General features: G+C 67.1%; 85 protein-coding genes and 1 tRNA gene (1 of these 86 only partly in view). 36 read left to right on the forward strand and 50 right to left on the reverse strand.

The genetic code is table 11. From position 1 onward, the window contains the following. The 22 genes from IU514_RS10575 to IU514_RS10680 all read right to left on the reverse strand — a co-directional run. Positions 1-753, reverse strand: the 5' portion of a protein-coding gene (locus IU514_RS10575; protein ID WP_194931070.1) for a hypothetical protein. The gene continues 36 nt to the left of window position 1, outside the view; 753 of the gene's 789 nt are visible here — the first part of the coding sequence; it begins with the start codon at positions 751-753; the stop codon falls past the left edge of the window. Then, the gene (locus IU514_RS10580) at positions 750-6,071 is read right to left on the reverse strand and encodes a DNA repair ATPase (RefSeq protein ID WP_194931071.1); all 5,322 of its coding nucleotides are present in this window, start codon (positions 6,069-6,071) and stop codon (positions 750-752) included. Before IU514_RS10580 ends, IU514_RS10575 begins: the two co-directional genes overlap by 4 nt. 109 nt (positions 6,072-6,180) lie before the next feature. Then, positions 6,181-6,447 carry a hypothetical protein gene (locus IU514_RS10585; protein WP_194931072.1) on the reverse strand — a complete coding sequence of 89 codons (267 nt, stop codon included), beginning with the start codon at positions 6,445-6,447 and terminating at the stop codon, positions 6,181-6,183. A gap of 140 nt (positions 6,448-6,587) precedes the next feature. Continuing rightward, positions 6,588-8,636 (reverse strand): flotillin family protein, encoded by a 2,049-nt coding sequence (locus tag IU514_RS10590; protein ID WP_228760638.1) that lies wholly within the window; start codon positions 8,634-8,636, stop codon positions 6,588-6,590. 66 nt (positions 8,637-8,702) lie between these two features. Continuing rightward, positions 8,703-9,341: a hypothetical protein gene (locus IU514_RS10595; RefSeq protein ID WP_194931073.1), complete on the reverse strand. Its 639-nt coding sequence runs from the start codon at positions 9,339-9,341 to the stop codon at positions 8,703-8,705. Continuing rightward, positions 9,338-10,087 (reverse strand): PspA/IM30 family protein, encoded by a 750-nt coding sequence (locus tag IU514_RS10600; RefSeq protein WP_194931074.1) that lies wholly within the window; start codon positions 10,085-10,087, stop codon positions 9,338-9,340. Before IU514_RS10600 ends, IU514_RS10595 begins: the two co-directional genes overlap by 4 nt. After that, entirely contained in the window at positions 10,084-10,716 is a 633-nt protein-coding gene (locus tag IU514_RS10605) for a YjfI family protein (RefSeq protein WP_194931075.1), read from the reverse strand. The genes IU514_RS10600 and IU514_RS10605 overlap by 4 nt, the downstream gene beginning before the upstream one ends. A 1,016-nt stretch (positions 10,717-11,732) precedes the next feature. Continuing rightward, entirely contained in the window at positions 11,733-12,203 is a 471-nt protein-coding gene (locus IU514_RS10610; protein ID WP_194931076.1) for an Hsp20/alpha crystallin family protein, read from the reverse strand. Positions 12,204-12,602: 399 nt separating this feature from the next. Continuing rightward, positions 12,603-12,689 (reverse strand) — tRNA-Leu (locus IU514_RS10615). A gap of 46 nt (positions 12,690-12,735) precedes the next feature. After that, on the reverse strand, positions 12,736-13,188 hold the full coding sequence (locus tag IU514_RS10620; RefSeq protein ID WP_194931077.1) for a DUF2214 family protein: 453 nt from the start codon (positions 13,186-13,188) through the stop codon (positions 12,736-12,738). Positions 13,189-13,310: 122 nt separating this feature from the next. Further along, on the reverse strand, positions 13,311-13,907 hold the full coding sequence (locus IU514_RS10625) for a cysteine dioxygenase family protein (RefSeq protein ID WP_194931078.1): 597 nt from the start codon (positions 13,905-13,907) through the stop codon (positions 13,311-13,313). Between the two features lie 43 nt (positions 13,908-13,950). Then, positions 13,951-15,108, reverse strand: coding sequence for a homoserine O-acetyltransferase MetX (gene metX / locus IU514_RS10630; protein ID WP_194931079.1), 1,158 nt, complete (start codon positions 15,106-15,108; stop codon positions 13,951-13,953). 73 nt (positions 15,109-15,181) lie between these two features. Further along, on the reverse strand, positions 15,182-16,210 hold the full coding sequence (locus IU514_RS10635; protein ID WP_324187815.1) for a tetratricopeptide repeat protein: 1,029 nt from the start codon (positions 16,208-16,210) through the stop codon (positions 15,182-15,184). Next, on the reverse strand, positions 16,210-16,695 hold the full coding sequence (locus tag IU514_RS10640) for a cytochrome c-type biogenesis protein (RefSeq protein WP_194931081.1): 486 nt from the start codon (positions 16,693-16,695) through the stop codon (positions 16,210-16,212). The genes IU514_RS10635 and IU514_RS10640 overlap by 1 nt, the downstream gene beginning before the upstream one ends. After that, positions 16,692-17,264 (reverse strand): DsbE family thiol:disulfide interchange protein, encoded by a 573-nt coding sequence (locus IU514_RS10645; RefSeq protein WP_194931082.1) that lies wholly within the window; start codon positions 17,262-17,264, stop codon positions 16,692-16,694. The genes IU514_RS10640 and IU514_RS10645 overlap by 4 nt, the downstream gene beginning before the upstream one ends. Beyond that, positions 17,261-19,246 (reverse strand): heme lyase CcmF/NrfE family subunit, encoded by a 1,986-nt coding sequence (locus tag IU514_RS10650; RefSeq protein WP_194931083.1) that lies wholly within the window; start codon positions 19,244-19,246, stop codon positions 17,261-17,263. Before IU514_RS10650 ends, IU514_RS10645 begins: the two co-directional genes overlap by 4 nt. Then, positions 19,247-19,714 (reverse strand): cytochrome c maturation protein CcmE, encoded by a 468-nt coding sequence (ccmE, locus tag IU514_RS10655; RefSeq protein WP_194931084.1) that lies wholly within the window; start codon positions 19,712-19,714, stop codon positions 19,247-19,249. Next, the gene (gene ccmD / locus IU514_RS10660; protein WP_194931085.1) at positions 19,711-19,884 is read right to left on the reverse strand and encodes a heme exporter protein CcmD; all 174 of its coding nucleotides are present in this window, start codon (positions 19,882-19,884) and stop codon (positions 19,711-19,713) included. Before ccmD ends, ccmE begins: the two co-directional genes overlap by 4 nt. Further along, positions 19,881-20,633 carry a heme ABC transporter permease CcmC gene (gene ccmC, locus IU514_RS10665; RefSeq protein ID WP_194931086.1) on the reverse strand — a complete coding sequence of 251 codons (753 nt, stop codon included), beginning with the start codon at positions 20,631-20,633 and terminating at the stop codon, positions 19,881-19,883. Before ccmC ends, ccmD begins: the two co-directional genes overlap by 4 nt. Positions 20,634-20,737: 104 nt before the next feature. Further along, complete coding sequence (gene ccmB, locus IU514_RS10670) at positions 20,738-21,430, reverse strand: heme exporter protein CcmB (protein WP_194931087.1); 693 nt, start codon at positions 21,428-21,430, stop codon at positions 20,738-20,740. Continuing rightward, positions 21,427-22,095 carry a heme ABC exporter ATP-binding protein CcmA gene (gene ccmA, locus IU514_RS10675; RefSeq protein WP_194931088.1) on the reverse strand — a complete coding sequence of 223 codons (669 nt, stop codon included), beginning with the start codon at positions 22,093-22,095 and terminating at the stop codon, positions 21,427-21,429. The genes ccmB and ccmA overlap by 4 nt, the downstream gene beginning before the upstream one ends. Positions 22,096-22,137: 42 nt before the next feature. Then, positions 22,138-22,644 (reverse strand): DUF3293 domain-containing protein, encoded by a 507-nt coding sequence (locus tag IU514_RS10680; RefSeq protein WP_194931089.1) that lies wholly within the window; start codon positions 22,642-22,644, stop codon positions 22,138-22,140. 130 nt (positions 22,645-22,774) lie between these two features. On the opposite strand from IU514_RS10680, the gene IU514_RS10685 reads away from it, so the two are divergent. The 8 genes from IU514_RS10685 to IU514_RS10720 all read left to right on the forward strand — a co-directional run bounded on the left by IU514_RS10685 (position 22,775) and on the right by IU514_RS10720 (position 32,495). Beyond that, positions 22,775-23,923, forward strand: a complete 1,149-nt coding sequence (locus IU514_RS10685) for a pyridoxal phosphate-dependent aminotransferase (protein ID WP_194931090.1) — start codon at positions 22,775-22,777, stop codon at positions 23,921-23,923. A gap of 17 nt (positions 23,924-23,940) precedes the next feature. Then, positions 23,941-24,738 carry an amidohydrolase gene (locus tag IU514_RS10690; protein ID WP_194931091.1) on the forward strand — a complete coding sequence of 266 codons (798 nt, stop codon included), beginning with the start codon at positions 23,941-23,943 and terminating at the stop codon, positions 24,736-24,738. A 459-nt stretch (positions 24,739-25,197) separates the two neighbouring features. Further along, a complete protein-coding gene (locus tag IU514_RS10695; protein ID WP_194931092.1) occupies positions 25,198-25,662 on the forward strand; it encodes an aminoacyl-tRNA deacylase in 465 nt (154 codons plus the stop codon). A 170-nt stretch (positions 25,663-25,832) separates the two neighbouring features. Beyond that, entirely contained in the window at positions 25,833-28,064 is a 2,232-nt protein-coding gene (locus tag IU514_RS10700; RefSeq protein ID WP_194931093.1) for an AsmA family protein, read from the forward strand. Between the two features lie 52 nt (positions 28,065-28,116). Continuing rightward, positions 28,117-29,811, forward strand: coding sequence for a mechanosensitive ion channel family protein (locus IU514_RS10705; RefSeq protein WP_194931094.1), 1,695 nt, complete (start codon positions 28,117-28,119; stop codon positions 29,809-29,811). Positions 29,812-29,904: 93 nt separating this feature from the next. Next, on the forward strand, positions 29,905-31,317 hold the full coding sequence (locus IU514_RS10710; RefSeq protein WP_194931095.1) for an NfeD family protein: 1,413 nt from the start codon (positions 29,905-29,907) through the stop codon (positions 31,315-31,317). A 19-nt stretch (positions 31,318-31,336) separates the two neighbouring features. Beyond that, a complete protein-coding gene (locus IU514_RS10715; protein ID WP_194931096.1) occupies positions 31,337-32,098 on the forward strand; it encodes a slipin family protein in 762 nt (253 codons plus the stop codon). 16 nt (positions 32,099-32,114) lie between these two features. Beyond that, on the forward strand, positions 32,115-32,495 hold the full coding sequence (locus tag IU514_RS10720) for a VOC family protein (RefSeq protein ID WP_194931097.1): 381 nt from the start codon (positions 32,115-32,117) through the stop codon (positions 32,493-32,495). 70 nt (positions 32,496-32,565) lie between these two features. Here IU514_RS10720 and IU514_RS10725 read toward each other — a convergent pair whose 3' ends face one another. From IU514_RS10725 to IU514_RS10735, 3 genes are all read right to left on the reverse strand, one after another. Continuing rightward, on the reverse strand, positions 32,566-34,212 hold the full coding sequence (locus tag IU514_RS10725) for a pseudouridine synthase (RefSeq protein ID WP_194931098.1): 1,647 nt from the start codon (positions 34,210-34,212) through the stop codon (positions 32,566-32,568). Then, positions 34,205-35,173, reverse strand: a complete 969-nt coding sequence (gene scpB / locus IU514_RS10730) for an SMC-Scp complex subunit ScpB (protein WP_194931099.1) — start codon at positions 35,171-35,173, stop codon at positions 34,205-34,207. Before scpB ends, IU514_RS10725 begins: the two co-directional genes overlap by 8 nt. A gap of 98 nt (positions 35,174-35,271) precedes the next feature. Beyond that, positions 35,272-36,201 carry a segregation and condensation protein A gene (locus tag IU514_RS10735; protein WP_194931100.1) on the reverse strand — a complete coding sequence of 310 codons (930 nt, stop codon included), beginning with the start codon at positions 36,199-36,201 and terminating at the stop codon, positions 35,272-35,274. 384 nt (positions 36,202-36,585) lie between these two features. Here IU514_RS10735 and IU514_RS10740 point away from each other — a divergent pair, with 384 nt between their 5' ends. From IU514_RS10740 to IU514_RS10780, 9 genes are all read left to right on the forward strand, one after another. Further along, positions 36,586-36,885, forward strand: coding sequence for a YciI family protein (locus IU514_RS10740; protein ID WP_194931101.1), 300 nt, complete (start codon positions 36,586-36,588; stop codon positions 36,883-36,885). After that, positions 36,882-37,190, forward strand: coding sequence for a BolA family protein (locus tag IU514_RS10745; protein WP_324187816.1), 309 nt, complete (start codon positions 36,882-36,884; stop codon positions 37,188-37,190). Before IU514_RS10740 ends, IU514_RS10745 begins: the two co-directional genes overlap by 4 nt. A gap of 170 nt (positions 37,191-37,360) precedes the next feature. Continuing rightward, positions 37,361-38,368 carry a LacI family DNA-binding transcriptional regulator gene (locus IU514_RS10750; protein ID WP_324187817.1) on the forward strand — a complete coding sequence of 336 codons (1,008 nt, stop codon included), beginning with the start codon at positions 37,361-37,363 and terminating at the stop codon, positions 38,366-38,368. A 62-nt stretch (positions 38,369-38,430) separates the two neighbouring features. Beyond that, the gene (locus IU514_RS10755) at positions 38,431-41,466 is read left to right on the forward strand and encodes a TonB-dependent receptor (protein WP_194931102.1); all 3,036 of its coding nucleotides are present in this window, start codon (positions 38,431-38,433) and stop codon (positions 41,464-41,466) included. 70 nt (positions 41,467-41,536) lie between these two features. Then, the gene (locus tag IU514_RS10760; RefSeq protein WP_194931103.1) at positions 41,537-43,150 is read left to right on the forward strand and encodes a glucoamylase family protein; all 1,614 of its coding nucleotides are present in this window, start codon (positions 41,537-41,539) and stop codon (positions 43,148-43,150) included. Then, entirely contained in the window at positions 43,150-44,460 is a 1,311-nt protein-coding gene (locus tag IU514_RS10765; protein WP_386761302.1) for a sugar ABC transporter substrate-binding protein, read from the forward strand. Before IU514_RS10760 ends, IU514_RS10765 begins: the two co-directional genes overlap by 1 nt. 23 nt (positions 44,461-44,483) lie before the next feature. After that, complete coding sequence (locus IU514_RS10770; RefSeq protein WP_194931172.1) at positions 44,484-45,338, forward strand: carbohydrate ABC transporter permease; 855 nt, start codon at positions 44,484-44,486, stop codon at positions 45,336-45,338. A 4-nt stretch (positions 45,339-45,342) separates the two neighbouring features. Continuing rightward, positions 45,343-46,164 carry a carbohydrate ABC transporter permease gene (locus IU514_RS10775; protein ID WP_194931104.1) on the forward strand — a complete coding sequence of 274 codons (822 nt, stop codon included), beginning with the start codon at positions 45,343-45,345 and terminating at the stop codon, positions 46,162-46,164. A 2-nt stretch (positions 46,165-46,166) separates the two neighbouring features. Further along, the gene (locus IU514_RS10780; RefSeq protein WP_194931105.1) at positions 46,167-49,319 is read left to right on the forward strand and encodes a discoidin domain-containing protein; all 3,153 of its coding nucleotides are present in this window, start codon (positions 46,167-46,169) and stop codon (positions 49,317-49,319) included. A gap of 14 nt (positions 49,320-49,333) precedes the next feature. Here the strand turns inward: IU514_RS10780 and pgl are convergent, their stop codons facing one another. From pgl to IU514_RS10795, 3 genes are all read right to left on the reverse strand, one after another. Further along, the gene (gene pgl, locus IU514_RS10785; RefSeq protein ID WP_194931106.1) at positions 49,334-50,074 is read right to left on the reverse strand and encodes a 6-phosphogluconolactonase; all 741 of its coding nucleotides are present in this window, start codon (positions 50,072-50,074) and stop codon (positions 49,334-49,336) included. Positions 50,075-50,138: 64 nt separating this feature from the next. Next, on the reverse strand, positions 50,139-51,125 hold the full coding sequence (gene glk / locus IU514_RS10790; protein ID WP_194931107.1) for a glucokinase: 987 nt from the start codon (positions 51,123-51,125) through the stop codon (positions 50,139-50,141). A 189-nt stretch (positions 51,126-51,314) separates the two neighbouring features. Beyond that, positions 51,315-52,688 (reverse strand): GH1 family beta-glucosidase, encoded by a 1,374-nt coding sequence (locus IU514_RS10795; protein ID WP_194931108.1) that lies wholly within the window; start codon positions 52,686-52,688, stop codon positions 51,315-51,317. A 129-nt stretch (positions 52,689-52,817) separates the two neighbouring features. On the opposite strand from IU514_RS10795, the gene IU514_RS10800 reads away from it, so the two are divergent. From IU514_RS10800 to pbpC, 11 genes are all read left to right on the forward strand, one after another. Further along, the gene (locus tag IU514_RS10800) at positions 52,818-53,981 is read left to right on the forward strand and encodes an ABC transporter ATP-binding protein (RefSeq protein ID WP_194931109.1); all 1,164 of its coding nucleotides are present in this window, start codon (positions 52,818-52,820) and stop codon (positions 53,979-53,981) included. A 165-nt stretch (positions 53,982-54,146) separates the two neighbouring features. After that, complete coding sequence (smc, locus tag IU514_RS10805; protein WP_194931110.1) at positions 54,147-57,650, forward strand: chromosome segregation protein SMC; 3,504 nt, start codon at positions 54,147-54,149, stop codon at positions 57,648-57,650. 65 nt (positions 57,651-57,715) lie between these two features. Next, positions 57,716-58,450 carry a cell division protein ZipA gene (gene zipA, locus IU514_RS10810; protein ID WP_194931111.1) on the forward strand — a complete coding sequence of 245 codons (735 nt, stop codon included), beginning with the start codon at positions 57,716-57,718 and terminating at the stop codon, positions 58,448-58,450. 137 nt (positions 58,451-58,587) lie between these two features. Beyond that, complete coding sequence (gene ligA / locus IU514_RS10815) at positions 58,588-61,056, forward strand: NAD-dependent DNA ligase LigA (protein WP_194931112.1); 2,469 nt, start codon at positions 58,588-58,590, stop codon at positions 61,054-61,056. After that, the gene (epmA, locus tag IU514_RS10820; protein ID WP_194931113.1) at positions 61,053-62,039 is read left to right on the forward strand and encodes an EF-P lysine aminoacylase EpmA; all 987 of its coding nucleotides are present in this window, start codon (positions 61,053-61,055) and stop codon (positions 62,037-62,039) included. The genes ligA and epmA overlap by 4 nt, the downstream gene beginning before the upstream one ends. A gap of 106 nt (positions 62,040-62,145) precedes the next feature. Next, a complete protein-coding gene (locus tag IU514_RS10825; protein WP_194931114.1) occupies positions 62,146-62,883 on the forward strand; it encodes a DUF3011 domain-containing protein in 738 nt (245 codons plus the stop codon). Positions 62,884-63,011: 128 nt separating this feature from the next. Continuing rightward, complete coding sequence (locus tag IU514_RS10830) at positions 63,012-63,815, forward strand: DUF3011 domain-containing protein (RefSeq protein WP_194931115.1); 804 nt, start codon at positions 63,012-63,014, stop codon at positions 63,813-63,815. A 72-nt stretch (positions 63,816-63,887) separates the two neighbouring features. Next, positions 63,888-64,946, forward strand: a complete 1,059-nt coding sequence (gene mtnA, locus IU514_RS10835) for an S-methyl-5-thioribose-1-phosphate isomerase (RefSeq protein WP_194931116.1) — start codon at positions 63,888-63,890, stop codon at positions 64,944-64,946. A 257-nt stretch (positions 64,947-65,203) separates the two neighbouring features. Then, positions 65,204-67,834: a DNA gyrase subunit A gene (gene gyrA, locus IU514_RS10840; RefSeq protein WP_194931117.1), complete on the forward strand. Its 2,631-nt coding sequence runs from the start codon at positions 65,204-65,206 to the stop codon at positions 67,832-67,834. Between the two features lie 181 nt (positions 67,835-68,015). Beyond that, entirely contained in the window at positions 68,016-72,977 is a 4,962-nt protein-coding gene (locus tag IU514_RS10845; RefSeq protein WP_194931118.1) for an alpha-2-macroglobulin family protein, read from the forward strand. A 41-nt stretch (positions 72,978-73,018) separates the two neighbouring features. Continuing rightward, positions 73,019-75,310: a penicillin-binding protein 1C gene (pbpC, locus tag IU514_RS10850; RefSeq protein ID WP_194931173.1), complete on the forward strand. Its 2,292-nt coding sequence runs from the start codon at positions 73,019-73,021 to the stop codon at positions 75,308-75,310. A 3-nt stretch (positions 75,311-75,313) separates the two neighbouring features. On the opposite strand, the gene IU514_RS10855 is transcribed toward pbpC, so the two are convergent. After that, positions 75,314-75,793 carry a peroxiredoxin gene (locus IU514_RS10855; protein WP_194931119.1) on the reverse strand — a complete coding sequence of 160 codons (480 nt, stop codon included), beginning with the start codon at positions 75,791-75,793 and terminating at the stop codon, positions 75,314-75,316. Between the two features lie 148 nt (positions 75,794-75,941). On the opposite strand from IU514_RS10855, the gene IU514_RS10860 reads away from it, so the two are divergent. After that, positions 75,942-76,805, forward strand: coding sequence for a DnaJ C-terminal domain-containing protein (locus IU514_RS10860; RefSeq protein WP_194931120.1), 864 nt, complete (start codon positions 75,942-75,944; stop codon positions 76,803-76,805). 7 nt (positions 76,806-76,812) lie between these two features. Here IU514_RS10860 and pilH read toward each other — a convergent pair whose 3' ends face one another. From pilH to purB, 12 genes are all read right to left on the reverse strand, one after another. Beyond that, positions 76,813-77,178: a twitching motility response regulator PilH gene (gene pilH, locus IU514_RS10865; RefSeq protein ID WP_194931121.1), complete on the reverse strand. Its 366-nt coding sequence runs from the start codon at positions 77,176-77,178 to the stop codon at positions 76,813-76,815. A 70-nt stretch (positions 77,179-77,248) separates the two neighbouring features. Continuing rightward, a complete protein-coding gene (locus tag IU514_RS10870; protein ID WP_194931122.1) occupies positions 77,249-78,238 on the reverse strand; it encodes a YhdH/YhfP family quinone oxidoreductase in 990 nt (329 codons plus the stop codon). 4 nt (positions 78,239-78,242) lie between these two features. Next, positions 78,243-79,172, reverse strand: a complete 930-nt coding sequence (locus tag IU514_RS10875) for a hypothetical protein (protein WP_194931123.1) — start codon at positions 79,170-79,172, stop codon at positions 78,243-78,245. Between the two features lie 26 nt (positions 79,173-79,198). Beyond that, positions 79,199-79,792: an LOG family protein gene (locus IU514_RS10880; RefSeq protein ID WP_194931124.1), complete on the reverse strand. Its 594-nt coding sequence runs from the start codon at positions 79,790-79,792 to the stop codon at positions 79,199-79,201. Positions 79,793-79,819: 27 nt separating this feature from the next. Beyond that, positions 79,820-80,677, reverse strand: coding sequence for a class I SAM-dependent methyltransferase (locus IU514_RS10885; protein ID WP_194931125.1), 858 nt, complete (start codon positions 80,675-80,677; stop codon positions 79,820-79,822). 79 nt (positions 80,678-80,756) lie between these two features. After that, positions 80,757-82,199, reverse strand: coding sequence for a dihydrolipoyl dehydrogenase (gene lpdA, locus IU514_RS10890; RefSeq protein WP_194931126.1), 1,443 nt, complete (start codon positions 82,197-82,199; stop codon positions 80,757-80,759). 192 nt (positions 82,200-82,391) lie between these two features. Further along, positions 82,392-83,609 carry a dihydrolipoyllysine-residue succinyltransferase gene (sucB, locus tag IU514_RS10895; RefSeq protein ID WP_194931127.1) on the reverse strand — a complete coding sequence of 406 codons (1,218 nt, stop codon included), beginning with the start codon at positions 83,607-83,609 and terminating at the stop codon, positions 82,392-82,394. A gap of 58 nt (positions 83,610-83,667) precedes the next feature. Then, on the reverse strand, positions 83,668-86,499 hold the full coding sequence (locus IU514_RS10900) for a 2-oxoglutarate dehydrogenase E1 component (protein WP_194931128.1): 2,832 nt from the start codon (positions 86,497-86,499) through the stop codon (positions 83,668-83,670). 219 nt (positions 86,500-86,718) lie between these two features. Beyond that, positions 86,719-87,636, reverse strand: coding sequence for a GNAT family N-acetyltransferase (locus IU514_RS10905; protein ID WP_194931129.1), 918 nt, complete (start codon positions 87,634-87,636; stop codon positions 86,719-86,721). Position 87,637: 1 nt separating this feature from the next. Then, positions 87,638-88,915 carry a JmjC domain-containing protein gene (locus IU514_RS10910; protein ID WP_194931130.1) on the reverse strand — a complete coding sequence of 426 codons (1,278 nt, stop codon included), beginning with the start codon at positions 88,913-88,915 and terminating at the stop codon, positions 87,638-87,640. Beyond that, on the reverse strand, positions 88,912-89,310 hold the full coding sequence (locus IU514_RS10915; protein WP_194931131.1) for a VOC family protein: 399 nt from the start codon (positions 89,308-89,310) through the stop codon (positions 88,912-88,914). The genes IU514_RS10910 and IU514_RS10915 overlap by 4 nt, the downstream gene beginning before the upstream one ends. Before the next feature lie 77 nt (positions 89,311-89,387). Further along, on the reverse strand, positions 89,388-90,764 hold the full coding sequence (purB, locus tag IU514_RS10920) for an adenylosuccinate lyase (RefSeq protein ID WP_194931132.1): 1,377 nt from the start codon (positions 90,762-90,764) through the stop codon (positions 89,388-89,390). Between the two features lie 146 nt (positions 90,765-90,910). Between purB and IU514_RS10925 the strand changes: the two genes are divergently transcribed. Then, entirely contained in the window at positions 90,911-92,335 is a 1,425-nt protein-coding gene (locus tag IU514_RS10925) for a class II fumarate hydratase (RefSeq protein ID WP_194931133.1), read from the forward strand. A gap of 140 nt (positions 92,336-92,475) precedes the next feature. On the opposite strand, the gene IU514_RS10930 is transcribed toward IU514_RS10925, so the two are convergent. From IU514_RS10930 to IU514_RS10955, 6 genes are all read right to left on the reverse strand, one after another. After that, positions 92,476-93,147 (reverse strand): DUF2884 family protein, encoded by a 672-nt coding sequence (locus IU514_RS10930; RefSeq protein ID WP_194931134.1) that lies wholly within the window; start codon positions 93,145-93,147, stop codon positions 92,476-92,478. Between the two features lie 31 nt (positions 93,148-93,178). Continuing rightward, the gene (locus IU514_RS10935) at positions 93,179-94,006 is read right to left on the reverse strand and encodes a DUF4097 family beta strand repeat-containing protein (RefSeq protein WP_194931135.1); all 828 of its coding nucleotides are present in this window, start codon (positions 94,004-94,006) and stop codon (positions 93,179-93,181) included. Between the two features lie 182 nt (positions 94,007-94,188). Next, the gene (locus tag IU514_RS10940; RefSeq protein WP_194931136.1) at positions 94,189-95,232 is read right to left on the reverse strand and encodes a hypothetical protein; all 1,044 of its coding nucleotides are present in this window, start codon (positions 95,230-95,232) and stop codon (positions 94,189-94,191) included. After that, complete coding sequence (locus tag IU514_RS10945) at positions 95,229-96,128, reverse strand: ABC transporter ATP-binding protein (protein WP_194931137.1); 900 nt, start codon at positions 96,126-96,128, stop codon at positions 95,229-95,231. The genes IU514_RS10940 and IU514_RS10945 overlap by 4 nt, the downstream gene beginning before the upstream one ends. Continuing rightward, a complete protein-coding gene (locus IU514_RS10950; protein WP_194931138.1) occupies positions 96,125-96,502 on the reverse strand; it encodes a GntR family transcriptional regulator in 378 nt (125 codons plus the stop codon). Before IU514_RS10950 ends, IU514_RS10945 begins: the two co-directional genes overlap by 4 nt. Before the next feature lie 3 nt (positions 96,503-96,505). Further along, positions 96,506-96,901, reverse strand: coding sequence for a hypothetical protein (locus IU514_RS10955; protein ID WP_194931139.1), 396 nt, complete (start codon positions 96,899-96,901; stop codon positions 96,506-96,508). Positions 96,902-97,041: 140 nt separating this feature from the next. Here IU514_RS10955 and IU514_RS10960 point away from each other — a divergent pair, with 140 nt between their 5' ends. The 6 genes from IU514_RS10960 (at position 97,042) to IU514_RS10985 (ending at position 101,835) form a co-directional block, all read left to right on the forward strand. Further along, the gene (locus IU514_RS10960; RefSeq protein ID WP_194931174.1) at positions 97,042-97,590 is read left to right on the forward strand and encodes a glutathione peroxidase; all 549 of its coding nucleotides are present in this window, start codon (positions 97,042-97,044) and stop codon (positions 97,588-97,590) included. Positions 97,591-97,687: 97 nt separating this feature from the next. Continuing rightward, positions 97,688-98,623, forward strand: coding sequence for an FKBP-type peptidyl-prolyl cis-trans isomerase (locus tag IU514_RS10965; RefSeq protein ID WP_194931140.1), 936 nt, complete (start codon positions 97,688-97,690; stop codon positions 98,621-98,623). A gap of 106 nt (positions 98,624-98,729) precedes the next feature. Next, positions 98,730-99,524, forward strand: coding sequence for an FKBP-type peptidyl-prolyl cis-trans isomerase (locus IU514_RS10970; RefSeq protein WP_228760640.1), 795 nt, complete (start codon positions 98,730-98,732; stop codon positions 99,522-99,524). A gap of 63 nt (positions 99,525-99,587) precedes the next feature. Beyond that, complete coding sequence (locus tag IU514_RS10975; RefSeq protein WP_194931141.1) at positions 99,588-100,934, forward strand: UDP-glucose dehydrogenase family protein; 1,347 nt, start codon at positions 99,588-99,590, stop codon at positions 100,932-100,934. A gap of 5 nt (positions 100,935-100,939) precedes the next feature. Further along, positions 100,940-101,170 carry a SlyX family protein gene (locus IU514_RS10980; RefSeq protein ID WP_194931142.1) on the forward strand — a complete coding sequence of 77 codons (231 nt, stop codon included), beginning with the start codon at positions 100,940-100,942 and terminating at the stop codon, positions 101,168-101,170. A gap of 8 nt (positions 101,171-101,178) precedes the next feature. Beyond that, the gene (locus IU514_RS10985) at positions 101,179-101,835 is read left to right on the forward strand and encodes a DUF2058 domain-containing protein (RefSeq protein WP_194931143.1); all 657 of its coding nucleotides are present in this window, start codon (positions 101,179-101,181) and stop codon (positions 101,833-101,835) included. A 159-nt stretch (positions 101,836-101,994) separates the two neighbouring features. Here IU514_RS10985 and metH read toward each other — a convergent pair whose 3' ends face one another. From metH to IU514_RS11000, 3 genes are read right to left on the reverse strand one after another with little or no spacing between them, the layout of a single operon-like run. Further along, positions 101,995-104,682 carry a methionine synthase gene (gene metH / locus IU514_RS10990; protein WP_194931144.1) on the reverse strand — a complete coding sequence of 896 codons (2,688 nt, stop codon included), beginning with the start codon at positions 104,680-104,682 and terminating at the stop codon, positions 101,995-101,997. Beyond that, positions 104,679-105,782, reverse strand: coding sequence for a homocysteine S-methyltransferase family protein (locus tag IU514_RS10995; protein WP_194931145.1), 1,104 nt, complete (start codon positions 105,780-105,782; stop codon positions 104,679-104,681). Before IU514_RS10995 ends, metH begins: the two co-directional genes overlap by 4 nt. Further along, entirely contained in the window at positions 105,782-106,780 is a 999-nt protein-coding gene (locus IU514_RS11000) for an ArsR family transcriptional regulator (protein ID WP_194931146.1), read from the reverse strand. Before IU514_RS11000 ends, IU514_RS10995 begins: the two co-directional genes overlap by 1 nt. Positions 106,781-106,859: the final 79 nt, after the last annotated feature.

Genomic DNA, 106,859 nt, shown 5'->3' on the forward strand with positions numbered 1-106,859 from the left:
GATGCCGGCGGGCGGGGTGGCGTTGCGTAGGGTATCGGGGGTATCGGGATTGGGATTCTCGCCGCGCAGCGCTTCGCGCAATGCAGCCAGTTGCGAGCGCAGCGTGTCCTGCAGCCGCGCGGTCGTTTCGGCCTCGTCACGCGCGGACGGATCGGTGAGCAGGGCTTGCTGGCGCCACGCGGGCACCAGCAGGTCGCGTACCTGGGCGTGGCGCATCAGCAGGTGCCTCACGTGCTGGTGCATTAACTCGACCTGCCTAACCGTGGTGTCCCAAGTAGCGGCGATCGCGCCAAGATGCACGCGCCTGCGCGCCAGCGTTGGCTCGGAATCGGCGTCCGCCGACGTGGAGTCGATTACTGCTCGCAAACGATCGGACTGCTCGCGCAGCCAGGCCGCGAGTGGCTCCAGTTCCGCCGCCTTCGCGGCGAGCCGTTCGGCCAGCGCCTGCGCCGAGGACAGGTGCAAGCGAACCCGCGTATCGGCCGGATCGGGCTGGGCTTGTGCGACGAGGTCACGGCCGAGCAGGCGCCCGAAGAACCCGGCACGGCGACGGCGCCGCGCCGGATCGGCGTTGTCGATGGCGATGGCGATGCCTTCGAGTTCGCTCAGCAGCGCGGCGGTCGGCAGATTCGCCAAGTGCGCACCGATGGCGTCGAGATCGACCTGCGCCACCAGCTCCGCGCCCAGCGCGGCGGCGTCCCGCGCATCGCGCGGTGCGGGTACGCCAGCGACGGATCGCGGATCCGGATTCACTTGTTCGACGGGTCGCGGTTGAGTTCGGACAGGGTCATGCCGCTGAACTGCTCCAGCGCAGCGTCGAGCGGCCGCTCGGTCTGCGTCGGCTGATGCTGGCGCTTAGTCGGCAGCCTGGTCCTGGCCGGAGCGCCGCTGCCTTCGCGCATCGCCAGCGCGAGTTGGAGCAGGGCGTGGTTGATCCGTTCCTGGCCTTCGTGGCTGTTACGCATCGCCTCCAGCAGGGGCGCGATGGTGCCATGGAGCGATTCCGGCAGGGTTTCGGTCCAGGACATGTCGATGGCCTGCGCCGGTACCGGCACTTCACGTTGCTCGGCTACGCGTTGGAGCAAGGACAACATCGCCTCCCACGGCGGTGGCGCAGCGACCGCCACTGGCGCGGGCGCCTGCGTAGCCGAGCCGATCGCCTGCAGACCACCGGCGATGTCGGCCAGTTGCGCGACGACGCGTCCGCCAACGTCGCCGTCCTCGGCGCCCATGGCCTTGTTGCGGAGAAAATCGCGCTTGATCTGCGCCCAGCGTGCGGATTCGTCCGGGCTCATCGTGCCGCGCAGTTCGGCGAGCTTGAGCAGGTTCTCCTCCGCGCCGGTGGTCAGCAGCTGCGCCTCGCCCAGGTAGTGGTCGCTGATCAGTTGCTGCAACTCGGCTTCGTTGAGCACCGGAGATATCTTCTCTGCGAGCTTGTTCATGTTGCGGTAGCTGCCCTGCAGCTTGAACGGCGGCTCGGTGCGGTACTTGTCGGCCTGCGCGGCACTGGCGATGTACTGCTGGTTGACGCGGTAGACCACGTCGCGGACCTCCATCAGGCGCTGCAGCGTGGCGATGATCTCGCTGGTCTCGGCGGCGCTGTAGGCGTGGCTGAGGTTGTTGAGCGACACATCGCGGCCCCGGGCCTTGTCCGCGAGCAGGTAGAGGTCGGCGAGATCGCGCGTCGCCAACGGCGCCAACACGGGGTTGGAGGTCAGGCTGTTCTCGATGTAGCTGAGCGTGAAGGCGTCTTCCTTGCCGCCCAGCACGTCGCCGAGGTTGTAGATGTCGGCACGGTTGGCCAGCATGTCCGGGATCTTGAACACCTCGCCGGACTCCGTGTACGGATTGCCGGCCATCACCACGCAGAACTTCTTGCCGCGCAGGTCGTAGGTGCGGGTGCGTCCCTTCCACACGCCTTCAATGCGGCGCGTGCCGTCGCACAAGGAAATGAACTTCTGCAGGAACTCCGGGTGGGTGTGCTGGATGTCGTCGACATACAGCATCACGTTGTTGCCCATCTCCAGCGCCAGGTTGAGCTTCTCCAGCTCCTGGCGCGAGGTCGCATCCGGCGCCTGCGCCGGGTCGATCGAGCGCACGTCGTGGCCGAGCGCCGGGCCGTTGATCTTCATGAAAATCAGGCCGAGGCGGTGAGCGACGTACTCCATCAGCGTCGTCTTGCCGTAGCCCGGTGGCGAGATCATCATCAGCAGGCCCATCAGGTCGCTGCGCTTGTTCTCGCCTGCCGCACCCATCTGCTTGGCGAGGTTGTCGCCGATGATCGGCAGGTAGACGTCGTTGATCAGGCGGTTGCGCACGAACGAAGTCAGCGGGCGCGCCTGGAACTCCGAGAGACGCAGCGTTTCGCGCTGGCGCTCCATGGTGCCCTGGCGGATCGCCTGGAACTGCCGGTAACCGGGCAGGAATCGCCCGTTGTGGTGGCGCAGGCGCGCGAGCAGGTCGTCGGCGGCCAGCGCCAGACGTCCGCCGGTGATGCGCGGGTGCTCGCCGAGCAGGCCCTCGACGCTGGCCAGCAGCGAGGTGTCGTTAGGACGGCGCCGCAGCGTGGCGCCGGTCAGCAGCAATGCGGCCGCCTCCGGTACATACGACGCGAGCGCCGCAAACTGCGGTTGCGCGCACAGGCCTTCGAGCCAGTGCAGTGCGTGGACCCAGCGCGCCGGCAGCGGCAGCGCTGCCAGCGTGCGGGTGAAGGAGTCCTGCATTCCGGCCGCCTCCAGGCGCTGACGCAGGCCGTCGGCAAGTTCGCGTGCGTATCGCGACAACACCAGGGCGACATCGGCTTCGGCCAGTTCGTCCAGCAGGTAGTCCGCAGCATCGGCCGACAGCGATTGGTCAATCGCGATCGTGGTGCTTGCCACGTACCCGGCGATGACGGTGGCGATCTCGCCGCCCAACGCATCGATGCCGGCCTGGCTGCCGAACAGCTGCTGCATGGTGCGTGCGCCGGCGAGGCGCTGGCTCCAGGCGCGCGCGTCCTCGCCGTGCTGGTGCTCCGCCCAGAACAGCGTGGCGAGCGCACGAGCGGTCGGCGCGTGGAGCAGTTGTCCCGCAGCGGCGCGCTGGCCGAGCAGGACGCGCAGGATCGCGGTCGCGTCGTGGTCGTGGATGCCGCGTTCGTAGCCGTCGCGATAACGCGGCGCGGCGAACTCGCGCACGCTCTTCGCCAGCGCGTCCGCGTCGCCGAGTTGGCGCTGCAGCAGGTCAATCGACAGCCCGTCGCGCCCGGCCTCGGCGGCTTCCAGCACTTGGCCGGCCAGGTACTCGCCGCGGTACAACGCCGGCGATTCGGATTCGAGCGTCACGGGCCAGAACTCGCGGAGTGTCGCGAGCTCCTCGCTGTGGATCGGCTCCATGAAGTCGGTGCCGGTCAGGTGCACGGCAAGCTCGTCGCCGCGGGGCAGGATGGTCAGGTCCAGCGGTTGGGTGTTGACGCTGAAGCGGTGGCGGCCGAGCTTGATGACGTTGCCGCCGTCCTCGAACAACTCGCTGCGGTCTCGCAGCGTCCGTACGGCCTGGTCGCGTGCGCCCTTCAGCCGCGCCTCGACGTCGTCTGCCTTGACGCTGTCCTTGAGCGCGCGCAGACGCTCAGCCAGCTCCCGGATCTTCAGGATCAGCGGGTCGCCGGCGAAGAACGCGTTGAGTTCGTCGATGCCGGCGAGCTTGGCAGTGCGGCGGCCCAGGCCTTCGAGAATGCGGTTGGCAGCGTCCAGCACCGTCTGCGCCTTGCGCTGTCGGTCGTCGAGCAGGGCCTGCTTGTGCGCGTCGAAGACTTCCAACAGCTCCTCGCGCTTGGCCAGGATGTCGCCGAGGAACTGCTCGTGCTCGCCGAACTGGCTCTCCAGCTCTTCCAACTGCACCATCAGGCGCGAGAGCTGCTCGTCGGCGCGTTCCGGATCGCTGGCAAGGCCGAGTGCGTTGGTGATGGCCTGGCCAAACAGCGCGAACTGCGCGCCGAACTGCGCGACCGCCTCGTTCGAACCTAGCGTCCTGCGGCGCTGTTCGGCGCGGGCCTTGGCTTGGTTGAGGCGGGCGTAGATGACCGAGATCGCCTCGACCACGCGCGTGCGCTGGGTCGCGTCGTCGACTTTCAGGGTCGCGACCAGCTCCGAGAGCATGTCGAGATCGGCCGAACGGGCCTGCAGCGCGGCGATCTGTTCTCCCAACTGCTTCGCGGTCTGCGCCTGCTGCGCGGTCGCGTCGAGTTCTTCCACCTGGCGCGCGAATGGCTGCAGCGCCTTCTCCTGCCCGAGGAACATGCCGGTGGCGTGGCCGATGCGCTCGTGCGCGGACTGAAGCTCGGCACCCATCGCATCTATTGCGGCGGTGTCGATGTAGCGATAGTCGCGGATCGTCAGCAGGTGCCCGCGCAGGCGGCCGATTGCGCCGAGCGCCTCCACGAACTCGGCAATCTGGTTCCAGTTATCGGGCAACAGGCGCCCGATCAATGCCTTGTGGTCGGTACGCGCCTGCGCGATGGCCGCTTCGGACTGGCGGCGGATGTCCTCGACCTTTTCGAACTCGTCGAGCACCGATTCGCCGGTCGCGCAGATCTCGCGCAGCAGGCCTGCAGCACCCTCGCAATTGCCGTCGTCGAGCCAGTGGTGTGCGTCGAACAGGCGGCGCGCATGCTGCGTCAACAGCTGGTAGCGCTGCACCGACACTTCCGGACTGTCGATCTCTCGCGCCAGGTCGAACAGATTGGAAATGCCGCGGACCATCTCGGCGTTGCCGATGCGACCCATGAAGCTGGTGCCCGGCGGCCGGCTGGCAGCGAACTCGTCGCTGACGAACGGCGTCTGCCAGACCTGCATTGGATGCACGCGGGTAGCGCCGTCGCCTTCGGCATGGAACAGCACCATGCGCCCGTCCGGCAGCACTGCGTGGCCGTGGCCGAACAGTGGGTTCTGCAGCTTGCGCTGGATCATGTTGTAGACGAACAGCGCGCTGCGCCCTTGCTCCGGCTCGTAGAAGGCGTACATGACGTCTTCGCCGTTGGGCGAGCGGATAGCGCGCTGGAACTGCATGCCTGCCATGGCAGCGTCGAACGCCTTGTGCTCGCCGCTCTGCAGGTAGTAGCCACCCGGAAAGATAATCCCGTGGTCTTCCGGAAGCTGCACGCAGGCCTGGGTGACGGCGTCGTTGCGGGTGACCTTGCCGGTCAGCGTGTTGTAGACCAGGCCGCGCCAGGTGGTTTCGCGATACGGCAACACCTTCAGCAGGATCAACGAGCCAACGCGTGCGAAGTCGATGCTGGCGTCGTCCAGCGACTGGGTCTTGTCTTCGACCGGCTCGCTGTAGATGCCCTGGCCGAGTTCGGTGTTGTTCTCAACCTTGATGGTCAGGTCGCCGCCGGTGGTCTCGACGAATATCGTGTCGAGAATGTTCAGATGCGGGAAACGGCCGTTGACCATCAGCTCGCGCGTGGCCCGGGTCCATTCGAAGTCGAACGGCGGCGGAAGCACCAGGTCGCGCTCGCCGCGCGTGTCGATGTAGCTCAGTTCGCCCTGGTTGGAGATGGCCCAGCGGAAAACGCGCACGTCGCTGCTGCGCTCGCCGATCTGGAAGGCCGCCATCAGCTTGCTGCCTGCCACGTCCAGTTGCAGCAGGCGGGCGTTCTTGTAGTAGGCGTAGAGCTCGCCGAAATCGCGGACGAAGGCGGGATCGCCGAGGAAGCTGGTGGCGATGTCGGCGGGGGTAACGTCGTAACCTTCGGCGCCCTCGACCAGCCGGTACAAGCCGAAAACGTCTTCCACGCGCGTGGTGGTCTTCAGCCCGAGGAAGACGTTGTAGCCGAACAGCAGCAGGTCGCCGACCGGGACGATGTCGCGGCCGATGCAGTTGTTCTCAGTGCGGATCCGCAGGCGGCCGGTCACTTCCAGGCGACTGTCGCCGAACTCCTGCAGGCGCCGCTGGTTGAGCGTGCCGGCGACCTGCTGCAGGCGCTGGCCCTGCTCGTCGAGGCGACGGCGCAGCACTTCATAGGCGCCGCCCTGTGCGACGGCCTGGTCGACCTGCGTGGCTGCGTCGGTTGCTGTGACGGGTTGCGACATCGTGGTACCTCGCCCATCCGGGGCGGTTAGGAAGCAACTGCAGGAATCGCCAGTACCGGCGTGCCCCGGCTGACATCGCGCGTGCGCGAGTGCCAGCCGAGACTGGACATCAGGCCGAAGTGCCTTCGGGGACTTGGATGCCGAACTTGCGCGCGATCGCGGTCAGCTGCGCCTTCATCGCCGTGTCGATCTCGTCCGGCCGGATGCGCGCGATGATGTTGCTCAGCACACGCAGTTCGTTGGCGTCGGTGACGCCGTCACGCTCGGCGATGGCGAGGATCTTGCCCAGCTCTGTCGCGTCCAGGCGGCCGTCGTCGCCGAAACAGCGGACGGAATGGAAGGCCATCTCAAGGAAGTCGCGGCTCTCTTTGCTCATGTCGGGTCTCGTTGGGCGGGTAGGGATGTCGTTGAAGCGGGATGGAGGCTGTGACGAGGCAGACCCGCACGAAGCCCCTTTGGCCGAAGCGGATGAAGTGGGTCATCCGAGCGGCCAATGGAGTTCGGGCGTGTTGGACGTCAGGCGTCGACCGTCGGCTCGACTTCGCGCGAGGTCTTGCCCTTGCCGGCGGTCATCGTCGGCGCGGCGTCGATGGCCTCGGCCTTGTCGATCGTGCCCGTGCGGCCTTGCGGACGCGCCACGCCGAGGAAGCGCTCAAGCAGGTCCTGCACGATCGGGCTCTTGCCGGCGAAGCCTTCGATCGACTTGCCCAGCGACAGCGCCTTGGAGAAGCTTTCGAACAGTCCGCCGTCGCCGCCGACCAGGTCGATGTTGGCGTTGCGCAGCGCCGAGGCGATGACTTCCGCGTTCTCCTTGGACACTTCGCGGCCGGCCTCGATCGCCGCCATCGCCTGTTCGAGGTGCGTTTCCAGCGTCATGCGGAACTCCTCGTGGCTGCGTGCGGTATCACTCAGCGAATCGATCGCTTCGAACTTCGCGGTGAGGCCCTCGGCCTCGGCGGTGAGCTTCTTCACCGTGACGTTGGCCTCGGCGATGCCGACCGACTCTACCGCGGTGGCCTTGGCGCGGCCCATCTTCTCCTCGCCGTCGGCCTGTGCGGCGAGGCTCTCGGCCAGCACGCGCGCCTCGCTGCTGCCCTGCTTGTAGGTCGCCTCGGCCTTGGCCTCGATCACGCGTGCCTCTGCGACGCCGACCTTCTCGATCGCGCTCGCGGCGGCCTCGCGCACCTGCGCTTCAGCCAGGCCCGGCGCGGCGGTTTCGGCCCTGATGCCATCGGCCAGCAGCTTCTTGGCGTCGGCCGACTTGGCAGCGGCGTCCAGTTCGGCCTGCGCAAGCGTGGTGATCTCGGTCGCGCGGAACTTGGCGGCGGACTCGGAGGCCTCCGCGTCCTTCACCGTGCGCACCAGGTTCTCCTGTGCTTCGGCTTCGGCGGCGATGACCTTGGCCTGGCGCGCGCGTTCGGCCTCGGAGACCACGCGCACTTCCTTGATGCGCTCCTCTTCCTGCGCCACGGTCTTGTCGATGGCGATGCGTTCGCGGGTGATGTTGGCGACGTCCATCTTGCCGGTCTCGACGACCTTGTCTCGCTCCACGCCCTGCAGTTGCACCTCGCGGTCGGTGGTGACCTGCTCGAGCTTGCGTGCGCGCTCGACGCGCTCGGATTCGATCGCGACCGCTCGCTGGCGGTTCTGCTCGGCGACCTCAACCTCGCGCTGGCGGTTCTGGTCGCGGATCTGGATCTGCTCCTCGGCGGCCAGACGGGCCTGCTCGGCCAGCAGGCGCTGCTCTTCCTTGACGCGGGCCGTCTCGGCCTCTTCCCGGGCGCGGATGCTGTCGACTTCGCGCTTCTGGCGCGCCTCGGCCTCGGCCTGCTGGCGCTCCAGTGCCAGCGTCGCTTCGCGCGCTTCCACATTCTTCTTGGTGATGGCCAGGCGCTCGTTCTGCTCGAGCTCGTTGGTCACCACGTTCTGCGCGGCGGTCAGCTCGGTGATCTTGCGGATGCCTTCGGCGTCGAGGATGTTGTTCTGGTCGAGCAGGTGCTTGGGGGTCTGCTCCAGATAGTCGATCGCGACGTCCTCGAGTACGTAGCCATTGAGGTCGTTGCCGATGATCTTGATGATCTCGTCACGGAACTCCTGGCGCTTCTCGAACAGCTCCGTGAAGTCGAACTTCTTGCCGACCGTCTTCAGCGCCTCGGAGAACTTGGCGTTGAACAGCTCGTCGACGGCATTCTTGTCGGAAGCGCGGTCGGCGCCGATGGCTTTGGCCACGCGCAGCACATCGGCCTGGGTCTCGTTCACGCGCAGATAGAAGGCCACCGTGATGTCGGCGCGCATGTTGTCGCGGCAGATCAGGCCTTCCTTGCCGCGGCGGTCGACCTGCAGCGTGATCAGGCTGATGCGCATGTGCTCGGCGCGGTACAGGACCGGAATGATGAGCCCGCCGGTGAAGCGCACCTTCGGCATCGAGCTCATGTCGTTGACGATCAGGGCGGTGCCCTGGTCGACCTTGATGTAGAAGGCCCTGAACAGGCCAAACAGGCCCAGCATGACGACGAGCAGGATGCCCGCCCCGATCAGGAACGGGAGGATCAGGGACATGCTCATTGCAACTTCTCCTTGTTGAAACGATTGGTGCGGTCTTGGGATGGGCTTGGTCGGGTGTCGCGGGCGCTACAGGTTCTTGAACTGCTCCTCGGACACGACGCGATAGGCGTGCCTGGCACCGAGGTATTCGATCAGCACGACGCGGTCGCCGCGCTTGAAGCGAACCGGCTGGTCGTCGCGTATCTGCAGCACCAGTCCGGCACCGCCGTCGTCGACGGTGGCCTGGCCGTAATGGGTATCGACCGAAGGCGTGCTGACGATCGCGGTGCGACCGAGGATCGACGGCTCGGCCGGTGGGCGCAGCCGCAACAGCAGGCGGCTGAGCGGCCGCAGCAGCAGCGAAGCGACGATGGCGCCAGGCACCAGCATGACCACGGCCGCAGCGAGCCCAACCAGAACGCGCAACAGGTCCGGCAGGAGCTGCAGCAGAAGCAGGTGCACGAAGTACGTGCCGAGCCAACCCAGGAAGGCCAGAACGGTCAGCACGATCATCACCGGCACGCCACTCAGGCCGAGCCTGGCGATCATCGCGGCGATGCCACTGGCTTCGCCGCCGGTGTCGCCATCGCCGCCGAGCAGCCCGTCGGGGCCGTCGGTATCGATCAGGCCGGTGGCTGCGAGCAGCCAGTACGCGACGCAGACCGCAAGCACGATGCTGTAGAGCAGGGTGGGGAACGTCAGCGCGGTTTTCAGGAAGTCGATCATCGCGAGCCCTTCGGAGTGGTGCGTTGCCTGGTACGGCGCCCACCGGCCGGTGCGCCTGGCGGGCTTGTATCGGCCAGACGCTGGGCGAGCCGGTCGAGCACGAGTTGCACGCGTGCGTTGCGATCGTCGATGCCTTCGGCGAGCAATCGCGCGTCGAGATCGGCATCGCCGGCCGGCTCCACGGCGGCGCCATGTGCCGGACGCGCGGTGTTCTGGCGTCTTGCGCGCAGCAGCGACTCAATCGCGTTCTGCGGCAATGCCGCTCTGCCGCCCTGGCGTCCCGCCACGGTTTCCTGTGCCCTCTGCACTGTTTCGGCTGCGCGCAACGCGTCGAGTTGCAGTTGCAGCCGGCGCAAGCCGTTCTCGCTCTCCTCAATCAGGTGCCGCATCTGCGCGATGCGTGTGTCGAGCTGCAATGCGAAGGCCTGTTCGTCGTCGCGCGCCTGTTCCAGCTGCACGATGGCCGCGGCGACCTCCTCGGCCAGCGCGCGCTTGCCCGCCTGCAGGGTCGCCAGGGCCTGCGCCTCGCGCTGCACGATCGCGGCAACGGTGAGGTCGATGCGCTCCTGCGCGGTGAAACGCCCGGCTTGCAGCTCCGCCAGGCCGGCGCGCCAATCGTGGAGACGAGCGTCGCTGGCGCGGATCTCCTCGTCGAGGTCGCGTTGCGCCTGGTTCGGCAAGATCGATTCGCTGAGCTCGGCGAGTTGCTCCCGAACACGGCCGAAAATGCGGGCCAGCGCGCTCATGCGGCGCCTTCCATGAGGAGGTCGTCCTTCAGGAAAGGAGCGTAGGCCTCGGCTGCGTTGAGTACGTTCTCGGCCAGCGTCTCGATCTCGAACAGTACGTTGGCAAGGCTGGAGCGCGTGTCCAGCGAGCCGAACATGATGTAGCAGGCGACGCCACCGATTACCTCGATCGCCATGTTCGAAAGCGGCAGGATCTTGTGAGTGCGCAGCACGTGAGCGTTGAACGCGGCAGCGTCTGCCACGTCCGAGAGCGGCCACATCAGCGATTCGACCACGACCTGCTCGCCGCTGACGGCCACGAACACCGGCAGGTCGCCGTGTTCGTGCATCACCAGGTGCAGGCTGGGTTCGACGCCCTCGAGCAGCTCCAGCGAGACGTTGCCGGCCAGCGCTGGCCGCGTTTCAGCCAGAGCCGCGTGCAATGAGCGCGCGGTCCAGGCGCGGGCCGTGCCTTCGCCGAGACGGCCTTCGGCGGCGCCCGGCATGCGCAGGCGCCGCTCGACGGACGCCAGTTCCTGAGCGTGTTCCGGCAGGATCCAGACGTCTTTCTTGACGAAACCCTCGCGCCGCATGCGTTCGCGGAATTCGCGGACGTACTCGGTCGACGACTTGGGTCGAGGTCCTTTCATGAAACTTACGGTAAGTATTACCTGAAAGGTTCGTCAATGGGCTTTGGTTTGCGTTCCGACGAACGGCAGGGTGGGGCGGAGCGGTCCCAGTTCGCAAACTCACCCGAGAATCCGCACTTTCCTTGGGCAATTCGAGGAGGCGACTGGGGCGGCATGCTCGCCGTGTCGATGCCGCTTCGACGGCGGCGAGCATCAGGTTGCCGACGGTCTATGCCGCGTACTCGTGGACGGGTGCCTAGAGCCATTCCTTGCTCACCTTGTCCGACCGTTCTCCGCATCGCCACATTTCATCCGCGGTGTCGAGCTTGCAGCGCGGTTCGCACCGGGACGGAGGACGGCGCCCAGATGGCACAAAAAAAGCCCTGAAGTGTCCTTCAGGGCTTTTCGAATGCTGGTGCCGGAAGTGGGACTCGAACCCACACGCTTTTAAGGGCGGCGGATTTTGAGTCCTTAGGTGATTCCTTGATAGATTAAGGCCTGGAGGCTGATTTCTGCTCCGCAAAATGTGCGGTTTGGCGACGCGTAACCCTATGATTCGCAAAGATCCGCGTTGATATTGCGGAGCGCCAAGCGTCGGGATCGAAAGCGAGGCATTGCCTTCGCAGGCGGCCTACCGCGGATGTCGGCTATCGGCCAGAAGCGGACATCCACGCCGTCATCCGGCCTCTCCCGGCGCATGGGGACGCATCTAATTGCCCTTGCATGCAACCGCGTGTTCGACCAACTCGGCTGTCCAATCCTCAGCAAACGCATAGCACCTCTCGGTGACGTACTCGCTGCCACGAGCGTACACGGGCAACACGGCAGGACCGGACGCAATATCCGAAACTGTCGTACGCCATGCAGCCAAGCAGGCGTCCGGATCGGGATGCGTACGAATCAAAGCCCGTAGTGCCATCCGAAGGACAAGAACCTGAGCCTGCAAATCGCAAAGCGCTTCCTCCGTCAGTCGGTCCATAGGCTCCACCAGCATTGAGGTGAAAGAAAGCGCCCCGCCTCTGCGGGGCGCTACTAGATCAGTTGTTGAAGGTTGATCCCACCTGGATGCGGCGAGGGGTGGTCTCGGGACGCTTCGGGATCATGATCTGCAACACGCCGTTGTGACCGGTCGCTGTAATCCCTTCAGGGTCCGCGCTATCGGGGAGCGCAAAACGGCGATGGAAGCTGCCGTGTTGGCGCTCGATGCGGGAGAAGCGGTCGCTTTCGTCGATCTCGCTCATACGCTCTCCTTTGATAGTGAGCAATCCCCTATCCATCTGCACATCGATGTTCTTGGGGTCCACGCCGGGAATATCGGCATAGAGGATGAAGCGGTCCTGCTCTTCCTTGATGTCTACTAACGGAATCCATTGGCTTGTGACGACTGACGATTCGTCCCTGGAGCCGCCTTGCAAAAAGTTGCCTTCAAAAAGGCGATCGATGATTTGGCGGACTGGGTCTGTGGTTCCCTGTCCGCCCCACTGCGGAAAGCGAGCCATCTGATTCATCGCATCTCTCCAATTAAGCGTTGATCTCCGGATGTGGTAGGTCCCATCCGGCCCGAAAAATAGCGCGCCGACGCGTCTTTTCAAGCGGGGGAAATAGGTCCGTTGGCGATTCTTAAGGGTCGTCAAAAATGCATAAAAATCGCACCCGCAGGAATGTCCGCTATGGGTCGAAACGGGCATGCGCCCGGCCGGCCGACTGAATGCCGCGCCGCGATGCTGCACGGGCTTTGCGGAGCGCGAATTCGCTGGGGAGGAAGCGCCGGACTCGGGGCACTCGTCGCTATCGGCCAGCAAGAGCGCCTCCCACCACCTGAATTGCGGAGCAGAAATTCAGGGATTGCGGAGCAAAACAAAGGGCGCTCAAGGCGCCCTTTGTATCAAAAAACCACTTAAAAACAGTGGTGCCGGAAGTGGGACTCGAACCCACACGCTTTTAAGGGCGGCGGATTTTGAGTCCGCTGCGTCTACCGATTCCGCCATTCCGGCGCGGGCGCGCAGTATAGCCGACGCGGCCCGAGCGCGGCAGCCGGGCTCAAAGTCCGCCGTGGCGGGCCATTGCCGCAGCCAGCACGAAGATCGCCGCGAGCAGGAGCAGTTCGAAGCGGACGATGCCGCGCATCTTCGCCACGTCCGCCGGATCTGGCAGGAACCCCGGATTGGTGGCCAACGCCTTGCGCCAGCGCAGGAAGCGCACGGTGGGCAGGATTGACAGCAGGCCGGTCAGCAGGAACGCACCGATCTTGGCGTGGAACCAGGGGTTGTGCAGGTAGAAGTCGTAGCCCTTGATGCCGTACACGACGCGTGCGACGCCGACGACGATCAGCGACATCGCACTGAGTCCGTAGCCGAGGTCGATGCCGGCCAGTCGATGCATCGTGGCGCGGTCGAGCGTGCCTCGCAGCAGCACCGATTCGGCGACCAGCATCGCCACGATCGCGTAGAACAGCAGATGGTGGAGTGCGGCGAGCAGGAAGTCGGTCATCATCGGCGCGAGCCCGGGGCCAGGGAGCCGGTGAGCTTACCCGCGGCGATGTGACGATGTATGTGACCGGGCGCTGGCTGTGCGCCAGGGCGCTTCAACAAGCCAGCTTCAGCCGGCCCGCTGCGTCAGGCCGCTTCGTCGGTCTTGAGTTCCTTGGCGACGCGCGCGAACCACTCGCCGTCGTTCGGGACGAACATCGAGCAGGCTTCCATCGGCGCCTTGTAGATGTGCAGCGACACCGCCACCTCGCGATCGCTGGCGTTGCGGATCGTGTGGTACTCGTGCGGCGGAATCAGGCTGCCGGCACTGCCGGGGCCGGCGTGCATGCCGCCGGCGGCGCGGAAACGGAAACGTTCGCCCTCGCGCTCGAGCAGTTCGTACTGGGTGATCTCCAGCTCGCCGTCCCACACGCCTTCGACGCACCACAGGCCGCAGTGATCGTGGACGGGCGTGCCCTGGCCCGGGCCCCAGGTCATCGCCACCACGCTGTAGCCGTGATCGCGGCTGCGGTAGATCTCGCGCCGCGCGTAATGGTCGTCGATCGGATCGTGCACGCACGACGGCAACTGCACTTCCTGGTCGCGGATCATGGAGCACAGCGCGCTGCGCAGCGCGGCCGTGACGGCGTGCTCGTCGCCGGCGCCGACCGCGGCGTCGATGGCGGCGACCAGCTTGTCGTGGCCGGGAAAATCGAGGTCGGGCAGCGCGTCGTTGGCGTTCATGGGGCGATTCTAGCGCGGCCGCTGCGTGCCGTTTTGAGTTGGATCACAACGTGGCGAGGAATCCCGCCACCGCCGGCCCGAAACGGGCGATGTCGACGAGGAACGCATCGTGCCCCTGCGGCGAGGGCAGCGGCAGGAACTCGCTGTACGCGCCACCGGCGCGCAGGCCTTCGGCAATCTCCTCCTGCTGCTGCAGCGGGAACAGGATGTCGGTCTGCACGCCGATTGCGAGGGCTCTCTCCACGCGGATGCCTGCGAGACCGGCGCGGACGCCCCCGGATCCGGGATTGCCGGCGCGATCGTTACGGTTACCGTCCTGTTCGCGGCCGTACTCGCCCAGGTCGAACCAGTCCATGGAGCGGCTGAGGTACAGGTAGCAGTTCGGATCGAAGCGGCGCACGAAGCGGCGCGCATGGCCTTCCAGGTAGCTTTCGACTTCGAACTCCAAGCCGAACGGGTCATCGCCGGCATGGTCGGAATCGAGGCGGACACGGCCGAAGCGGCCGTCCCACTCCAGCGCGGAGCGATAGGTAATCACGCCGAGCTTGCGCGCCATGCGCATGCCCGATTCAGGATAGTGCGCGTCGTCGTACTTGCCGTGGTTCCAGTCCGGATCGAGGCGGATCGCCTCGCGCTGCAGCGAGCGGATCGCGATCGAGAACGGCAGCGCCTGTGCGGCACCGGAGATGTTGATATGGCTTCGCGCCAGGCCCGGGTTGCGCAACATGAAGGCCAGCGCGGTCATGCCGCCCATCGAATTGCCAATGATGCAGGCGAGGCGTTCGATGCCGAGCGCACGCACGACGTGCGCGGCCGCATCGGCGCCGTCTTCGACGGACAATTCCGGGAAGTCGAGACGGTAGGTTTCGCCGGTCTGAGGGTTAATCGAGGCCGGCCCGGTCGAGCCTTTGCAGCTGCCGAGCGAGTTCACGCAGATCACGAACCAGCGATCGCTGTCGATCGGCTTGGCGGGGCCGACCATCTGCTCCCACCAGCCCGGCTCCGCGTTGCCGGCATTGCTGGCGGCGTGGGCATCGGGCGACAGGCCGGTGACGATCAGGATCGCGTTGTCGCGCGCCCCGTTGAGCGTGCCCCAGGTTTCATAGGCGATGCGCGCGCCGTGCAGCGCACCGCCGCGCTTCATCGGGAAGGGCGAGGGCAGGGCGCAGAACTGCGTGCCGGGAGGAATGAACTCGGTCATGGGTGCAAGCTTAACGGGGCAGTGGTTCTTTTCGGAATCACGTGCGAACCGCTTGCGCCTTCGTGGTGCCGATTCAGCGGCGTACCTGGTCGATCACCAGCTCGATCGCAGCGGAATCTTTGCCGGCGGGCTTGGCCACCGATTCGAAATCGCCCGCCTGCGGCATGGCATTGCCGCTGGCCGAGACGCGTGCGAGCACTTCGACGCGATCGAGTTGCGAGAGCTTCATCGTCGGCATCGGGCTGTCGCCATCGTCGAGCATGACCTCGAGTGGGAAACCGCGCGCAGGCAGCTTCTCGACCGCGACCGGCATCGGCGGACCGCCGGGCTGGCGCGCCAGCACGAACAGGCTGGCATTGGCCGGAAGCTTCGCCGCGAGCTCCGGTGCGAGCGCCACTCGTACCTTGATCGAGCCAGCGACGGTCTCGCCAGTCGCGCTGACGGGCGCTGCCGCTGCCGCTGCGGTTGCAGGCAGCGGCGGCAGTCCGGCTTCGCCGCGTGCGGAATTGATCTGTTCGCGCAGGCTGCCAGCGGTGCGCTCGTCGACGATGGCCAGCAGCGGTTCCCAGGTCTTCGCTGCTTCCGCCGGCTGCTTGGCCTGGCGTTGGGCGATGCCGAGGAACCAGCGGGCGCGCTGGTGCATGGGCTGGGTGGCAAGGGCGTCGCGCAGCATCGCCACGGCCTCGTCGTCGAAGCGGCGCTCCGGTGCGGCGAGCGCGCGCATCTCCGCCGCTTCGGCGAGCAGGTCGGGATCGGTGGGCGCCAGCTTCAGCGCGCGCAGCGAAGCGTCACGCGCATTGGCGGCGCGGCCTTCGGCGAGGTAGGCACGCGAGAGCAGACGCCAGCCTTCGACCTGGTTCGGATCGCGCTTCAGTTCCGCCTCGAGCTGGCTGATCGCGTCTTCCAGCGACTGCGGGGCGCGGCGCTGGGCCGGATCGAGCGCGTTCGGCGTGCCGACGACGAAGTAGAGCAGGCCGGTGGCCAGCACCAGGCCGGCGACGGCGCCGAAGCCAGCGATGGGACGCGTGCGCCACAGCGGGCGCAGCACATAGGCGAGGGCGAGCACGGCCAGCGCGAGGCCGGCGATCACGAAACCGGTCATCACCATTCCTGGTCGTCGTTGTTGTTGTCGGATGCGGAAGGCGCGTTTCGCGTGCGCTTGCGCACCGCGCCGGCGACGATCAGGCCGCCGGCCAGCAGTACCAATGCCGGTCCGAACCACAGCAACCAGGTCTTGGACTCGACCTGCGGGCGGTACAGCACGAACTCGCCATAGCGCTCGACCAGGAACTCCTTGATCTCGCGGTCGTTCTTGCCCTGGCGCATCAGCACCAGCACTTCGCGGCGCAGGTCGACGGCGATCTGCGCGTTGGATTCCGCCAGCGAGTTGTTCTGGCACATCACGCAGCGCAGCTCAGTCACCAGTGCGTGGAAGCGCTGCTCCTCGGCAGCGCTCTCGAACTTCAGCGGCGTGGCGTCGCTGGCTGGCTGGGCGGTCGCGGCGAGCGGCAGCGCCAGCAGCTGCAAGGATGCCGCCAGTGCGAGGCTGCGCAAGAAGTGCTTCCGCTGGCGGAGCAGGAAGCTCATCGCGCCTTCTCGATTTCTGCCAGCTTCGGCAGCAGGTCGTTCTGGATCACTGTGTCGGTCATCGGACCGACGTACTTCCAGCGGATCACGCCCTTGCCGTCGACCAGGAAGGTTTCGGGAGCGCCGTAAATGCCCCAGTCGATCGCGACCTTGCCGTCGTAGTCGGTGAGCACCAGGAAATACGGATTGCCGAACTGCTCCAGCCAGCGCAGCGCGTCGGCGTGTTCGTCCTTCCAGTTGAAGCCGACCACGCGCAGGCGCCGGGTCTCGGCGAAGCGCGTCAGCACCGGATGCTCGTCGCGGCAGGCCGGGCACCAGCTTCCCCAGACGTTGAGCAGGTAGGGTGCGCCCTGCAGTTCCTGCGACGTCACCAGGCGGCCCGGTTCGTGCAGCACGGGCAGGCGGAACGCCGGTGCCGGTTTGCCGATCAGCGGCGAGGGCAGCGCTTCGCGGTTGGGGTTGCGGCTGAGCATCACGCCGGCGAACAGCAGCACGCCAAGCGCGGCGACGATGATCAGCGGCAGCCAGCGCATCGTGGACTGGCGGGGCTGCGGTGCGGCGTCGCTCATCGGGCGGGCTCCGGAGCAGGCTGCGGACTGGTTCGGGTCGGTGCGAGTGCTGGCTGCACTTCGGCGGCGACACGGCGGAACCGGCGGTCGGTCGCGGTGACCAGGCCGCCGAGCATCATCAGGATCGCGCCGGCCCAGATCCATCGTACGAACGGCTTGATGTGCACGCGCAGCGCCCAAGCGCCGTTGCCCAGCGGTTCGCCGAGCGCGACATAGAGGTCGCGCGAAAGCCCCGGCTCGATCGCGGCTTCGGTCATCACCTGGCCGCCGCTGGCGTAGGTGCGTTTCTCCGGATGCATCACGGTGAGCGGCCGGTCGTTCTCGAAGACCGTGACCGTGCCGCGATCGGCTTCGTAGTTAGGACCCTGCGAATGCTCGGCGCCGTCGAAGCGGAAGGAGAAGCGGCCCACGTCGACCGACTGGCCCGGTACGACCGCGATCTCACGTTGCAGCGCAAGGCCTTCTGTCAGCAGCGCGCCGACCAGGAACACGGCGACGCCGAAATGCGCCAGCGTCATGCCGAGCATCTCGGCGGTGAAGGCGCTACCACCGGTCTGGCTGCGCAGCCGCGACCACACGAAGCGCAGCGTGCCCAGCAGCACCCAGGCGGCGCCGACGATGCCGGCGGCAACCTTCCACGGCCCCTGCGGCGCGAGGAAGAACGCAGCGACGCCAGCGACTAGCGCCAGGCCCGCCCACGGCAGCAGCATCGCCAGCGGTTTGGAAACCTGCTCGCGCTGCCAGCGGGTCACCGGGCCGAACGGTAGCAGCGCCACCAGCGGCGACATCAGCAGCACGAACATCAGCGCGAAGTACGGCGGGCCGACCGAGATCTTGCCCAGTTCCAGCGCATCGGCCAGCAGCGGGTACAGCGTGCCCAGCAGCACCATCGCGCAGGCGGTCGACAGCAGCAGGTTGTTGGCCAGCAGCAAGGTCTCGCGCGATGCGGGCTCGAACGGCTTGCCCGCATCTTCCGCGGAGGGGGCGCGCAGCGCGTACAGCAGCAGCGAACCGCCGATGACGACGCCGAGGAAGGCGAGGATGAACAGTCCGCGTGCCGGGTCGGCGGCGAACGCGTGCACGCTGGTCAGCACGCCGGAGCGCACCAGGAACGTGCCCAGCAGCGACAGCGAGAACGTGGCGATGGCCAGCAGCAGCGTCCAGCCGCGGAAGCTGCCGCGCTTCTCGGTCACGGCCTGCGAATGCAGCAGTGCCGCACCGGCGAGCCACGGCATGAAGCTGGCGTTCTCGACCGGATCCCAGAACCACCAGCCGCCCCAGCCGAGTTCGTAGTACGCCCACCACGAACCGAGCGCGATGCCGAGCGTCAGGAATGCCCAGGCGACATTCGTCCACGGCCGCGTCCAGCGCAGCCAGCGCGCATCGATGCGGCCGTCGAGCAGCGCCGCGATCGCGAACGCGAACGGCACGGCGAAACCCACGTAGCCGACGTACAGCATCGGCGGGTGGATGATCATGCCCGGGTCCTGCAGCAGCGGATTGAGGTCGCGGCCTTCGGCGGCGGCCGGCAGCAGGCGCAGGAAGGGATTGCTGGTGAAGATCAGGAAGGCGAGGAAGCCGATGCTGACGACGCCCATCACGCCGAGCACGCGGGCGATGACGTCGGCCGGGAGCTGCCGCGAGAAGCGCGCGACCGCGCCGGTCCATAGCGCCAGGATCAGCGCCCACAGCAGCAGCGAACCTTCGTGCGCGCCCCACACCGCGGTGTAGCGGTAGACCATCGGCAGCAGCGAGTTGCTGTTCTCGGCGACGTAGCGCAGCGAGAAGTCCTGCTGGACGAAGCCCAGGGTCAGGATGACGAAGGCGAGCGCGACCAGTCCCAGTTGCGCGTAGGCCGCCGGCCGCGCCACCGCCATCCACGGCGTGATGCCGCGCTGCGCACCCGCCAGCGGCAACGCCGCCTGCAGGACGGATACCAGCAGCGCCAGGATCAGCGCGATCTGACCGAGTTCAGCCCACACTTACGGCGTACCCTGCTTGGCCGACGGCGCCTGCACGTCGTGCTTCTTGTGCGCGACGCCCATCTTGTCGGCGACTTCCTTCGGCATGTAGGTCTCGTCGTGCTTGGCGAGGATTTCCTCGGCGACGAACGTGTCGCCCTGCATGCGGCCGGTGGCGACCACGGCCTGCTTCTCGCGGAACAGGTCGGGGAGGATGCCGGTGTAGACCACCGGCATCAGCGCATCGCCGTCGGTGACCTTGAAGTGGGCTTCCAGCGAACCCGTCGTGCGCTGGAACGAGCCGGCTTCGACCATGCCGCCGAGGCGGAAACGCGCGTGGTCGCCTGCTTCGCCGCGGAGCACTTCGCTGGGCGTGTAGAGGTAGGCGATGTTGCGTTGCAGGGCCGTCGCGACCAGCGCGGCGGCCAGGCCGGCGGCCACGACCAGGGCGATGACCCAGAGCAGGCGGCGGCGACGGATAGGATTCATCGGATCAACTCGTTGGTGGCGGTCTTGCCGGGACGCGCGGCTTCGCGTGCGGCGCGAAGGCGGGCGCCGCGCAACTCGCGGCGGATCTGGAGGCGCGTGGCGACGAAGTCCCAGCCCAGCACGACGACGAATACCGCGTAGGCGGCAATGACGTAATTCAGGTAGCTCACGGGCGGCCTCCCTGCGCGGCCGAGGAAACCCAGCCCTTGCCGGCTTCGCGGCGCAGGTTGTCGGCGCGGGCACGCGACAGCAGCGCGCCGACGAACCACAGCTTGGTGCCGACGATCATCCACACCAGCGGCGGGATCATGCTGGCGTCCATGCTCGATTCGCCGAGCAGGCGGATGGTCTGGCCCTGGTGCAGCGAGTTCCACCACACCACCGAATAGCGGATCACCGGTAGCAGCACGACGCCGACGATGGCCAGCAGGCCGGCGGCGCGGGCCGCGGCGCGGCGGTCGTCGATGGCGTGGTACAGCCCGGTCACGCCCAGGTACAGGAACAGCAGGATCAGTTCGGTGGTCAGGCGCGGGTCCCAGTCCCACCAGGTGCCCCACATCGGCTTGCCCCAGATCGAACCGGTCAGCAGCGTGATCAGGGTGAAGGCAGCGCCGATCGGGGCGCAGGCCATCGCCAGGATCTCGCACAGCTTGATGCGCCAGATCAGCGCGATGGCGGCATAGATCGCCATCAGCCCGAAGATCGCCATGCTCATCCAGGCGCTGGGCACGTGGATGTAGAGGATGCGGAAGCTGTCGCCCTGCTGGTAGTCGGCCGGCACCTGGAACAGGGCGCCGTACAGACCCCACGCCATGACCAGCAGGCCAAGGCCGTAGCCCCACGGCGCCCAGCGCGCGGCGAAGCGGTCGAAGTAGGGGGGCGAACCGAGTTTGTGGAACCAGCGCAGGATCGGATTCATCGTGTCTCAGCCCGCTCCCGGGCAGTCAGGCCCAGGCGGCGGAGGGATTGTTCGCGGCAGGGGCGGGTCGCTGCTTGATTTGGATCAATGGGGTCGCGCCAGCGCTAGCTGAGCGCAATCCGGATCGCCGCGGCGGCTGCCAGCGGCGCCAGCACCAGCGCGACGGCCAGTCCCGCGCCCAGCAGCAGCAGCGCACCGACCGGGTCCAATCCCTGGGCTGCGGCGGCTACGCTGCCAGCCCCGAACACCAGTACGGGCACGTACAGCGGCAGCGCCAACAGGGCCACAAGTATACCGGAGCGCCGCATCCCGACCGTCAGCGCGGCGACGACCGCTCCGAGCAGACTCAGCAAAGGCGTGCCCAGCGCGAGCGACGCCAGCAGCACCGGCAGTTGCGGGCGCGGCAGGTGCAGCAGCTCGCCCAGGAACGGCGTGGCGATCAGCAGCGGCAGCGCGGTCGTGGCCCAGTGCATGAACGTGCGCACCGTGACCAGCCACGCGAGCGGCACCGGTGCCAGCATCCACTGCTCCAGCGAGCCGTCCTCGGCATCGCCCCGGAACAGCGTGTCCAGCGCGAGCAGGCCGGCCAGCAGTACGGCCAGCCACAGCACGCCGCCGGCCACCTTGGAGAGGGCTTCCTTCTCGCCGCCCAGGGCGAGGGCAAACAGCACGACGACCAGCAGCGCGAACAGCGCCGGCTGCAACGCATCGCCGCGGCGGCGCCAGAGCAGGCGCAGGTCGCGGGCGAGCAGGGCGCGGGCGGCGCCGGCGAGACCTGGCAGGGCGGCGCCGTTCATGCGATCTGCTCCCGCAGTTCCAGGCCGCGCTTTTCCATGACCAGCATGCGGGTGCGCACCGGCGGCGCCGCGTAGGCGCCATGGGTGGTGACCAGGGTTGCGCCGCCTTCGCGCAGGTGCGCCTGCACCATGCGGTTGACCAGTTCGATGCCTTCCAGGTCGAGATTGGCGTAGGGCTCGTCCAGCAGCCACAGCGGCGCGGGCGACATCCATAACCGCGCCAGCGACAGGCGCTTCTTCTGGCCGGCCGAGAGCTGGCGGGCCAGGGCGTCCTCGTACCCGGCCAGCCCCACGATGGCCAGGGCGTTCTCGGGGAGCTGGGCGCGGCGGCGGCCGTGCAGGCCGCACAGGAAGTTCAGGTTCTCCAGCGCGCTGAGGTCGGCCTTCAGGCCCGGCAGATGGCCGAGATAGGCGATCGCCCTGGCACGGCGGGCCGGACCGGCGGGATGGCCATCGATGTCGATCTCGCCATCGTCGGCGCGCAGCAGGCCCGCCAGCACGCGCAGCAGCGTGGTCTTGCCGGCGCCGTTGTCGCCCTGCACCAGCAGCGCCTCGCCGGCATCGACGGCGAAATCGAGCGGACCGAACACAGGCTCGTCGTTGCGCGCGAAACGCAGGCCGCGGGCAGCGATCAGCGGCAGGGCAGGTCGTTCGACTGGAGTCATCGGTCGGCTGGCAACGGCGCAGGCGGCCGTGAAGCGGCCATTTTATGCGACTGAGCCCGCGATCCCGCACGTCTGTGCATTGCCGGCCCAGTCGGTATGGGGCGCCATCGACGCGAAAGGCGGGCGCGGCATCATCATTCGCAGGCGCACCGGCTCTCCCCCGCGCCAGGCGAGCACGCCGGCCTGGCCGAACTCCAGCGCCAGCCGATGCAGCTCGTCCTCGTCCAGTCCGGCCAGCAGCCAGCCGGGTTCGCGCCAGTCGCCTGCCGGATCCTGCGCCCAGGCCGGATGGCGCACGGCACCAGCGGCATCGAGCTGGGCCACCAGCAGTGCATCAGCGGCTTCGTTGGCCGTGTCCGAGCGCGGCTCCGAAGCCGGGTTCCAGGCGGTGATGAAGGCATAGCGCGGCGCCGGCGAGTAGGCCTCCAGGTCGCTGGCAGGCTGCCCGACGCGCAGCGGCAGGGTGTCGCCGTCGAGCATCACGACGTATTCCGCGGCGGCGTACGCGGTGGCGAGTTCAGCGGCGTCGACGATCTGCAGCTCACGCATGGCGCGAGTTTCGTGCCTTGCCGCAGCCGGCGCAATGACAGTCGAGGGGAGGGGGATGAGGGATCGTCATGACGCAGGGCCGTGCGGGTCCGTACACTTCCCCGCCTCAGCTATTTCCGCCACCACACCGATGACCCTGGACACCAAGCTGCCGAAGGTCGGCACGACCATCTTCACCGTGATGTCGCAGCTCGCGATCGAACACGGCGCCGTCAACCTCGGCCAGGGCTTCCCGGACTTCAACGTGCCGGAACGCCTGATCGAAGCGCTGGACCGCGCCATGCGCGAGGGCAAGAACCAGTACGCACCGATGACCGGCATCCCGGCGTTGCGCCAGGCGATCTCGGCCAAGACCCAGCGCTGCTACGGCTACCGTCCGGATCCGGAAACCGAGGTGACCGTCGTCTCCGGCGCCAGCGAGGCGATCTTCGACGCGGTGGCGGCCGTCGTGCGGCCCGGCGACGAAGTGATCGTGCTCGACCCCTGCTACGACTGCTACGAACCCGCGATCGACCTGGCCGGCGGCCGCGCCGTGCATGTGCCGCTGGATCCGCAGACCTTCGCGCCCGACTGGAACCTGGTCCGCGCCGCGGTCACGCCGAAGACCCGGCTGCTGATGATCAACTCGCCGCACAACCCGTCCGGCGCGATGTTCACCGTCGACGACATCGCCGAGTTGACCGCGCTGCTGCGCGACACCGGCATCTACCTGCTGTCGGACGAGGTCTACGAGCACATCGTGTTCGACGGCCGCGTCCACGAGTCGGTGCTGCGCTATCCGGAGCTGCGCCATCGCGCCTTCGTCGTGTCCAGCTTCGGCAAGACCTACCACTGCACGGGCTGGAAGGTCGGCTACTGCATCGCGCCGGCCGCGCTGTCCGCGGAGCTGCGCAAGGTCCACCAGTACAACACCTTCTGCACGTTCGCCCCGGCGCAGTGGGCGTTCGCCGAGATGATCGAGGCCGAGCCGGAGCATTACGAGCAGCTCGGCGCGTTCTACCAGGCCAAGCGCGACCGGTTCCGCGAGCAGCTCCTGACCACGCGCCTGAAGCCGCTCACGGTGCCGGGTGGGTATTTCCAGCTGGTCGACTACTCGGCGGTGAGCGACCTGGACGATGCGGCGTTCTGCCGCTGGCTGACCGTGGAGAAGGGTGTCGCGGCGATCCCGCTTTCTCCGTTCTATGAAGTGCCGCCGTCGGGCCAGCGCTTGGCCCGCTTGTGCTTCGCCAAGAACGAAGCGACGCTGGACGCGGCGATCGAGCGCCTGCAGAAGCTCTGAACGACGAGACCGAGCGTATGGAAAACCTCCGCGTATCCCTCATCCAGGGCGACACCCGCTGGCACGATCCGGCCGGCAACCGCGAGTACTACGGCCGCCTCATCGCGCCCCTTCACGGCACGACCGATCTGGTGATCCTGCCGGAGACGTTCACCAGCGGCTTCTCCAATGAAGCCATCCACAATGCCGAGACCATGGACGGCCCGTCCGTCGAATGGATGCGCGAGCAGTCCGCCAAGCTGGGCGCCGCGGTGACCGGCAGCGTGCAGCTGCGCACCGAAGAAGGGGTCTTCAACCGCCTGCTGTTCGCCACGCCAGACGGTGCGCTGAGCACCTACGACAAGCGCCACCTGTTCCGTTATGCACGCGAGCACGAGCGCTATGCCGCCGGCCGCGACCGCCTGACGATCGAGTGGAAGGGGTGGCGCATCTGTCCGCTGGTCTGCTACGACCTGCGCTTCCCGGTGTTCTCGCGCAACCGCTTCGACGTGGAGCGAGAAGGGCAGCTCGACTACGACCTGCTGATCTACGTCGCCAACTGGCCGTCGGCGCGCAGCTATCCTTGGAAGACGCTGCTGCGGGCGCGGGCGATCGAGAACCTGTGCTTCGTCGCCGCCGTCAACCGGGTCGGCACGGATGCCAACGGGCACCATTATTCAGGCGACAGTGCCGTGATCGACTTCCTCGGGCATCCGATCAGCGAATGCACCGACGAGGAAGTGGTTGCCACGGCCACGCTGCAGGCATCGGAACTGATCGCGCATCGCGAGCGCTTCCCGGCGATGCTCGACGGCGACCGCTTCGAGCTGGCCTAAGGGATTCTTCACGTTCGAGGCAGACCGCCATGCGCGCAATGCGTGTGGCGCAGTGCATCGACTTTCGCATTTCCCGCACCTTTCTGTCGCGCGAATGAACGGCTCTGCCGTCTGTGCAAGGGATTTCCCGAAGCGTGCGCGGTTTCGCGATTAGCGGCGTCCTTCGGCGCATTCATACAACGCGCGCGCCGAACCGGCGCAGTCGGCAACCGAGCCGTCGCCGAATCCGGAAACCTGATTCGTCAGCGGCCAGGTGCGCATGACGACGGAGCAGCATCCCGCCGCTCCGCCGGGAAGGCGCTGCGCACCCGATGCACGGCCTTACTTCCCACGAAGTAGCGACTACACTGGCAGTGCCGCGCGCAAGGCGCGGCCAGGATCGAATTGACAGGGACGCCGACGCGGCGCGTCCGCTTCCGCCTTCGCTTCGCGCCGGCTCCGACACTGGAGGAGCCCGCCATGTCGTTACCCAGACTCGAGGAATACCTCAACTCCAACCACGTGCCGTACGACACGATGCGGCATGCGCACGCGTTCACCGCGCAGGCCACCGCGGCGAGTGCCAACATCAGCGGCAAGGAAATGGCCAAGACCGTGATGGTCCACCTGGACGGCAAGCTGGCCATGGCCGTGCTGCCCGCGAACGAATGGCTCAACCTCGCGAGCCTGCGCGAATGCAGCGGTGCCCGTGAAGCGGCGCTCGCCAGCGAGTCCGAGTTCAAGGACCGCTTCCCGGAATGCGAAGTCGGTGCGATGCCGCCGTTCGGCAACCTCTACGGCATGGACGTGTATGCCGACGATGCGCTCACCGAAGACGAGATGATCGCGTTCAACGCCGGCAGCCACCGCGAGCTGATGCGGATGGACTGGCGCGACTTCGAGCGCCTGGTGCATCCGCGCGTCGCGCACTTGTCGCGCATGTAAGCGAGGCCGCGATTGGCAAGCCGGGCGGTGCAGCGCCGCCCGGGACAGGATTTGGGGCCCGTCCGCCGAAGGGCGGCGGGTGGGGGCATGTGCGCGCGTCCGCGCCGGAGGCTTCTTCACGTAGGCATTGACTATGCTCGGCGCGAGTCCGGCGCAGGGATGGGGACCGCATGATCGGGAAGGCTCTGGGACCATGGCTTGAACACATTCCGCACCCGCTTCGGCCGTGGCTGAAATGGGGCGCGCTGGCGCTGCTGGTCCTCTATGGCGGCTACGTGCTGCTGGGCAACCTGTTCCTCAACACGCCGCTGGGGCCGTGGGCGGCCAACCGGAAGCCGGAAAAATTCCAGATCGAGTGGGGCCCCGGCGTGACCTGGTGGCCGGGCCGGGTGACGGTCTGGGACGTCAGGATGAAAGGCCATGTCGGCCGCACCGTCTGGGCGGTGCAGGCGGACAAGGCGCGCGGACGCCTGGCGTTGCTGCCGCTGCTCCACAAGGAGGTGCGCGTGCCCGAGGTCGTGGCCGACGGTGTCAGCGGCGATGTCGACCAGACCAGCCAGCGCCGGCCGCCGCCGGTGCCGCGGCCGGGCGGGTGGGTGCTGAACTTCCAGCGCATCCACACCGACACGATCCGGCGCGGACGCTTCGCCAAGCTGGTGCTCGAGGGTCAGGGCAGCGCCGATGTCGGCTTCTACAAGCAACTGCGTGGCGGCCCGCTGGAAATGCTGCCGTCGCAGGCCCATTTCCCGAAGGCGCGCCTGTCCTTGGACAAGCACGAGTTGCTGCGCGATGCGGCGATCGATGCCCGCTTCGCCATCGCCCGGCACACACGAGCGCAGGCCCCGGGCGTGCGCAAGTTGCTGATGACCGACGCCGAACTCAGCCTCGACGGCACGACGGCGGGCCTGCATGTGGTCGCGCAGCCGGGGGGCAAGGTGGCCTTCTCCACGGTCCCGGCGAAGGGCAAAGCGCACGTGCGTCTGGGCTTCGCCCGCGGCTCCATGAAGCCCGGCAGCCAGTTGCGCTGGCACATGCCGGTGACCGGCGTCGACGCCACCGGCCGGCCGCGCGAACAGGCCCTGGACCTGCAACTCGATGTCGACCGGGACATGCACGTCGTGGCCAAGGCACCGGCCCGCGAGAGCGGCCCGCTCGCGCTCGATGCCGACCTGCGCATTCGCGGCACGCAAGTGCCGCTCACGGACTTCCGCAGCCTGGTGCCCAGGAGCTCGGGGCATGTGGTCGGACGCTGGCAGTTCCCGTCGTTGAAATGGCTCGGCAGCGCTTTCATCCAGGCGCCCTGGCTGTCGCTGGAGGGCGCGGGCGTCGTCGACGCGGACGTGCAGGTCGCCGACGGCAAGGTCGCGGCGGGCAGTCGTGTCGGCGTGCCCGACGTCCAGGCCGTGGCGGTGGTCATGGGCAACCGCATCCAGGGACGTGCACGCGCCGATGGCCGGCTCGACGCAGGCGAGGGCAACGAAGTGCTGCCGCGGCTCGACCTGGTGATGGAGGAGTTCAACATCGCCGCGGCCGATGCGCCCAATCGACCCTATGTCACCGGCCGCAACCTGCGCCTCGACGTGCAGACGCTGTCGGGCGTCGATCGTGCCCAGCTGCGCCGGCCGGGCGGCATCAAGGAGGTCGGCGAGCTGCTCAAGGCGCACCTCACCTTCCAGGATGCGCAAGTCCCGGACCTGCGCGCATACAACCGCTACCTGCCGAAGACGCATATGCGTTTCGATGGCGGCTCCGGCCTGCTCAGTGGCGACCTCAACCTCGACACGTCCGGCGACATCGGCCAGGGCTGGCTGCGCGTGAAAGGCAACGGAACGCGCATGAGCGTGGCGGGAATGGCGGTGCGCGGCAATCTCGACGTCAACACGAAGCTGCGCCGCGCTGACCTGGGCAAGCGCCAATTCAACCTGGACGGCAGCACGGTCAATCTCGCCGACATCAGCTTCACCGAGCCGGGCGGCGAGTCGCGCAGCGGCTGGTGGGCGCGCATCGAACTCGACCGCGCGCGGCTGGCGTGGGGCAAACCCGTCGGCGTGAACGGCACCGTGCAGATTGCGATGAAGGACGTCGGATTCCTGCTGTCGATGTTCTCGCGCCAGCGCGAGTATCCGAAGTGGGTCTACAAGCTCGTCGATGCCGGGCAGGCGCGCGTCCATGGCAACGTGCAATGGCAGGACGACACGCTGACGCTGGACCGGATGGTCGCGAGCAACCAGCGCTTCGACCTGAAGGCGCGCCTGCGGCTCAAGGACAAGACGCGCAAGGGCAGTCTGTTTGCGCGCTGGGGCGTGTTGAGCATGGCGGTGGAAGTCGACAGCGGCAGGCGCGACTTCCACATGATGCACGCCGAGAAGTGGTACGACTCACAACCCGCCCTGATACGTTGAGGCGGCCATGGGCGAGGGGATCCGGAACAGAACGCTGGGCGGGGAACCGATGATGCGCATACGAAGCTTGCTGGCCGGCAGCGTGCTGATGCTGGCCTCGATGACGACGGCCTGGGCGGCTGGTCCCGCCTCGCCAACGGCGGAGCCTGTCAAAACGGCCGCCGCTGCACCGGCTCCGGAAACGACCCGCGCGGCACCCATCCGGGTCTGGAACCAGGAACTGGTGAGGCTGGAGGTTCCGTACCGCGGCCTGACACCGCAGGTGCGTGCGGAGCGCGCGACGGACCGGATCGCGGAGGCCATCGACGAACTCGAACCGGATGCGATTCGCGCCGAGTGGACGCAGGTGGGCGCGGATTCGGGCGTGATGTTCCTGCAGGACAACCAGATCCTGTTCGCGCTGCGGCCGGGCGATGCCGATGCGCCGGACCGGGCGGCGTTGGAACAGGTGGCGCCGCAGGTGCTGCAACGTTTCCGGCAGATACTGAAGGAACGCCGGGAGGCACGCAGCGTCACCGGGCTGCTGCGCAACATCGGCCTCGTCGTGCTGGCGACCCTGTTGTACGCGCTGCTGCTGTGGTCGATCGCCCGCGCCAGCGAATGGCTGCGGTTGCGTGTGCAGGCGGCGGCAGCACGCGCAGCGGGGCCGGTGCCGTTGCGGGGCGTCGATGTCCACGCGGTGACCTCCACGACGGTGCGCTTCGGCTTCCGCGGCCTGCGCCTGCTGCTGGTGCTGTTCTTCACCTACGTCTGGCTAGGTTACGTGCTGACGCGTTTTCCCTACAGCCGGCCATGGGGGCGGGCGCTGGGGCAGTACCTGGTCGATGGGGCCTCGGATCTCGGGCGCAGTTTCGTCCACGCGATCCCGTCGCTGCTGATGCTCGCGCTGATCTTCCTGATCACGCGCGGCATCGTGCGCCTGGTCGGCACGTGGTTCCGCGGCGTCGAGACCGGCGCGTTCACGGTCGACTGGCTCGAGCCCAGCGCCGTGCCGACCACGCGGCGGCTGGTGAGCTGGGTGATCTGGCTGTTCGCGGTCACGGTCGCCTATCCCTACATCCCGGGTTCCAAGACCGAGGCGTTCAAGGGCGTCAGCGTGTTCGTCGGCCTGATGCTGTCGCTGGGTTCGGCCGGCGTGATCAGCCAGATCGTCAGCGGCTTCATCGCGCTGTACTCGCGCGCGGTGCGCCCCGGCGACATCGTCCGCATCGGCGAGAACGAGGGCATGGTGACCCACATCGGTACGTTCTCGCTGAAGATGGTCACGCGCACGCGCGAGGAGATCACCATCCCCAACAGCACGCTGGCCGCCACGCCGGTGCGCAACTACACGCGGCACGCCGCCGAGGGCGGGCTGCTGGTCACCACCAGCGTCACGATCGGTTACGACGCGCCGTGGCGGCAGGTGCATGCGCTCCTGCAGCTCGCCGCCGCGCGCACGCCGCAGTTGCTCCCGGGGCACAAGCCCTTCGTGCTGCAGTCGGAGTTGACGGACTTCTATGTCAACTACCAGCTCAACGTCGCGGTCGCCGATCCGAAGGAACGGCCGCACGCGCTGTCGCGGTTGCACGCGGAGATCCAGGACGCTTTCAACGAGTTCGGCGTGCAGATCATGTCGCCCAACTTCGAGGCGCAGCCTGAGCAGAAGGTGTGGGTGCCGCGCGACCAGTGGCATGTGGCGCCGGCGGCCCCGGATGCGCCGGGGAACACCGACGGCCAGCGCCCGGAAGGCGGTACCGCCTCCTGACCTTGGCTCGCCGCGCCATGCTTCCGCTGCGTTAACGGGGCAGGGTGTCTACTGTTTCTGCGGTGGCCGGCCTCGCGCCGGCTGCCAACAGCGATGAGCAAGGCGATTCGAGCCTGGTGCCTGGCCGGCATCCTGATGCTGGTTCCGGTCCTGCAAGCTGCCCCGCCGGCACCTGCCGGCGGAACGCGCGGCGAAGTCGTGCTGCTCGACATCAAGGGCGGCATCGGTCCGGCGACACGGGATTTCATCGTCCACGGCCTCGAGCGCGCCCGCGACAACAACGCACGCGCGGTCGTGTTGCGAATCGACACCCCCGGAGGGCTGGACGCCGCAACGCGCGACATCAACCGAGCCATCCTTGCCTCGGAGGTGCCGGTGATCGCCTGGGTGGCGCCCGAGGGCGCACGCGCGGCCAGCGCTGGCACTTACATCCTTTATGCCTGTCACCTGGCCGCGATGGCGCCGGCCACGTCGCTGGGCGCGGCAACGCCGGTCTCGATGGGCGGTCCCGCGCCGGGACCGATGCCGGGCGGCGAGCGCGAGCCCGGAAAACCTGGGCCGCCGCAAGATGGGAAAGGCACTCCTGCGAAACCGGAAGCCCCCGCCGATCCGATGTCGCGCAAGGTCGTCAACGACGCGGTCGGGTATCTGCGGAGTCTTGCGGAACTGCGGGGGCGCAATACAGCGTTTGCAGAGGCCGCGGTGCGTGACGCTGCCACGTTGACCGCCAGCCAGGCGGCGGCGCAGGGCGTGATCGAGTTCGTCGCTGCAGACCTTCCGACCTTGCTGCGCGAGGCCGACGGGCGGCGCGTCCGGCTCGCGCACCGCGAGGTCGTTCTGGCGACGGCCGGACAACCGGTGCGAATGCTGGAACCCGACTGGCGTGCGCGACTGCTCGCGGTGATCACCGAGCCGACGGTGGCCTACCTGCTGTTGCTGGTCGGCCTGTATGGACTGGTGTTCGAAGGCTACAGCCCGGGCGCGGTGCTGCCGGGCGTGGTCGGCGCGATCTGCCTGCTGCTGGCGCTGTATGCATTCCAGGTGCTGCCGGTGAACTACGCCGGCATCGGCCTGATCTCGCTGGGCGTGGTGTTGATCGCGGTGGAGTTCGTGATGCCCAGTTTCGGCGCCCTGGGCATCGGTGGCGTGGTCGCGCTGGTGGTCGGCACGCTGATCATGTTCGACACCGATGTGCCGGGCTTCGGCGTGCCCGGGCGGCTGGTCGCCGGCATCGGCGCGGCCAGCGCGGTGGCGTTCATGGGAATGATCTGGCTCGCGGCACGCGCGCGGCGGCGCCCGGTCGTCACCGGCGTGGAGGAACTCGTCGGCCACACCGCGGTAGCGACGCGGGATTTCCACGGCCGCGGCCAGGTGCGCATACGCGGCGAGGAATGGCAGGCAGTGTCGGATGTTCCGGTGCGGCGCGGCGAGCCCGTGCGCGTGCTGGCGCTGGACGGCCTGGTGCTGCGCGTCGCGCCGTCCGGCGCAGCGGGCGATGCCCGATGACCCAACGAGGAGTGCGGACATGTACCTCCCCCTGTATTTCCCGCTGATCCTGCTGGTGGCCGTGCTGGCCGCCAGTGCGATCAAGGTGCTGCGCGAGTACGAGCGTGGCGTGGTGTTCCAGCTTGGCCGCTTCTGGAAAGTGAAGGGCCCCGGACTGATCGTGCTGATACCCATCGTGCAGCAGATGGTGCGCGTCGACCTGCGCACGGTGGTGATGGACGTGCCGCCGCAGGACGTGATCTCGCGCGACAACGTGTCGGTGCAGGTCAATGCGGTGGTGTACTTCCGCGTCGTCGATCCGCAGAAGGCCATCATCAACGTCGAACACTTCTACGAGGCCACCAGCCAGCTCGCGCAGACCACGCTGCGTTCGGTGCTGGGCCAGCACGATCTCGACGAGATGCTCGCCGAGCGCGAAAAGCTCAACGACGACATCCGCAACATCCTCGATGCGCAGACCGATGCCTGGGGCATCAAGGTCGCCAACGTCGAGATCAAACGCGTCGACCTCAACGAGACGATGGTGCGGGCGATCGCGCGCCAGGCGGAGGCAGAGCGACTGCGCCGCGCGAAGATCATCCATGCCGAAGGCGAGCAGCAGGCCGCGGAGAAGCTGGTCGAGGCAGCCAGACTGCTCGGCGGTGACCCGCGCGCGATCCAGTTGCGCTACCTGCAGACGTTGACGGAGATCGCCGGGGAGAAAAGTTCGACGATCGTGTTTCCGCTTCCAATCGACCTGATCGACTCGGTCTTGTCGAGGTCGAAGGCACAGGGATCCTGACGGGCAGGAGAGCGCCATGCACCACTCGCGTCTTTGTGCACTGCTGATCGATTGCCGCACGCCGGATGTCGACGAGGCTGCCCGGTTCTGGGCCGAAGCGCTGGGCCGTGCGATGGACCCGGGACATCCGGGCTCCCGCGGCAACTACCGGATGCTGGCAACGCCTCCGGATGAACCTCTGGTGCAGATCCAGCGCGTCGAACACGAGAGCCGGGTCCACATCGACATCGAGACCGACGACATTCCTGCCGAGGTCGCCCGCCTGGAGGCGTTGGGAGCCGTGGTCGTGGATCGGCTGGAGCGCTGGGTCGTGATGCAGGCTCCCACCGGTCAGCGTTTCTGCGTCGTGCGCGTTCAACGCCCGGGATTCCCCAGGAACGCTACGCGTTGGGATTGAGCGGCTGCGGCACCAAAAGAGAAGGGCGCCTGTCGGCGCCCTTCTTCATTGCGATCAGCTTTTGTCGCGATCAGCCGCGCGGACCGCGGCCACCGCCGGGTCGGCCGCCACCACGCGGGCCGCCCGGACGCGGGCCGCCGGCGGGACGCGGACCACCCGCCGGGCGCGGACCGCCACCCGGACGGCCACCGCCCGGACGACCGCCGGGCTTGCCGCCCGGACGCGGGGCGCGCGGCTTGTCGCCGTAAGGATTGAAGCTGCCGGGATTGGCGTGGTCGGACGGGAAGCTCGGTGCATTGCCCGGATGCCCATAAGGACGCGGACTGCGCTGACCCTGGCCTTGGCCCTGGCCGCCACCACCCGGACCGCGGCGTTCGCCATAACCGCCGCCGCCGCCGCCGCTGCGCTCGCCGCCGAAACCGCCACCACCACCGGGACCACGCTCGCCGCGACCCTGGCCGCCGCCACCCGGACGGGAACCGCCGGGCTTGCCGCCATAAGGCTTCTTCGGGCCGCGCGCGCCATCGGGATTGCGGTGACCGCTCGGGCCGGTATCGACGCCTTCGGGCACGTACCAGGTGCGGAACGCCGCCGGATTGCCTTCCGGCAACGGCCTGGGGCCCTTTTCCTTGCGCTGCTTGAACGGCTTGTGCGACTGCTTGGCGGCGGCCTCGCCGCTCACCGTCAAGCCGCCGTGCTTGCGCGGACCGCCGCGGCCGCGGCCGCCCCGGTCTTCACGCACATGGTCGAAACGGCGCAGCTCGCGGCCTTCGTCGGCCGTGTTGTGGCCGCCGACATAGCCGTGCGAGCGTTCGCCGGCGCCGCTGAAGTGCAGCGTCGACTTGGCGGCCTTGCGCTGTCCGATCACCGGCTGCAGCGTCAGTGCCGACGGCGTGCCGTCTTCCAGGCCGAGCTTGCCGCGCAGCGACTCGACCGCATCGGCCGCCAGCTCGCGCGACTGGCCGCGCAGCAGTTCGCGCGGCAGCGAGACCTCGCCGTAGCGGATGCGCTTGAGGCGGCTCACCTGGCAGCCCTGCGACTCCCACAAACGGCGCACTTCGCGGTTGCGGCCTTCCTTCACGACGACGCGGAACCAGTCGTGCGAATCGCTGCCGCCAATACGCTCGATCTCGTCGAACTTGGCCGGACCGTCTTCCAGCGCGACGCCACGGCCGAGGCGGTCGATGATGTTGTCGGGCACGTGCTCCTGGCCTTCCGGCGCGCGCACGCGGCAGACGTACTCGCGCTCGACCTCGAACGACGGGTGCATCAGCGCATTGGCGAGTTCACCGTCGGTGGTCAGCAGCAGCAGGCCGGTGGTGTTGATGTCGAGTCGGCCGATCGCGATCCAGCGGGCGCCCTTGAGCGCGGGCAGGGCCTCGAAGATGGTCGGACGGCCTTCGGGATCCTCGCGCGTGGTCACTTCGCCTTCGGGCTTGTTGTACATCAGCACGCGTGCGGCTTCGGTCAGCGCGCTGGCGACGAACTGGCGACCGTCGAGTTCGATCTTGTCGCCGCTCTTGACGCTCATGCCGACCTGCGCGACCTCGCCGTTGACCTTGACCAGGCCGTCGGCGATGCGCTGTTCCAGTGCGCGGCGCGAGCCGAGTCCGGCCTGGGCCAGGACCTTGTGCAGGCGTTCTTCCAGCCGCGGTGCTTCCGTGGTGGTCTCGGTGATGCGCTTGAGGGTGAGCTTGCGGCTCTTTTGCTCAGTCATGTTTCACTTGCTCCGACTCGGCCAGTTCGGCTTCGTCTTCATCCTGCTCGGGAACGGTCGTCGTCTCGACGGCGTGGGTGTCTTGCTCGGGATCGTTCGCGTCCGCCGCGCGCTCGCCCGGCGCGGCTTCGGGGTCGCCCTCGGGGGCGTATTCGGTGTCGTCGCTGGCGATCTCGTCGCCTGCGTTTTCGCCATCGCCGATGTCGCCATCGGCCTGGTCATGGGTGTCGGTATCGATGCCGGGATCGGCATCGGTGCCGGCGGGCTCGTCCGACCCGGTGTCGCCGGAATCCTGCATGCCGGCTTCACCTGCGTTTTCGCCGGTGCCCGCTTCGCCAGCGTCATCGGCATTGGAGGCCTGGACCTCGTCGCCGGTGGCGATGCCGCCGGCTGCGATCGGGGCGCCTTCCAGCTGCAGTTGCGGTTCCAGTTCGCCGATGTCCTTCAGTTCCGACAGCGGCGGCAACTCGTCCAGCCGCTTGAGGCCGAAGTAATCGAGGAAGCCCTTGGTGGTGCCGAACAGGGCCGGCTTGCCAGGCACGTCGCGGTGGCCGACGACGCGGATCCACTCGCGCTCTTCCAGCGCCTTGATGATGTTGCTGTTGACCGCGACGCCACGGACCTGCTCGATCTCGCCGCGCGTGATCGGCTGGCGGTAGGCGATCAGGGCCAGCGTCTCCAGCGTGGCGCGGGTGTAGCGGGTCTGGCGCTCGGTCCACAGGCGCGCCACCCACGGGTGCACGTCGGCCTGGACCTGGAAGCGGAAGCCCGAGGCCACCTCGACCAGCTCGACGCCACGGCCGGCGCTCGCCTCGCGCAGCGTCTCCAGCGCCTGCTCGACGCTGTCGGCCGGCGGCGGCTGGTCCTCGGGGAACAGCGCATTGAGCTGCACCAGCGTCAGCGGCTGGTTCGAGGCAAGCAGCGCAGCCTCGATGATGCGGGTGATGAGTTGTTGATCCATGAGCAGGATGAGGTTCTCTGGGCTCGTTGGCTGTTGCTGTTGCGCGTCATTCCCGTACAGGCGGGAGGCCTGCGGGGGAGCGACGGGCCACGGTGTGCTTACACCGGGGAGTCATCGTTCGCTGCCGGTTCGTCGAACTCGCTGCTGAGCTCGATCTCCTCGCCCTCGCTGATGACGGCTAGCGACTTGACGTAGATCGGCATCAGCGGTCCTTCCTGGATGATCTCGACCAGCTGCTCCTTGGCCAGCGTCAGCAGGCCGAGGAAGGTCACGACCACGCCGAGCTTTCCTTCCTCGGCGGTGAACAGCGACTCGAAGCGATGGAAGGCGCCGCCTTTCATCCGCTCCAGCAGCTCGCCCATGCGCTGGCGCACGCTCAGCGCGTCGCGCTTGATCGCGTGCTGGGTGAACAGCTCGGCGCGCTTGAGCACGTCGTGCAGCGCCAGCAGCATTTCCTTCAGCTCCACCGGAGGCGGCAGGCGTACGGCGGCCCGGTCCGGGACGAAGGCCTGCACCGGGGCGGTGTCGCGCTCCTGGCGGGGCAGGGAATCGATGTCCTCGGCCGCCTTCTTGAAGCGCTCGTACTCCTGCAGGCGGCGGACCAGGTCGGCGCGCGGGTCGTCCTCCTCGCCTTCCTCGTTGGCCGAGCGCGGCAGCAGCATGCGCGACTTGATCTCGGCCAGCATCGCGGCCATGACCAGGTAGTCGGCGGCCAGCTCGAAGCGCATCTCGTGCATGGCCTGGATGTAATCGACGTACTGGCGGGTGATGTCCGCCACCGGGATGTCGAGGATGTCCAGGTTCTGCCGGCGGATCAGGTACAGCAGCAGGTCGAGCGGTCCCTCGAATGCTTCGAGGATCACCTCGAGGGCATCCGGCGGGATGTACAGGTCCTGCGGGATCTGCAGCACGGGCTGTCCGTGCACCATCGCAAGCGGCATTTCCTGCTGCTGCGGGTGCGTGGAGGCCTGGGTGGGGCCGGGCACGTTCTGCGGATCGTTCGCGTCGGCTGCGCGTTCTTCGGTCATTCGGGGGCGGCCCCTCCGGGCCGTCGGCACTGCTATCGCTACGGTGCTGGCGGCCTGGGACGGTCGCCATCGGGTGTAACGGACTGCTTGAAAGTCGACTGCTTGAAGTCGGTGCTGAGCCCGAACGGCTGAGGGCCTGCGCGTCACGCGGAAGGGCGTGGCGTCGGGGCGATCACGGTTGCGGGCGCGGGCCGCGGAGTGCAGCGACGCACCATTCAGGTGCGTGCGTGGCGACGGTGTGGGGGGCCTGTCGCGACGGGCCGCTGCGTCCGGCCTCGTGCAATTGAAGGCTAGGTTACGGCCTCGCCATGGCGGTGTCCAGCGGCACCGGGAACATCGCTGGCTACAATTCATCAGGCACTTGGAGCAGGAGAAGCGGCACTCATGTGGTACGTGATCGAGGGATACGACGGTGAAGGCGTGCTGGCGCGCCGGCTGCAGGCCCGGCCGGAGCATCTGGCGCGGTTGACCGCGCTGCGCGACCAGGGGCGGCTGCTGCTGGCGGGGCCGTGCCCGGCGATCGATGCCGAGGATCCGGGCCCGGCGGGCTTCAGCGGCAGCGTGGTCATCGCCGAGTTCGAGTCACTGGAGGCGGCGCGCGCCTGGGCCGATGCCGACCCCTACGTGGCGGCCGGGGTCTATGCGAGGGTCGAAGTGCGGCCATTCCGCAAGGTGCTGCCGTGAACCGTGCTGCCGAGAGCACGGGCCCGCTGCCGCGCGAGCAGCGGGAAGCGGCGATCCGCCGCGTGCTGGAGGCGGCCCTGGCGCCGCAGTCGCTCCAGGTCGAGGACGAGAGCCATCTGCACGCCGGCCATGCCGGCGCCGCGGACGGGCGCGGCCATTTCCGGGTCGACATCATCAGTCCGGCGTTCGTGGGAATGAACGCGATCGCCCGCCATCGTGCCGTCTACGCCGCGGTCGGCGATCTGATGACGACCGACATCCATGCCTTGGCGATCCGTGCCCGGACTCCGGACGAGGCCGGTTGAGGCCGGACCGGACCGCATGGCGCATGTCGCGGCGCAGCATGCGCGTGCTCTGAAAAACACCGGTTTCAGGGCTTTTCAGCGGTATCGCGGCGCTCTCTAACGATCGCTTTACACTTCGGCTTGTAAACGTTTACATTCGGCCCGCTTCCACCGCGGAGGGCGGGCAGGACGTGGCGAACGTAACGATCAAGGATGTGGCTCGCGTGGCCCAGGTCTCGGTGGCCACCGTCTCCCGTGCGCTCAACGGCCATGGCAACGTGGCCGAGGAGGTCCGCAACCGCGTGTTCGCGGCCGCCCGTGAGCTGCGCTACACCCCCCACGCAGCCGCCCGCAGCCTCAGCAGCCGCCGCACCCAGACACTGGGCGTGGTCCTGCCCGACCTGCATGGCGAGTTCTTCTCGGAACTGATGCGCGGCATCGACCAGGCCGCCCGCGAGCACGGCCTGCATCTGCTGGTCTCCAGCTACCACGGCGACCCGGAAGAGCAGGGTGCGGCCCTGCGTGCGATGCGAGGACGCGTCGACGGCCTGCTGGTGATGTCGCCCTACATGGAAGCGCCGGCGGTCCTCGACGACAGCCTGCCGATGGTGCTGATCAACTCGCAGTGCCAGGGCGAAAGCGTGGCCGCGCTCGGCGTGGACAACTACGGCGGTGCGTTCGCGATGGTCGAGCATCTGGTGATGTGCGGACATCGCCGCATCGCCTTCATTGCCGGGCCGGCTGGCAACTTCGACGCGCACGAGCGCCTGCGCGGCTACCGCGAGGCGTTGAAGCGCTTCGCTCCCGATGCGGAGTCCTGGGTCGTGCCCGGCGATTTCGACGAGGCCTCGGGGCACCGCGCCGGCTTGGCGCTGCTCGATGCAGCACAGCGCCCGGACGCGGTGTTCGCCGCCAACGACATGATGGCGCTGGGTTGCCTCTTCGCGTTCGCCCACGCAGGCGTGCAGGTGCCGGAAGACGTCGCCCTGGCCGGTTTCGACGACATCCCGATGGCGCGCTACGTGCGCCCGAGCCTGAGCACCGTGCGCGTCAATATTTCCGAACTGGGGGCACGCGCCGCGCGGATGCTGATCGCGCGCCTTGCGGAAGGTGTGGTCGTGGCACCGCAACCGCAGGCACTGACGCCGGAGCTCATCGTCCGCGAGTCGAGCGCGTCACGGCGGCGCGCAGACGCATGATCGAAGTTTCATAAGCAATCCAACAACAAGAAACGGTTCCATTTCTTTGGGAGGGGTGAAACATGAAATCCAATCGGTATTCCGCGCATCCCCATCGCCGGCCGTCGCGCACGCTGCTCGCCTGCGCGCTGGCCAGCTGCCTGGTCGTCGCCGCGCCTGCCGCGCTCGCGCAGAGCACCGGCGCGACGATCCGCGGCCAGGTGACGGTCGATTCCGTCCCGGCCACCGACGCGCAGGTGACAGCGACCAACGTCGCTACCGGCCTGACCCGCCGGGTGCAGGCGTCCGGTGACGGCAGCTACAACGTCGGCGGCCTGCCGCCCGGCGACTATCGCATCGACGTCACAGCGGGCGGCAGGACCAATTCGCAGGTGGTGACACTGAAGGTCGGCCAGACTGCCACGCTGAACCTCTCCACGGGCGGCGTTGCCGAAACGGCGGCGCCTGGCGCGGCCACGACAATGGAGGCGGTGACGGTCACGGCGGCGCCGGTGTTCGAAACCAAGACGCCGGAGGTGGCCACCTACATCTCGCAGGTGCAGATCGAATCGCTGCCGCAGGCGTCGCGCAACTTCCTGGCGTTTGCCGACATCGTTCCGGGCATGATCTTCGACCGCCGCGGCAACAGCACCACGCAGCTGCGCAGCGGCGCGCAGAGTTCCAACGGCATCAACGTCTTCATCGATGGCGTGGGCCAGAAGAACTACGTGCTCAAGGGTGGCGTGAGCGGCCAGGACCAGAGCAAGGGCAACCCGTTCCCGCAGCTGGCGATCGGCGAATACAAGGTCATCACCTCCAACTACAAGGCGGAGTACGACCAGATCAGCAGCGCGGCGGTAACGGCCGTGACCAAGTCGGGCACCAACGACTTCCATGGCGACTTCTTCTGGGACAAGACCGGCATTCCCGAATGGCGCACGCCGACGCCCGCGGAAGAGCGTGCGGGCACGAAGAGCCCGTCGGGCGAAACCCAGTACGGCGCTGCGTTTGGCGGCCCGATCCTGCGCGACAGGCTGTTCTTCTTCGTCACCTATGAATCCAAGGAGTTCGAGACGCCGGACACGATCGCGCCGGGTCCGCTTCCGGCCGGCATCTCCTTGACGCCTGAACTCCTGGCATTGACCGGTCCGACCTCCGAGCCGTTCAACGAGGACCTGTGGTTCGGCAAGCTGACCTGGCAGGTCAACGACAACAACCTGGTCGAGCTCAGCGCCAAGGATCGCAAGGAAGACGAGATCACCGACCTCGGCGGCCTCAACACCGACAGCTACGGCAAAACCAACATCAACGAAAGCACGCGCCTGGACCTGCGCTACCAATGGAGCAACACCAACTGGCTCAATGACATGCACGTCACGCACGAGGACGAGAAGTTCAATCCTCGCGCAATAACGCTGGCACCGGGCTTCATCATCCAGGACAACCAGCGTCGTACCGTGCTGAATGTTGGCGGCGGCCAGGACTTCCAGGACAAGGGCCAGGAGGGCTGGGGCTTCCAGGATGACCTGACTTTCACAGGTATCGACGGCCACACCCTGAAGGGCGGCTTCAAGTACAAGTCGGTCGAAATCAACGCGTTCGAACAGCAGCCGTTCAACGCGCAGTACTCGATCAACTACCCGGCCAACGTCATCCTGATGGGCAATACCGCGCTGGCGAACTTCCAGCCCTTCGAGGTGCGCTTCGGCGCACCGCTCCCGGGCACGGGTGATCGCAACATCACCTCGAAGAACAAGCAGTATGGCATCTACTTCCAGGACGACTGGGAGGTCAACGACAAGCTGATCATCAACCTCGGCCTGCGCTACGACTACGAGAAGACGCCGAGCTACGAGGACTTCGTGACGCCGGCCAATCTGGTCGCCGCGCTGCGCGGCTGGAGCAACATCCACCAGCCGGGCGTGGACTACGACATCGAGGACTACATCAGCACCGGCGGCAACCGCGATGCTTTCAAGGACGCCTGGCAGCCGCGCGTGGGCTTCTCCTACGACCTGTTCGCCGACCAGCGCCACGTGATCTTCGGCGGCGCCGGCCGCGCCTACGACCGCAACCTGTTCGATTACCTGGCGCTGGAGCAGTCCAAGAGCACGTTCCCGTCGTACTCGTTGCTGTTCAATACGCCGGGTAATCCGTGCACCGTCGACAACGTGCGCTGCTTCAACTGGGATCCGCGCTTCCTCGACCAGGAACAGCTGTACGCGCTGGTGGCCGCGAACCCCAATCGCGGCTCCGAGGTCAACCTGATGAACAATGACCTCAAGGTGCCGTACTCCGACCAGTTCAGCCTCGGTATGCGCAATGCCATCAAGCTGGGCAATGTCGACTGGAACACCTCGGCGACCATCGTCCGCATCGAGAGCCACGACGGCATCATCTTCTCGCTGGGCAACCGCTACCCCGACGGCACGTTCTACGGGCCTGGCCGCACCTTCGGCGGCGCGCCGTTCGGTAACGGCATTCCGGGCTTCGGCACGCTGATCAAGGCCGACAACGGCGTCGAGACCAAGCTCAACCAGCTGCTGCTGTGGGCAGAAAAGCCGCTCACGGCGGAATCGCCCTGGGGCGTGACGCTGGCCTACACCTTCAGCGACGGCGAGGAGAATCGCGCCAACGCCGCCAATACCGACGAGCACTACGTGTTCGACTATCCGAACCTGGACGACCATCCGTGGGTCGCCTCGGTCGGCATACCGAAGCACCGCTTCGTCGGCACCGGCATCTACGAGCGCTGGGGCTTCAACTTCTCCACCAAGGTGCTCTGGAGCAGTCCGATCGCGAAGGACATTCTGGATTGCACGGAGCCGACTCCGGCAGGACTGGACAACTGCGCCTTCGGAACCATCGATTCGGCGTACTTCGACGATGCCGATTTCTTCCAGTGGGACATCGCCGTGCAGAAGTCCTTCGACACCGGTGCCGGGATCAAGTACATGATCCGCGGCGACGTGTTCAACGTCACGGACGCGCGCAACTGGAGCGGCTTCAACAACTTCCGGGGCGTCGATGGCGTCATCGATGCCAATTACGGCAAGCACAACGATGAGATAACGCTACCGACACGCTCGTTCAAGCTGTCGTTTGGCATTTCCTGGTAATGCATCGCTTCCCCGGCCGCGTGGTGCGGCCGGGGGGATGCGACAACGGATATTTCAAGAAGACGTAGTGATGCTGGATAAGTTCCATCGCAACTGGATGCTGGTCCCGCTGGTGGCGGCGCTGGTCGTGGCCGGGGGCTGCCGCAAGTCCGAGCCGGCATCCACGCCCATTCCGATCGAGACCGCGCCGCCGGTTCAGGTCGAGCCGCTCAAGGAAACGCGGCCCGAGCTGCCGCCGCTGTTCCGCGACATCGAGAAGCGCACCTTCCAGTTCTTCTGGGACACCACCAACGAGCAGAACGGACTGACGCCGGACCGCTATCCGTCGCGGCCGTTTGCGAGCATCGCTTCGGTCGGATTTGCGTTGACGGCGTACCCCATCGGCGTGGAGAGGGGATGGGTAAACCGCACGCAGGCGGTCGACCGCACGCTGCTGACGCTGGAGTTCCTGAAAAAGCTGCCGAAGGGGCCTCAGCGCACCGGCAAGGGTGGCTATCACGGCTTCTATTACCACTTCCTCGACATGCAGACCGGCCAGCGCTTCCAGAGCTGGGTGGAGCTGTCGAGCGTGGACACCGCGCTGCTGATGATGGGCGTGCTGTTCGCGCAGTCGTACTACGACAAGGAAGACCCGCGCGAGAAGAAGATCCGCGCGCTGGCCGACGAGTTGTATCGCGGCGTCGAGTGGACCTGGCTGCAGAAGAACAAGCCTCTGATCTCGATGGGCTGGTTCCCCGAGAGCGGCGTGATCAAGCACGACTGGGTCGGCTACAACGAAGCAATGATGCTGTACATACTGGCGATGGGATCGCCGACCCATGCGGTCGGGCCCGAGGCCTGGGAGGCATGGAGCCGCAGCTATGCCGACAGCTGGGGCAAGTTCGAGGACGAGGAATACCTGTCGTTCGGTCCGCTGTTTGGTCATCAATACAGCCATGTGTGGATCGACTTCCGCGGCATACAGGATGACTTCATGCGGGAGCGCGGCATCGACTACTTCGAGAACAGCCGCCGCGCCGCCTATGCGCACCGCGCCTATGCGATCGCCAACCCGCTGCGCTGGAAGGGCTATGGCGAGAACGTCTGGGGCCTGACCGCCAGCGACGGTCCGCAGCACACGCTGCAGGAGTACCAGGGCGAGAAGCGCCAGTTCCGCCACTACTCCGCCCGTGGCGCAGGCATTCGCGACACTTTCGACGACGGCACCATCGCGCCGACGGCAGCGGTCGCGTCACTGCCGTTCGCGCCGGAGATCGTAATCCCGGCGACGGTGCAGATGCACCAGCGCTATGGCGAGTTCCTGTATTCCAGCTACGGCTTCCTCGACTCGTTCAACCCGAGCTTCGAGTACGACGTTCCGCTCAAGACCGGACGCCTGGTGCCCGGCGAGGGCTGGGTGGCGAGCGACTACATCGGCATCGACCAAGGGCCGATCCTGGCAATGATCGCGAACTACCGGAGCGAGTTCGTCTGGAACGTGATGAAGCGCAATCCGTATATCCGCGCCGGGCTGGAGAAGGCGGGATTCCGTGGTGGCTGGCTCGAACCTCAGCCAGAGTCCGGATCGGCCGGCGTGAAGACCGAGCCATTGCCAGCCGAACCTGAGGCCGCGGCCGGCAAGCAGACCAATGGCAAGAAAGAACCGAAAGCCAGGGAGCCGGCCAAGGCGGAGCAGGCGCGTTGATCGTCGCGACGCCAGCCGTCAAGGCGTGGCGAAGCCGGCTCGGCCTCGTGCTGTTGCTCGCCCTTCTGGCACTGCTCGGCGGTTGCGGGCATCGGGATGACGGCCGCGAGGTCGTGCGTTTCTGGGCGATGGGTTACGAGGGTGAAGTCGTCGCCCAGCTGATCCCCGAGTTCGAGCGGCGCAACCCCGGCATCCGTGTCGAACTGCAGCAACTGCCCATCACGGCCGCCCACGAGAAGCTGTTGACCGCGTTCGCTGGCGACGCGCTGCCGGACGTATGCGCGATCGGCAATACCTGGGTCTCCGAGTTCGCGCTGCTCGATGCGCTCCAGCCGCTCGATGCCAGCATCGCCGCCACGCCCTCGCTGCAGGCCAGCGACTATTTTCCGGGCGCCTGGGACACCGGCGTCATCGGCGACACGACCTACGCGGTGCCGTGGTACGTGGAAACCCGATTGCCGTTCTACCGCCGCGACATCGCCGAACGCGCCGGAGTCAAGGCGCCGCCACAGACCTGGGCCGAATGGAAGCGCGCGCTCGAGGCGATCAAGCGCGAGGTGGGGCCGGACCGCTACGCCATCCTGCTGCCGCTCAACGAGCATGAGCCGCTGCTCAACCTGGGCATCCAGTCGTCGGAGCCGCTGCTTCGCGACGACGGCCGCTACGGCAACTTCCGCAGCGCGGGCTTCAAGCGCGCGCTGGCGTTCTACCGCGACATGTTCGACGAGCAGCTTGCCCCGGTCGCCACGAACCGCCAGATCGCCAACGTGTGGGATGAGTTCGGCCGCGGCTACTTCAGCTACTACATCAACGGCCCCTGGAACATCGCCGAGTTCCGCAAGCGTTTGCCGCCAGACCTGGCCGGCGACTGGATGACGATGGCGTTGCCAGGCGAGAACGGCCCGGGCGCGTCGGTCGCAGGCGGTGCCAGTTTCGTGGTGTTCAAGCAGGCCCGGCGTCCCGAAGCAGCGTGGAAACTGGTGGCGTTCCTGTCGGATTCCGCGATGCAGGTGCGCTTCCACGCGATGACCGGCAACCTGCCGTCGCGGCGCAGTGCCTGGCAGGCGCCGGCGCTGGCAGGCGATCCCTACGCGCGAGCCTTCCGCGACCAGCTCGAGCGCGTGCGGGCGGTCCCGAAGGTGCCCGAATGGGAGCGCATCGCCAACGAGATCAAGCTGGTTGGCGAAGAACTCGCCAATCGCCGGCTGAGCGTGGACGAAGCCGCCGTCGAGCTGGATCGCCGTGCCGACGCGATCCTCGAGAAGCGGCGCTGGATGTTGGATCATCACACCCTCGGAACGGCGCCGTGATCCGCGCTTCGACCGCCGGTTGGATGTTCGCCGCACCTGCACTGGTGGTGATCGCGCTGTTCTTCGGGTTGCCGGTGCTGGCCGCGTTCGCGCTCAGCCTGACCGATTTCGACATCTACGCGCTCGCCGATCTCGGCAACCTGCGCTTCGTCGGTTTGCACAACTACTCGCAACTGTTGCAGAACCCGCTGTTCTGGAAGGCGCTAGGTAACACGCTGTATTTCGTTGCGGTGGGTGTGCCGCTGTCGATCGCGATGTCGCTGGGTGCAGCACTGCTGCTGCATTCGAAGCTCGCCCGCTTCAAGCCATTCTTCCGCACTGCCTATTTCGCGCCGGTGGTGACGACGGTGGTCGCGGTGGCGGTGATCTGGAAATACCTGTTCCACACCCGCTACGGCCTGGTGAACTGGGCGCTGTCGTTCCTCGGAGTGGATCCCATCGACTGGCTTGGCGACCCGCACTGGGCGATGCCGATGATCATCCTGTTCGCGGTGTGGAAGAACTTCGGCTACAACATGATCATCCTCCTCGCCGGGCTGCAGTCGATCCCCGAGGATCTGTACGAAGCCGCGCGCATCGATGGCGCGACGCCGGCGCGGCAGTTCTGGCACGTGACGCTGCCCATGCTGGGCCCGGTGCTCCTGCTGGTCGGCATCCTGACGATGGCCGGTTATTTCCAGCTGTTTGCCGAGCCGTACGTGATCACGCTGGGCGGGCCGCTGCAGAGCACGGTGAGCGTGCTCTACCTGATGTACGAGGAAGGCTTCAAATGGTGGAACCTGGGCAACGCCTCGGCCGTCGCGTTCCTGCTGTTCGTGCTGATGACCGCGACCACCAGCGGCCTGATGTGGTTCGCCCGCCGCAAGGGCGTGGAGTGACGCCATGAGTCCACGTCTCGCGAAGGCCATCGTTCATGGATTGCTTGCCGGCCTGGCGCTGCTGAGTCTGGCGCCGCTGTTGTGGATGCTGTCGGTGAGTTTCATGCAGCCGGGCGAGGCCAGTCATTTCCCGCCGACGCTGCTGCCGGCGGAGCCGACGCTGCACAACTACCACGAGCTGTTCGCCCGGGTCGGCATGGGGCGATACCTCTTCAACAGTTTCCTGATCGCGCTGCTGACGACGCTGATCGCGCTGCTGCTAAACACGATGGCGGGCTACGCATTCGCCAAGCTGCGTTTTGCAGGCCGTGAGCGGGTGTTCCAGGTCCTGCTGGCGGTACTCGTGATCCCGGCGCAGGTCACGATGATGCCGCTGTTCCTGATGCTGAAGCAGTTGGGACTGGTCAACAGCTACGCCGGAGCCATCGTGCCGGGCATGGCCGGCGTGTTCGGCATCTTCCTGGTCCGCCAATACGCGCGCTCGATTCCGGACGAACTGCTCGAGGCGGCTCGCATCGACGGGGCCGGCGAGCTGCGGATCTTCTTCCAGATCGTGCTGCCGGTGCTCAAGCCGATCCTGGTGACCCTGGCCATCTTCGTGTTCCTGGCCTCGTGGAACGACTTCATGTGGCCGCTCATCGTGCTGAGCGACAGCCAGCTGCACACGCTGCCCGTGGCGCTGGCAACGTTGTCCCGCGAGCACGTGCAGGACAACGAGCTGATGATGGCCGGCTCGGTGGTGACCGTGCTGCCGGTGCTGTTCCTGTTCCTCGTACTGCAGCGCTACTACCTGCAAGGCCTGTTGCTGGGCAGCGTGAAGGGTTAGGCATGCTGGGAATGCTTCTGCGGGCTTTGGGTCTCCTCCTTGCCTTGTCCGGTGCCCAGGCCTGGGCGTCCGACGGACGACGGCTCGACGACTTCGAACGCCCGGGCGCTTGGAGTGTCGTCACGTCCGACCAGGTACTCGGCAAGCTGCGGATGGCCGACGGTCATCAGGGCAAAGCACTGTGCCTGGACTACGACTTCAAGGGCGTGTCGGGTTACGCGGGACTGCAGCGCGAACTGCCGCAGGATTATCCCGACAACTATGCGTTCTCGTTCCGCTTGCGGGGCGAGTCGCCGGCCAACGACCTGCAGTTCAAGCTCGTCGACGACAGCGGCGACAACGTCTGGTGGGTCAACAAGACGGGCGTCGTCTTTCCCTCCGCCTGGACCGAGGTGGTCTACAAGAAGCGGCACATCACCAGGGCCTGGGGGCCTTCGCCGGATCCGGTGCTCCGGCACAGTCGCCGGGTCGAGTTCACGATCTACAACCGCGCCGGTGGCAAGGGTTCGGTGTGTTTCGACGAGCTGTCGCTGCGCCCGTTGCCACCGGAGGATCATTCGCCACTGACCGGGTCGGCCACGGCAACGGCGGACCAGCCGGGCAATCCCGCTGCGAGCGCGCTCGATGGAAACGCCGGGAGTGCGTGGCGTGCGCCGGTTTCTGCGATGCCGCAATGGCAGCTGGATCTGCAGCGCCAGCGCGAGTTTGGAGGTGTCGTGCTGCGCTGGCTGCCCGGCATGGCGGCGACTTCCTATCGCATCGATCTGTCCAACGATGGACGAAGCTGGTGGCCCGCGCGTGAAGTGAGCGGGGCCGACGGCGGCAACGATTACATCGCGCTGCCAGAGAGCGAGGCGCGCCATTTGCGACTGGTGGTGGCCAAGGGCGAGGGCGGCGTCATCGGCTTGTCCGAGTTCGCCGTGCAGCCGCTGCCGTTCGCCGCGACACCCAACGACTTCTTCAAAGCGGTCGCGGCTGAAGCGCCGCGCGGCCGCTTCCCGCGTGCCTTCAGCGGCGAGCAGCCGTACTGGACCATCGTCGGCGTCGACGGCGGACGGGAGCAGGGGCTGATCGGCGAGGATGGTGCGATCGAGCTGGGCAAGGGCGCGCCGAGCGTGGAGCCGTTCGTCTACAGCGACGGCAAGCTGGTGACCTGGGCCGGCGTGAAGTCGGCGCAGTCGCTGCAGGACGGTTACCTTCCGATTCCCAGCGTGGACTGGACCCATCCGGACTTCAAACTGCGCATCACGGCGTTCGTTGCTGGCGAGCCGGGGAGCTCGCAACTGGTGGCGCGCTACCGGCTGGCCAATACCGGCCGAGTGCCGCGCAAATTCTCGCTTGCACTGGCGGTTCAGCCGTTCCAGGTGAACCCGCCCAGCCAGTTCCTCAACACGATCGGTGGCGTCAGCCCGATCCATCGCCTGCAACTGGTCGACTCGCGGGTGCTGATCGACGGCAAGCAGCGGGTGTTCGCGGATCACGCCGAAAGCGCGCTGGCGACCACGTTCGACCAGGGCATGGTGTCCTCGCGCCTGGCCAGTGGCGACTTCTTCGTTTCAGGGGAGGCGCCGCAGCCCGCGTCGGTAGACGACCCCGTCGCGGCAGCGTCGGGTGCTTTGCTGTATCCGCTGATGCTCGCCGCGGGCGAAAGCCGCGAGATCAGTTGGGTGGCTCCGCTGGAGGGCGAGTTCGAGCCCCAACCCGGTTTCGATGCGGCGGCCGCGCAACAGCAGGTCGCGGCGCTGTGGCGCGACAAGCTCGACCGTGTGCGGCTGCGTGTTCCGGCGCAGGGACAGAAGGTGGTCGACACGCTGCGCACCGGGCTGGCGCACATGCTGATCAGCCGGATTGGACCGCGACTGCAGCCCGGTACGCGGTCGTACTCACGCGCGTGGATTCGCGACGGCGCGATGATCGGTGAAGGGCTGCTGCGCATGGGGCGCGAGGACGTCGCGGAGGAGTTCCTGCGCTGGTATGCGCCGTACCAGTTCGACAACGGCAAAGTACCCTGCTGCGTGGACGACCGGGGCAGCGATCCGGTGCCGGAGAATGACAGCCACTGCGAGCTGGTCTTCACCATCGCCGAGGTTTACCGCTACACGCGCGACCGCGCCTTGCTGGAGTCCATGTGGCCGCACGTGCAGGGCGCCGTGAAATACATGGACCAGTTGCGCCTGAGTGAGCGCACCGAAGCCAACCGCGCACGGGATCCTGCCTTCTACGGAATGATGCCGGCCTCGATCAGTCACGAAGGCTATTCGGCGAAGCCGATGCATTCGTACTGGGACAACTTCTGGGCGTTGCGCGGCTACAAGGACGCGGTCGAGATTGCGCAGTGGCTCGGCAAGAGCGACGAGGCTGCGCGTTACGCCGCGTCCCGGGACCAGTTCCGAGCCGATCTGTATGCCTCGCTCGACGCGGCGACGAAACGTCATGGCATCGACTACCTGCCGGGCGCGGCGGAACTGGGCGATTTCGACGCGACGTCGTCGACGATCGCGCTGGCGCCGGGCGGCGAGCAGGCGAAACTGCCGCAGGACCTCCTGCACAACACCTTCGAGCGCTACTGGCGCGAGTTCGTCGCACGCCGTGACGGCACGCGGGAGTGGAAGGACTATACGCCATACGAGCTGCGTACCATCGGCAGCTTCGTCCGCCTCGGGTGGCGCGAACAGGCGCATGACGCGCTTGCATTCTTCTTCGCGGACCAGCAGCCACGAGCTTGGAATCAGTGGGCCGAAGTGGTCTCACGCACGCCACGCAAGCCTTTTTTCGTCGGTGACCTGCCGCATGCCTGGGTGGAGTCGGACTATGTGCGGTCCGCGCTGGACCTGTTCGCGTACACACGCGACGACGACCAGGCACTGGTGGTCGCCGCTGGGCTGCCGCCGGCATGGCTGGATGGAGAAGGGGTTTCCGTCGAGGGTCTGCGCACGCCGTACGGTGCGCTCGGCTATTCCATCCGGCGCACCGGCAACGGCCTGCAACTCGCGCTGTCGCCGGGCCTGCAAATGCCGCCGGGCGGCGTCGTGCTGCGTTGGCCGTACCCGCAGCCGCCAGGCCGTACATCGATCAACGGCAAGGACGCGAAGTGGAACAACGGCGAACTGCTGATCCGCGCGGTGCCAGCCCGGGTGACGGTGACGGAGCGTTGATCGATCGCTCGAAGCTACGGGCACCAGTGGATCTGCAAGGGCGGTTCGCCGCCTCCGCCTAGCGCGGCCAGGACTGGCCAACGTGACACGTCGCCATCGGCCAGTGCGCGCTCCAGCACAGCACGCTTGCCAGCGCCCTGGATCAGCAGCAGCTTCGCATGGGCTCCGGACAGTCCGGCAGGCGTCAGCGTGATGCGCCGGAGCCATTGCCGGGCGCCGGGGCAACCCGTGGCGTCGACAGCGGCGTACGCCTGGCGGCTGGCGAGCGCGCGCTCGAGGTCGATCGAGCCGGGGAACATCGATGCCGTGTGTCCGTCCTCTCCCATGCCGAGCACGGCGGCCGCGGCCGGTTGCTGTGCATGCGCATTGGCTCTGGCAACCACATCCTCGATGCGGAGGCCTGGCTGTGTCATCACTTCGAAGCGCGCGGCCTTGGCGTAGTGGTGCAGCAGGCTGGCGTTGACCAGGTAAGCGTTGCTGTCGGGATCGTCCGGAAGCAGCCAGCGCTCATCGACCAGAGCCACGTCGACGCGCGACCAGTCCAGTGGCGCCTGGGCCAGTGCCCGATAGACAGGCGCTGGAGTCGTACCGCCCGACAGCAACAGGCGCGCACGCGGACGGTCGCTCAGGTCACGGCGGAGCTCTGCGGCGATGGCCACGGCGCTCGCCCAGATCCACTCGTCCGTTCCCGAGTGCACATGCAGCGCATAAGCGCTGCCAGACCCGATCGGATTGTGCGCTGTGCCGTCGACCATGGTCCGGATCTTCGCATGGAGGCGTGCAGGCTCCGTGTGTAGCGGCGACTCAAGGCCCGGCTGTTCAAGGCATTGGCTGCGCCATCGCCGCGGCGCCGAGCAGTCCGGGTTGCGGATGCACGACCGCCAATGCCGGTACGCGCGCCATCACCGGAGCGAAGCGGCCCTTGTACTCGAAGCGCTGTCGGAATCCCGAGTGGGCGAGGGTCGGCAGCAACTTCGGTACCAGCCCGCCGGCGAGGAACACGGCATCCCACGCGCCCAGCGTGAGCACGAGGTCGCCGGCGGCGGCACCGAACACCGCGCAGAACACGTCGATCGTGCGCAGGCTGCGCGCATCGCCTTCGCGGGCGCGAGCCGTGATGTCCTCCGGTTTCAGCGGCCCCGGGTCTTCGCCGGCGATCGCGCTGAGCGCGCGGTACAGGTTGACCAGGCCCATGCCGCTGACCAGGCGCTCGTTCGACACGCGTCCGAACTCGGCCGACAGTTGCTTGAGGATCTCGATCTCCTCCGGCGTGTTCGGCGCGAAGCTGACGTGGCCGCCTTCGGTCTGCAGCGGGTAGTAGCGTCCGTCGCGTCGCAGCAGGCCGCCGACGCCCAGCCCCGTGCCGGCGCCGATGATCGCGTAGGTCTTGTCGCCGCCATCGCGTGACCACGCCGCGCCGCCGATCGGCACCACGTCGTTGGGGCCATACAGCGAGGCCGCCATGGCCTGGGCGGCGAAATCGTTGACCAGCTTCAACGACTGCAGGCCGAGCGCCTCGCCGGTGCGCTGCGCCGAGATCACCCAGGCGTGGTTGGTGATGCGCGCCTCGTCGCCATCGACCCGCCCGGCGACCGCGAAAACGCCGGTGCGAGGGCTCGCACCGGTTCCGTCGAGGTAGTGCTGCGCGGCATGCGCCAGGGACGGGAAGTCCGCGACCGCGAACTCACGCACGCTGTCCATCAGCAAAGGCGCGTGCGCATCGATGCGGGCCAGCGCGAAGCGGGCATTGGTGCCGCCGATATCGGCAAGCAGGACATCAGCGGAGGCGGGCACGGGAGCGCTCAAAAGTCACCACGTTTCGTTTCACAGGGCGGCCTGGCCGCGGTCGCGGGCAGGGTACTGCCGAATGCGGCGCCGGGGGGCGCAAACGTCGATGAATACGAAACCAATGGGGCGCGCTTCGGCATGCCGCTGGGATGGGCCGGAAGAGATCCGCTGTCGACGAGGAAGCAGCGGATCCCGTCCGGCAGAACTCTAGGGCAGCGGATCGGCCAGCTTTCGCCCGTGCGTGCGGATGACCTCCGAGTACCAGCGCGCACTGTCCTTGGGCGTACGCTCCTGGGTGACGTAGTTGACGTGCACCATGCCGAATCGCTTGGAATAACCGAGCGACCACTCCAGGTTGTCCAGAAGCGACCACAGCATGTAACCGCGGATGTCGACGCCGGCGCGGATCGCATCGTGGATCGCGCCCAGGTGCTTGCGCAGGTAGTCCATGCGCAGCGGATCGCGCACGCGGCGGTTTCCGTTCTCGTCGACGGAGGCGGCCGGCGGGTCGAAGAAGGCCGCGCCATTCTCGGTGATGTAGACCGGAAGATCGCCGTAGGTCTGCTTGAACCACAGCAGCAGGTCGGTGAGACCCTGCGGGAACACCTCCCAGCCGGTCTCGGTGTAGGTGCCCAGCGGTTGCTTCACCACGCCGGTGTTGAGCGGGTAGCTGGTGGCGGCCTTGGTCACGCTGCGCGTGTAGTAGTTGATGCCGACGAAATCGAGCGGCTGCTTGATCAGCTCGTAGTCTTCGGCCGGCCATTCCGGCCAGGCTTCGCCGAAGATTTCCTTGAGTTCCGGCGGGTAGTGGCCGAGCAGGGCGGGATGCAGGTACTGCTCGTTCATGTAGGCATGCGCGCGGCGCACGGCGGCCGCATCCTCGGCCGAATCGCTGGCCGGATACTTCGGCTCGATGTTCACGACCAGGCCGATCTCGTGCTTGCCGATCTCGCGGTAGGCCTTTACCGCGGCGCCGTGGGCGCGCATCAGGTGATGGGAGGCGATCGGTGCTTCGAAGCGGCTGCGATGCCCCGGCGCCAGTGCGCCGTGCAGGTAGCCGCCGTCGGTGACCACCCACGGTTCGTTGAGCGTGACCCACTTCTTCACGCGGCCGTCGAGCGCGCGGTACAGCACGCGGCCATAGTCGGCGAACCAGTCCGCGATGTCGGGATTGAGCCATCCGCCGCGGTCGTCGAGGGCTGCCGGCAGGTCCCAGTGATACAGCGTGAGCAGCGGCTCGATGTCGTTGGCGAGCAGTTCGTCGACGAGGCGCGAGTAGAAGTCCAGGCCCTTCTGGTTCACGCGACCCTTGCCCTCGGGCAGGATGCGCGACCACGACACGCTGAAGCGGTAGGCCTGCAGGCCCAGTTCGCGCATCAGCTTCACGTCGCCCTTCCAGCGGTTGTAGTGGTCGCACGCGACGTCGCCGGTGTCGCCGTTGAGCATCATCCCGGGCGTGTGGGCGAAACGGGTCCAGATGCTCGGACCGGCGCCGTCCGCCAACGGCGAACCTTCGATCTGGTGAGCGGCGGTGGCCGCGCCCCACAGGAATCCTTCTGGAAAGACGGGGGCGTCGCTCATCGTCGGGTCTCCGGAATGGCCCGCGGTGGGCCATAGGCAATGTAAACGGTTACATGGCAGGATAGCGGACGTCGGCGACAATTGCATCGCTGCCGGCGCTCACCGGATGCCAGGCTCTCTGGGGAACTCATGGCGAAGCTCACGCTGGATCGTCTGCGCAAGGTCTATCCCAACGGCTACGTCGGCGTGGACGACGCGAGTTTCGAGATCCGCGACGGCGAGCTGCTGGTCCTGGTCGGACCCTCCGGTTGCGGCAAGTCGACGCTGCTGCGGATGATCGCGGGCCTGGAAGCGATCAGCGGCGGCGAACTGCGCATCGGCGAGCGCGTGGTGAACGATGTGGCGCCGAAGGATCGCGACATCGCGATGGTGTTCCAGAGCTATGCGCTCTATCCGCACATGAGCGTCGCCGAGAACCTCGGTTTTGCCCTCAAACTGCGCGGCCTGGGCAGGGCCGAGATCGATACTCGGGTGCGCGAGGCGGCGCGGATGCTGGAGCTGGAATCGCTGCTGGAGCGCAAGCCGGCGGCGCTGTCCGGCGGCCAGCGCCAGCGCGTCGCGCTGGGCCGGGCGCTGGTGCGTCAGCCGCAGGTCTTCCTGCTCGACGAGCCGCTGTCGAACCTGGACGCCAAGCTGCGTGCCAGCACGCGGGTGGAGATCTCGCGCCTGCATCGCCAGCTCGGCACGACCATGGTCTACGTCACCCACGACCAGATCGAGGCGATGACGCTGGGCCAGCGCATCGTCGTGCTCAACGCCGGGCGCATCCAGCAGATCGATACGCCGATGGCGCTGTACGACCGCCCGGCCAACCTGTTTGTCGCCACGTTCCTCGGCAGCCCGAAGATGAACCTGCTGTCGGGCGAGGTGGTGGAGCGCGGCGGCGCACTCGCGTTGCGGGTCGGCGAAGGCGTGGACCTGCCACTGCGCCCCGATGGCGTCCTGCGCGAGCGGGTGCAGGGCTACGTGGGGCGCCAGCTGACGGTCGGGCTGCGGCCAGAGGACCTGCGTCTTTCCGAAGCCGGTCCGGCGACACTCCCGGCGCGGGTGGAGGGGGTCGAGCCGGTGGGCAACGAGGCCTTCCTGGACCTGGCCTGCGGAGGCGGCGATCTGGTGGTGCGCCTGCCGCCACGCGATCTCCCGCGTATCGGCGATACCGTGCACCTCGGACATGACCCAGGGCGCATGCATTACTTCGATCCTGCCAGTGAGTCGAGGCTGGACGCGGTCGAGTCCCGGCAGGTGGGAGGCGTGAACACGGGGGGCGCTGGCACGGCCCATGCCGTGCCGTGAGACAGGCGCGGGACGGCCGCGGAAGGCCCCGCTATACTCGCGTGAAGATATGGTCTATGGGCCTGATCTCTCCCATATGAATCAAGTGTTTGGGAGCCACACCTAATCTCAGTTGGTAATCACGGCCGCGCCTCCCGGGGGCGTCGCCAGAGGCAACCCCGCCGCATGCGTCTGTCCACGATCAAGCTGTCCGGTTTCAAGTCGTTCGTCGATCCGACCACGCTGCATCTGCCGACCAACATGACCGGCGTTGTCGGTCCGAATGGCTGCGGCAAGTCCAACATCATCGACGCGGTGCGCTGGGTGATGGGCGAAAGCTCGGCCAGCCGGCTTCGCGGCGACTCGCTGACCGACGTGATCTTCGCCGGCTCGTCCGCGCGCAAGCCGGTCTCGCAGGCGATGGTCGAGCTGATCTTCGACAACTCGGATCACACGATCACCGGTGAGTTCGCCGCGTTCAACGAGATCTCGGTCAAGCGCACGGTCAGCCGCGACGGCACCAGCCAGTACTACCTCAACGGCGCCAAGTGCCGCCGTCGCGACATCACCGACCTGTTCCTCGGCACCGGTCTGGGCCCGCGCAGTTACTCGATCATCGAGCAGGGCATGATCAGCCAGGTCATCGAGGCCAAGCCCGAGGATCTGCGCGTCTATCTCGAGGAAGCCGCCGGCATCTCCAAGTACAAGGAGCGCCGCAAGGAAACCGAGACGCGCATCCGCCACACGCGCGAGAACCTCGATCGCCTGAACGACCTGCGCGAGGAAGTCGGCAAGCAGCTCGAACACCTCAAGCGCCAGGCGCGTCAGGCCGAGCAGTACCAGACCATCCAGGCCGAGCGCCGCGTCAAGGACGCGGAATGGAAGGCGCTGGAGCACCGCGCCCTGGACCAGAAGCTCGCCGGGCAGCGCGAGAAGCTGAGCCAGCAGGAAACCCGCCTGCAGCAGTTGATCGCCGAACAGCGCGAGGCCGAGCGCGAGATCGAAGTGGGGCGCGTCAAGCGCGAGGAAGCAGCCGAGTCGCTCAACAAGGCACAAGCCGCCAGCTACGAAGTCGGCGGCACGCTGGCCCGCATCGAACAGCAGATCCAGCACCAGCGCGAAATGACGCAGCGCCTGCACAAGGCACGCGACGAGGCGCTGGCCGCACTGGCCGAACTGGGCCAGCACATCGGCAGCGACCAGTCCCGCCTGGATGTACTGCGCAGCGCCGTGGCCGAGGCCGAACCGCGCCTGGAACAGCTGCGCGAGGACGATGAAGCCCGCCAGGAAGCGCTGCGGGACGCCGAGCAGAAGCTCAACGACTGGCAGCAGCGCTGGGACGAGCACAGCCGTGCCCAAGCCGAAGCCTCTCGCGCGGCCGATGTCGAGCGCACGCGCATCGAGCACCTGGACCGTCAGGTGTTCGACGCCGATCGCCGCCGCGGTGTGCTCAACAGCGAACGTTTCAACCTCGACCTGACTGCGCTGACCGAGGCGTTCAGCGCGCTGCAGGAGGAGCACGAGACGCAAAAGCTGTCGATCGACAGCCTCAGCGACGAACTGGAGACCCGCAAGGGCGCGCTCGGCGATCTGCAGGAGCAGCAGCGTGCCTCGCAGGCCGCGCTTGCCGAGGTGCGCAAAAGCGCCCAGACCGCGCGTGGCCGCCTGTCCTCGCTGGAGACGCTGCAGCACGCTGCGCTGGGCCAGGAACAGGGCGCTGCGCTGAGCTGGTTGAAGTCGCGCGGCCTGGATTCGGCCGCGCGCGTCGGCGAAAAGCTGGTTGTCGAGGAAGGCTGGGAGAACGCCGTCGAAGGCGCGCTCGGCCAGATGATCGAAGGCGTGCTGGTCGAATCGCCGGAAACCCTGGTCGAGGCGATCGGCGAGCTGGGCGAAGGCCGCCTGGCCCTGGTCGATCCGCAGAACGACGCGGTCGATTTCGCGCCGACGTCGCTGGCGTCGAAGGTTCGCGGACCGATCGCGATCCGCCGCATTCTCGCCAAGCTGCATGCCGCGGAGAACCTCACCGAAGCGCGGACGATGCTGCCGATGCTCGGCGACGGCGAATCGGTCATCACCCGCAGCGGCGAGCGCCTCGGTGCCGGCTGGGTGCGGGTGCTGCGTTCCGGTGCCGCCAAGCAGGGCGCGCTGCTGCGTGAGCGCGAGATCCAGTCGCTGCGTGGCGAGATCGAATCGCTGCAGAACCGCGAGCGCGAGCTCGACTCTACCCTGGTGCAGCTGCGCGACCGCCTGCTGGCCGCCGAGCAGCAGCGCGAGGATGCGCAGCGCACGCTGTACATGGCGCACCGCAGCGTGTCCGAACTGGCCGGCCAGCTGCAGAGCCAGCAGGGCCGCCTGGATTCCGCGCGCGACCGCATCGAGAAGATCGACGCGGAGCTGGCGCAACTGGCCGAATCGCTGGAAGGAAGCCGCGAGCAGGCGCGCGAAGCGCGCGTCCGCCAGGAAGAAGCGGTGATGCTGATGGGCGAGCTGGAGGACAACCGCCAGCAGCTGGAAGCGCAGCGCCGCGCCTTCGGCGAAGCCCGCGACCAGGCCCGCAACATGGCACGTGAAACGCGCGACACCGCGCACGCGCTGGCGTTGACGCTGGAATCGCAGCGCACCCAGATCACCGCGCTGTCGCAGGCTCTTGACCGCATGGGCGGCCAGCGCGGCCAGATCGATTCGCGCCTGGGCGAACTGTCGGCGCAGCTCGCCGACGGCGATGCCCCGGTGCAGACGCTGGAAGAGCAGCGCCAGGTCGCGCTCGAGCAGCGCGTCATCACCGAGCAGAACCTCACCATCGCGCGCACCACGGTCGATGGCATCGACCACGACCTGCGCCGCTTCGAACAGGTCCGGCACCAGCGCGACGACCAGGCCATCCAGCAGCGCGAAGGCATCGGCCAGCGCCGCCTCGAGCAGCAGGCGCTGGTACTGAAGGCCGAGCAGTTGGCGGCGGCGGTGACGGAAGCCGGCTTCGTGCTGGAGGACGTCGTCAACACGCTGACCGACGACATGGAACCGCAGGTGTGGGAACGCACGGTGGCCGAACTCGACGGCAAGCTTCGCCGCCTGGAGCCGGTCAATCTGGCCGCGATCCAGGAGCACGCCGAGGCCGCGCAGCGCAAGGAATACCTCGACGCGCAGTTCACCGACCTCACCACCGCGCTGGAAACGCTGGAAGACGCGATCCGCAAGATCGATCGCGAGACGCGCGGCCGCTTCAAGGACACCTTCGACCGCGTCAACAGCGGCGTGCAGGAGCTGTATCCGCGCCTGTTCGGCGGCGGCCACGCATACCTCGAGTTGACCGGCGAAGACCTGCTCGACACCGGCGTGTCGATCATGGCGCGTCCGCCTGGCAAACGCGTGTCGAACATCTCGCTGCTGTCCGGTGGCGAGAAGGCGATGACCGCAGTGGCGCTGGTGTTCGCGATCTTCCGGCTCAATCCTGCGCCGTTCTGTCTGCTCGACGAGGTCGACGCGCCGCTCGACGAAGCGAACGTCGGCCGACTCGCGCAGATGGTCAGCGAGATGAGCGAACAGGTACAGTTCCTGTTCGTCACCCATAACAAGGCGACGATGGAAGCTGCGCAGCAGCTGTCCGGCGTGACCATGCGCGAGCCCGGCGTGAGCCGTCTCGTGTCGGTCGACCTGGCCGAGGCCTCGCGCCTGGCAGGCGTGGCCTGACGGCCGCCGGAACGCCAGCCGTTTCCTCGTCGCAGCAAGCCGCCTGAGAGCAAGGAGAAGCAACGATGTCGGATGTGACCATGCTGCGGATCGGAATCCTGATCGCCGGCCTGATCCTGATCGGTGCGATCGTGTTCTTCGGGCGCCCGCGCAAGCCGGGGCAGGGCAAGCGCGTCGCGCGCGAAAGCGGCGAGACGCTGCGCCAGGAACCCACGCTGAGCGAGCAGCTGCAGAGCGAGCTGGGCGGCCTGGGCGCCGCCGAACCCACGACGCAGGCGGAGCTGGAACTGCCCGACCGCGGCACCGAAGGTGGCGCGAATACCGAACTTGGCCGCCGCGCCACCGAGGAGTTCGACAAGATCGTCACGCTGTACCTGGCCGCCCGTGCCGGAGAGAAGCTGCACGGCCCCGACATCGTCGTCGCCGCCGAGAAGGCGGGGCTGGTGTATGGCCACATGGGCGTGTTCCACCGCCTGGTCGAAAACCATCCCGAGCGCGGTCCGGTGTTCAGCGTCGCCAACATCATGAAGCCGGGCAGCTTCGACATGGCGCAAATCCAGGCGCTGGAAACCCCGGCGATTGCGTTCTTCCTGACCCTGCCGGCGCCGGTCAACGCGCTCGACGCCTGGGAAACCATGCTGCCGACCGCGCAACGCATGGCCGAGCTGCTCGACGGCGTGGTGCTGGATGAGTCGCGCAACGCGCTCGGCCGCCAGCGCATCGCCCACATCCGCGACGAGTTGCGCGCCTACGACCGCCAGCGCGAAGCGCCGCCGCTGACCAAGCCGGCGCGCTGGTAAGCGCGAGGCACGTTTACGGGCCATCGACTCCGCTTCGCTACGCTCAGGACGAACGGAGTCGCGTTACCAGCACAGCCTGTCCGACCTGAGCGCCGGCGCAATCGCGCCGAAGTCGAAGGACTGCATCCGGGCACATCATGCCTAAGACCGACATCGCCACCCGCATTGCAGAGCTGCGCTGCCAGCTCGACGACGCCAACTACCGCTACCACGTGCTCGACGACCCGGCCATTCCGGATGCCGAATACGACCGCATGCTGCGCGAACTCGACGAACTGGAGGCCGCGCATCCCGAACTGGTGACGCCCGACTCGCCGACGCAGCGGGTCGGTGCCACGCCGGGCGGTGCCTTCGCCGAAGTCCGTCATTCGATCCCGATGCTGTCGCTGGGCAATGCCTTCAGCGACGAGGAGATCGTCGATTTCGAGCGCCGCATCGAGCAGAAGCTGGGACGCAAGCGGCCGAGGTTCTCGGTGGAGCCGAAGCTCGATGGCCTGGCGATCAGCCTGCGCTACGAACATGGCCGCTTCGTGCGCGGTGCCACTCGTGGCGACGGCGCGACCGGCGAGGACGTCACCGCCAACCTGCGCACCATCAAGGCGATCCCCTTGCAGCTGCGCGGCAACGGCTGGCCCGAGGTGCTGGAAGTGCGCGGCGAGGTCTATATGCCGCTGGCGGATTTCCGCCGCTACAACGAGCAGGCGCTCGCGCACGGCGGCAAAGTGCTGGCCAATCCGCGCAACGGCGCGGCCGGCTCGCTGCGCCAGCTCGATCCGCGCATCACCGCCAAGCGCCCACTGGCGTTCTACGCCTACGCGGTGGGTGAGGTGGATGGCGACCTGCCCGACACCCACTCCGAAACGCTGAAGCGCCTGCGCGACTGGGGCTTCCCGGTCAGCACGGAAACCTCGGTCGTCGCCGGTGCCGACGGCCTGCTGGGCTACTACCGGGAGATCGGCGCCAAGCGCGACAAGCTGCCGTTCGACATCGACGGCGTGGTCTACAAGCTCGACGACTACGAAGGCCAGGCCGAGATGGGGTTCGTCTCGCGCGCGCCGCGCTGGGCGATCGCGCACAAGTTCCCGGCACAGGAACAGATGACGGTCGTGGAGTCGATCGAGGTCAACGTCGGCCGCACCGGAGCCGTGACTCCATGGGTGCTGATGCAGCCGGTGCAGGTCGGCGGCGTCACCGTGACGCGCGCGACGCTGCACAACGCCGACCAGGTCGCGCGGCTGGATGTCCGCAACGGCGACACCGTCATCGTCAGGCGCGCCGGCGACGTGATCCCGGAGGTCGTGCGCGTGGTGCCTGACTTGCGTCCGCCGGGCACGAAGCCATGGGCGATGCCGAGCCACTGTCCGGTGTGCGGATCGGAACTGGTGCGCGAGGAAGGCGAAGCGGTGTGGCGCTGCTCGGGCGAACTCACCTGCGCCGCGCAGCGCAAGGAGGCCATCGGCCACTTCGCGTCGCGGCGCGCGATGGACATCGACGGCCTGGGCGAGCGCCTGATCGAGATCCTCAGCGATTCCGACTCGATCCGTAACGTCGCCGACCTGTACTCGCTGACGCTGGACGACCTGCTCACCGCCAAGGCGCTGCTCGATTCGGAGTCGGTGGAAGGCTTTGTCGAACTCCTTGGCAAGAGCGCGAGCGAGCTGACGTACAAGGGCGAGGCCGTCAAGGAATTCTCGCCGGCCGCGCGTGCCAGCCTGGGAGACTGGAAGCAGCGGCTTCCGGAAGGCTATGGCGTGGCATGGAACCGGGCCAAGGTCGCCACGAAGTGGGCCGAGAACCTGATCGAGGCGATCGACCGCAGCCGCAGCACCACGCTTGAACGATTCCTTTACGCGCTGGGCATCCAGCACGTCGGTGAAAGCACCGCCAAGGCATTGGCGACGTGGTTCGGCGACATCGAACTGGTCCGCCACCTGCCGTGGCCGCTGTTCAAGCGCGTGCCGGACGTCGGCGGCGAAGTCGCGCGTTCGATCGGCCATTTCCTCGACCAGCCCGGCAACCAGCAGGTGATCGACGACCTGCTGGCGCGAGGCGTGACGATCACCGACACGCACGCGCCGTCCCCGAAGCTGCTCGACGGACTGACACTGGCCATGCTGCTGCAGGACCTTGAAATTCCCAAGGTCACCAAGGTGCGAGCCGAGCAGCTTGCGTCGGCGTTCCCGAGTGCGGAGGCGCTGCTGGATGCGCCCGAACACAACTTCGTCACCGCCGGGCTTCCACCCGACACCGCCCGCACGCTGGCCGGCTGGCTCGAGGACGAGCACCAGGCGAAGCTGCTGGGCGACAGCGCAGTTGCACTGTCGCGCCTGCTGGCCATCACCCCGACGGCGACGTCAGCAGCGCAAGGTCCGCTCGAGGGCCAGATCGCAGTGTTGACGGGTACGCTCGCGACGATGGGCCGTGACGATGCCAAAGCGAAGCTCGAGGCATTGGGCGCGAAGGTCGCCGGCAGCGTGTCGAAGAAGACCAGCTTCGTCGTCGCCGGTGAATCGGCCGGCTCCAAGCTCGACAAGGCGCAGGAGCTGGGCGTGGAAATCTGGGACGAAGCCAGGCTGCTGGAGTTCCTCGGAACGCACGGCGCATGACCCGGGACTGGCTGCCGTCCGCGGACTTCGAGGCGTTGCGCCTGCGTGCGCGGCTCAACGCAACGATCCGCGCATTCTTCGCCGAGCGTGGTGTCACCGAGGTCGAGACGCCGGTGATGTCGGTGGCAGGCAATACCGATCCCAACATCGCTTCGTTTTCGTTGCAGTTCAGTGGCCGCACCGACGGCGCTCCGCGCACGCGATGGCTGCGCACGTCGCCCGAATACCCGCTGAAGCGGCTGCTGGCGGCCGGGTTTGGCGACTGCTATGAGCTCGGCCGGGTGTTCCGCGATGGCGAAGCAGGCGGGCGCCACAACCCCGAGTTCACGATGCTCGAGTGGTACCGGCTGGGCTGGGATCACCGCCGCTTGATCGAGGAGACCGCGAACCTGGTGCGGGCGGCACTGGCGCTGGTCGGCCGGCACGCGGAGTTGTCGCTGGTTTCCTATCACGAGCTTTACCGTCAACGGCTGGGTATCGATCCCCATAGCGCCAGCGACGAGGAGCTCCGCGCGGCATTGGGCGACGTCGTGATCGACCCGGCCGGACTGACCCGCGACGACTGGCTCGACCTGCTGATGACACACCGGCTGCAGCCGGACTTCCCGGCCGGCCAGTTGCTGGCCGTGTACGACTACCCCGCGTCGCAATGCGCGCTGGCGCGTGTGCGCGATGGCGGGCCGGAGGACGGCGTGCCGGTCGCCGAGCGCTTCGAGCTTTACCTGGGGCCGCTGGAACTGGCCAACGGCTACCACGAGCTGGCCGATGCAGTGGAGCAGGGGAGCCGTTTCGACCGCGACCGCGACGTGCGCAGGGAGAGGGGCGACATCCAGCCGCCCCGTGACGAGCGGTTGCTGGAGGCGCTGGCGGCGGGCTTTCCGCATTGCGCCGGTGTCGCGCTGGGCGTCGACCGGCTGATGATGGCGATGCTCGGCACCGGGCGGATCGCCGATGTGCTTGCCTTCGAATTTTCACGCGCGTGACACGCTTCCCATCCCGCGATTGTGATAATTGCTATTGCGGAATCGTGATGGGATTTTTCTCTGCTCGCGCTAGAGTGTTCCTGCAGCAACCGCGTCGGGGTGGGCAGTGGTGATACGCAGTATCGCGGCTTGGATGGGCGTGGCGATCGTCGCGATGGCGATCGCGCCGGGCGCCGATGCCGCTCAGGAAATCCTGCGCCGCGACAGCGAACGGCGCGTGCGCTGCGAATCCAACGGCGATGAAGTCACGCGCTGCGCGGTCGACACGCGGCGTGGCGTTCGCATGCTGCGCCAGCTTTCCGAGAAGGCCTGCACCGAAGGCAAGACCTGGGGCGTAGGCGTGGACCAGGACAGCATCTGGGTCAGCCAGGGCTGTCGCGCGGAGTTCCTTACCGGTTTCGGCGGCAGCGGTGTCAGTTCCGGCTATGCCGAACGGGTTGTCCGTTGCGAGTCCCGCGGTGGCCGCTGGAACCAGTGCGCATTCGAGACCGCTGGCGGCATGGAGCTGGTCCGGCAGCTGTCGAAGAATCCCTGCATCCGTGGACAGAACTGGGGCTGGGACCGGAGCGGCGTCTGGGTATCGGGCGGGTGCCGCGCCGAGTTCCGCACGGTCGCGGCGGGCGGGGACGAGAACGACGACAGGCCGCGCTTGCGCATCGTTCGTTGCGAGTCGAAGGACGCCAGGCCGCAGCAGTGCCAGGTCAACACCGGCGGTTCCGTGAAGCTGCGGCGACAACTGTCGAAGGCACCCTGCATCGAAGGCAAGAGCTGGGGTTACGACCGCGGCGGTATCTGGGTCGAGCGTGGCTGTCGCGGCGACTTCGAGATCGGTGGCGGCGGCTGAGCAACGCGCTCTCCCTAAGTTTCGTCTGAACGTTTTTTTGACGCCGCTCCCGCTTGCGGAAATTGCGGGGTGTCCATTCAGTTTGCGCGGATAGAGTGATTAGCAAATCCGATAGGGGACACACACGCATGACCGCTCAAGCTTGGGCATCGGCCGCACTGGCCGCAGCGATGGGATTCACGGCAATTTCGGCGCAGGCGCAGAACGGCGACAACCGCCACGGAGACGGCTATTACGGCGGGGGCGCCGGAACCGTCCGTTGCGACTCGAACGACAACCGCTATCGTCGCTGCGCTGCCGATACGCGATACGGCATCCAACTGGTGCGCCAGTATTCGGACGCGCGATGCATCGAGGGCCGCACCTGGGGCACCGAGCGCGATGCGGTGTGGGTCAGCGGCGGCTGCCGGGCCGAGTTCGCCATGGGGCGAGGTGGCTGGAACAACGGCAACGGCAACGGCAACGGCAACGGCAACGGCAACGGCAACGGCGCCGGCTACGGCCAGAGCGTGCGTTGCGATTCCAACGACAACCGTTATCGCCAGTGCCCGATCGACGCGCGGCGCGTCACCCTGGTGCGCCAGTACTCCAAGTCGGCCTGTGTCGAAGGACGCACCTGGGGCTCCGAACGCGGCTACGTGTGGGTGTCGGGCGGTTGCCGCGCCGAGTTCGCCGGCCGCAATGGCGGTGGCTGGGGCGGTGGCGGCAACAACGGCGGCCCGAACAATGGCCAGGGCTGGGGGCAGGCGCAGACGCTGTACTGCGGGTCTGACGATCGCCGCCACCGCCGTTGCAACGTCACCATCCGTCGCGACGCGCGCATGACCCGCCAGATGTCCAAGGCTCCCTGCATGGAAGGCCAGAGCTGGGGCTGGGATCGCGATGGCGTATGGGTGTCCAACGGCTGCCGGGCCGAGTTCGCGGTGCGCTGATCCGATTCCGGCGACGCCGGGAGATCCTCTCGGCGTCCGGTGCGAAGCGGTCGCTGCCGTTAAACTGGCGACATGGACAACGTCATCGATTTCGACCGCTACGACCGCATCCGCCCGATCCGCTGGACCGGCGATTCCCTCGAACTGCTCGACCAGCGCAAACTGCCTTTCGTGGTCGAGTACGTGCGCTGCGACGACAGCGACGCCGTCGCTGCAGCGATTCATGCGCTGACCGTGCGGGGCGCCCCGGCGATCGGCATTGCCGCAGGCTGGGGCGTGGTGCTGGCCTCGCGCACGGTGGAGGCAGCCAACGGCGTCGAAGCCGCAGCGAAGCTTGAACCGGCGATGCAACGCCTGAACGCCGCGCGCCCGACCGCCGTCAACCTGGCCTGGGCGCTGGCGCGCATGCGCCGCGTGCTGACGGCTGCCGGCAGCGACTGGCGCGCGGTGCTCGAACGGGAGGCCCAGGCCATCGCCGAAGAGGACCTGGCCGCCAACCGTCGCATGGGCGCGTTGGGCGCGGCCCTGATTCCGCCGGGTAGTGGCGTGCTGACCCATTGCAACACCGGCTCGCTCGCGACCGCCGGCTTCGGCACCGCGCTCGGCGTGATCCGCGCCGGCGTCGCCGAGGGCCGCATCGACAAGGTCTACGCTGGCGAAACCCGTCCGTGGCTGCAGGGTGCACGCCTGACCGTGTGGGAGCTGCAGCAGGACGGCATTGACCCGACCCTGATCGCCGACGCCGCCGCCTCGCACCTGATGAAGACCGGGCAGGTGCAGTGGGTCATCGTCGGCGCCGACCGGATCTGCGCCAATGGCGACACCGCCAACAAGATCGGCACCTACCAGCTCGCCATCGCCGCCCGCCACCACGGCCTGAAGTTCATGGTCGTGGCGCCGTCCTCGACGGTCGACATGGAAACGCCGTCGGGCGATGCCATCCACATCGAGGAGCGCGATCCGGGCGAGCTGTTCGGCGTAGGCGGGGTGCGCACGGCGGCCGAGCAGGTCGGTGCCTGGAACCCGGTGTTCGACGTCACCCCGCACGAGCTGATCGATGCGATCGTCACCGAACGCGGCGTCATCGAGCGGCCCGATGCGGCGGCCATGAAGGCGGCTTTCGGCGGCTGAGGCGCGGGCTGCGCAAAAAACTGAAAAAATCCCCGCAAGTTCTTGTTTCTGCGTGGGAATCGGTGTGCCGTGAACGGCCTTCACGTGTTACCATTTCCTGTCCTTTTGATGCCGCCGCGCGCGGGCTGAAAACAGGCCCGTTGCGGGCGGTTTTCGACCCCGTCCGCGAGGGCGCCGAGGGGCAGTCGCGAGGCCCCTCGCAAGCGCAGCGCATGCGCTGACGATTCGATCAGCACGTAAACCAGCACGGAATCTCGATGGCCGAACTCGCCAAGGAAATCATCCAGGTCAACCTCGAAGACGAGATGCGCCGCAGCTACCTCGATTACGCGATGAGCGTGATCGTGGGGCGCGCGCTCCCCGACGTCCGAGACGGCCTCAAGCCCGTGCACCGCCGCGTACTCTTCGCGATGAACGAGCTTGGCGCGCACAGCAACAAGCCGTACTACAAGTCGGCGCGTATTGTCGGTGACGTCATCGGTAAGTACCACCCGCACGGCGACACTGCGGTGTACGACACGCTGGTGCGCATGGCGCAGCCGTTCTCGCTGCGCTACATGCTGGTCGACGGCCAGGGTAACTTCGGTTCGATCGACGGCGACAACGCCGCGGCGATGCGATACACCGAAGCGCGCATGTCGCGCCTCAGTCACGAGCTGATGGCCGATATCGACAAGGAAACCGTCGACTTCCAGCCCAATTACGACGAGAAGGAACTCGAGCCCACCGTCATGCCGACGCGTGTGCCGAACCTGCTGGTCAATGGTTCCGCCGGCATCGCAGTCGGCATGGCCACCAACATTCCGCCGCACAATCTCAGCGAAGTCATCAACGCGACGATCGCGCTGATCGACCAGCCGGAGATCGACGTCGACGGCCTGATGAACTACATCCCGGGTCCGGACTTCCCGACCGCGGGCATCATCAACGGCACCGCAGGCATCGTCGCCGCCTACCGCACCGGCCGCGGCCGCGTGCGCATGCGCGCCCGCGCCGAGATCGAGACCACCGACAACGGCCGCGAGGCGATCGCTGTCACCGAGATTCCGTATCAGGTCAACAAGGCGCGTCTGATCGAGAAGATCGCCGAGCTGGTCAAGGAGAAGAAGCTCGAAGGCATCAGTGAACTGCGCGATGAGTCCGACAAGGACGGCATGCGCATCTACATCGAGGTCAAGCGCGGCGAATCGGCCGACGTGGTGCTCAACAACCTCTATCAGCAGACGCAGATGGAGTCAGTGTTCGGCATCAACATGGTGGCGCTGGTCGATGGCCGCCCGCAGCTGCTGAATCTCAAGCAGATCCTCGAAGCCTTCGTCCGCCACCGCCGCGAGGTGGTGACCCGTCGCACCATCTTCGACCTGCGCAAGGCCCGCGCCCGCGCACACATCCTGGAAGGCCTGACGGTCGCGCTCGCCAACATCGACGAGATGATCGAGCTGATCAAGACGTCGGCGAACCCGAACGAGGCGCGCGAGCGCATGCTCGCCCGCACCTGGGAAGCCGGCCTGGTCGGCGCGCTGCTGGCCGCCGCGGGCAGCGAAGCTTCGCGTCCCGAGGACCTGCCGCAGGGCGTGGGCCTGATCAATGGTCGCTACCAGCTGACCGAGACGCAGGCCCAGCAGATCCTGGAGATGCGCCTGCACCGCCTGACCGGCCTGGAGCAGGACAAGCTCACCGAGGAATACAAGCAGCTGCTGGAAACGATCCGCGGCCTGATCGAGATCCTCGAGAACCCGGGCGTGCTGCTCAACGTGATCCGCGAGGAGCTGAACAACCTCAAGGCCGAGTTCGGCGACGAGCGCCGCAGCGAGATCCGCGCCAGCGAGGAAGACCTCGACATCCTCGACCTGATCGCGCCGGAAGACGTGGTTGTCACGCTGTCGCACGCCGGCTACGCCAAGCGCCAGCCGGTCAGCACCTACCGTGCGCAGAAGCGTGGCGGCAAGGGACGCAGCGCCGCGGCGACGAAGGAAGAGGACTTCATCGACCAGCTCTGGCTGGTCAACACGCACGACACGCTGTTGACCTTCACCAGCGCCGGCCGCGTGTTCTGGCTGCCGGTGTACCAGCTGCCTGATGCCGGCCCGAACGCGCGCGGCCGTCCGATCATCAACTGGATCCCGCTGGAGGCTGGTGAGCAGGTCCAGGCGGTGCTGCCGGTGCGCGAGTACGACGAGAACCGCTACGTCTTCTTCGCCACCCGCAACGGCACGGTCAAGAAGACCCCGCTGACCGAGTTCGCCTTCCGCCTGCAGCGCGGCAAGATCGCGATCAACCTCGACGAGGGCGACGCCCTGGTCGGCGTGGCGCTGACCGATGGCGAGCGCGACATCATGATGTTCGCCAGCAACGGCAAGGCGGTGCGTTTCGCCGAAGGCGAGGTCCGCTCGATGGGCCGCACCGCCACCGGCGTGCGTGGCATGCGCCTGGCCGAAGGTGAAGGCGAGGGCGACGACGCCACGACCGGTGCCGAGGTGGTCAGCCTGATCGTGGTCGACGGCGAAGGCGACATCCTGACCGCCAGTGCGCGCGGCTACGGCAAGCGCACCCCGGTGTCGGAGTACCCGCGCAAGGGTCGCGGCACCCAGGGTGTGATCGCGATCCAGACCAGCGAGCGCAATGGTTCGCTGGTGGGCGCGATCCAGCTCAGCGACCACCACGAGGTCCTGCTGATCTCCGACGGCGGCACGCTGGTCCGCACCCGCGCGGCGGAGATCGCCCAGGTCGGCCGCAATACCCAGGGCGTGACGCTGATGCGCCTGGCCGCGGACGAGACCCTGCAGGCGATCGAGCGCGTCGACGCCTCCCTGGACGACGAGGCCGAGGACGCCGAATCGGTCCCGGCAGCCGCCAGCGCGACCGCCGAACCGTCTTCGACGCCGTAACAGGTCGGTTCCCAGCCGAAAAACGCCGCCTCCGGGCGGCGTTTTTTTTTTTTGGGATGGAATGGCCGCGGCGGCCTGACCGGCTTAACGGCAGTTCACCGGCCCCGCGGCGGGGACCCGAGCCCCCCGTTGTGTGATGACGACCCGGTTTTATAGGCTTTGCGCAACCTTGGGAGGTCGCATGAAGCGCAGTGCCCGCAGTACGGATGGATTCGGTCAGGCCCGCCTGTTGTGCGGGCTTTTCTTTGCCCTGGTGTTCCTCGACATCGCGCTCGTTGGCTGCAAGCGCGACGCCGACGGCCAGTTGCCGGCAACGTCCGGCGAGGCGATCAAGGCGCAACGCGAAGAGGTGAAAGGCTTCGCATTGCTTTCCGCCTATCCCGATCAGAAGGGCGACGAGCCGCTCGCGATCGCGCTGGAGTTCAGTCGGCCGCTGGTGGGCACGCAATCGTTCGACGACCTGCTGGCGATCAGCGACAACAAAGGCGCGGCCGTGAAGGGCAGCTGGGTGCTGTCCGACGATGCCAAGGTGCTGCGCTTCCCGCATGTGGAAGCCGACAAGGACTACGTAGTCGTCCTCAAGAGCGGCCTGACCGCAGCCGACGGCCAGCGCCTGGGACGCGAGATCCGCAAGCCGGTGCACACCGGCCCGCTCGAGCCGGTCGTGGGCTTCGCATCGCAGGGCAGCGTGCTGCCGGCGCGCGAGAGCCGCGGCTTGCCGGTGGTGTCGGTGAACGTGCCGGAAGTCGATGTCGAGTTCCTGCGCATCAAGGACAAGGAGCTGCCGAGGTTCTTCGCCGAATACCAGCGCGGCGGCCGGCGAGGCAGCTGGGAATTGAGCAGCGAGTACGGCGATAAAACGCCGCTGGCGAAGCTGTCCGAACCGGTCTACGTCAATCGCTTCGTGCTGGGTGGCAAGCCCAACGAGCGTGTGGTGACCTACCTGCCGGTGCAGGACATCCGCGAGTTGCAGCAACCGGGCCTGTACTTCGCGGTGATGAAGCGCCCGGGCCAGTTCAAGGATCAATTCGAGACCGCATTCTTCACCGTCAGCGATCTGGGCCTGCATACGAGGGCTTACAGGGACAAGCTCTTCGTCCACACCGCTTCGCTCGAGAGCGGCTCGGCCGTCGCCGGCGTCGAGCTGAAAGTGCTCGACGCTCGCGGCGAGGCGGTGATGAAGGGTGAAACCGACCGAAATGGCAATGCATTGCTTGCCTACAAGCTCGATGCCGCGCATGTGCTGGTGGCCCAGCACGGAAACGACGTGTCGATGCTGCCGTTCAACCAGCCAGCGCTGGACCTGTCGGAGTTCGCCGTCAGTGGTCGCGAACAGGCCTGGTTCGATGTCTTTGCCTGGTCTGGCCGCGATCTCTATCGTCCCGGTGAAACCGTGCGCCTGTCGGCGCTGCTGCGCGACCAGGACGGGCGTCCCGTTGCGGGCAAGGGCAAGGCGCTGCAGCCGCTGTTCCTTCGCTACGTGCAGCCCGATGGCAAGACGTTCCTGGAGACGCGGTTGCAGCCCGATGCGCAGGGCTATGTCCGCCACAGCCAGGTGATTCCCGGTGATGCTGCGACCGGCCGCTGGCGCGTCGAGTTCCGCACCGATCCCGGTAGCAAGGAAGCCGTGCAGGGCATGACGCTGCGAATCGAGGAGTTCCTGCCGGAGCGGCTGAAGCTCGATCTCGAGGCACCACCGGTGCTGGCGCCGCGTGAACCGATACGTCTAGGCGTAGTGGGCGCATACCTGTATGGCGCGCCCGCCGCCGGCAACCGCTTCACCGCCAAGCTTGCCGTCGCGGCCGAGCAGCATCCGCTTGAGCAATTGCCGGGCTGGTTCTTCGGCGATCCGACCATGGCCTTGCCGAAGGAAGCCAAGGACGTCGTCGACACCAAGCTCGACGCACAGGGCAAGCTGCAGCAGGACATCGCATTGCCTGCCGAGGCCAAGCCTCTGGCACCGATCGCGGCGATCGTGTCCGGCAGCGTCTACGAAAGCGGTGGCCGCAGCGTCAATCGCAGCCTCAAGCGCGTGCTTTGGCCAGCCGCCGAGTTGGTCGGCGTGCGCCCGTTGTTCGACGACAAGGAAGGCGCCGACGCCAACGCCAGCGCCGGCTTCGAACTGGGACGTTTCGGCCGCGACGGAAAGCCGCATCCCGGAAAAGCCCTGCGGGTGACGCTGGTGCGTGAGCATCGCGACTACCACTGGAGCTATGACGACGACGGCGACGGCTGGGACTACGACTTCACGCGCCGGTACGAGGACGTCGAGACTCGCACGGTAGACGCCGGCGCATCGCCGCTTCGCATCGACTTCCCGGTGGAGTGGGGCGACTACCGGCTGGACGTGTTCGATCCGGCCACGCGCCTGACGATGCGCTATCCGTTCACCGCAGGCTGGAGCTGGGAAGACGAAAACCGCGGCCTCGACGCACGCCCCGACAAGGTCAAGCTCGCCCTCGACAAGACCACGTATCGCGCAGGCGACACGCTCAAGGTCACGCTGACGCCTCCGCACGCCGGCAAGGGCCTGCTGATGGTCGAGAGCGATCGTATGCTCTACGTGGAAGGGATCGATGCCAAGGCCGGCAGCACGTTCGAGATCCCGGTGACGAAGGACTGGGAGCGCCACGACGTCTACGTGACGGCGCTGGTGTTCCGGGGCGGCAGTGCGCCCAGCAGGATCACGCCGGCGCGCGCGGTGGGCGTCGCGCATGTACCGATGGACCGGCGCGACCGCAAGCTCGCGGTCGGCCTGTCGCTCCCGGAGCAGATGCGTCCCGAGCGCGATCTGCCGGTGACGGTCAGCGCGCCGCAGTTGGCCGGGCAGAATGCCTTCGTTACCGTGTCCGCGGTCGATGTCGGCATCCTCAACATCACGCGATTCCCTGTGCCGGACGCCGCTGCGCATTTCTTCGCCCAGCGCCGGCTCGGGGTGGATGCCTACGACATCTACGGCCGCGTGATCGAAAGTTTCGAAGGCGGCATCGCCAAGATCCGCTTCGGTGGCGACATGGCGCTGGCGGCCTTGCCGCAGGCACGCCGTCCGACCGCGAAAGTGCAGACCGTGGACCTGTTCACCGGCCCGGTGAAGCTCGATGCCCGTGGCATCGCGCGGATCAACCTGGCAGTGCCGGATTTCAATGGTTCGCTGCGCGTGTCGGCACTGGTCTATTCGGCTGACCGCTACGGCAGCCAGAGCCGCGAGACCGTGGTGCGCGCACCGCTGCTGGCCGAGGCGAGCCTGCCGCGCGTGCTGGCGCCCGGCGACCGCAGCAGCGTCACGCTGGATGTGCAGAACTTCACCGGCAAGGCCGGCGAGTTCAAGGTCCAGGTGAGCGGCGAGGGTCCGTTGTCGCTCGCCGATGGCGCACGGACGGCGAAACTGGCGGTAGAAGGCAAGACCACGTACACGTTCCCGCTGGTCGCGAAGGAGGGCTATGCGACCGCGGCGGTGCGCGTACGGGTCGACGGCAATGGATACCGCGTGGATCGCCGCTACGAGGTGCCGGTGCGTCCCGCCTGGCCATCGGTGTTGCGCGCGCGCACGCAGGTGCTGGACCGTCTCGCGCCGGTGACGCTTGCACCGGATCTCGCCGAAGGGTTGATGCCGGATTCGGTCAACGCGCGTCTGTCGGTCAGCGCCTTGCCGCCGATCCCGTTTGGCAGCGCACTCCGCGGCGCCGTCGACTACCCCTATGGCTGTGTGGAGCAGACCACCAGCAAGGGCTTCGCCGCGCTCGAACTCGACGAGGCGACCGCGAAGATGCTCGGCACCACTGGCCTCACGGCAACCGCGCGCCGCAATGTGCTGGAGGGCACCTTCGGGCGCCTGGCGGCATTGCAGATCGGTTCGGGCCACTACTCGATGTGGGGCGACGGCGACTACGTCAACGCGGTGCTCACGCCTTACGTCGCCGAGTTCTTGCTGGACGCGCGCGAAGGCGGATTCGCGGTGCCCGAGACGCTTCTGCAGAAGACGCTGAAGGTGCTCAACGAGGATCTGCTCTCCGGTGGCGTGCCGTTCTTCGGCTACGACCGGCGCGAACACCTGAAGTTCGCCTACCAGGCCTACGCAGGCTATGCACTGGCGCGCGTGAACCGTGCTCCGCTCGGGACGTTGCGCGCGCTCTACGACAACGAGCGCAAGAACAGCCTGACCGGTCTGCCGCTGGTGCATCTGGGGCTGGCGTTGTCGTTGCAGGGCGACAAGGCGAGAGGCGCCAAGGCGATCGCCGAAGGCTTCGCGCGCGATCCGTCGGCGCGTCCGATGTACATGGCCGACTATGGCAGCCGTCTGCGCGACGACGCATTGATGATCGCGCTGCTGCACGAGCACGGCCTGTCCACGCCCGAGTACGACGCCCGCGCCGTGGCGTTGGGCAAGGAGCTGGATGCGAGACGCCGCAGCCCCTGGCTATGGTTGAGCACGCAGGAGCAGGTGGCACTGGCGCGGCTGGGCAGGGCGCTGATGGCCGACCAGGGCAAGGAGATCTCGGGGCAATGGAAGGTCGGCGACGCCGTATCCGCCGCCATGCCTGCGAAGTACATCGGCCGCCAGTTCGATCGGGGCATGCTCGATCGCGGCGTGAGCTTCGCCCCGCAAGGCCAGCCCCCGCTCTATGCCAGCCTCGAGGTCGCGGGTGTCCCGCGGCGCGCGCCCGAAGCCGACGACTCGGCCATCAAGGTCGTGCGCAAGTACTACACGATGCAGGGCCAGCCATGGGAGGGCGGCAAGCTGGAGGAGGGCGAGGCGTTGATCGTGCAGGTCGGCATCACCGCCCGCCAGCCGATGCCCGATGCGCTGCTGACCGACCTGCTGCCGGCCGGGCTGGAGATCGAGAACTTCAATCTCGGCGACGGCAAGCAATGGGCCGGCGTGGTGATCGACGGCATCGAAATCAGCGATCGCGACGAGGCCGCGCAGGTACGCCACGAGGAGTTCCGCGATGATCGCTACGTCGCCGCGCTCAAGCTCGATACCGGCGACACGGCCCGCGTGTTCTATCTCGTGCGTGCGGTGACCCCGGGCACCTACACGGTGCCGCCGCCGCTGGTGGAGGACATGTACCGTCCGGAACTCCGCGGTGTCGGCAGGTCGGTACCGGCTTCGCTGACGGTGACGCAGCCGGGAAGCAGGTGAAGCGACCACGCCGCCTTGGACTGAAGGCCCTGCTCGCGGCGATGTCGTTCGCGATCGCCGCGATGCTGCTCGATCTCGCGTTTCCGCTTCCGTTGCCGCACGACCGGGATGGGGGAGCTGTCGTCGTGGCGCGCGACGGCTCGCCTTTGCGCGCATTCGCCGATGGCGATGGCGCCTGGCGCTATCCCGTGGCGGCCGGCCAGGTATCCCCGCTGTATCTGCAGGCCCTGCTGAACTACGAGGACCGCTGGTTCCGCTGGCACCCGGGCATCAACCCGGTGTCGCTGCTGCGCGCGGGCGGGCAATGGCTTCGCCACGGCCGCGTCGTGTCGGGCGGCTCGACATTGACGATGCAGGTCGCGCGCATCCTCGATCCGCATGCGCGCACGCCGTTCGGAAAGGCCAGGCAGTTGCTGCGTGCCCTCCAGTTGGAAGCGCATCTGTCGAAGGACGAGATCCTTGCGCTGTACCTCAATCGCGCGCCGTTCGGCGGCACCGTCGAGGGCGTGGAAGCCGCCAGTTGGGCCTATCTAGGCAAGCCCGCATCGCGACTGTCGCATGCCGAAGCAGCGCTGTTGGCCGTGCTGCCGCAGGCGCCGAGCCGATTGCGCCCGGATCGCGAACCCGAACGTGCGCGCGTGGCACGCGACAAGGTGCTCGCGCGCATGGCTTCGCTCGGCGCTTGGTCCAACTCGGACGTGGCCGAAGCCCGCATCGAACCGGTCGTCGCGCGCTCGCTGCATCCGCCTCGCCATGCACCGCTGCTGGCGCAGCGCCTGCGCAGCGAGTCGCCTCGTGCAACGCGCGTCGTCAGCACGCTCGACCTCGAACTGCAGCGCACGCTGGAGGAGCGCGTCACGGCCTATTTCTCGCAATTGCCCGAACGAACGTCGGCGGCGCTGCTGGTCGTCGACAACGCCACGCTGGAAGCGCGCGCCTACGTCGGATCGGTCGACTTCACCGATGCGGCGCGGCTCGGACACGTCGACATGGTGCGGGCTTCGCGCTCGCCGGGATCCACGCTGAAGCCGTTCCTCTACGGCCTTGCGCTCGATGACGGACTGATCCACTCCGAAAGCCTGCTCGTAGACGCGCCGCAGTCGTTCGGCGATTACCGGCCCGGCAATTTCGATTCGGAATTCAACGGTCCCGTCGGCGTGGCCGAGGCGTTGAGGCTTTCGCTCAATGTGCCGGCCGTCGATCTGTTGGACCGAGTCGGGCCTGCGCGTTTCTCGGCCCGGCTGGCGCACGCTGGAATTCGACTGGAATGGCCGCCGGGGGCCGGACCGAACCTGGCGATGATTCTCGGTGGAACCGGTGCCCGGCTTGAGGATCTGGTGGGTGCCTATGCCGCGCTCAACCGTGAGGGAATCACCGGGAGAGTGCGCTACACGACGTCGGCACCGCGCGTCGAGCGGCGGCTGATGTCGCCGGGTGCGGCCTGGATCGTGCGCGAGATGCTGCAGGCCAATCCGCGGCCGGGAAGCGTCGCTGATGCGTTCGATGCTCGTGGGCCGCGTGTGGCGTGGAAGACCGGGACCAGCTACGGCTTCCGCGACGCATGGGCGCTCGGCACGACGCGGCGCTACACCGTGGGCGTGTGGGTGGGGCGTCCCGATGGCACGCCGTTGCCGGGCCAGTACGGCGCGGTGACCGCGCTGCCACTGCTGTTCGAGGTGGTCGACAGCTTGCCGCATGGGCGCGGCGATGACGTGCCACGACCGCCGCCGCCCGGCGTGGCCTTGGCCGACGTGTGCTGGCCGCTGGGGTTGCCGCCCGATCCGCAGGCGCCGCAGTTGTGCCACAAGCGCAGGGAGGCGTGGACGCTGGACGGTTCGGTGCCGCCCACGTTTGCCGAGCGTGATGCGCGGCTATGGAATGCCGGGCTGGAGCGCTTCGATGTCGACGCGGACAGCGGCCTGCGCCTGTCGGCGGAATGCGCTCTTCCGCACCGGCGTCGATCCGTGCAGGTTGCGCGCTGGCCGGCATTGGCCGCGCCGTGGCTCACGGCCGAGCTTCGTGCGGCTTCGCGCCTGCCGGCGTTGTCACCGGACTGCCCGGGCGACGGACGCGACGCGGCTGCGGAGCTGCGCATCGAAGGACTGGCCGATCGCGCCACGCTGGCCAGCGCCAATGGAAACTCGCTCAACCTGTCCTTGCGCGCCATCGGAACGGAGGCGCGGGTGCGTTGGCTGCTCGATGGACGCCTCGTTGCCGAAACCGCAGGCGATGCGCGCTTCGCCCACCGTTTCGACGAAGCGGGCGAGCACACGCTGACGGCGCTTGCCGACAGCGGTGCGTGGTCGCGGTTGCAGTTCCGGGTGCTTCGCTGACGCTTACGGAAGCTCGGCCAGCATCTGTTCGGCTGACGACACGCGGAACTCGCCGGGAGCCTCCACGTTGAGCAGGCGCACGATGCCGTCTTCGGCATAGAGCGCGAAGCGGCGCGAGCGCGTGCCCATGCCGTAGCCGCTGGCATCGAGTTCCAGCCCCAGTGCGCGCGTGAAATCGGCGTTACCGTCGGCCAGCATCATCAGGCCTTCGGGCACATGCTGGCTCTGGCCCCAGGCCTGCATCACGAAAGGATCGTTCACGGCCATGCACGCGACATCGACGCCCTTGCGGCGAAATTCCTCGAAGTGCTGCACGTAGCCGGGTAGGTGCTTTTCAGAGCAGGTCGGGGTGAAAGCGCCGGGCACGGCGAACAGAACGACCTTGCGGCCATCGAACAGGGCGTTGGTGTCGACGCTTTCGACACCGTCGCGGATGCGTTGAAGCACGACTTCGGGAAGGGAGTCGCCTACCTGGATGCTCATGGGAATCTCCTGAGGGATGCGGACAGTCTAGGCGTCCGGACGTTAACCCGGACGTCACGACTTGAAATCGGCGCGGTGGCTGCCATTGTGGGCGGGGAGTGCGTCCTGCGTTCCTTCGATCATGCAGGACAGGCCAGAGGAGCCGTCGATGCAGTTCAAGGATTACTACCAGACACTGGGCGTCGAGCCCAACGCGGGCGAGGCCGAGATCAAGACGGCGTACCGCCGCTTGGCGCGCAAGTACCACCCCGACGTCAGCAAAGAAGCCGGCGCGGAGGACAAGTTCAAGGCCGTCAATGAGGCCTATGAGGCATTGCGCGACCCGGAGAAGCGCGCGGCCTACGACCAGCTGCGCGCGCGCGGTTATCGTCCCGGCGATGAAGTGCAGCCGCCTCCGGGCGGTTTCGGCGGTGGTTTTGGTGGCGTGGATTTCGAGGAAATCTTCGCCGGTGGCGGCGCAGGCGGCGGCTTCAGCGACTTCTTCGAGAGCCTGTTCGGACGCCAGCGCGGACCGGCACCGCGAGGTGACACGCGCGCGAAGCTCGCGGTATCGCTGGAAGTGGTGCACGACGGCGGCAGCGTACGCATCTCGATCAACAACAAGACCCTCGATGTGCGAGTGCCCAAGGGGATTCGCCCGGGGCAGAAGATCCGGCTGGCGGGGCAGGGTCCGCACGGCGACCTGCTGCTGGAAATCGAGTACGCCGCGCACCCGCAGTTCGAGGTCGACGGCCGCAACGTCATCCATGTGCTGCCGCTGGCGCCATGGGAGGCTGCGCTCGGCGCGACGATCAGCGTGCCCACGCTGGGCGGGGCAGTCGAGCTGAAGATCCCGGCCAATTCCGAAGCCGGACGCAAGCTGCGCCTGCGCGGCCGTGGCCTGCCGGGCAATCCGCCGGGAGACCAGATCGTCGAACTGGAGGTGCTGGCTCCGCGCGCCCACACCGATGAGCAGCGGGCGGCCTACGAAACGATGCGGGAAGCGTTCGGCGACGACTGGCGCCGCGCCTGAGCTTGGCTCAGGCCGGCAGCAGCTGGCGGATGATGTCGGCCAGGTCGCCTTCGCTGAAAGGCTTGGTCAGGTAGGCCTTCGCGCCCTGGCGCATGCCCCAGACACGGTCGGTGTCCTGGTCCTTGGTGGTGACCAGGACGATCGGGATCTTGCTCGTGGCCGGATCGCGGGTGATCGAGCGGGTGGCCTGGAACCCGTTGAGGTTCGGCATCACCACGTCCATCAGGATCAGGTCGGGAAGCTCGCGCTTGGCCGCCTCGACACCGGCGGCGCCATCCTCGGCGGTAACGGCTTCATGACCGAGCTTCTCGACAATGCGGCGAATGCCCATCAACTGCGACGGCGAATCGTCGACGATCAGAATGCGCGCCATGTGGTTCCCCCGGGAGACTGCATCGATTGTAGCGAGGCGAAACCAGCCCGCATAGACGGGCCGATCGCGCTTAGAACGTGACCAGCGTCCGCCCGAAGGAGCCTCCGGCAAGCATGGTTGCGAACACGTCCGGCAGTCCCTCCAGTCCGGTTTCGCGCGTGCGGATGCGATCCAGGTGGCGCGGCTTCCAGTCGCTCGCAAGGTGCTGCCACACCGCTTCGCGGATGTCGCGGGCGGTTCCAGCGGAGGCCACGCCCAGCAGCGACACGCCACGGATAATGAAGGGCATCACCGTCGTGCCCAGGTCGGCCGACGCGGCGAGTCCGGCGCTGGCGACGTTGCCGTAGGGCGAGGTCTGCGCCAGCAGGCTGGCCAGCATCGGTCCGCCGACATTGTCGAGGCCGCCGCCGAAGCGTGCGGACTCCATCGGGCGCGCGGTCGCGAGTGCATCGCGGCCCAGTACCTGGGTCGCGCCGATCGAGGTGAGGTAGTCCGCGTGCTCGGCCTTGCCGCTGATCGCGTGCACTTCGAATCCGGCTCGGCTGAAGATGTCGACCGCAAGCGAGCCGACGCCACCGGTCGCGCCGGTGACGGCCAGCGGACCGAGGTCCGGCGTCTGCCGGTTCTCGCGCATCCGGAACAGCGCAAGCGCCGCGGTGAAGCCGGCGGTGCCGAGGATCATGCTTTCGCGCAGGCTCAGGCCCTTGGGCAGCGGAATCACCCACTGCGCTTCCAGTCGCGCGTACTCGCCATAGCCACCGTCGCGCGTCTCGCTGAGGCCACAGCCGGTGACGAGCACTTCGTCGCCTTCCTTGAACCCGGGATCGGTCGAGGCCACCACGTGGCCGGCGACGTCGATGCCTCCGACCAGCGGGAAGCGGCGCAGGATCTTGCCCTGGCCGGTGCCGGCCAAAGCGTCCTTGAAGTTGACCGACGAGTACGCCGCCTTGACGACGACCTCGCCCGGCGCAAGGTCGTCGAGCGCGAGTGTCTCCACGCCGCTGCGATAGCCGGATTCATCGTTGTGGATGCGGAACGCCTGGAATCGTACGTCGTTCATTGCGTTAGGTGCCTGTCGAAGTAGTGCGCGCGCCGGCGCGATCTGCGTTTGCTTTCGGCTCTTTGTCGTTCACGAGGAAAACCCTGCCTTTCTCTACGCGCCAGAGCATTCCGTTCTGCGTGGTGGTGACGTACAAGGGTTTGCGGTACTGCAGGCTCATGAAGACGTGGAACATCGTCGGCGCCTTGGAAGTGAGGTGCGTGACGGCGAGCGCGGCGGTTTCCCTGGATTGGCTTCCACGTCCTAGCGGGCAGGCCCGGGTCTGCGAGAAGTGGCTGATGACCGTGTTGCCGTCCTCGCTGACGCGGAACATGTGATAGCCGCCCAGTGGGGTTTCCGCGTCGGACACCCATGCCGACATCACGAACACCTGGATCTCCTTGCGGCCGTCCTCGTCGGCTTCGATCACCACCGTGTTGGGTGGGTGGTTAGTGCAGACCATCAGGCCGTCGGTGGCCAAGGCGAGCATTCTTGCGCGCATCAGCCGCTGCTCCCGCTCGCTCATCGGCTCGGCGGGCGACAGCTTGCGGGCGTCGCGGGCCTTGAACGCCCGGGTATCGAGCGTCGCGCTCGCCACCGCCGCGGTACGGCCATCGTGTTCGAAGAAATAGCGGACTTCGATGTCCTCGCCATTGCCGAGCGTCAGCCATCCGCGTCCCTTTCCTTGCTGGCCATCGAATGCCTTGATTTCCTGCAGTGCGTCCGTTGTCAGCCAGGCGGCGCTGTCGTGCAGGCGGATCATCTGCCCGACGAACTCAGCGAGACCCACCTCATAGCGGTAAGCCTCCGGGATCTCGCAGACAATGCGCCGCGACTCTTCGTCGGCGTCGGCCGGGAGACGGCGGGCTTCCTCACAGTCGGAGCGGGCGTCGGCGCCGAAGGACAGTAGCGCCAGCGCCAGGGCGATCAAACAAGCAGCATTCGCTTTCGACATGGTTCCCTCCGTGCATTGGACGGAGGTTACCGCAATGCGCCGCGCCGCTTCTCGTCCATCCACTTGTCGGCCTGCGCGGGCTCGTAGCGTTTCATCCATTCGAGCATCGCGTGCAGGTCGTCGCCGTGCCACAGGTCGCGGCGTTGGTCCGGGTGCAGGAAGCGCTCCTCGACCATCCTGTCGAGCATCGCGATCAGCGGCGAGTAGAAGCCGTCGACGTCGAGGAACGCGCAGGGCTTGTCGCCGATGCCGAGCTGACGCCAGGTCAGCATCTCGAACATCTCGTCCAGCGTGCCGAAGCCACCGGGCAGGGCGATGAAGCCGTCGGAGAGGTCGAACATGCGTGCCTTGCGCTCGTGCATCGAGCCCACCACTTCCAGGCGCGTCAGCCCTTTGTGCGCGACTTCCCAGTTGACGAGCTGCTCCGGGATCACGCCGACCACGTCGCCACCGGCTTCCAGCACGGCATCGGCCACGATGCCCATCAAGCCGACGTTGCCGCCGCCATACACGAGGGCGACGCCGTCCTTTGCCAGTTGCGTACCCAGCGCGATCGCGCGCTCGGTGTAGATCGGCTTGGCGCCGGCGTTGGAACCGCAGTAGACACATACAGAGCGCATGGCGTGTTCTCGTTCAGTTCTTTAAGGTCAGTTCGATTGCAGCAGCACGATGCCCGACATGCGGCGGCCTTCTTCCTGTCGTTGCCTGGACTGGAATCGCGACAACAGGTTCCACAACCACGCCATCGGCATCGTGCGATTCAGGCGAAGGGATTCGTCCCAGGTCGAGCGGAACTCCGCTTCATGCCAGCCCATCGGCAGGAAGAACGCGGTGCCTTCGGCCGGGCCGAAGCGGAACGGTGCGTTGGCCTCGCGCAGCTTGGGCGACCAGCGGCGTTCCAGCAGCTTGAGGAGCATCGGCGAAGCGAGGTCGGTCAGCCACCATGTTGCGTGGGCGAAGTCGCGCAGGTCACGTGCGAGGTCGGCGACCTGGTCGGCTTCCAGGTAGATCAGCAAGCCCTCGGTGATCGCAAGCACGGGGCCACGTTCGGCCGCCTTGGCGAAGACCTCGCGACGCGCCGAAGCTTCGCGCAGGTCGGCCGCGACGAACTCGAGCTGGCAGTGCGGTGTTTCGCCGGCCATGTTGTCGCGGAAGTGGTCGACCATGTCCGGCAGGTCGACGTGCAGCCAGCGCAATGTAGGCGGCAGCGCCAGGCGGTAGGGGCGTGCATCGAGGCCGGCGGCCAGATTGAGCACGGTGGCCGCACCTTCGTGCACACAACGCAGCACGATCTCGTCCATGACCGCGGTACGCACCACCATCGGCCAGCTCATCGATGCGCCGCGAGGCAGCGCCTTGACGATGGCCTCGCCCCGTTCGCCGCCGAGACGCCGTGCGTAAGGGTCGTGGAACAGGGCATCTGGCCGCTCGCTCTCCATGGCGCGATAGATCGCGACCCAGGACGCGGTATCGGATACGTTGCGGATGGGGTTGCTTTCAGTCATGGCGATGCCTCACTGAAAAACAAAAGCCGCCAGCACCGGGTCGGTGATGGCGGCTTCATGCGGCTCACGCTGCGATGGATCAGTTCGCCTTGTGGATCGAACGCTTGGCGACGGCCATCGCCGCGTCGTGGACCGCTTCGGACAGCGTCGGATGAGCGTGGCAGATGCGGGCGAGGTCGTCGGCCGAACCGCTGAACTCCATCGTCAGGACGCCTTCGTGCACCAGTTCGGACACGCCGACACCGACGAGGTGCATGCCCAGCACGCGATCGGTTTCCTCGTGCGCGATGACCTTGACGAAGCCAGCCGGCTCGCCCATCGCCACCGCACGGCCGATCGCCGCGAACGGGAAGCTGCCGGTCTTGTACGGCACGCCCTCGGCCTTGAGCTGCGCTTCGGTCCTGCCGACCCACGCGATCTCCGGCTCGGTGTAGATGACCCACGGAATGGTCTCGAGGTTGACGTGGCCCGGCAGGCCGGCGATCAGCTCGGCTACGGCGATGCCTTCCTCGAAGCCCTTGTGCGCCAGCATCGGGCCGCGCACGCAGTCGCCCACGGCCCAGACGCCGTCGACGCCGGTGTGGCAGTGCTCGTCGACCTCGATCATGCCGCGCGCATCCAGCTTCACGCCGGTGCCATCGGCCAGCAGGCCCTTGCTCGCTGCGCGACGGCCGACCGAGACCAGCAGCTTGTCGACGACGATGGTCTTCTCGCCTTCGGCGTCGGAGTAGGTGACCTCGACTTCCTTGGTCTTGCCCTTGCCCTTGATCTCGGCCTTGCTGACCTTCGCGCCAAGCTTGATGTCCAGGCCCTGCTTCTTGAATTCCTTGGCCGCGGTCTTGGCGACCTCGGCGTCGGCGGCTGCGAGGAAGTCGGGCAGGGCCTCGAGGATGGTGACCTCGGCGCCCAGGCGCTTCCAGACGCTGCCCAGCTCTAGGCCGATCACGCCAGCGCCGATCACGCCCAGGCGCTTCGGTACGGCGGTGAAGTCCAGCGCGCCGACGTTGTCGACGATGGTGTCGTTGTCGAACTTGGCGAACGGCAGTTCGATCGAATCCGAACCTGCGGCAAGGATGACGTTGGTGCCCTTGAGCTCGACGACGCTGCCGTCGTGCTGCGTGACCTTGACGACGTTGCCCGGCTGCAACTGGCCGAAGCCGTAGAACGGCGTGACCTTGTTCGCCTTGAACAGCATCGCGATGCCGCCGGTGAACTGCTTCACGATCTTGTCTTTGCGGCCAATCATCGTGGCGATGTCGATCTTGGCATCCTTGGTGGTGATGCCGTGTTCGCCGAACAGGTGGTTGAGGTTGTAGAACTGGCGCGAGCTGTCGAGCAGCGCCTTGGACGGAATGCAGCCCACGCGCAGGCAGGTGCCGCCGAGGGCCGGCTTGCCGTCCTTGCCGAGAGCGGCGTCGATGCATGCCGTCTTCAGTCCGAGCTGGGCTGCGCGGATGGCGGCGTGGTAGCCGGCCGGGCCGGCGCCGATGACGACGACGTCGAAGTTCTGCTGTTCGCTCATTGATCTAGATCCTTTGCCTTTATCCCTTCTCACTTTTGGAGAAGGTGGCGCGAAGCGCCGGATGAGGGTTCGGCGGAGTGGGCGGTTGCAGGTCGTGACGCTTGTGCCGAACTCCGTCGCGGGATTCAGGCCGCGCGACTTCGGCGGCCCTCACCCAACCCTCTCCCGCGGGCGGGAGAGGGGTTCGAGCGATCACATGCCCAGCAGCATGCGGTGCGGGTTCTCGAGCTGGTTCTTGATGTCGACCAGGAACAGCACCGCTTCCTTGCCGTCGATGATGCGGTGGTCGTAGGACAGCGCGATGTACATCATCGGCGCGATCACGACCTGGCCGTTCTCGGCGATCGGACGCTCCTTGATGGCGTGCATGCCGAGGATCGCCGACTGCGGCGGATTGACGATCGGCGTCGACATCAGCGAACCGAAGGTACCGCCATTGGTGATCGTGAAGGTACCGCCCTGGAGGTCTTCCAGCGCCAGCTTGCCGTCGCGCGCCTTCTTGGCGTAGTCGGCGATGCCCTTCTCGACGTCGGCGAAGCCCATGCGCTCGACATTGCGCAGCACCGGCGTCACCAGACCCTTGTCGGTCGACACGGCGATCGAGATGTCGGCGTAGCCGTGGTAGATGACGTCGTTGCCGTCGACCGAGGCGTTGATCACCGGGTACTTCTGCAGCGCGTTGGCGGCGGCCTTGGCGAAGAAGCTCATGAAGCCCAGCTTGATGCCGTTGGCCTTCTCGAACTGCTCGCCCAGCTCCTTGCGCATCGCCATGACCTTGCCGAGGTTGACCTCGTTGAACGAGGTCAGCATCGCGATCGAGTTCTTCGACTGCATCAGGCGCTCGGCGATGCGGGCGCGCATGCGGGTCATCGGCACGCGCTCTTCCGGACGCGCGCCACCGGCGACGCCGGAGGTCTTGCCGCTGGCGTAGTTGACCAGGTCTTCCTTGGTGACCATGCCGCGGCGGCCGGTGCCTTCGACCTGGGACGGGTCGATACCCTGCGTGACGGCGGTGAAGCGTGCGCCCGGCGGGAGTTCGGCGGCGGCAGGAGCGGCGGCAGCCTTCGGGGCTTCGGCCTTCGGCTGCACCGGCTGGGCGACGTCCTTGGCGGCGGCGTCATTCTTGGCGTCGAGAGTCGCCTTCGATTCCGGAGCCGGAGCGGCCGCGGCGGCGCCGGCCTCGACGATCGCGATCAGCTGCTGGCTGGTCACGGTCGCGCCTTCGGCGAACTTGATTTCCTTGATCACGCCGTCGACCGGCGAGGGCACTTCGAGCACGACCTTGTCGGTCTCGAGGTCGACGATGTTCTCGTCGCGCTTGACGGCGTCGCCGACCTTCTTGTGCCAGGTGGCGATGGTTGCGTCGGAGACGGACTCGGGCAGGACAGGAACTTTGATCTCGGTGCTCATGGTGCGGGCATCCTGGATTGCGTAATGAATGGGTGGCGCAAGCGGGTGGGGGCTGCGGTTACTCGACGGTGACTTCGCCGCGCAGCGGGTTCATCAGCGCATCGGCGACCAGGGCGGTCTGCTCGGCGATGTGGTCGGCGAGGTGACCGGCGGCCGGCGACGGCGAACGGGCGCGGCCGGCGTAGTGCAGGGTCTGGCCGGAGTGCATGGAGGCGGCGAGGTGGTGGCGGATCTGGTACCACGCGCCCTGGTTCTGCGGCTCTTCCTGGCACCACACCACGTCGGTCGCCTTGCCGAAGCGCTTGAGCTCGGCGGCCAGCTGCGCCCGCGGGAACGGATACAGCTGTTCGATGCGCACGATCGCGACGTTGGCCAGGCCCTGCTTCTGCTGCTCTTCGAGCAGGTCGTAGTAGACCTTGCCGCCGCAGACGACGACGCGCGTGACCTTCTTGGCGTCGGCGCTTGCGTCCGGGATCAGGTGCTGGAACTCGCCCTTGGCCAGCTCGTCCAGCGTAGACACCGCCAGCTTGTGGCGCAGCAGCGACTTGGGCGTCATCACCACCAGCGGCTTGCGCGTGGTCATGCGCATCTGGCGGCGGATCATGTGGTAGGCCTGCGCCGGCGTGGTCGGCGTGCAGACGATCATGTTCTCCAGTGCGCACAGCTGCAGGAAGCGCTCCAGGCGTGCGGAGCTGTGCTCCGGGCCCTGGCCTTCGTAGCCGTGCGGCAGGAACAGCGCCAGGCCGCACAGGCGGCCCCACTTGGCTTCGCCCGACGACAGGAACTGGTCGATGACGACCTGCGCGCCGTTGGCGAAGTCGCCGAACTGCGCTTCCCAGATGTCCAGCGTCATGGGATCGGCGGTGGCGTAGCCGTACTCGAAGCCCATCACCGCTTCTTCGCTGAGCAGCGAGTCGATGATGGTCACGTCGCTCGGGTTCTTGACCAGGCGGCGCAGCGGCAGGACGTATTCGTCGTTGGTCTGCTCGTGCAGGATCGCGTGGCGGTGGAAGAACGTGCCGCGGCCGCAGTCCTGGCCGACCAGGCGCAGCTTGTAGCCTTCGTCCATCAGCGTCGCGTAGGCGAGGTTCTCGGCAAAGCCCCAGTCGCCGCCGAGTTCGCCGGCCGCCATCTTGCGGCGGTCCTCGTAGATCTTGGCGACGCGCGGGTGCAGCTTCAGGTCCGCGGGAACATCGTTGATGGTGGTCGCGAGCTTGTCGAGCTTCTTGCGGTCGAAGGTGGTGTCGACCGGGTCGCTGAGCTTGCCCGACAGGTACTTCGACCAGTCGATCGTGAACTCGTCCGGCTTCACCTCGACCACGTCGGCGGTGACCAGGCCGTCGTCGAGTTTCTGGCGGTGGCCATCGACCATCGCCTGCGCGATGTCGGCGGTAATCGTGCCTTCCTCGACCAGCTTCGTCGCGTATAGCTCACGCGGTGTCTTGTGCTTGCGGATGACCTGGTACATCACCGGCTGCGTCGCCGCCGGCTCGTCGGCTTCGTTGTGGCCGTGGCGGCGGTAGCAGACCAGGTCGATGACCACATCCCTGCCGAAGCGGTTGCGGAAGTCCAGCGCCAGTTCGGCGCAGAACGTCACCGCTTCCGGGTTGTCGCCGTTCACGTGCAGGACCGGCGCGCCGACCATCTTGGCCACGTCGGTGCAGTACAGCGTCGAGCGGGCGTCCTGCACGGCGCTGGTGGTGAAGCCGACCTGGTTGTTGATGACGATGTGCAGCGTGCCGCCTACCGCGAAACCGCGCGCCTGCGACATCTGGAACAGCTCCATCACCACGCCCTGGCCGGCAAACGCGGCGTCGCCGTGGATCAGCACCGGCAGCACCTGCTCGCGGCCCTTGTCGCCACGGCGGACCTGGCGCGAGCGCACCGAGCCGGCGACCACCGGGTCGACGATCTCGAGGTGCGACGGGTTGAACGCCAGTGCCAGGTGCACCGGGCCGCCAGGCGTGGCGACGTCGGCGGAGAAGCCCATGTGGTACTTCACGTCGCCCTGGTGGGCGAGGTCGCTATGGACGTGCTCGAACTTGCCTTCGAACTCGTCGAAAAGGTGGCGCGGCGGCTTGCCGAGCGTGTTGATCAGGACGTTGAGGCGGCCGCGGTGGGCCATGCCGATGACCACGTCCTTGGCACCCTGTTCGCCGGCGCGGCGGATCGTGGTGTCCATCAGCGGGATCAGGGCGTCACCGCCTTCCAGCGAGAAGCGCTTCTGGCCGACGTACTTGGTGCCGAGGTAACGCTCGAGGCCGTCGGCCGCGGTCAGGCGCTCGAGGATGCGCTTCTTGTCGTCGGCGGTGCGGCCGAACTTGCCGCCGGCCTTCTCCAGGCGCTCGTAGAGCCAGCGACGCTGTTCGGCGTCGGTGATGTGCATGAACTCGGCGCCGATCGGGCCGGTGTAGGTGGCCTTCAGCAGGGACAGCAGGTCACCGAGCTTCATGCGGTCGTTGCCGCCGACGCCGCCGGTGCTGAACTCGGCCTTCAGGTCGCTCTCGGACAGGCGATGGAAGCCCAGCGCCAGATCCGGCGCGTCCGGCTTCTGCCACAGGCCCAGCGGATCGATGTCGGCGGCGAGGTGGCCGCGCGAACGGTAAGCCGTGATCAGGCGGCCGACCTGGCGCTCGCGCTCGTCGCCGGCACCGGCAGCCACCGCGACCACGCCACGACTGGCCTGGCGGCCGGCCTCGGCGATGTTGTCGATTACGGCCGAGTGCGGCACGTCACCGGCTTCGCGGCCCTTGAAGCCGTCGAAGTAGGCCTTCCATTTGGGTTCGACACTGTCGGGAGAAACCAGGTACTGCTCGTACAGATCCTCGATGTAGGCGGCATTGGCGCCGAGCTGGGAGGACTGGGAAAACTGCTTGAGGAGACTGTCCACGATTGCGTCGGGAAACTCGATGGGAGAGGGCGGAAAGGGGCTTCGAGACACCGGCGCCGATGCGCCGATGGCTATTCAGGCACTTAAGACTCGGAATTATAGCGGGACGATGTGAGTCAGCGGCTAACACTTATGTCGAAAGACCCACGCGGGCCAATCCACGGACTCAGGTTTGGGCCCCGACGGGGCCGCTTCAAGGCACAGGCGCACGCCGCCGGCTCAAATCCCCAGCGCGCGGTACTCCGAGCACGGACGGGCGCGCTCCCAGACCGGATCGAATATGGCGTGCAACTGACGCGCCCGGGCCGGGTCGTCCATGCGGCATTCGCCCTCGAAGCGATGCCCCAGGGCACGGAAGTACCAGCCTCCGCGGTCGTTGACGGCATAGGCGGAGGGGTAGTCACGGTCGACCGGCTCCTCGATCGCACGGAAGGCGAACGCGGTGGTCAGGCGCTGACCGAGTCCCAGCAGCGGCGCCAGCGCACGCTGTGGCGTGGCCGGGTCCTGCAGCAGCACCCGGACCTCGCCGCCGCCGGTGGCGAAGCGGCGCAGGGCGGAAACCGCGTCGGACTGGTCGAGCAGGCCCGGGTCCAGTTCGCGGCTGTAGATCAGCAGTTGCCGCCGGGCGCCGGCGATGACTCCCTGCAGCGCGGCTTGGGCGGCCTCGCGTCCCTCGACCGGTGTCGCGGCATCGAGCCGGCGCCGCATCGACTGGTGGTCGATGCCGGCTTCCGAAAAACGCGGGCCGTACGGAATGAAGCCATGGCGCGAGTAGAACGCGAGCGCCGACACCTGCGCGTGCAGGCTGACCTCGTGCCAGCCGAGCCGGCAGGCCTCCTCGACCAGCGCCTGCAACATCGCCTCGCCGACGCCGCGGCTGCGCCACTGGGCCAGCACGGCCATGCGGCCGATGCGGTGGTCCGGCGTCAACCGGCCGGCGCCGATGGGGCGCCCTTCGGCGTCGCGGGCGAGCACATGACGGCAGAGCGGATCCAGCGCGTCGCGTTCGATGTCGGCCGGCACGCCCTGTTCGACGATGAAGACCTGTTCGCGAACCGCGTGCAGGCCGGCGCGCGCGGCTTCGAAGTCGACGATGTCGACGGCGAACGATGCTACCTGGGCCACGGCATCGGGCATGTCATTCCCCTTGTTCGTCGTCCGCTTGGTCCAATGCGAGGTGGTAGTGGCCGGCCTGCACCAGTGCGTAGACACGGTCGCGGCCCGCTTCCGACAGGGCGGCATAGAGCGGCCCGTCGATCGTGCCGGAACCGGCGATACGGCGCGCGTCGTCGGCCGGCAACTCATGCTCCTGGCCGCTGACGTACAGCCTTGCCGGTTCGCCGGCGTGGTGCGCACGGCGCCAGGCCATGCGCGACCACGGATGGCGTTGCAACCAGGCGCCCTGCTGCAGGTCCCATTCGATCTCGATGCGCGAACGCGGCTCGCTGCCGGGATGCACTTCGCCGGCAGCGCGATACACCGTGATGAATCGGCCGAACCAGTCGCCGAGGCGGTCCGGATCGTTCATGCGCAGCAGGTTCAGCGCCTCGACGGCGCGATTCATCGCGGCCACGTCGATCTCATGGCTGTCCGACGCCGGCACCAGGTCGGGATCGCGGTAGCGCAGCGCCTCATCGGCATCGGCGGCCAGCGTGTCGACGAAATCACCGAGCAGTTCCGCGGCCGAGGGCGCGCGCATGCCCACCGAGAAGGTCAGGCACGCGTCCTCGGCGACGCCGTGGTGCGGCACGCCCGGCGGCAGGTAGAGCATGTCGCCGGGGCCGAGTACCCAGTCGTGGGTGGGCGTGAACTCTCGCAGCAGCTTGAGTTCGACGTCGTTGCGGAACTCCAGCGAAGGGGCGGGGCCGGCATCGATCTGCCAGCGGCGATGCCCCTGCGCCTGCAGCAGGAACACGTCGTACTGGTCGACGTGCGCGCCGACCGAACCGCCCGGCGCCGCGAACGAGATCATGATGTCGTCGATGCGCCAGCGCGGCAGGAACTCGAACGCCTGCAGCAGTGCGCCGACATCGGCATCCCACTTGTCCACGTCCTGCACCAGCAGCGTCCAGTCCTGGTGCGGCATGCCCGGGAACTCGTCCTCTTCGAACGGTCCGTGGCGCAGCGTCCAGCGGTCGTTGGCGCGATCGTGCATGACGATGCGGGAAAGCGCGGCTTCCTCGCAGGCCAGGCCGGCCAGGTCCTCGGGCTGGATCGGCGATTCGAAGCCGGGGAATGCGTTGCGGATCAGCAGAGGCTTCTTCTGCCAGTAGTCGCGCAGGAACTTCGCGGCCGGCATGCCCAGCGGGGGCAGTGCACTGGCATCGATCTCGATCGGCAAGGCTGCCGGCGCGCGCGACGGGTTCGAGGTCTTCTTCGTTGCGGCCTTCGTGGCCTTGCGTGGGGTGGGGCTCATGTGGCGATCTCGTCGTAACCGCGGCCGCGGAACTGCAGCAGACACCAGCCATGGCCGAACGGATCGGCAACAGTGACTATCCGGCCCCAGTCGGCTTCGCGGATGGCGCCTTCCTGCGATGCGCCGGCAGAGAGCGCACGCGAGAGGGCGGATTCCAGGTCAGTGACCACGACGTCGCAATGGACCGGAGTCCAGTGGCGTGCGTAGTCGCGGGTCATGGTGCCGGCGCCGATGGTGCCGGCATCCTTGCACAGCAGATAGATGGGCGTCTGCGCGCCCAGCAGTTCGACGGCCCCGTTGCCGAAGCGTCGCGCCGGCTGCAGCCCGAAAGCCTGCGTGTAGAAGGCCTCGGCCGGAGCGAGTTCCGCGACGTCGATGTTGACCAGCAGGTTCATCGTGTCCTCCCGTCCGGGCCGGGGAGGAGGGCTATGCCCCCGCTCCGTGGTGTACTCCCAAGGAGAACACGCGCAACTCAGATTTCCCGGGCCAGACGCTCTGCCAGGCCGGTGTAGCTGCCCGGCGTCATGTCGAGCAGGCGCTGCTTGTCCGCGGCCGGCAGGCTCAGCGAAGCGATGAACTCGCGCATCGAGGCCTCGGTGATGCCCTGGCCGCGGGTCAGCGCCTTGAGCTGCTCGTACGGGTTGGGCAGGCCGTGGCGGCGCATGACCGTCTGCACGGCCTCGGCCAGCACTTCCCAGGCGGCATCGAGATCGGCGGCGAGGCGCTCCGGGTTGGCGCTGAGCTTGCCCAGGCCGCGCTGCAGCGCGTCGAAGCCGATCAGCGCGTGGCCGAACGCGGTACCCAGGGCGCGCAGCACGGTCGAGTCGGTCAGGTCGCGCTGCCAGCGGCTGATCGGCAGCTTGGCGGCAAAGTGCTCGAACAGCGCATTGGCGATGCCGAAGTTGCCCTCGGCATTCTCGAAGTCGATCGGGTTGACCTTGTGCGGCATCGTCGAACTGCCCACTTCGCCGGCCTTCACCGCCTGCTTGAAATAGCCCAGCGAGATGTAGCCCCAGATGTCGCGGCACAGGTCGATGCAGATCGTGTCGATGCGCTTGGCGGCGTCGCAGACTTCGGCGATGCCGTCGTGCGGTTCGATCTGGGTGGTGTAGGGCTGCCAGTTCAGGCCCAGCGAATGCACGAAGTGCTCGGAGAACTTCGCCCAGTCGACCTCCGGGTAGGCGGCGACGTGCGCGTTGTAGTTGCCAACCGCGCCATTGATCTTGCCCGGCATGCGCGCACCGGCGAGGGTCTCGCCCTGGCGCTGCAGGCGGGCGACGACGTTGGCCAGTTCCTTGCCGACGGTGGTCGGCGAGGCGGTCTGGCCGTGCGTGCGCGACAGCATCGGCAGCGCGGCGTGCTCGTGCGCCATCGCGCGCAGCTTCTGGATGAGCTCGTCGAGTTTCGGCAGCAGCACGTACTGGCGCGCCTGGTTGAGCATCAACGAGTAGCTGAGGTTGTTGATGTCCTCGGAGGTGCAGGCGAAGTGCACGAACTCCAGCGCCGGGCCGAGCTCGGCGTCGTCCTTCAGGCGCTCCTTGATCAGGTACTCGACCGCCTTGACGTCGTGGTTGGTGGTGCGCTCGATCTCCTTGACCCGAGCCGCGTCGGCCGGGGACAGATCGTCGGCGAGCGCGCGCAGGCGTGCGGCAGCGGCTTCGGAGAACGGCTTCAATTCGGTGATGCCCGGCTCGTTGGCCAGAGCCAGCAGCCATTCGACCTCGACCTTCACACGCGCCTTGATCAGGCCGTATTCGGAGAAGATCGGACGCAGCGCGTCGACCTTGCCGGCATAGCGGCCATCGAGCGGGGACAGGGCGAGCAACTGGGTTTCGATCTGGCTGGACATGGCGCGGGCACTGGGAAGCGAGCCCGCCATTCTACAGCCAGCGGGTTCAGGCAGTTCCCGGCCGGAACCCGGCGTGAAAGCCGGGTGTGCGACGGCGGGCGTAAGCTGCGCCCCATCCCCACAAACGAATCCGCCAGGAGTTGGCCATGGCCACCAGAAACCCCCGCGGGCCGCGCTTTCGCATCGAGCACGACAGCATGGGCGAACTGCGGGTCCCGGCTGAAGCGCTATGGGGCGCGCAGACCCAGCGCGCCGTGCAGAACTTCCCGATCTCCGGCCGACCGATGCCGCGCGAGTTCATCCGTGCGCTCGGCCTGATCAAGGCCGCGGCCGCCGAGGTCAATGGAGGCTTCGGCCTGCTCGGCAAGGGCGCGGCGAAGGCGATCCATACGGCGGCCCTCGCCGTCGCGCAGGGTGAGTACGACGCGCATTTTCCGATCGACGTGTTCCAGACTGGCTCGGGCACTTCGAGCAACATGAACGCCAACGAGGTCATCGCCACGGTGGCAACGCGCGATGGCCGCGCCAAGGTGCATCCGAACGACCACGTCAACCTCGGCCAGAGCTCCAACGACGTGATCCCGACCGCGATCCGCGTGTCGGCACAGCTGGCGACGATGGAACGCCTGCTGCCGTCGCTCCGGCACCTGCGGCGCACCATCGAACTGCGCGGTCGTGCGCTGGGCAAGGTCACCAAGACGGGCCGCACCCACCTGATGGATGCGATGCCATTGACGTTCGCGCAGGAGTTCGGCGCATGGGCCGCGCAGCTGGCCTCGGCCCAAGGGCGCATCGAGGATGCGCTGAAGCGCCTGCGCCGGTTGCCGATCGGCGGCACTGCGATAGGCACCGGAATCAACGCCGATCCGCGTTTCGGCCGGGCGATGGCGAGGTCGCTGTCGTCGCTGTCGGGGACGAAGTTCGAATCGGCCGCCGACAAGTTCGAGGGCATCGCCGCGCAGGATGACGCGGTCGAACTGTCGGGCCAGCTCAATACGCTGGCCGTGGCGTTGATGAAGATCGCCAACGACCTGCGCTGGATGAACTCCGGGCCGCTGGCCGGCCTGGGCGAAATCGAATTGCCGGCGCTCCAGCCGGGCAGTTCGATCATGCCGGGCAAGGTCAACCCGGTGATCCCGGAGGCGACCTGCATGGTCTGCGCGCAGGTGATGGGGCACCACACCGCGATCACCGTGGCCGGGCAGAGCGGCAACTTCCAGCTCAACGTGATGCTGCCGCTGATCGCCTACGACCTGCTCGGTTCGATCGGCCTGCTGGCCAACGTCATGCGGCTGCTCGCCGACGACGCCATCGCCGGCATCAACGCGCGTCCCGATCGCGTGCGCGAAGCGTTGAACCGCAATCCGATCCTGGTCACCGCGCTCAATCCGATCATCGGCTATGAGAAGGCCGCGGCGATCGCCAAGCAGGCCTACAAGGAAGGGCGCGCGGTGCTCGACGTCGCGATGGAGGCCACCGGGCTTCCGGAGCGGGAACTGCGGCGCCTGCTTGATCCTGCCGCGCTGACCCGCGGAGGCATCCAGGAGGGCGGGGGCGGAGGCGGCGGCTGAACTTCGCTGTGGGAGCGCCCCGGCTTGCGGTCCGTCGCGGCTGACGCTCCTACATGGGTGCACATGGAAAAAGCCCGGATACCTGGCGGCGTCCGGGCTTTCATGTTGCGGCGGCCGTCGCAGCGACGGCCCGTGCAGGCTTACTGCTTGACGGACTCGGCGGCCGCTGCCTTGTCCGCGAAGTTCTCGTGCTTGCCGCCCTTGTCTTCCTTGGCGTCCTCACGGCACTCGTCGATGTCGGACTGGTCCATCGTCGCGTACGGCGCGAACTCGGGCACTGCCGTCTTGAGCTTCTGCTGCGAGGCCATCATCGCCGGCAGCCGGTCGCACAGCTTCAATGCCGAGGCCTTGATCTTGCTGGCTTCGGCTTCGACGTGCTTCTCGACGTCCTCGGTGTTGCCGGTGAACACGCCCTTCAGTGCGGCGCCCACGGCCTTGGTAGCCAGGTCGGCGCCCTGCATGCCGATCTCGACGCCGGCTTCGGCCACCGAGGCAACATGACCGCGGTATTCGAGCAGCAGCTTGCGCTGTTCCTGATTGATCGCGACTGCGCGGCCGTCGATCAGCAGGTCGCCCTTCGGCGTGATTTCGGCCTTGCCTTGTCCCGACTTGTGGTCGTTGGAAACGGAGATGTTGCCTTCGTTGATCTCCTTGCGCGCCTCTGCAACGGCTTCACGCGTGGCCTGCGAGATGATCGATTCTTCCTTGACCTTCTGCACCTGCTGTTCCGGAGTCTTGGATTCGCAGGCGCCGAGCAGCGGCAGGGCGGCGAGCAGTGCGGTGGCGGCGATGGTGCGGATCGAGTGGTTCATGGTTTTGCTCATGGTATTGAGTGGGACCAGCTCAGTGCTGCCCGGGCAGCGACACTGCGCCGGCCACGATGTCGTGATCGATTGAACCGCTGCCGACGGAGCGCACCGACAGCGTGCCGCGGACGTCGCGGACATCGAGGTTGCCGGAGCCGATGCTGCCGACCTGGACATTGCCGCCGACGCCCTGCAGGCCGACGTCACCGGAGCCGATCTGGTCGACCTGGGCGCCGTGGGCGATGCGCCTGGCTTCGAGGTCGCCGGAGCCCACCGACACGACACGCAGCTCGCCGATATCGTCTAGTTCGATGTCGCCGGAGCCGACCTCGGCCGCCACCAGGCCGCGGATGCGGCTGGCGCGGACGTCGCCGGAACCGACGTCCGCACTGAGCGAGGCCGCGCCGGTCACCACCGCGTCGCCTGAGCCGACCTTCAGCTGCACCGGCATGCCTTCGGGGATCTGGGCCTCAAGGGTCAGGTAGGCGTAGTGGTTGCCGAACAGGTACTGGCCGAGCGAGGCGGTGTCCTTGAAAAAGCCGTTCTCGATCTGCTTGCGCTCGGCACGCACGACGAGCTTCTCTCCCTGGCGCTCCTGCGTCAGCGACAGCAATTCCAACTGCTGTGCGTCGGAACTGCAGGCCCGGCCCTGGATGCCGGGGCGGGCGGTGGCCGAGGCATCGACGCGCAGGTCGTGCGGGCCGATCTCGAACACGACGGCCTTCACGCCCGCGAGGTCGAGGGTCAGGTTGCGTGGCTGCGAGTGCTTGCAGTGGTGGTCCTGGGCAGCGGCGGATTGCCAGGCCAAGGCGAGGGGGGCTGCAAGGGGAAGGGCAAGGGCAAGGGCGGGAAGCATCTTGTGCATGGTGGGTCTCTGCGTGGTTGGCCCTGCTGGGATGCGCGCAACGGAGCTGCAGTTGCGGTACCGCGACCTAATTTCTGCCATGCCTTCCATGGCGTCACGTTATCGGCTTCGGAGAGCCCGGCCCGGCCGATCCGTGGCCGGGCGTTCGGCGCCGCACGGTAGTGCCGCGCAAGCGGCTTGCCTCAACCCTCGTCGCGCCAGCGGCGCAGGCGGATCGCCGCGATGATCATCAGTGCGCCGGCCATCACGCCGATCCACAGCTGGGGCGTCGCCAGGACCGAATACATGGTGCCCAGGTTGACGACCGAGTGGATCGCCTGCGGGCCGTCGACGTTGACCGGGCCGACGTTCGCGACGTCGAACCAGCTGCCCGGAACCACGCTCAGCAGGGCACGGGCGACGATGTTCTTCCAGAACCACGTGGATTCCAGGTCGAACACGTGCATCAGGTCGAACCAGCTGACGAAGATGCCGGCGAACACCGGGATCATGATCGCCCACAGGAACGGCTTGCTCTTGGCCCAGGCCGAGCACAGCATCAGCCAGCCCACGGTCGGCATCGCCCACAGCGCGTAGACCGGGATCGAGGCGATCAGGGTTCCGGCGACCTTCAATGGGCTGGCGGGTCCCCACAGCAGGGAGACTGGATTGCCGCCGTGGAACAGTGCCACCAGGCTGAGAATCGTCAGAAACCCGAGCATCGAGACGAGGCCCACGAGCACGGCGAGCGTCGGCGCGACAATCGTGGAAGTGATCACCTTGGACAGCACGGTGTCGCGGTCGGAGACCGGCAGCGACTTCCAGAACAGCACGCTGCGATCTTTCCGGTCGTCGTACAGGCTGCCCAGGCAGTAGAAGAACACCACGAAGATCAGCACGACCAGTGGCCAACCCGAGGCGGCGTACAGGGCGAAATCGAGACCGCCGCCGAACTGGTGCAGTTCGTCCGGGCTCAGCTTCTGGGTCAGCATGTTCAGATCGATGCCATTGATCTGGAAACTGCCTCCCTCGACATTGATGCGGGCATGCTCCGGTACGCGTCGGATCATCAGCTCGAAGGTACCGATCGCCATGAGCGTCAACAGCAGGGAGATGGCGCCGGCAACGATCGGAGCCCAGAAGAAGCCGCCCTTGTGCTCCCAGAACTCGCGCTTCAGCAGCAGCTTGAGCTTGTGGGTGGGGTGGTTGACCGCGGCATGCGGATGGCTGGCTGCAATGGCGTTCATGCGTAGGTCCCCTTCATGGTGGCGACGAACAGGTCGGCCAGGCCCGGCGTACGGGTTTCGCCGAGACCGGCGAGCTGGTCTTCCGTCGCGCCGTCGAACAGCATCACGGTCTTGCCGAACGGCAGCGCGCGTTCGTCGATCGGCTTCAGGGCGCGGCCCTGCTCGAGCTTGCCGGCATCCACGAGCACCTCGGTGAAGCGCTCGCCCAGGTGGTCCATGTCGTGGTTGAGCACGATCTTGCCGTCGCGGATGAACATCACGTCGGTGAGGATGTGTTCGATCTCCTCGACCTGGTGGGTCGTGACGATGATGGTCTTCTCCTCGTCGAAGTAATCCTCCAGCAGGCGCTGGTAGAACTGCTTGCGATAGAGGATGTCCAGGCCCAGCGTCGGTTCGTCGAGGACCAGAAGCTTGGCGTCGATCGCCATCACAAGCGCCAGGTGCAGCTGCACGATCATGCCCTTGGACATTTCACGGACGCGCAGGTTGGGCTTGAGCTGGGTGTGGGCGAGGAAGCGTTCGCACTTGGCCCGGTCGAAGCGCGGATGCACGCCGGCGACGAACTCGATCGCCTCCTTGACGCGGATCCAGCGCGGCAGCACCGCGACGTCGGCGATGAAGCACACGTCCTGCATCAGCTCGTCGCGCTGCGTACGCGGGTCGCGCCCCAGCACCGACAGTTCGCCCTCGAACGGGATCAGGCCGAGGATCGCCTTCAGGGCCGTCGTCTTGCCGGCGCCGTTGGGGCCGATCAGGCCGACGATGCGGCCGGCCGGGATCTCGAACGCGGTGTCGTCGAGCGCAAGCTTGTTCTTGTAAGCCTTGCGCAGGTGACGTGCGGTCACGACGCTGCGGGTTTCGGTGCGGGCGCCGCCGTTGAATGCGATGTCGTTCATGGCATACCTGCCGCTGCGTTAGGACCGCCGCTGAGAAGTTCTTCCATGCTCAGGCCGAGGCGCTGGATGCGTTCGAGCACCAGCGGCCATTCTTCGCGGAGGAAGCGCTCTCGTTCGTTGACGAGCAGTTTCCTTGCTGCCTCTTCAGTCACGTACATGCCCAATCCTCGGCGTTTTTCGACTAGAGCCTCGTCTGCCAGTTCCTGATAGGCGCGCGAGACGGTGATGGGGTTGAGCTGGTACTCGGCGGCGACCTGCCTGACGGATGGCAGGGCGTCTCCGGGCTTGAGGACCCCGTCGAGCATCATCGCTACGACGCGCTCCTTCAGCTGGCGGTAGATGGGAGCGCCGTCGCTCCACTGGATGGCGGTCATGGTTCAGCCCCGCGGTGCGAATGAGAAGTAAGGCATGGCTAGAGTCTGGCGGCTGCGATGCCGGGGTTTGTTGGCGGAGCGTGGCGACTCGCCGCTGGCCTCGGCGGTGTCGATCAGTACAGCGGCCGTGGCCAGTTCGGCGGTGAGGGCGGCAGCGTCGGCCAGGGTTTCGACCTTGTCGGCGCGGCGTTCGATGCTGCGGGCCAGGGCCTTGGCATGTTCCGCATTGGAAACACCGGCCTGGTTCGGCACGTAGCGGAAGCTCAGTGCGCCGATCTGGATCGGGATTTCCTCGGGGTTGGGTTTGACGGTGGCCGGGCTGGCCATCATCAGGGCCATGGCGAGGGTGGCTCCCGAGGCCAGCAGTGCGGTGTACGTGTTCTGGAGCCTGCGGTTCATGGCGAACATCCTGCTCGTTGGTAGACCGGTGTTGTAGGCAACTATAACACCAAAATACGTCGCGTCAATACGGGTGTACCCAACTGAAGTCATACTTCCCGCGCTTCCTGAATGAGCCCCCGTCCATGCGCCCCCAGACCCTGCTTGTTTCGGCCGTTCTGGCCCTGTCCTTGAGCGCCACGGCGGCGCTGGCCGCCGCCAGCCTGCTGTCCGGCAGCTACCGGCCCCTGGCCGGGAAAACCCCGGTCGACCTGGGGCGGACCTATCGAGGTGACGTCGTCCTGGTGGTCAATACCGCAAGTAAATGCGGCTACACGCCGCAGTTCGAAGCGCTGGAAGCCCTGCACGCCCGTTACCGGCCACAGGGCTTCGCCGTCCTTGGCTTTCCGTCGGGGGACTTCAAATCGCAGGAGTTCGATGACGAGAAGCAGATCCAGGAATTCTGCACGCTCACCTATGGCGTGAAGTTCCCTATGTTCGAGAAGGTCCACGTGGCCGGCGACGAAGCCACGCCGCTTTATCGCAGCCTTGCGCAGGCTGCGGGCGAGGCGCCGAAATGGAACTTCCACAAGTACCTGCTGGGCCGCGACGGCCGGCTCGTCGCCAGTTTCGGCAGCAAGACCCGCCCCGACGACCCCACGGTCGTGGCAGCGATCGAGAAGGCGCTGAACGCGCCGCGGCCACGCTGAAAGTCCGGAGATGGTCGCGATTGCCGGTTTTGCCAGCGACCGCGACAATAGGCGACCACACACACCGCGCCCGCGGTGCGACAGGAGTAGGAAAACGATGAAGGGTTTCGTGCGCGGCGCAGCCGTGTTGCTCACCACTGCGGCCGTGCTCGTCAGCGCGGCAGCCATTGCCCAGGACAAGACCGTGCTGACCACCGACCGCGAGAAAGCCAGCTACATGGTGGGCAGCGACATTGCCCAGTCGATCGCGCCGGTGGCGCCGGACCTCGACATCGCCGCGTTCCAGCGCGCCGTCGACAATGCCTTTGCCGGCAAGCAGCCGCTGATCACGGAAACCGAAGCCAAGACCGTCGGTCAATCGCTGATGCTGCGCATCGCCTCGCGCGCCGGCCAGGCCCCGGCGGATGCCAAGGTCCCGGAAGTCGCGAAGGACAAGGTCGGTTACCTCGTCGGTGCCGACGTCGGCCGTTCGCTGGCCCCGATCAAGGACGAGATCGAAGTGCCGGTGCTGGTGCAGGCCATCCGCACCTCGTTCGCCAAGGGCAAGCCGCTGCTGAGCGAGGCCGAACTGAACACCGTGCGCCAGTCGTTCCAGCTCAAGGTGCAGAACAAGATGATGGCCGAAGTGGCCGCGCTGGGTGAGAAGAACCGCAGCGAAGGCGCGGATTTCCTGGCCAAGAACAAGGCGACGAAGGGTGTGTTCACCACCGGCTCGGGCCTGCAGTACATGGTGCTGCGCCAGGGTGCCGGCCAGCGCCCGAAGGCCACCGACCGCGTCCGTGTGAACTACCGCGGCACGCTGCTCGACGGCACCGAGTTCGACAGCTCCTACGGTCGCGGCCAGCCGGCCGAGTTCGCGCTCAACCAGGTCATCGCGGGCTGGACCGAGGGCGTGTCGATGATGCCGGTCGGCAGCAAGTTCAAGTTCTGGGTCCCGGGTGAACTCGCCTATGGCCCGAAGGGCATGCCGCAGGGTGGCATCGGTCCGAACGCCACGCTGGTGTTCGAGGTCGAACTGATGGCGATCCTCTAAGGTCCTTCCACGTTCCATTGCACCCATCGTTCAGCTCTCCGCTGGCAGCTTGTCTGACCTCACGGCCGCATCCGCAGGCCGTGCCCCGTCTCCTGGAGTCCACTAGATGTCGATGAATCCGTACCTGCGTCACACCGCGCTCGCGCTTGCCGTGGGTTCGCTGGCGCTGTTTGCCGCCGGTTGCAACAAGCCCGCCGAAAAGGCCGACGCCGCCAAGAGCGAGACTGCCGAGGCCGGCAAGTCCGCTGACGGCAAGTCGATCCCGGGCCTTCCGACCGAGAAGGACCGCGTCAGCTACATGATCGGCATGGGCCTTGCGAAGTCGCTGGAGCCGGTCAAGGACGAGATCGATTTCGACGTCGTTTCCAAGGCGGTCAAAAGTTCGCTGGCGGGCGAGAAGCTGCTGCTCGACGAGAAGCAGGCGGCCGAGATCAACGAGGCCTTCATGCAGAAGATGCAGGCCAAGCAGATCGCCGAGATGATGGCCAAGGCCAAGAAGAACCTTGAGGACGGCCAGAAGTTCCTCGCGGAGAATGGCAAGAAGCCTGGCGTGAAGACCACCGCTTCGGGCCTGCAGTACGAAGTCGTCACCGAAGGCACCGGTCCCAAGCCCAAGGCCAGCGATGTCGTGCGCGTGCATTACAAGGGCACTCTGCTGGACGGCAAGACCTTCGACAGCTCCTACGATCGTGGCGAGCCGGTGATGTTCCCGCTCAACCAGGTCGTTCCGGGCTGGCAGGAAGGCATCGCGCTGATGCCGGTGGGCAGCAAGTACAAGCTGTGGATTCCCGCCAAGCTGGGCTATGGCGAGAAGGGCACCCCGGGTGGTCCGATCGGCCCGAACGCCACGCTGGCGTTCGAAGTCGAGCTGCTTGAGATCGTCAAGCCCGGCAGCAACTGAACCAGTAACAGGACGCCGGCGGCGCGGCCGCCGGCGTTTCCATTTCCAGGAAAGGAAACAGCAATGCGCGTCACCATTTTCGGCACCGGTTATGTGGGCCTGGTCACCGGCACCTGCCTGGCCGACGTGGGCCATGACGTGGTCTGCGTGGACATCGACCGGGAAAAGGTCGATGGACTCAACCGCGGCGTGATCCCGATTTACGAGCCCGGCCTGGAGCCGATGGTCAAGGCCAACCATGCTGCCGGCCGCCTGCATTTCACCACCGATGCCGCCGAGGCGATCGGCCATGGCGAAGTCATCTTCATCGCGGTCGGCACTCCGCCCGACGAGGACGGCAGCGCTGACCTGAAGTACGTGCTCGCCGTGGCGCGCACGATCGGCCGCCACCTCGGCGGGCCGACCGTGATCGTCAACAAGTCGACCGTGCCGGTCGGCACCGCCGACAAGGTTCGCGCGGCGATCGCCGCGGAACTGGCTTCGCGCGGCGCCGACTTCGCGTTCGAAGTTGCTTCGAATCCCGAGTTCCTGAAGGAAGGCGATGCCGTCAACGACTGCATGCGCCCGGACCGCATCGTGATCGGTGCGAGCAGCCTGCAGGCCGTGGAGAAGCTCAAGCGGCTGTACGCGCCGTTCAACCGCAACCACGAGCGCATCGTCGTCATGGACGTGCGTTCGGCAGAGCTGACCAAGTACGCCGCCAACGCGATGCTGGCGACCAAGATCAGCTTCATGAACGAGATCGCCAACATCGCCGAGCGCGTCGGGGCGGATATCGAAATGGTGCGACAGGGCATCGGTTCCGATCCGCGCATCGGCTGGCATTTCATCTATCCCGGCGCCGGTTACGGCGGTTCCTGCTTCCCGAAGGACGTGCAGGCGCTGGAGCGCACCGCGCACCAGCATGGCTACCGTGCCGAACTCCTCGGTGCCGTCGAAGCGGTGAACGATCGCCAGAAGGGCCATCTGTTCGAGTTGATCGAGCGCCATTACGGCAGCGTCGAGTCCGTGCGAGGCAAGACCTTCGCCGTGTGGGGGCTGGCGTTCAAGCCCAATACCGACGACATGCGCGAGGCTTCGAGCCGGCGCCTGCTGCAGCAATTGTGGGATGCGGGCGCCAAGGTGCGTGCCTACGATCCGGAAGCCAGCCACGAGGCTGCGCGCATCTTCGGCGAGCGCGATGACCTGGCGATGTGCGACTCCGCCCATGCCACGCTGGCCGGTGCCGACGCTCTGGTCGTGGTGACCGAATGGAAGCAGTTCCGCAGCCCGGACTTCAGCCGCCTGCACGCTGCGTTGGCCGATCGCGTCATCTTCGATGGCCGCAACCTCTATCACCCCGACGAGGTCGAGGCCGCCGAACTGGCCTATTACGGAATCGGCCGCGGACGCTCCGTGGTCGCAGGTTGAGCCCGATGAACGGCACGGTGGAAGAGCGCCTGGTCGACCTGGAAACGCGTCTGGCGTTCCAGGAACACGCCATCGCCGAGCTGAGCGATGCGCTTGCCGCATCGCGAAGCGAAGAGGCGCGCACGTCGCTGCTGCTGCATCGCGCGCTCGAGGAATTGCGCCAGCTTCGCACCGCGCTGGCGTCTGGCCCGCTGACGGGCGATCCTTCACAAGAACCACCCCCGCCGCATTACTGATCCGAGCAATGAGCGACAGCCTCCGCGACCAACTCCTGGGCCTGGGTTTCAAGCCGGCCCCCAAGCCCGAGCGTCCTGCACCGCAGAAGTCAGGGAAGAAGCCTGGCGGCCATGCGCCTGCACGTCCGGACGCTCGCAAGGGCAAGCCCGCGCCGCACGGCCAGCGTCCGCACGGTGGCAAGCCTGCGCCGCACGGTCAGCGTCCACAGCACGGCGCAGGGCATGGCAAGCGCGAGCGTGAGGACATCGATCTCGCCAAGGCCTACGCCATCCGCGCGCAGCGCGAGAAGGACGAGCGCATCGCCGCGGAAGCCGCCAAGCAGGAAGAGGCGCGCAAGCGTCGCGAAGCGCGCGCGAAGCTGGCGGAGCTGGTCAAGGACAAGGAGCTCAACGATCCGGCCGCGGAGATTGCGCGCCACTTCCCGTACGGCGGCAAGATCAAGCGCATCTACGTGAACGAGGCGCAGCTGAAGGCGCTCAACGCCGGCGAGCTCGGCGTATTGCAGATGGACGGGCGCTACCTGCTGGTCGATGCGGCATTGCTCGCGCAGGCAGAGGAAGTGTTCGCGCCGGCTTTGGCACTCAAGGTCGATCCGAATGCGCCGCCTGAAGCCGATCCCTATGCGGATCCGATGTACCAGGTGCCTGACGACCTGGTCTGGTAGTTCGCGGGATTCAAATCGCAAGGCACCGGCGGCGCGCCTGAGCAGCGCCGCCGGTAGCCATTACTCCGGGTCGTAATCCAGGTTCGATGCGAGCCGCGCCGCCTCAACGTATGGCAACGAGAAGGCCATCCGCGCCGCCGCGCGCCGGACGCGCGGCAACTAGTCCGGGTCGTAGTCGAGATTGGATGCCAGCCAGCGTTCGGCCTGCGCCAGGCTGACGCCCTTGCGGCGCGCATAGTCCTCGACCTGTTCCTTCGACACGCGGCCGACGACGAAGTACTGGCTGTCGGGGTGGCTGAAGTAATAGCCGGACACCGCCGCCGCCGGGTACATCGCGAAACTCTCGGTCAGGCGCATGCCCGCGTGGTTGCCGGCGTCGAGCAGGCGGAAGAGCGTGGCCTTCTCGCTGTGCTCGGGGCATGCCGGATAACCGGGAGCCGGGCGGATGCCACGGTAGGACTCGCTGATCAGGGCGTTGTTGTCCAGCGATTCGGCTTCGGCATAGCCCCAGAATTCCTTGCGCACGCGTTCGTGCAGGCGTTCGGCCAGCGCCTCGGCGAGCCGGTCGGCCAATGCTTTGAGCAGGATCGCGTTGTAGTCGTCGTGGTCGGCCTCGAAGCGGGCGACATGCGGCTCGATGCCAATGCCGGCCGTGACCGCGAACGCACCGATCCAGTCCTCACGTCCACTGTCCTTCGGCGCAATGAAATCGGCCAGGCAGAAGTCGGGACGCTCCACTGGCTTGTCCGCCTGCTGGCGCAGGAAGTGCAGGGTTGTGGCACCTCCCTGGGTTTCGACAACAACATCGTCGCCGGTGCTGTTGGCGGGCCACATGCCGAACACCGCCTTCGCCACCAGCCACTTCTCCGAGACGATCTTCGCGAGCATCGCCCGTGCGTCGCGATACAGCTCGCTGGCCTGCGCGCCGACGACCTCGTCGGTCAGGATCGCAGGGTATTTGCCGGCCAGTTCCCAGGTGTTGAAGAAAGGCGTCCAGTCGATGTAGTCGACGAGTTCGGCCAGCGGGTAGTCGTCGAACACCTGCAGCCCGGTTTGTTTCGGCGCGGGCGGAACGTACTCGTTCCAACGGCCGTCGAAACGCTGCCCGCGGGCTTTCTCCAGCGAGACCAGCCGTTTGCCATCGCCACGATGCTTGTGGCGTTCGCGGATCTCGGCATAGTCGGTGTCGTTGGCGGCAACGAACGCAGTGCGCAGGTCGTTGCTGATCAGCGACTGCGCCACGCCGACCGCTCGCGAGGCGTCCTTGACCCAAACGGTCGGCGCCTTGTAGTGAGGATCGATCTTCAGCGCCGTATGCGCTCGGGAAGTGGTAGCGCCGCCGATCAGCAGCGGGATCGCGAAGCCCTGGCGCTGCATCTCGCGCGCGACATGGCTCATTTCCTCCAGCGACGGCGTGATCAGGCCGGACAGGCCGATCAGGTCGGCGTTCTCGGCCTTCGCGCGGTCGAGGATCGTCTGTGCCGGCACCATCACGCCGAGATCGACCACCTCGAAGTTGTTGCATGCCAGTACGACGCCGACGATGTTCTTGCCGATGTCGTGCACGTCGCCCTTGACCGTGGCCATGACGATCTTGCCGTTGGATTTGCCGGCGTCGCCGGTGCGCAGCTTCTCGGCCTCGATGTAGGGCAGCAGGTAGGCCACCGCCTTCTTCATCACGCGTGCCGACTTGACCACCTGGGGCAGGAACATCTTGCCGGCGCCGAAGAGGTCGCCAACGACATTCATGCCATCCATCAGCGCGCCTTCGATCACGTCCAGTGGACGCGAGGACTGGGCGCGGGCTTCTTCCGTGTCCGTCTCGATGTACTGGTCGATGCCATGAACCAGCGAGTGGCTCAGGCGGTCGCGCACCGGCTTGTCGCGCCAGGCGAGGTCTTCGACCTTCTTCTCGCCCTTCTTGCCCTTGTAGCGGTCGGCGATCTCCAGCAGGCGTTCGGTGGCGTCGCTGCGGCGGTTGAGGACGACATCCTCGACGCGCTCGCGCAGGTCGGCATCGAGATCGTCGTACAGGGGCAGGGCGCCTGCATTGACGATGCCCATGTCCATGCCGGCCTTGATCGCGTGGTACAGGAACACGACGTGGATGGCCTGGCGCACCGGCTCGTTGCCGCGGAACGAGAACGAGACGTTGGAGACGCCGCCGGACACGTGGCTGTAGGGAAAGCGGCGCTTGAGTTCGCGCGTGGCTTCGATGAAGGCCACGGCGTAGTCGTTGTGTTCCTCGATGCCGGTAGCGATCGCGAACACATTCGGGTCGAAGATGATGTCTTCGGGCGGGAAGCCGATCGACTCCGTCAGCAGCCGGTACGCGCGCGTGCTGATGTCGACCTTGCGCTCGATGGTGTCGGCCTGGCCGGCCTCGTCGAACGCCATGACCACCACGGCCGCGCCATAGCGGCGCACCAGGCGCGCCTGGCGCAGGAACTCGGCCTCGCCTTCCTTCATCGAGATCGAGTTGACGATGCCCTTGCCCTGCAGGCACTTGAGGCCGGCCTCGATGACGCTGAACTTGGAGCTGTCCACCATCACCGGGACGCGGGCGATGTCGGGTTCCGCGGCGATCAGGTTGAGGAAGGTGACCATGGCCTGCTCGGAGTCGAGCAGGCCTTCGTCCATGTTGACGTCGATGACCTGGGCGCCGTTCTCGACCTGCTGGCGCGCGACCACCACCGCTTCGTCGAAGCGGCCTTCGAGGATCAGTTTCTTGAATTGCGCGCTGCCGGTGACGTTGGTGCGCTCGCCGACGTTGACGAAGTTGCTTTGCGGAGTGATCTGCAACGGCTCCAGGCCGCTCAGTCGCGTCTGGCGGGGTAGTGCGCTCATGCGGCGGCCGTCTCCAGGTTCGGCAGTGCGCGCGGTGGATGCGCCGCTACCGCCTGTGCGATTGCGGCGATGTGCGCCGGCGTGGTCCCGCAGCAGCCACCGACCAGGTTGAGCAGGCCGGCCTGGGCGAACTCGCCGAGCACCGCCGCCATGTCTTCGGGCGTCTCGTCGTAGCCGCCGAACGCATTGGGCAGGCCGGCGTTGGGGTGGGTGCTGACATAGGCATCAGCCACCTGGGCCAGGATGTCCACGTGCACGCGCAGGTCCTTGGCGCCGAGCGCGCAGTTCAGGCCGATCGCCAACGGCTGCGAGTGGCGCAGCGAGTACCAGAAGGCTTCAGCCGTCTGCCCGGACAGGGTCCGGCCGGACGCGTCGGTGATCGTGCCGGAGATCATCACCGGCAGTCGCGCTCCACGCGCCTCGAAGGCTTCCTCGACCGCAAACAGCGCGGCCTTGGCGTTGAGCGTGTCGAATACCGTCTCGACCATCAGGATGTCGGCGCCGCCGTCGATCAGGCCGTCTGCGGCCTCGCGATAGGCCTCGCGCAGTTCGTCGAAAGTGATGGCGCGGAAACCCGGACGGTTGACGTCGGGACTGAGCGAGGCCGTGCGGCTGGTCGGACCCAGCACGCCGATGACGTAGCGCGGCCGGCTCGGGTCTTTCGCCTCGACCGCGTCGCAGGCGGCGCGGGCCAGGCGCGCGCCGGTTTCGTTCAGCTCGCGGGCCAGGTGTTCCAGGCCGTAGTCCGCCAGCGATACGGTGGTCGAATTGAAGGTATTGGTCTCGATCAGGTCCGCGCCAGCGTCGAGGTATTGCGTGTGGATGCCGCTGATGATCTGGGGCTGGGTCAGGTTGAGCAGGTCGTTGTTGCCGCGCTGGTCGCGTGCGCAGCCACAGCCGTCGCCGTGCGCGTGACCAGTGGAGGCATAGGCCCGGTCGTAACCGTGGGCGAAACGCTCGCCCCGGTAATCGGCCTCGTCCAGATGGTGCTGCTGGATCATCGTGCCCATGGCGCCGTCGATGATGAGAATGCGCTCGCCGAGCAGGCGCTGCAGGGCCTGTGCGCGTCGCGGGTCGATCCAGGGAAGGGTGGCGGTCATTACGGGTTCTTCTTCGCGGTGGGGCGCGCGTGGGTCTTGTCGGTGTGGCGGCGCGCGGAGGCGGGCTCCGCCGGCTTGTGGGCGATGAGGGCGATCACCTCGAAGTGGGGCGGACGCCGTTCGCGGGTGACGGTGTTGCAACTGCTCACGTCGAGCCCGGCCTTGGCCGCGTACTTCAGCAGCTCCTTCTCGGAGAACCCGAGATTGACGTGGCCGTAGGCCTCGACCACGCCGCGGTGCTCGTGTCGTGCGAGGCTGGTGAGCAGCAGGCGCCCGCCTGGCTTGAGCACTCGCGCGGCCTCGACGACGGCCTGGGCCGGCTGGTCGGCGTAAGTCAGCGCATGCATCAGCACAACCAGGTCAAAATGCGCTTCGGGAAACGGCAGGGCGTGCATGTCGCCCTCGCGCACCTCGACGTTCTTGAGGCGGCGCAGGCGTTCGGACGCGGCCAGCACGACCTTGGTGCTCGAGTCCAGGCACACGTACCGGTGTGAATGTGGCGCGAGCAGTTCGGCCAGCACGCCGTCGCCGGACGCGATGTCGAGCACGTCGCCGGGCTCCAGCAGCGGCAGGGCGGAACGCGCCATGGCTTCCCAGGTGCGTCCCGGGGAGTAGTGGCGTTCCATGTCGCCGGCCACGCTGTCCGCCCAGTTCTGGTCGACCGCGCGCGAGGCCAGCACGTCCCTGACCCGGTCGGCGTCCTGGCGCAGCAGCGGGTCGTCGCTGCCTTCGCGGAGCGTTTGCCACAGTGCCTTCTGCGCGCTGTCGAGCGCCGCGTCGTCGAAGCGGTAGTAGGCCGACACACCGGCGCGGCGGTCGCGGACCAGGCTGGCTTCCTTGAGCTTTGCCAGATGGGTCGATACGCGCGGCTGGGCGAGGCGGGTGATGGCCGACAGCTCGGCCACGGTCAGCTCCTCGCGCTCCAGCAGCGCCAGCAGCCGTACGCGCGTCGCGTCGGCGAACACCTTCAGTCGGGACGACCAGCCTTCGAGGTCCATGCTTTATCAACCTATCGCGATATAGCGATAAGTGTGGGTCCGGAGGGGTGGATGGGTCAAGTTCGAAGGGTGGGACGGG

It is taken from the genome of Lysobacter niastensis, assembly GCF_015453285.1.
Lineage (GTDB): Bacteria > Pseudomonadota > Gammaproteobacteria > Xanthomonadales > Xanthomonadaceae > Lysobacter_J > Lysobacter_J niastensis.

Bases quoted from the DNA above. Each gene is read 5' to 3' on its own strand.
- IU514_RS10580 (WP_194931071.1), bottom strand. From the start codon at position 6,071: ATGTCGCAACCCGTCACAGCAACCGACGCAGCCACGCAGGTCGACCAG.
- IU514_RS10585 (WP_194931072.1), bottom strand. From the start codon at position 6,447: ATGAGCAAAGAGAGCCGCGACTTCCTTGAGATGGCCTTCCATTCCGTC.
- IU514_RS10590 (WP_228760638.1), bottom strand. From the start codon at position 8,636: ATGAGCATGTCCCTGATCCTCCCGTTCCTGATCGGGGCGGGCATCCTG.
- IU514_RS10595 (WP_194931073.1), bottom strand. From the start codon at position 9,341: ATGATCGACTTCCTGAAAACCGCGCTGACGTTCCCCACCCTGCTCTAC.
- IU514_RS10600 (WP_194931074.1), bottom strand. From the start codon at position 10,087: ATGAGCGCGCTGGCCCGCATTTTCGGCCGTGTTCGGGAGCAACTCGCC.
- IU514_RS10605 (WP_194931075.1), bottom strand. From the start codon at position 10,716: ATGAAAGGACCTCGACCCAAGTCGTCGACCGAGTACGTCCGCGAATTC.
- IU514_RS10610 (WP_194931076.1), bottom strand. From the start codon at position 12,203: ATGAATCAGATGGCTCGCTTTCCGCAGTGGGGCGGACAGGGAACCACA.
- IU514_RS10620 (WP_194931077.1), bottom strand. From the start codon at position 13,188: ATGATGACCGACTTCCTGCTCGCCGCACTCCACCATCTGCTGTTCTAC.
- IU514_RS10625 (WP_194931078.1), bottom strand. From the start codon at position 13,907: ATGAACGCCAACGACGCGCTGCCCGACCTCGATTTTCCCGGCCACGAC.
- metX (WP_194931079.1), bottom strand. From the start codon at position 15,108: ATGACCGAGTTCATTCCTCCCGGCACGCAGTTCTGCGCCCTGCCCTCG.
- IU514_RS10635 (WP_324187815.1), bottom strand. From the start codon at position 16,210: ATGACCGGTTTCGTGATCGCCGGCCTCGCGCTGGCCGTGCTCGCCCTC.
- IU514_RS10640 (WP_194931081.1), bottom strand. From the start codon at position 16,695: ATGAGCTTCCTGCTCCGCCAGCGGAAGCACTTCTTGCGCAGCCTCGCA.
- IU514_RS10645 (WP_194931082.1), bottom strand. From the start codon at position 17,264: ATGAGCGACGCCGCACCGCAGCCCCGCCAGTCCACGATGCGCTGGCTG.
- ccmE (WP_194931084.1), bottom strand. From the start codon at position 19,714: ATGAATCCTATCCGTCGCCGCCGCCTGCTCTGGGTCATCGCCCTGGTC.
- ccmC (WP_194931086.1), bottom strand. From the start codon at position 20,633: ATGAATCCGATCCTGCGCTGGTTCCACAAACTCGGTTCGCCCCCCTAC.
- ccmB (WP_194931087.1), bottom strand. From the start codon at position 21,430: ATGAACGGCGCCGCCCTGCCAGGTCTCGCCGGCGCCGCCCGCGCCCTG.
- ccmA (WP_194931088.1), bottom strand. From the start codon at position 22,095: ATGACTCCAGTCGAACGACCTGCCCTGCCGCTGATCGCTGCCCGCGGC.
- IU514_RS10680 (WP_194931089.1), bottom strand. From the start codon at position 22,644: ATGCGTGAGCTGCAGATCGTCGACGCCGCTGAACTCGCCACCGCGTAC.
- IU514_RS10685 (WP_194931090.1), top strand. From the start codon at position 22,775: ATGACCCTGGACACCAAGCTGCCGAAGGTCGGCACGACCATCTTCACC.
- IU514_RS10690 (WP_194931091.1), top strand. From the start codon at position 23,941: ATGGAAAACCTCCGCGTATCCCTCATCCAGGGCGACACCCGCTGGCAC.
- IU514_RS10695 (WP_194931092.1), top strand. From the start codon at position 25,198: ATGTCGTTACCCAGACTCGAGGAATACCTCAACTCCAACCACGTGCCG.
- IU514_RS10700 (WP_194931093.1), top strand. From the start codon at position 25,833: ATGATCGGGAAGGCTCTGGGACCATGGCTTGAACACATTCCGCACCCG.
- IU514_RS10705 (WP_194931094.1), top strand. From the start codon at position 28,117: ATGCGCATACGAAGCTTGCTGGCCGGCAGCGTGCTGATGCTGGCCTCG.
- IU514_RS10710 (WP_194931095.1), top strand. From the start codon at position 29,905: ATGAGCAAGGCGATTCGAGCCTGGTGCCTGGCCGGCATCCTGATGCTG.
- IU514_RS10715 (WP_194931096.1), top strand. From the start codon at position 31,337: ATGTACCTCCCCCTGTATTTCCCGCTGATCCTGCTGGTGGCCGTGCTG.
- IU514_RS10720 (WP_194931097.1), top strand. From the start codon at position 32,115: ATGCACCACTCGCGTCTTTGTGCACTGCTGATCGATTGCCGCACGCCG.
- IU514_RS10725 (WP_194931098.1), bottom strand. From the start codon at position 34,212: ATGACTGAGCAAAAGAGCCGCAAGCTCACCCTCAAGCGCATCACCGAG.
- scpB (WP_194931099.1), bottom strand. From the start codon at position 35,173: ATGGATCAACAACTCATCACCCGCATCATCGAGGCTGCGCTGCTTGCC.
- IU514_RS10735 (WP_194931100.1), bottom strand. From the start codon at position 36,201: ATGACCGAAGAACGCGCAGCCGACGCGAACGATCCGCAGAACGTGCCC.
- IU514_RS10740 (WP_194931101.1), top strand. From the start codon at position 36,586: ATGTGGTACGTGATCGAGGGATACGACGGTGAAGGCGTGCTGGCGCGC.
- IU514_RS10755 (WP_194931102.1), top strand. From the start codon at position 38,431: ATGAAATCCAATCGGTATTCCGCGCATCCCCATCGCCGGCCGTCGCGC.
- IU514_RS10760 (WP_194931103.1), top strand. From the start codon at position 41,537: ATGCTGGATAAGTTCCATCGCAACTGGATGCTGGTCCCGCTGGTGGCG.
- IU514_RS10770 (WP_194931172.1), top strand. From the start codon at position 44,484: ATGTTCGCCGCACCTGCACTGGTGGTGATCGCGCTGTTCTTCGGGTTG.
- IU514_RS10775 (WP_194931104.1), top strand. From the start codon at position 45,343: ATGAGTCCACGTCTCGCGAAGGCCATCGTTCATGGATTGCTTGCCGGC.
- IU514_RS10780 (WP_194931105.1), top strand. From the start codon at position 46,167: ATGCTGGGAATGCTTCTGCGGGCTTTGGGTCTCCTCCTTGCCTTGTCC.
- pgl (WP_194931106.1), bottom strand. From the start codon at position 50,074: ATGGTCGACGGCACAGCGCACAATCCGATCGGGTCTGGCAGCGCTTAT.
- IU514_RS10795 (WP_194931108.1), bottom strand. From the start codon at position 52,688: ATGAGCGACGCCCCCGTCTTTCCAGAAGGATTCCTGTGGGGCGCGGCC.
- IU514_RS10800 (WP_194931109.1), top strand. From the start codon at position 52,818: ATGGCGAAGCTCACGCTGGATCGTCTGCGCAAGGTCTATCCCAACGGC.
- smc (WP_194931110.1), top strand. From the start codon at position 54,147: ATGCGTCTGTCCACGATCAAGCTGTCCGGTTTCAAGTCGTTCGTCGAT.
- zipA (WP_194931111.1), top strand. From the start codon at position 57,716: ATGTCGGATGTGACCATGCTGCGGATCGGAATCCTGATCGCCGGCCTG.
- ligA (WP_194931112.1), top strand. From the start codon at position 58,588: ATGCCTAAGACCGACATCGCCACCCGCATTGCAGAGCTGCGCTGCCAG.
- epmA (WP_194931113.1), top strand. From the start codon at position 61,053: ATGACCCGGGACTGGCTGCCGTCCGCGGACTTCGAGGCGTTGCGCCTG.
- IU514_RS10830 (WP_194931115.1), top strand. From the start codon at position 63,012: ATGACCGCTCAAGCTTGGGCATCGGCCGCACTGGCCGCAGCGATGGGA.
- mtnA (WP_194931116.1), top strand. From the start codon at position 63,888: ATGGACAACGTCATCGATTTCGACCGCTACGACCGCATCCGCCCGATC.
- gyrA (WP_194931117.1), top strand. From the start codon at position 65,204: ATGGCCGAACTCGCCAAGGAAATCATCCAGGTCAACCTCGAAGACGAG.
- IU514_RS10845 (WP_194931118.1), top strand. From the start codon at position 68,016: ATGAAGCGCAGTGCCCGCAGTACGGATGGATTCGGTCAGGCCCGCCTG.
- pbpC (WP_194931173.1), top strand. From the start codon at position 73,019: ATGTCGTTCGCGATCGCCGCGATGCTGCTCGATCTCGCGTTTCCGCTT.
- IU514_RS10855 (WP_194931119.1), bottom strand. From the start codon at position 75,793: ATGAGCATCCAGGTAGGCGACTCCCTTCCCGAAGTCGTGCTTCAACGC.
- IU514_RS10860 (WP_194931120.1), top strand. From the start codon at position 75,942: ATGCAGTTCAAGGATTACTACCAGACACTGGGCGTCGAGCCCAACGCG.
- pilH (WP_194931121.1), bottom strand. From the start codon at position 77,178: ATGGCGCGCATTCTGATCGTCGACGATTCGCCGTCGCAGTTGATGGGC.
- IU514_RS10870 (WP_194931122.1), bottom strand. From the start codon at position 78,238: ATGAACGACGTACGATTCCAGGCGTTCCGCATCCACAACGATGAATCC.
- IU514_RS10875 (WP_194931123.1), bottom strand. From the start codon at position 79,172: ATGTCGAAAGCGAATGCTGCTTGTTTGATCGCCCTGGCGCTGGCGCTA.
- IU514_RS10880 (WP_194931124.1), bottom strand. From the start codon at position 79,792: ATGCGCTCTGTATGTGTCTACTGCGGTTCCAACGCCGGCGCCAAGCCG.
- IU514_RS10885 (WP_194931125.1), bottom strand. From the start codon at position 80,677: ATGACTGAAAGCAACCCCATCCGCAACGTATCCGATACCGCGTCCTGG.
- lpdA (WP_194931126.1), bottom strand. From the start codon at position 82,199: ATGAGCGAACAGCAGAACTTCGACGTCGTCGTCATCGGCGCCGGCCCG.
- sucB (WP_194931127.1), bottom strand. From the start codon at position 83,609: ATGAGCACCGAGATCAAAGTTCCTGTCCTGCCCGAGTCCGTCTCCGAC.
- IU514_RS10905 (WP_194931129.1), bottom strand. From the start codon at position 87,636: ATGCCCGATGCCGTGGCCCAGGTAGCATCGTTCGCCGTCGACATCGTC.
- IU514_RS10910 (WP_194931130.1), bottom strand. From the start codon at position 88,915: ATGAGCCCCACCCCACGCAAGGCCACGAAGGCCGCAACGAAGAAGACC.
- IU514_RS10915 (WP_194931131.1), bottom strand. From the start codon at position 89,310: ATGAACCTGCTGGTCAACATCGACGTCGCGGAACTCGCTCCGGCCGAG.
- purB (WP_194931132.1), bottom strand. From the start codon at position 90,764: ATGTCCAGCCAGATCGAAACCCAGTTGCTCGCCCTGTCCCCGCTCGAT.
- IU514_RS10925 (WP_194931133.1), top strand. From the start codon at position 90,911: ATGGCCACCAGAAACCCCCGCGGGCCGCGCTTTCGCATCGAGCACGAC.
- IU514_RS10930 (WP_194931134.1), bottom strand. From the start codon at position 93,147: ATGAACCACTCGATCCGCACCATCGCCGCCACCGCACTGCTCGCCGCC.
- IU514_RS10935 (WP_194931135.1), bottom strand. From the start codon at position 94,006: ATGCACAAGATGCTTCCCGCCCTTGCCCTTGCCCTTCCCCTTGCAGCC.
- IU514_RS10940 (WP_194931136.1), bottom strand. From the start codon at position 95,232: ATGAACGCCATTGCAGCCAGCCATCCGCATGCCGCGGTCAACCACCCC.
- IU514_RS10945 (WP_194931137.1), bottom strand. From the start codon at position 96,128: ATGAACGACATCGCATTCAACGGCGGCGCCCGCACCGAAACCCGCAGC.
- IU514_RS10950 (WP_194931138.1), bottom strand. From the start codon at position 96,502: ATGACCGCCATCCAGTGGAGCGACGGCGCTCCCATCTACCGCCAGCTG.
- IU514_RS10955 (WP_194931139.1), bottom strand. From the start codon at position 96,901: ATGAACCGCAGGCTCCAGAACACGTACACCGCACTGCTGGCCTCGGGA.
- IU514_RS10965 (WP_194931140.1), top strand. From the start codon at position 97,688: ATGAAGGGTTTCGTGCGCGGCGCAGCCGTGTTGCTCACCACTGCGGCC.
- IU514_RS10970 (WP_228760640.1), top strand. From the start codon at position 98,730: ATGTCGATGAATCCGTACCTGCGTCACACCGCGCTCGCGCTTGCCGTG.
- IU514_RS10975 (WP_194931141.1), top strand. From the start codon at position 99,588: ATGCGCGTCACCATTTTCGGCACCGGTTATGTGGGCCTGGTCACCGGC.
- IU514_RS10980 (WP_194931142.1), top strand. From the start codon at position 100,940: ATGAACGGCACGGTGGAAGAGCGCCTGGTCGACCTGGAAACGCGTCTG.
- IU514_RS10985 (WP_194931143.1), top strand. From the start codon at position 101,179: ATGAGCGACAGCCTCCGCGACCAACTCCTGGGCCTGGGTTTCAAGCCG.
- metH (WP_194931144.1), bottom strand. From the start codon at position 104,682: ATGAGCGCACTACCCCGCCAGACGCGACTGAGCGGCCTGGAGCCGTTG.
- IU514_RS10995 (WP_194931145.1), bottom strand. From the start codon at position 105,782: ATGACCGCCACCCTTCCCTGGATCGACCCGCGACGCGCACAGGCCCTG.
- IU514_RS11000 (WP_194931146.1), bottom strand. From the start codon at position 106,780: ATGGACCTCGAAGGCTGGTCGTCCCGACTGAAGGTGTTCGCCGACGCG.